Genomic DNA, 106,113 nt, shown 5'->3' with positions numbered 1-106,113 from the left:
GGCCTACGCCGACGCCAGCTTCGAGTTCTACGGCCATACCCTGCAGGGCACGCCCAAGCAGCGCGACCGCTGGAAGCGGGCGATTGGCGCGGTCAACAACGACCTGGGCGACGCGGTCGGCCAGATCTACGTGAAAAAGTACTTCCCCGCCTCGTCCAAGGCGCAAGTGCAGGACATGGTCAAGAACATCCTGGCCGCCTTCGACGAACGCGTGGACTCGCTCGACTGGATGACCCCGGCCACCAAGCAGAAGGCCAAGGCCAAGATCGAGACCCTGAAGGTCGGCGTGGGCTATCCGGAAACCTGGCGCGACTACAGCGCGCTCGAGATCCGCCCGGACGACGCGCTGGGCAACCACCTGCGCGCGGTCGAACAGGAATACCGCCACCAGAAGGCCAAGCTGGGCCAGAGCGTGGACCGCGGCGAATGGTGGATGACGCCGCAGACGGTCAATGCGGTGAACCTGCCGCTGCAGAACGCGCTCAACTTCCCCGCGGCGATCCTGGAGGCTCCGTTCTTCGATCCGAAGGCCGACGCGGCCGCCAACTACGGCTCGATCGGCGCGGTGATCGGTCACGAGATCAGCCACAGCTTCGACAACACCGGCGCCGAGTTCGACGCGCAGGGCCGCCTGGCCAATTGGTGGACGCCGCAGGACCTGGCCCATTTCAAGGCGGCCGGCCAGAAGCTGGTCGAGCAATACGACGCCTACGAGCCGCTGCCCGGCCTGCACATCAACGGCCAGCAGACCCTGGGCGAGAACATCGCCGACGTGTCGGGCCTCACCGCCGCATGGATCGCCTACCACAAGTCGCTGGGCGGCAAGGACGCGCCGGTGATCGACGGCATGACCGGCGACCAGCGGTTCTTCCTGGCATTCGCGCAGTCCTGGCGCACCAAGACGCGCGATGCGGCGCTGCGCCAGCAGGTGATCACCGACGGCCACGCGCCGGGTCGCTACCGCGCTCAGACCGTGCGCAACATCGACGCCTGGTACAAGGCCTTCGATCCCAAGCCGGGCCAGAAGCTCTACCTCGATCCGAAGGACCGGGTGCATATCTGGTAAGCACGCAGATCTGCGGTACCGGGCCTTTGCCCGCGTTTGCGGGGGAGGCCTCGACGTGCGGTTTGGCGTCGCTTTGACCCAGCAAGCAAAAAGGCCCCGATCGGGGCCTTTTTGCTTGGCAGTGCATCCAGTCCGATGCTTACCAGGTACGCACGTCCGCCACACCGGCGGTGAAGCTCTGCATGTCGGAGGAATAGCGGAACAGGCGACCCAGGTCGAAGTCCACCGACTGGCCCGGACCGATGTTGGCAGTGCCGGCCGGCCAGCCCTTCTTGCTCACCAGCACGTTGCCGCTGGCGTCCTTGGCCTCGATCGAGACCTGCGCGGCGGCAGCCTGGGCGCAATGGTTGACCAGTTGGCCCTTCAGGCTCAGGCGGCCGCCGTTGGCGGCGATCTTGAAGTCCTGCACCGCAAAGTCGGTAGGCGAGCAGGCGGCGTGGGCAGCCATCGGCGCGAGCAGGAACAGGGCGGAGGCGAGCAGGATTTTCATGGCGGATTCCGTAACGTTAGGGAGTCGATAGCAGGCGACACCCTGAGAATCGGCCGGCCGCGGAAAACCTTTAGGCCGGCGTGACGCCACCGGCCGGATCGGTTCCGGCGTGCTCCAGGAACCATAGTCCGGCGAACAGCTTGGGATCGACCGAATAGCCTTCGGCCGCGCGGGCGAACAGCCAGGCGCCGGCTTCCCGGCGCGGAACCTCGTGGACCACGATGTTCTCGGTCTCGTCGCCGCCGCCCGGGCCGACCCGCTCCAGTCCATGGGCGCGCACGAAGGCGATCATCTCCGTGCTCATGCCCGAGGAGGACGGCCCCTCGTGGATGAATTCCACCCGCTCGCAGCGGTAGCCGGTCTCCTCCTCCAGCTCGCGCGCGGCCGCCAGCAGCGCGCTCTCGTCGGGCTGGTCGCCAAGGTCGCCGACCAGCCCGGCCGGCATCTCGATGGTGTTCTTGAGGATCGACACCCGGTACTGCTCGACGAACAGCACCCGGTCTTCCGGCGTCACCGCCACGATGATGACCGCGCCGCCTGGATTGTTGCGCTCGGCGTACTCCCAGCGGCCACGCTTGCGCAGGGTGAGCCAGCGGCCTTCGCAGAGGGTTTCCACGGGAGCGTGGGCGTCGGGTGGAAGCGGGGAGGCGTTCGGGTCCATCCACCCATGGTGCCGTGCCGTGCCGCGGCGCTCAACCGCCCGCCAGCACCGCCCGCAGCCGGCTGCGTGTCAGCGGGCCGAAGCGCAGCTGCTCGCACAACGCGTCCAGGTCGCCCTTGCCCGTGCCGCGGCGCAGGGCATCGGCGGTGGAAGCCACTGGCGCGTCCAGCGCGATCCGGGTCAGCCGGCGGTACAGCAGGGCCAGCTCGGCATGCTCGCGCAGCCGCGCGGCGCAGGCGGCGGCACCGCGGATGCGCAGGAATGCCACCTCCTCGACCCGCTCCAGCAGCACGTCCAGGCTGCCGAAGTGGGCGAGCAGGCTGGCGGCGGTCTTGGCGCCGATGCCCGGCACGCCGGGTATGTTGTCCACCGCGTCGCCGCACAGGGCCAGGTAGTCGGCCACCTGGTGCGGGTGCACGCCCAGTTTCTCGTGCACGCCGGCCGGTCCCCAGCGATGGTTGCGGGCGAAGTCCCACTGTTCGTCGTGCTCGCCAAGGAGCTGGCCGAAATCCTTGTCGGCCGAGACGATCACGCTGGCCAGGCCGTGCCCGCGCAGGCTCCACAGCGCGCTGCCGATCAGGTCGTCGGCCTCGTAGCTGTGGTCGATCAGCACGCTGACGCCCAGCGCCTCGGTGATCGACCTGCACAGCACGAACTGACGCTCCAGCTCCAGCGGCGGCAGCTCGCGGTTGGCCTTGTAGGCCGGGTAGATCGCATTACGGAAGGAGCTGGTGAGCGAGGCGTCGAAGGCCACGGCCACGTGCTCGGCGCGGGTCTTCTCCAGCAGCTCGCACAGGAAGCGGGCGAAGCCGTGCACCGCGTTGACCGGGTGGCCATCGGCGTCGTGGAACGCATCCGGCATGGAGTGCCAGGCGCGGAATACGTACAGGCTGCCGTCGATCAGGTGGACGGTCTCCGCGGCCGGGCCCATCGCGCTTACGGCGCCCACGTGGAAAGCAGATCGTCCAGCGCGGGGCGGTCGCGGTCGGGCACGTCGATCTGCGGCGTGCCGATGTGCACGAAGCCCACCACCTGCTCGTTGGCCGCCAGGCCGAGCAGCGCGGCCACTTCGGCATCGTAGGCGGCCCAGCCGGTCAGCCACTGTGCGCCGTAGCCCATCGCGTGCGCGCCCAGCAGCAGGTTGTAGGCCACGCAGGCGGCGGTGTTCACCTGCTCCACCGGCGGCACCTTGCTGTCTTCGGTCAGGCGCGCGACCACCACCAGCACCAGCGGCGCGAAGGCGTAGCGCGTGCGCTCCTTCTCGCGCTTGGCCTCGGAAAGCTCTGGATCGCGTCGGATCGCACGCTCCGCCAGCCGCTCGCCGAAGGCGAGCCTGGCCGCCCCGCACAGTTCGATCAGCCGGAATGGCACCAGCTTGCCGTGATCGGGCACGCGGATGGCGGCCTCCAGCAGCGCGCGCAGCGCCGCCCCCTCCGGGGCCGGCGCACCGAGCTGGCGCGAGGGAATGGAATGGCGTTCCAGCAGCAGGGACAACGGATCGGGCATGGGAGACGGGTGCGGAAAGCCGACATCCTACACAAGCCAGCCCCGCGTCGGCTCACCCGGAGCGCGAGACGGCCAGCACCCACGCCTGGCGCGCGGGCAGGCAAGGCTCGCGCCACCGCCGCACGGCTGCTAGTTCGCCGGCAGAGCGAAGGCGCCGGGCAGCAGCGTGCCCACGGTGGTGCGTTGCATGTCCCCGGCGAGGTTGCCCAGCAGCACAGGCATGCCGGCGTCGCACAGTTCGGCCATCACCTGGCGGCAGGCGCCACAGGGGCTGACCGGCTCTGGTGTGTCGGCGATGACCGCCAGCTGGGAAAAGTCCCCGGGCCGGCAACCGGCCGCGATGGCGCTGAACAGCGCCGTACGTTCGGCGCAGTTGCATAGGCCGTAGGCGGCGTTTTCCACGTTGCAGCCGGTGAAGCTGCGACCATCATGGGTGAGCAGCGCGGCGCCGACCTGGAAATTCGAATACGGCGCATAGGCCTGCTCGCGTGCCTCGCGGGCCGCGAGCATCAGCGGGTCGACGGCGGGAAGCGGCATGGGTTTGGACACGAGGGATCTCCTGCAAAGACCCCGTGCGCGCCGCTGGCGGCGCTGCCGGTGGGCCAGTCTACTGCGGCCGCCGTCGCGCGGGTCAAGCAGCCCGCGTGTGCCGGCCCCCATCGGCTAGGATGGCGCATCGGGCACCGGGGGACACGCATGACGATTACCGTGGGCGCATTGCGCGAGACGGCCGCCGGCGAGCGGCGGGTGGCGATCACGCCCGAGGTGGCGAAGAAGCTGCGCGGCAAGGGCGTGCGGGTGCTGCTGGAGCGTGCCGCCGGCGCGGCCGCCGGTTTCCCCGAGTGTGCCTACGCCGATGTGGAGTTCGCCGGCGCGGCGGAGGTGCTCGCCCAGGCCGACCTGCTCGCCTGCGTGCTGCCCCCGCAGGATGCCGTCTACGGCCAGTTGCGCGAAGGTGCGATCGTGGTGGGCCAGTTGCGGCCGCACGGCGCCGCCGAGCGCATCGCGGCGCTGGGCAAGCGCCGGCTCACCGCCTTCGCGCTGGAGCTGCTGCCGCGCACCACCCGCGCGCAAGCGATGGACGTGCTGAGTTCGCAGGCCGCCGTGGCCGGGTATCGCGCCATGCTGATCGCCGCAGAAGCCTGCCCGAAGTTCTTCCCCATGCTGACCACTGCCGCGGGCACCATCCGGCCCTCGCGGGTGCTGGTGATCGGCGCCGGCGTCGCCGGCCTGCAGGCCATCGCCACCGCGCGCCGGCTCGGCGCGCAGACCGAGGGCTACGACGTGCGTCCGGAGACGCGCGAGCAGGTGGAGTCGCTGGGCGCGAAGTTCCTGGACCTGGGCGTCAGCGCCGCCGGCAGCGGCGGCTACGCGCGCGAGCTTTCCGCCGAGGAGCGCGCCGCCCAACAGCAGGCGCTGGCCGAACACCTGAAGCTCGTCGACGTGATCGTCAGCACCGCTGCGGTGCCAGGCCGCCCGGCCCCGAAGATCATCACGCAGGCGATGGTCGAGGGCATGAAGCCCGGCGCACTGGTCGTGGACCTGGCCGCCGAGGGCGGCGGCAACTGCGAGCTGACCCGGCCGGGTGAGCGCGTCGAGCATGCGGGCGTGAGCATCCTCGGCCCGTTGAACCTGCCCGCGGGCGCGCCGCTGCATGCCTCGGAGATGTACGCGCGCAACGTCTACAACTTCGTCGAGCTGATGCTGCGCGACGGGACGCTCTCGCCCGACTTCGGTGACGAACTGATCGCCAAGACCTGCCTCACGCGCGAAGGCGAGCCGCGACCCTGATTCGTCGGTGATACCACTGCCGGGGCAGGCCTTGCGCCGTGATCCAGCGCATGCCCCATTTCCCGAAAGACGGACCCGGGTCAGTGTCCCGGAGGCCGAGGCGGTGGCGGATGGTCGAGCCCCTGCAACCGCTGTTCTATCGTCTGCGAGCGCCACTGGCGCAGCAGACGTTCGCGCTGGTCCGGCGGCAGGTGCTGGAAGCGCTCGTAGGCATCGTGCAGGCGTTCGCGCTGGCCCGGCGGCAGGTGGTGGAACTTGTGCATGTTGGCCCGCGCGCGCTGGCGCTCCTCGGGCGTCATCTGCTGCCAGCGGGCGATGCGTTCGCGGATTTCCTGGCGGCGGTCGGGTGGCAGGGTGACCCAGTGTTCGGCGCGCTTGAGCATGTGCGACTGCTTGCGCGGCGGCATGGTGTCCCAATCGTTTCGTAGCGGCGCGAGCACTTCCTGCTGGGCAGGATCCAGGCTGCGCCACGGGCGCGGTGCCGGCAGCGCGGCATTTTCGCCGGATGGCGAGGGAGGCTGCGCCTCCTGCGCGTGCAATGGCGCAAAGGCGATCAGGGCGAGCAGCAGCGGTAGAAGTGCGAAGCGCGTCATGGGTCAGTGCTGCGGCTGGGCGGTGTCGTTGGCGGCGAGCCAATCGTAGAAGTCGAGGTTCTGGTAGAGCTGCGGATCGGCGCTGTCGGCGTCGGGCGGCAGTTCCACATCCGCATCGGCGGTCTGCGTCGCGGAGGCCTCTTGTGGCGTGGCGCTGTCGGCATGCCGCAGCGGCTGCCAAATCATCAGTGTGGCCAGCGCGAGCACGGCGAAGGCACCGGCCGGCAGCAGCAGGCGCGAGGTGAACCGATGCGGTGCCGGATGCGAGGCGGCAAGTGCCTGCCGGCGTGCCGCGCGCAGGCGCTCGGCCGTGGACGGATCGAGCTGCCGGCCGGCTTCCAGGTACAGCGCGCGGGCGCGTCGGGCGAACTTGTCGGAATCGGGCGTCATCGCCAGTCCTCCAGTTGGTCGCGCAGGTGGTGCATCGCACGCGACAGATGAGTCTTGACACTGCCTTCGGAGCAACCCATGGCTTTGGCCGTGTCGGCCACGTCCAGGCCTTCGAGCATGCGCAGCAGGAACGCCTCGCGCTGGCGCTGGGGCAGGCGCTGTACCGCGGCGGAGATCTCGCTCCACGCCTTGCCGTCCTCCAGCCGCTGAAGCGGGCCGGGGGCAGTGTCGGCCGGTGCCCAGGCAGGCAGGTCCTCGCCGTCCTCGTCGCGGCCGCCGAGCCAGCCGACCACGATCGAGCGTACCTTGCGCCGGCGCTGCAGGTCGACGATGCGTCGGCGCAGGATGCCCCAGAACAGCGGCGTCCACTCCTGCGCGGGCTTGTCGCGGTAGTGCCGGACCAGCCGCAGCATGGCGTCCTGCACCGCGTCCAGCGCGTCCTCGCGATGGCTGAGCTGCAGTTCTGCCAGGCGGAAGGCGCGGCGCTCGACGTCGGCCAGGAACGCATCCAGGGTGGCCGGTGCGGCGTGCGCATCCGGCGCCAGCAGGCGGCTGTCGAGGGTGCCGGCGAGGCTATTCATGGCGTCGAGGTCCGCGTCATCTGCGCCCTGGCCCGGTTGCGAAAGGATCGGATGCATCAACGCGACAGGCTCGCACGGGTTGACCTGCGACCGTATGATGCGGCGACAACCGCTCGGCGGGGCGCGCGGACGGGGGGAGAGGTCATGCTCGACGGGTTCCTGGCGCTGTACATCTTCATGCTGGCGGCCTTCACCGGCCACGAGATCATCGCGCGTGTTCCGGTGATCCTGCATACGCCGCTGATGTCCGGTTCGAACTTCATTCACGGGATCGTACTGGTCGGCGCGATGATCGCGCTGGGCCACGCGCAGACGCCGCTGGAAATCGGCATCGGCTTCGTCGGCGTGCTGCTGGGCGCCGGCAACGCGGCGGGCGGCTACGTGGTCACCGAGAGGATGCTCGAGATGTTCAAATCCAGCCGCCCGGGCGGCCGGGGGACGCACTGATGACCTGGCTGCCGGGGGCGATCCAGGCCTGCTATTTCCTCGCCGCGCTGCTGTTCATCTTGGGGCTGAAGCGCATGAGCTCGCCGCGGACGGCGCGCGGCGGCATCGTGTGGGCCGGTGTGGGCATGGCGCTGGCGGTGGCGGCCACGTTCGCGCTGCCCGGGCTGGCGCACCGTGGGCCCATGCTGGCCGCGCTGATGCTGGGCACCGCCGCGGCGTGGTGGTCGGGCCGACGCGTGGCGATGACCGCGATGCCGCAGATGGTGGCGCTCTACAACGGCATGGGCGGTGGCGCGGCGGCGGCCATCGGCGCGGCCGAGCTGGTCGGCTTCTCCGGCGCGGCGGTGACGCTGTTCGGCGGTGGGCAGTTCACCGCCGGCGGCCATACGCCCGGCACGGCGCAGCTGGCGCTGGCGGTGCTGGGTGCGCTCATCGGCGCGGTGAGTTTTTCCGGTTCGCTGGTCGCCTTTGCCAAGCTGCAGGGCTGGCTGGACCGGCGCTTCACTTTTCCCGGCCAGCGCGTGGTCAACCTGCTGGTGCTCGCGTTCGCCCTCGTGCTGGGAGCCCTGTTGGTCGCTGGCGCGCTCCGGCCCGGCCTGATCGCGATCTTCTTCGCGCTGGCGCTGGTGTTCGGGCTGATGATGACGTTGCCGATCGGCGGCGCCGACATGCCGGTGGTGATCTCGCTGTACAACGCATTCACCGGCCTGGCAGTGGCGTTCGAGGGCTTCGTGCTGGGCAACGAGGCGATGATCATCGCCGGCACCGTGGTCGGCGCGGCCGGCACGCTGCTGACCCAGCTGATGGCCAAGGCGATGAACCGCTCGCTGGGCAACGTGCTGTTCGGCAGCTTCGGCGCCGCGGCCGGCGCGGCGCAGGCGATCGGCGGCGCGCAAAAGCCCATCGAGGCGGCGGACGCGGCGGTGATGATGGCCTATGCCGAGCGTGTGGTGATCGTGCCCGGCTACGGCATGGCCGTGGCGCAGGCGCAGCACAAGGTGTGGGAGTTTGCGCGGCTGCTGATCGAGCGCGGGGTCAAGGTGAAATTCGCCATCCACCCGGTGGCCGGCCGCATGCCCGGCCACATGAACGTGCTGCTGGCCGAGGCGGGCGTGCCCTATGACCTGATCGCCGACATGGACGAGATCAACCCTGAGTTCCCGAGCACCGACGTGGCGCTGGTGATCGGCGCCAACGACGTGGTCAACCCGGTGGCCAAGACCGATCCGGCATCGCCGATCTACGGCATGCCGATCCTGGACGTGGCGGCCGCAAGAAACGTCATCGTGGTCAAGCGCGGCAAGGGCACCGGCTTCGCCGGCATCGAGAACGCGCTGTTCTACGCCGACAACGCGCGCATGCTCTATGGCGACGGGCAGGCGGTGGCGGCAGAACTGGTGGCGGCGCTCAAGACGCTGGAAGCCTAGGCGGGCCGCCTACGGAGCTCGTCTGGTCCGACGGCTGGCCAGCCACGCTGCAAGCAGCGCGCCGCCCAGGGTGAAGGCGATATCGACCGGCCGCACGGCCAGTCGCGCCAGCACCAGCAGCATCGCCGGACCGGCCCCGCGCAAGGCGTCGAGCAGGCCGATGCCCATGGATCCGGCGATCCGCGCAGCAGCGGTGAGCATGTCCACGTAAATCGCCGCCAGCACCGTCGCGCTGGCGGCCAGCGCAGCAGCCGCCCGGCCAGCCGGGCGCACCCAGCTTCGTACCGCCAGCGCCAGCAGCCAGCCGGCCAGCAGGGCGAGCGCCGGCAGCGGGCGTCGCAATGCCATCGTCGGCAACATCCAGACGGCGCCCGCGGCGAGCCCCAGCATGGCCGCGCTGAAGGCGGCGAACAGCGCGGAAATCAGGCGCACGAGCGGGGGCTGGGCTGCGGCGGGTGGTCGGGAGCCATGCGGTTCCTGCGGTCTTTGGCGAACGTGGATGATAACCGCGCAGTCGTCCCGTCCGCCCGGATGTCTTGAGATCGGCAACGCGGGCCTGATCTTGATCAGCGGCCCGCCGCCGTGGCGCGGCATAATAGAGCGCTTCCCGCGGCCGTGGCCGTGGCCTCGACGGATTTCGGCAGGATCGGCATGAGTGGCTTCAGTCTGAGCAGCGAACCCTTCACCCTGGAGCGCGATTGCGCGGCGGTGATGGTGCCGCAGGGCGAGAGCGTGACGCTTCCCGCCGGCCAGATCGGCTACATCACGCAGGCGCTGGGCGGCAGCTTCACCGTCTACGTCGAGGGCAACCTTTTCCGCATCGCCGGCGATGATGCCGACGCCTTGGGCAAGGAGCCGCCACCGCCGATCGAGCTGGCCGCCGACGCCAGCGACGAGGACGTGGAAAAGCTGGTGTGGGAGCAACTGCGCACGGTGTTCGATCCGGAGATCCCGATCAACGTGGTGGAGCTCGGGCTGGTCTACGACGTGTCGATCGATGCGCTCGCCGACGGCACGCGCAAGGTCTACGTCAAGCTGACCCTGACCGCGCCCGGCTGCGGCATGGGCGACATCCTGGTGGACGACGTGCGCACCAAGCTCGAATTGATCCCCACGGTCGGCGAGACGGACGTGGACCTGGTCTTCGATCCGCCGTGGAACCACTCGATGATGTCGGATGCGGCCAAGCTCGAGACCGGCATGCTCTAGCGTTCCGGCGCCATCTCGCAGCACCGAGGCCCGGCATAAAGCCGGGCTTTGCGTTTCGGCATGGGCGTGATGCCCGGTAAGCGTTGCTGTGACGCCCCTTCGCGGCGAGGCCGCCGACATGTCGCGGACCGCCCACAGCACGGCCCACCTGCCCAACGGCGGCAGGTCGTGCGCCAGCAGCAGATGTACCGCGGAGTGCCAGTGTACGGCCGCAGCGTCGCGGTGGAAGCAGGACGCGCAGGGCAACGTGCTGCGCGCCAGGGCGAGCAGGCGATCGATCCCCTCGCTCGGACGCGTCACGCGCGCGGCTGGATGGGGAACGCAAGCAAAGGGCTGGCTTCGGCCGGCCCTTTTTCATGGGGACTCTTCTCAACGGCCCGGACAAACGCACCAAGGCGCGACACCCTCGATGGCGGCGCAAGGTCTTGTGTTTAACCAACGTTTAGGCATGTCCGCGTGCATGCAAAACCTTCACGCGAGCGCGAAGCGATGCCCCGGAGGCCTTGCGCCGGCTTGTTCGACCGATGCCGTCGAACAGCTCTTGTCGCCTCGTTAACGCACTACATCACACTTGCGTACACGAAGGTTTTTTCGATATCGGCCGAGCGCTTCTCCCCTACGAAAAAGTCCAATTGTCCGGGTCGATTTGGCCCGCCTATCGTCAAACCATTCGTCGGCGGGGAGGTTGACGGATGGTTCGTCCCGTTTGCGTGCCGCTCTCTCCAGTCGCACCAGACGGGCCCCGATCGCTGCTGAAGGACCGCAGGGGGAACTGCCGGCTCGGGGCATTGGCGCAACTTTAGGGCACACCAGCTAGTTCGATTGAACTGTGGCATCAGCCGCAGCAGGTCTTCTCGTCCTCAAATTCGGAGCAACCATGAAAAGCAGCTTGATGAAAGCCATGGCCTCAGCCGTGCTGAGCGTGACCGCGGGATTTGCGTTCGCGGGCAGCGGCGTGGCGGGCCACGTCGGCAGTTCCAACGCGCAGGACTCGAATGCGCAGACCGTCAACCCGTACTCGCCGCGTTACAAGCATCTTTATCGCCACGGCGCCGTGCCGACCCGGGAGGCGCATGCACGGATGAAGCAGTACGAGGCGGCCCATGCCCTGACCACCAATGCCGCCACCGGTACCGAGACCCTGAGCTATGGCGGCGGCGTGGACGGCATCGGCGTCACCAGCGGTACGCCCAAGGTCTACCTGGTGGTCTACGGCAACCAGTGGGGTACGGCCAGCACCGGTTCGGATGGACTGATGCACCTATCCGGCGACGCGGTCGGCGCAGTGCCCTACCTGCAGAACCTGTTCAAGGGCCTGGGCACCGGCGGCGAGCTGTGGTCCGGCGTGATGACCCAATATTGTGACGGTCCCTCGGTATCCAGCGGCGCCACGTTCTGCCCGTCCGGTGCGCCGATGATCGGCTATCCCAGCGGTGGCGCCTTCGCCGGCATCTGGTACGACAACTCGGTCGCCTCGCCCTCGCAGGCTACCGGTGCCCAGCTGGCGCAGGAAGCGATCAAGGCGGCGCAGCATTTCGGCAACACTACCGCGGCCTCCAACCGCTACGTGCAGTACGTAGTGCTGTCGCCTTCGGGCACACACCCGGACGGATTCAACACGCCGAGCGGTTCGTTCTGCGCCTGGCACGACTGGAACGGTGACCAGAGCGTCTCCTCGCCGGTGGGCGACGTCGCCTTCACCAACATGCCGTATGTCTACGACATGGGCTCCAGCTGCGGCACCGGCTCGGTCAACGGCAGTTCCTCGCAGGGCAATCTGGACGGCTTCTCGATCGTCGAAGGCCATGAGTACGCCGAGACCGTCACCGACCAGAACCCGGCCGGCGGCTGGACCAACCACACCGGAGACCCCACCCACAACGGCCAGGAAAACGGCGACGAGTGCGCCTGGATCAGCTCCGGCCAGGGCGCCACGCAGAACGTGGTGATGGGCAACGGCAGCTATGCCATGCAGAGCACCTGGTCCAACGACACCAATGAATGCGACATCTCGCATCCGATCGTGGGCGGCGGCGGCAGCAGCACGCCGGTGGCCAACTTCGGCGAGACGATCAGCGGCCTGACAGTGAACTTCACCGACAGCTCGACCGACACCGGCGGCACGATCAGTTCGCGTTCGTGGACCTTCGGCGACGGCGGTACCTCGACCGCGACCAATCCCAGCCACACCTATGCCGCGGCCGGCACCTACAACGTCTCGCTGAAGGTGACCGACAACCTCGGCGCCACCAACACCAAGACGCAGTCGGTGACGGTCTCTGGTGGCGGTGGCAGCAGTCAGCTGCTGGGTAACACCGGGTTCGAAACCGGTACGGCGGCTCCCTGGACGACGACCGCTGGCGTGATCGACAACAGCAGTTCGGAGCCGGCGCACAGCGGTTCGTGGAAGGCCTGGATGGATGGTTATGGCAGCAGCCATACCGACACGGTCTCGCAGCAGGTCAGCATCCCGAGCGGCAAGACCTCGGCGACGCTGCAGTACTACCTGCACATCGACACGGCCGAAACCGGCTCGACCGCCTACGATCACCTGTACGTGCGGGTCTACAACACCTCGGGCACGCTGCTTGGCACGCTGGCGACGTTCTCCAACGTCAATGCCGCTGCCGGCTACACCGTGCATACCGCGAACATGTCCAGTTACATCGGCCAGACGGTGGTGCTGAAGTTCACCGGTACGGAGGATGCGTCGCTGCAGACCTCGTTCGTGCTCGATGACGTGACCTTGACGGTGCAGTAAGGCAACACGCGCGAAAGCGACGAGGGGCCGCTTGCGGGCGGCCCCTCGGTTCGTTTTTGAGGGATGGCTCTCAGGCCTGCTCGAAGCGGTTGGCGTCGCGGTTCTTGCGCACCTTGGCCGGATCCCACACGCGGCCGTTCATGGTGATGTATACGCCGTCGGGCAGCGTCTGCACCGCGGCCACGGCGCAGCCGATGTTGAATACGGCATCGGAGCCCTGGAAGCGCGCCGGGTTGAGCGCGCCGGTCAACACGATCACCTTGCCGGGAATCGACGCCAGTTCGCGCGCGGTCTCCACCATGGTGTCGGTGCCGTGGGTCACCAGCACGTGCCGGTGCGGCTGCGCCTCGATGGTCGAGCGCACCAGCGCCCGGTCCTCGTCGGACATGTGCAGGCTGTCCTTGCGCAGGATCGGGATCACGTCGAAGGCGAACGCCACCCCGAGCTGGCTGAGGATCTCGCCGATCTGCGGCGCGCCGATCTTGTAGTCCGACTTGTCGTCGAAGTAGATCTTGTCGATGGTGCCGCCGGTGGTGACGATGGTCAGGTGCTGCATGGTGGCCGGGAACCAGGAGTGGGAGGCGTAGTTTAGCGGGAGTCCTGCGGCCGCGATGGCTGCCGGGCTCAAGCGGGTTGCCGCGGCTCACAGCAGCAGGCGCGTATCGGCCATGTCCGGGGCAATCGTCCGGTCCAGCCCGTGCGCCACGAAGCGGCGCAGGGCGGCACCGGCGCGCATGTCGCCGCGTTCGCGGGCGAAGGTCGACTGCCGCGCGAGCAGGGCAGCCGCCGCGCTGCGGGCAAGCGTGAGCGACAGCCCACGCGCCGCCGCTTCCAGTGGGGTGCGGTCTTGATGCAGCGATTGCAGCTGCTGCGCGGCGACGTCGAGTGCGGCATGGATGGGCGCCAGCGTCTCGGGCTCGTGGCTGCCGCCGATCCAGCCACCGGTCGCCGTGCGCAGTGCCGGCAGGCCCTCGCCAAGCGCGCGCAGGCTGTCCAGCGCCAGCACGTTGGTGGTGCCTTCCCAGATCGGGTAGACCTGTGCGTCGCGCAGGAGTTGCGGCAGGCCGGTGTCCTCGATGTAGCCCGCGCCGCCGAAGCATTCGAGCGCCTCCGAACACAGCGCCACGGCGAGCTTGCCGGTCCACAGCTTGGCCAGCGGCGTGAGCAGGCGCAGCAGCGCCGCCTCGTGGGGCGCGGCCTGGCCCTGTTCGACGCGACCGAGCAGCTGCACCACCTCGAACGCCAGTGCGAACGCGCCCTCGAATTCGGCGCGCATGTCCGCCAGCGTCTGCGCGTGCAGCGGCTGTTCGATCAGCGGCCGGCCGAAGGCCCCGCGGCGCGCCGCGTAGTCGCAGGCCAGCGCCAGCGTGCGGGCCATGCTGGCGACTGCGCACACCGCGTTCCAGGTGCGGGTGACGTTGAGCATCGGCGCCACCTGGCGCACGCCGTTGGCGAGCTCGCCCAGCGGCCAGGCGGGCAGACCATCGAGATGGATCTCGGCGGTGGGCAGCTCGCGCGTGCCGAGCTTGTCCTTGAGGCGGTCGACGACCAATTGCGGCTTGCGTTCTGTGCCGTCCATCGTCTCGACGTAGAACAGCGCAAGGGCCGCCGCGCCCTCGCCGTTGCCCTCGGGCCGCGCCAGCGCGAGCGCAGCCTCGCCGACGACCGCCGAGCTGAACCACTTGCGGCCGTGCAGCCGCCACTGGCCGTCGGCACCCTGGCGCGCGACGGTGCCGGTGCCGCCGACGTCCGAGCCGCCGGCCGTCTCGGTCATCCATTGGCCGCTCAGCCAGAAGGCGGCCGGATCACGGCTGAGGAAATGCGGCAGCGCGCGTTGGATCAGCGCCTGGTTGCCGGACGCGCGCAGCGCGGCGATGGCGCCGTCGGTCATCGCCAGCGGGCAGGTATAGAACTCGCTGGCGAGGTGATACAGATAGACGCGGGCGAACTGTTCCAGCCGCGCGTGTGCGTGCGGTTCGTGCCCGGCGGCGAGGATCGCGTGGCGGGTGGTCAGCCCGGGGCCTTCCTGCCAGGCCGCGGTCAGTTCGATCCGGTCCACGCGCCGGCCCCAGGCGTCCCACTGCGTCAGTACCGGCGTGCGCGGTGTGCTGCGGCGCGCTCGCTCCCAGGCCAGTTGCGCGTAGTCGCCCAGTGCGTCCAGGTCCGCATCGAGCGCGCTACGGCGTTCGGGCGGGACCACCCGGTCCAGCAATGCCAGCAGCGTGCGGTCGTTGCGGTAGGGATGGACCAGTTGCGGCGCGGTCTGCAGGAAGTCCATGGCGCGCTCCGACGGTGCTATGCGGGTCAGTATAGGCACCCGTAGTAGGCGGAGCGTGCGGCGGCGCACCGCCGGTTCGCAGAAACGATCAGCGGCCGGGCTTGCGCTTCACGCCTGCACCCAGCGCCACGATGACCAGCAGCGAGAGCCCGATCTCGGCCAGCGCAAGCCATTTCACGGTGGGCAGGCTCCATGCCTCGGCCACGCCGTGGCAGAAGTAGAACAGGCTGAGGATGCCGACCCACAGCAGCGCGCGGCGCAGGTCGCGCAACGCGGCCAGCGGCAACAGCAATGGGACCACGGTGATCGCCAGCACCAACCACAGCGGCATGCGCTCCGGCCGGGCGAGCCAGCCGTGCCACAGCAACTGCAGCGCGATCAGCGCGAACCACGCCGCGCGGCCGGCGCGGTAGGCGAGCGGCACCGGCGCATTCATGCCTGTGACGCCAGCTTGCGGGCGGCCTGCGCGAGGCGTCGTCCCAGCGCGCGGGCGAGCTCGCGCTCGTGCTCGCTGACCGGGTTGTCGCCGCGGGTGCCGGCGACATGGCTGGCGCCGTATGGCGTGCCGCCGCTCGCAGTAGCGTTGAGCGCCGGCTCGGTAAAGGGCAGGCCCAGCAGCAGCATGCCGTGGTGCAGCAGGGGCAGGGCCATCGTGAGCAGGGTCGATTCCTGCCCGCCATGCATGGTGCCGGTGGAGGTGAATACGGCCGCCGGCTTGCCGGCCAGCGTGCCGCTGGCCCACTCGGCGCCGGTGGAGTCGAGGAAATGTTTGAGCGGCGCGGCCATGTTTCCGAAGCGCGTGGGGCTGCCCAGCGCCAGGCCCGCGCACTCGGCCAGGTCCTCGCGGCGCACATAAGGCGCGCCTTCGTCCGGCTCCGGCGGCTGCGCCACCTCGGTGACCGGGGCGACCGGCGGCACCTGGCGCAGGCGTGCCTCCAGGCCGGCCTCTTCCACGCCGCGGGCGATCAGCCTTGCGAGCTGTGCGGTGTGTCCGCTGCGGCTGTAGTAGAGGACCAGAATGACGTGTTTTTCGGGATCCGGGCTCATGGCTTCCGTTCGGTTGGGCGTTCACCGGCGATCGGGTAGTGTAGCGGCCGCCTTCCGCTTGATGGTGCCGCCCATGGCCTGGCGTTTCGACCGCGACCGTGCGCTCAGCTTCAGCCGCTTCATCTGGCAGCGGTTCGTAGACGACAAGTGCTTCGAGACCGCCGGCGCCCTGTCCTACACCACGCTGGTATCGCTGGTGCCGCTGATGGTGGCCGTGCTGGCGATGTTCTCGGTGTTTCCGGTGTTCGAGCCGGCGCGCAACATGCTGCTCAACTTCGTTTTCTCCAACTTCTTGCCGGCGACGGGCGAGAAGGTGCAGGAGACGCTGCTGAGCTTCGCGCGCAACGCCAGCCAGCTCACCGGCATCAGCATCCTGGTGATGCTTTTCAGTGCGCTGTCGATGATGGTCAGCATCGAGGACCGCATGAACCGCATCTGGCGCGTGCACCAGGCGCGGACGTGGGGTTCCCGGCTGCTGCTGTATTGGGCGGCGCTGACGCTGGGACCGATCCTGGTGGTAGGCGGCATCGCGGTGACCTCCTACGTGACGGCGATGCCGTTGCTGGCCGGCGCCTATGCGCACCTGGGCCTGGCCCAGCGGCTGCTGGGGTTGCTGCCGTTCGTGGTGACCTTCGTGACGCTGTGGCTGATGTACGGCACGGTGCCCAACTGCAGGGTGCGCCGTTCCGATGCGGCGATCGGCGCGCTGCTGGGCGCCGTGCTGTTCGAGATCGCGCGCTGGGGCTTCACGCTGTTCGTCAGTAACGCGCAGACCTATCAGCAGATCTACGGCGTGCTGGCGACCATTCCGATCTTCCTGCTGTGGATCTACCTGTCGTGGGTGATCGCGATCCTCGGCGCCTCGGTGGCCGCCTCCATCTCGGCCTACGAGTACCACGCGCCGGCCGAGACTCTGCCGGAGGGCGCCGAGTTTCTTGGCCTGCTGGTGGTGCTGCGGCATTTTGTCGACGCGCAGCGCGAAGGTCGCAGCATCGACCCGGCCACCGTGCGGCTGCAGGAGCCCTACCTGCGCAGCGCCTCGATCGCCTGCTACTTCGACGACCTGCAGCGCGCCGATCTGATCCAGCGCGGCGAGGCCGGCGGTTGGCTGCTGAGCCGCAGCCTGGACAGCACCGATCTGCTTCGGGTGTATCGTCACTCCGGTTACCGGTTGCCGCTGCAGCCGACGCAGGAGGCCGGTACGCTGGGCATCGATCTGCCGCCCGCGCTGATCGACCTGCTCGCCGAGGTGGCACGCATGCTCCAGCAGACGCTGGGCACGCGGCTGGACCAGGCCTTTCCCTCATCCCCGAACGAACCGGAGAACGCTTCACCATGAAGATGCCAGGCCTTCTGCTCGCCGCGTTGTTGGCCATCGCCGTGGCGCCGGTGCATGCGGCCATGCCCGTGCAGCCGGCGCTGAAGGTCACCACGCTGGAGGGCAAGCCCTTCGACCTGGCCGCGCAGCGTGGGCACTGGGTGATCGTCAACTTCTGGGCGACCTGGTGCGTGCCGTGCATCAAGGAGATGCCGGGCATCTCCCACTTCGTCGCCAGCCACGCCACCGTGCGCGCCATCGGCCTGGCCTACGAGGATAGCGACAAGGCCGACATCCAGGCCTTCCTGGCCAAACACCCGGTGAGTTACCCCATCGCACAGGTGGCGCTGGACAGCCCGCCGAAGGATTTCGAGGAGCCGCGCGGGCTGCCCACGACCTACCTGATCGCACCCGATGGGCACGTGGCCAAGCGCTTTGTGGGTCCGGTGACGCCGCAGTCGCTGGGTGCGGCGATCGGCGCGGGCAAGTGAGATGGCCGGCGCGCGCTTCCTGGTGAGCGGCCGCGTGCAGGGCGTGTTCTACCGCGCCAGCACCCGTGAGCAGGCGTTGCAGCTGGGCCTGACCGGCCACGCGCGCAATCTGCCCGACGGGCGCGTGGAAGTGTTTGCCTATGGCGAGGCCGCGGCGCTTGATGCGCTGGAACGCTGGTTGTGGCAAGGGCCGGCGGCGGCCAGGGTAACGGACATCCTGCGCGAGGACGGCGCGGGCAAGGCGCCCGAAGGTTTCGGCACGGAGTGACGTCGGCACCGGTGGCCTGGGCGGATCTGCGTTCGGGCGTCTAGAAGTCCAGGTCGATCGGCGGCCGCCCCATCCTGCGCCGTGTCCCGATCGACTGCATCGCGCGCCGGAAGTCGCCGGCGAAGGCGCCGATGTCGAACAAGGGCGATTGTTCGCGCACCGCGGCCAGGCGCGCGCGCAAGGCCGCCAGTGCTGCCTGGTCGCGGCCCAGTCGTATGGCCGTCGCCATGAAGCCGTCGGCTTCCTCGGCCACCAGTTCGGGCACGTGGGCGTGGTGCAGCAGGCTCGCGCAGACGCGGCCCGCAAAGGTCTCGCCGGCCGTGGTCAGCACCGGGCAACCGGCCCAGAGCGCGTCGGCTGCGGTGGTGCGGGCGTTGCAGGGCAGGGTGTCGAGGAAAAGGTCGACCAGGGCATAGCGTGCCAGGTATTCCTCGTGCGGCAGCTGCGGCAGGAACAGCAGCCGCTCCGGCGACACATCGTGTTCTGCGGCTGCGGCGCGCAGCCGTTCATCGGCGCTGTCCGGGCCGGTGCGCAACCACAGCACGCTGCCGGGGACTTCGCGCAGGATCAGCATGAAGCGCGCGAAGGTGGCCGGATCGAGCTTGCGCACGTCGCTGAAGCAGGCGAACACCACACCCGTGTCCGGCAGGCCGCAGGCGGACCGCGCCGGGGGCGGTGCGGGCGAAGCGCAGGCGACCGGCAGAAAGCAGCGCGGCAGACGCAGGATCTTCTCGCTGTAGTCGGCGCGGTGCGACGTCGGCAATACCACCGTGTCGGCCAGCAGATAGTCGATCCAGGGCGCACCGGTGGTGCCCGGGTGGCCCAGCCAGTTCACCTGCAGCGGCGCCGGGCGCAATGCGAGCAGGTCGGCGTTCGTGTGCACGCCATAGCCGGTGAGGTCGGCCAGCACTTCGATGCCCAGTGCATGGATGCGCTCGGCCGCTTGCGGAGGCGGCAGCGCGTCGAGTGCGTGCAGCGGCACGGCGGCGGCCAGGCGCCGGCGCAGCGGGCCACCATCGTCGGCGCAGGTCGCGAACAGGTGCAGTTCCAGTCCGCCCGCCGCGGCCAGTGCCTCGACCAGGCCAGCCACGGTGCGCCCGATGGGATGCTCGCCGAAGCCGTCGGACAGCAGTCCGACGCGGATCGGTTCGGCCGGCGCCGGCTGGCGCCAGGTGAATCCCAGGTGCCCGCGCATCGGCGAAAGCTGCTGCTCGATCGGGCGGGCGAAGCTTTCCAGTGCCTTGCGCTGCAGCGCGCGATCGAACGGCTCGAGCAACAGCGCGAACGGCACGATGCCGTGCTGGCCGGCTTCCACCGCTTCGCGCAGGCGGACGGTCAGCTTGCCCTGCTCGCGCCAGTCGGCCAGGCGGCGTCGCGTGAAGGCGAGACGGCTCAGGGCAGGGCCAGAGCCGGGCGCGTTTTGCAGCGTGCGGGCATAGGCCGCGGCCGCCCCGGCGAGTTCGCCGGAGGCTTCCAGCATGCGGGCGGCCTGGAACGCGTAACGCGGCTCGCCGGGCGCCAGCCGCTCGGCCTCCAGCCACGCCTGGGCGGCTTCGGACAGATGGCCCTGGGCATGCAGCACATGGCCGAGCAGATCGTGGGCGGCCGCCAGATGCGGCGCCAGCGCGAGCGCTTCGCGCACGTGGGCCAGCGCCTGGGCAGCCGCGCCGAGCTCCAGCTCGGCCTCGGCCTGGTTCAGCCGCAGGCCGGGATGCTGCGGGGCTGCGCGGACCGCCTGGACGAAGGTGTCGCGCGCTTCCTCGTGGCGCGCGGCGACCATCTGCGCCACGCCGAGTGCCTGCAGTACCCCCGGATGGCCGGGCACGCGCCCGAGGGTGGCCTGCAGCCGCTCTATCGCCGCCTCCGGGCGGCCGTCCTCTAGCGCCACGTTGGCCAGGTTGCACTGCACTTCCACGCTGGCCGGAGCGAGTTCCGCGGCGCGATGCAGCGCCGTCAGCGCCTCCCGCCGGCGACCCAGCTGCAGCAGGGCGATGCCGTGCAGGCGGGCCAGTTCACCGGAAAGCGGAAATTCCTTGCGCCCCTTCGCCGCGAGCGCTTCGGCTTCGCCGCTGGCGGTGTGTTGAAGCAGGTACGCAAGCCGTTGCAGCAAGGCTTCCAGCTCGGCGCGGGCGTTCGGTGTCATGGGGCCGTGTACTTCCCGCCGGCCCTGCCTTGGGATGGAACGGTTGTCATCGCTATGGCTTCCGCAAGCCTGTTACGCTGGATCGCGCTCAGCTGCCTTGCAAGGATGCCATGGTCGCCAGGTCGATGAACAAGGACGTATTCCATTTCCCGCCCAAATGGCTATTTGCCACCAGGGAGGCGCGGGGCGCCCGCGTCCGGGGCGAGCCTCTCCCCGGATGTACGCGTCAATCGGTCGCCCGCCTGCGGCAGGTTCCAGTGGCCGCACTCGCTCGTCGCTTCCTGGTCCCGGATCCCGATCACCCGGCTCACCCGATGTTCGTCTCGGCGAGCGAGGGCGTGGCGCGCATGGAAGCCCGCCATGGCCTGCCCTGCGGCCCGCACAGCTCGTGCGTGGCCGGCGCACTGGCGGCAGCAGCGCGGCGTGCCGGCCTGCAGCGCGTCGACAGCGTCGAGCTGTCGGCCGACCGGTCGAGCTGTGCAGGACGAACTGCACAGCCCGTTCCGCCGGCTGGCCGTGGTCGATACGGTGCAGGCGGCGCATACCCCCGCTGGAGCGCAGCAACGCCGAGGCGTTCACGTTGCAGCAGTTGCAGACCGTCTCGGTCCTGGCCCAGCGCGAGCCCATGGCTTTGACGGTCGAGCCGGCGCAGGCGCCGATGCGCTAGGCGGTCGTCCACTTCCTCAGGACGCGAGGCTTTTCAGCTCGTCGGCCTGGTGCTCGCGGGTGAGCGTGTCGACCAGCTCGTCCAGGTCGCCGGCGAGCACGTCGGGCAGCCGGTACAGCGTGAGGTTGACGCGGTGGTCGGTAATTCGCCCCTGCGGGAAGTTGTAGGTGCGGATGCGCTGGCTGCGGTCGCCCGAACCCACCTGCAGGCGACGTTCCTGCGCCTGCGCGGCGGTCTGCTTGGCCTGCGCCTCGTCGAGCAGGCGCGCCTTCAGCAGCGACAGCGCGCGTGCGCGGTTCTTGTGCTGGCTGCGCTCGTCCTGGCACTCGACCACGATGCCCGTGGGCAGGTGCGTGATGCGGATGGCCGAGTCGGTCTTGTTGACGTGCTGGCCGCCGGCGCCCGAGGCGCGGAACGTATCGGTCTTGAGATCCGCCGGGTTGATCGGGATGTCCTCGATCTCGTCCATTTCGGGCAGGATCGCCACGGTCGCCGCCGAGGTGTGGATGCGCCCCTGCGATTCGGTCTCCGGCACTCGCTGTACGCGGTGCGTGCCGGACTCGAACTTCAGCCGCGAGTAGGCGCCCTTGCCCTCGATGCGGGCGACGATTTCCTTGTAGCCGCCATGCTCGCCCGGGTTCTCGCTGAGCACCTCGACATGCCAGCGGCGACGCTCGGCGTAGCGCGCATACATGCGGAACAGGTCGCCGGCGAACAGCGCGGCCTCGTCGCCGCCGGTGCCCGCGCGCACCTCCAGGAACAGATTGGCCTCGTCGCGCGGGTCCTTGGGCAGCAGCAGGATCTGCAGCTCGCCGTCCAGCTCGCCCAGGCGCGCTTCCAGGCGCGCGATGTCGTCGGCGGCCATCTCGCGCAGTTCCGGGTCGGCCAGCATGGCGCGCGTCTCGGCGAGCTCGTTCTGCGCCTGGTCGTGCTCGCGCAGCGCGGCGGTCACCGGCTCGATCTGCGCGTACTCGCGCGACAGCTCGCGGAACCGGTTGGCGTCGGCGAGCACATCCGGCTGCGCCAGCAGCAGACCGATCTCCTCGTGGCGCTCGGCCAGGGTTTCAAGTTTGCGGCGGATCGATGGGGTCATGGCGAAATGGATGGCGCGGGTGGAAGGGGCCGGCAACGTCCGGCTCGCGACGCGGGAGCGGCAGCCAGCCGCTCTCGCTATGGGTCCCGTTCGTCCGTCTCGCCGTACAGCCGTCCAGCCGCGTGCAGCAGGTCCAGGTCGCCGTTGAGCGCCGCCTCGCGCAGGCGCGCGCTGGGGTGGTGCAACAGCTTGTTGGTCAGCGTGTTGGCGAGGAAGGCCAGCGCCTCGTCGGGCGACTTGCCGCGCGCCAGCATCGCCTGGGCCTTGACCAGCACCTCGTCGCGGTAGCGCTCGGCGTGCTGGCGCAGGTCGATCGCCGGATTGCGCAGGGCGAGCGCGCGGCGCCAGGCCATGTAGCGCTCCACCTGCAGGTCGATGATGGTCTCGGCTTCGCGCGCCGCCGTTTCGCGCGAGCGGCGGTTGTCGTCGATCACCTGCTGCAGGTCGTCGACGCCGTAGAGGTAGACGTCCTCCAGCGTGGCGACCGACGGCTCTATGTCCCGCGGCACGGCGATGTCGACCATGAACACTGGCCGGCGCTTTCGCGCGGCCACTGCCTGCTCGACCATCGGCCGCGTCACCACCGGCTGCCGCGCGGCGGTGGAGGAGATCACGATGTCGGCTTCGGCCAGATGCTGCGGCAGGTCGGTCAGCGCGATGGCGTAACCACCGTAGCGGCTGGCCAGCTCCTGCGCGTTTTCCAGCGTGCGGTTGGCGACGATCAGGCGGCGCACCTGCTTGTCGGCGAGGTGGCGTGCGGCCAGCTCGATGGTGTCGCCGGCGCCGATGAGCAGCACGCAGGCCTGTTTGAGATCGGTGAACACCTGCTCCGCCAGGCGCACCGCGGTGAACGCCACCGACACGGTGTGCGCGCCGATGCGCGTGTCGGTGCGTACGCGCTTGGCCACCTGGAAGGTGCTTTGCAGAAGCCGGTCCAGCGGCGCGCCCAGCGCCTGCGCATCGCGGGCGAGCTGGTAGGCATCCTTGACCTGGCCCAGGATCTGCGGCTCGCCCAGCACCATCGAATCGAGCCCGGTGGCCACGCGGTACATGTGCCGCACGGCGGCGTCCTCGTCGTGCCGGTAAAGGAACTCGTCCAGCTTGCCGGGGGTCAAGCGATGGTGGCGGTTGAACCATGCCTGCGGCGCGTGTTCGGCACCCTCGGCCACGCCGACGTAAAGCTCCGTGCGGTTGCAGGTGGAAAGGATCAGCGCCTCTTCCACGCCCGGCTCGGCCTTCAGTTCGCGCAGCGCTTCGCTGGCGGCGTCCGCATCGAACGCCACCTGCTCGCGCAGGCTGACCGGCGCGGTGAGGTGATTGAGCCCGAGGGCGATCAGCGGCATGGCGTGGAGTGCGAATTGACGACGGGGTATCCGCGGCGGCGTAGGCTAAGCTTTCGTACCTGTGGCGGTTCGGTACGGCCAGGACGGACGATGGGATGGCAACTAGTGTGCTGAGCGTGAAGACCAAGTTCAAGCAACTGCGGCAATTTGCTGGTGCGGCCGGCTGTACGCTGGCCCTGGCCGCCTGCGCCGGCATGCCCGGGCCGCACGCCGCCACGCCGGCGCCCAAGCAGCCATTGGACCGGCTGACCGTGGTCACGCCCGATGCCGAACACGACCTGCTGGCGCAATTGCTGGCCGGGGAAATGGCGCTCACCCGCAACGACCTCAAGGAGGCCTCCGCCCGCTACGGCCGGGCGATGGCCCTGTCGGACGATCCCGATGTGGCCCAGCGCGCGGTGGAACTGGCCCTGGCGGTGCGCGACGAAGCGGCCGTGCAGCGCGCGATCGGGCGCTGGAAGGCGCTCGGCGCCAGCACCGCCGACCTGGCCCAGGCGCAGGCCGAGCTGGCGCTGGCCACCGGCGACACCGCCGGTGCGCGCGAGCAGCTGGAACGCCTGATCGGCAGTGGCGATGCGCATGCCTGGCGTCGCTTCGGCCGCGCCTTGGTCGGCGCCCGCGACCCCGCCCAGGCGGCACGGCTGCTCGAAGCCATGGCCACGCCCGCGCGGCTGCCTGCCGACCCTAAGGCCTGGCTGGCGATGAGCGAGCTCGGCGACAAGCTGGGGCGGCCCGACTACGCGATGCGGCTGGCCGATGCCGCCGTTGTGCGCTTTCACGACACCGAGACTTACGCCTGGGCGGCGCAGCTGAAATTCAAGGCTGGCGACCGCAAGGGTGCGACCGCGCTGCTCAAGCAGGCGCTGGCCCGGTCGCCGGACGACGTGCGCCTGCGCCTGACCTACGCCAGCCTGCTCAGCCAGGGCGGCGACTATGCAACGGCCGCCAGGCTGCTCGACAACGGACCACAGAGCGCCGAGATCTATGCCCTGCGCGCGGCACTGGCCGCGCAGGCGCACGACCAGAAGGCCATCGCGCGGCTGTATCGCCAGCTCAAGCAGGCGCCGCCGGACGTGCGCGATGGCAACACCTTCCTGCTCGGCCAGCTGGCCGAGATGCAGGACCGCAAGGACGAGGCGCTCGCCTGGTACGACCAGGTCGGCGACGAGGACCCGCACGCCTTCGACGCCGACCTGCGCAGCGCGGTGATCCTGCACACCCAGGGCAAGGTGGCCGACGCGCACGCCCTGCTGGAGCAGCTGGAGACCGCCTACCTCGACCAGCCCGAGCAGCTGCGCCGCGCCTGGCAAGCCGACGCCGAGCTGTACATGCGCGAGCAGCACTACGCGCAGGCGGCCAAGGCCTACGGCCACGCCCTGCAGGTGCTGCCGGACGATCCCGGCTTGCTCTACGGCCGCGGCCTGGCCTATGCCGAGGCTGGCCGGATCGACCAGGCCGTCGCCGATTTCCGCCACCTGCTGAAGATCAAGCCCGACGACGTGGACGCGAGCAACGCGCTGGGCTACACCCTCGCCGACGCCGGCCGCGACCTGCCCGAGGCGAAAAAGTTGATCGAGGTGGCGCGCGCGGCCAAGCCGCACGATCCGGCCATTGCCGATTCCTGGGGCTGGCTGCAATACCGCCTGGGCCACCTGGACGAGGCGGCGCGCTCGCTGCGCCAGGCCTGGAGCAGCGCGCGGGATGCCGACGTTGGCGTGCATCTGGGCGAGGTGCTGTGGAAGCTGGGCAAGCGCCAGGATGCCCGGCAGGTGTTCGAACAGGTGCGCAGGCTGGACCCGAACAACGCCAACCTCCACAAGACCGTGCAGCGGCTCGAGCCATGAGGCGCCTGGTCCTGATGGGCGCGGCAGCCGGGTTGCTGCTCGCCGCCTGCGCGCCGGTGCCGGTACGCAAGCCGGCCGACCAGGCCGCGCTGGCGGCGCAGGCCGCGCGCGAAAAGCAGCTGGCCGGCGTGGAAGGCTGGACGCTGGAGGGCCACCTGGCCGTCTCGGATGGCCACGACGGCGGCAGCGGCACGCTGACCTGGACTCAGGATGGCGAGCGCTACGACTTCGACTTACGCGCGCCGATCACGGGCAAGAGTTTCCGCTTGAGCGGCGGCCCGGCCGGGGCGATGCTCGAGGGCATCGAGGGTGGGCCGTTGCGCGGCCCGGATGCCGAGACGCTGATGCGCAAGGCATTGGGCTGGGAGGTGCCGCTGCGCGAACTGCGCGCCTGGGTGCTCGGCTTGCGTGCACCCGTCGGGGTAGCCGAGCTGAGCTTCGGCGAGCACGAGCTGCCGGCGCTGCTGCAGCAGGATGGCTGGACGGTCGATTATCGTGCCTGGGATCTGTCCCGCCAGCCACCGCTGCCGCAGAAGGTCTTCGCCAGCCAGCCGCCGTACAAGGTGAAGCTGTCGATCGACAGCTTCCGTCTTGCGCCGGCGCCGTGCGCCGATTGCGGACGCTGAAGCCGTGACGATGACCATCGTGCGCGCCGTGCCGGCGCAGGTTTCGGTGTTGTGCGCCATCGAGCGCGCGGCGGTGGAGTTGTTCCGTGGCCATCGTGCGTGGCCTTCCTATGCCGCCATGGCGATACCTCCGGACTTGCTGGAAGCGGCCATCGCACGTGGCCTGGTGTGGGTGGCCCAGCTGCGGGACGGCACGCCGGTCGGATTCGCCTGGCTGGACGACGACATCGGCGGCAGTGCCATCGGCATCGCCGAGATCGACGTGCTTCCCGCCCATGGGCGCCGCGGCATCGGTGCGGCCCTGCTCGAGCATGCGTGCGGCTGGGCGCGCGCCGCCGGCTACACGCGCGTCGACCTCGGTACGCTGGCGGACGTGCCGTGGAACGCGCCGTTCTACGCGAAGCATGGCTTCGTGCCGGTGGACAAGGCCGATCCCGCCTTCGCTTACGCCCGCGACCGCGACCGCGAAAACGGTTTCCCCGACGCGCTGCGGGTATTTATGTCGCGAACGCTCGCGCCACCGGCGCGCGAGGAGTGGACGGCCTGGCCGGCGCCGGCCAAACTCAACCTGTTCCTGCGCATCCTCGGCCGTCGCGCCGACGGCTACCATGAACTGCAGACGGTGTTCCGCCTGCTCGACTGGGGCGACGAGGTACGCCTGCGCGTGCGCCCCGACGGCGCCATCACGCGCGCCGGCGAATTGCCGGGCGTGCCCGCCGAGTCGGACCTGACGGTGCGGGCCGCGCGGCTGCTGCAGGCGGAAACAGGCCTGGCGCTCGGCGCCGAGATCGCGGTGGACAAGCGCATCCCGATGGGCGGCGGGCTCGGCGGCGGCAGTTCCGACGCGGCCTCGGTGCTGGTGGCGCTCAACCACTTGTGGGGCTGCGGCCTGGATGAGGACGCGCTGGCCGGCCTGGGACAACGGCTGGGTGCGGACGTGCCGGTGTTCGTGCGCGGCCGTTCGGCTTGGGGCCAAGGCGTGGGAGAGCGGCTCACGCCTGTCGCACTGCCGCGGCGCTGGTACGTCGTGCTGGATCCGCGCGAACACGTGCCCACCGCGGCCTTGTTTCAAGCGCCTGAATTGACACGAAATGCACCTCGGGCGACAATTTCATCCTTTGTTTCCGGCGAAGCGGCGGAAAACGCATTCGAGCCGGTCGTGCGTGCGCGACACCCTGGAGTGGCCGCGGCGCTGGACTGGCTCTCGCGTTTCGGCCGCGCCCGGCTTTCCGGCAGCGGCGGGTGCGTGTTCCTGGAAGTCGCCTCGCTCACGCGGGCGCGAAAGCTGGTGCGGCAATGCCCCGCGCAGTTCGCGGCGCAACTGGCCGAGGGCGTGGATGCATCGCCCCTGCAGGCGGCGCTGGCGCGCCAGCGCGGCAGGATCGCTTCGCCGGGCAATGAGTGCGGATGAGAAGAAGGTCGGCAGGCCACCAGGACGGGGGTTGCCAAAACGAAACACTGGGGCGTCGCCAAGCTGGTTAAGGCACGGGATTTTGATTCCCGCATGCGCAGGTTCGAATCCTGCCGCCCCAGCCATTCCTAAGATGGCCAACTGAGGAACCACCGTGGACACGTCCACCCCGATGCTCTTCACCGGCAATGCCCATCACGCCCTGGCCGACGACGTCGCGCACCGGCTCGGCGTGCCGCTGGGCAAGGCGCTGGTCGGCAAGTTCAGCGACGGCGAGGTGCAGGTCGAGATCGAGGAGAACGTGCGCCGCCAGGAAGTCTTCGTGCTGCAGCCGACCGGCGCGCCGAGTGCGGAGAATCTGATCGAACTCCTGACCCTGGTTGATGCGCTCAAGCGCGCTTCCGCCGCCAGCGTCACCGCGGTGATGCCGTACTTCGGCTACGCCCGGCAGGACCGCCGTCCGCGCTCGGCGCGCGTGCCGATTACCGCCAAGATGGTTGCCAAGATGATCGGCACCTGCGGCGTGGATCGCGTGCTCACGGTCGACCTGCACGCCGACCAGATCCAGGGCTTCTTCGACATCCCGGTGGACAACGTCTACGCCTCGCCGATCCTGCTGGCGGACATCTGGCGCAACCACTCGATGGACGACCTGATCGTGGTCAGCCCTGACGTCGGCGGCGTGGTGCGCGCCCGCGCGATCGCCAAGCGGCTGGACGACGCGGACCTGGCGATCATCGACAAGCGCCGCCCCAAGGCCAACGTCGCCACGGTGATGAACATCATCGGCGAGGTGGACGGCAAGACGTGCGTGCTGGTCGACGACATCGTCGACACCGCCGGAACCTTGTGCGCCGCGGCCGCGGCGCTGAAGGAGCGCGGCGCGCGCAAGGTGGTCGCCTACTGCGTGCACCCGGTGCTTTCCGGCGCGGCGATCGGCAACATCGAGAACTCCCAGCTCGACCAGCTGGTGGTCACCAACACCTTGCCGCTTCGCCCCGAGGCGCAGAGCTGTAGCAAGATCCGCCAGCTCTCGGTCGCCGAGTTGCTGGCCGAAACGATCCGCCGCATCGCCTTCGGCGAATCGGTGAGCTCGCTTTACGTGGATTGAGTTCGAAAGTCCGCCCGAGACGGGCGGTATTGATCTTCAAGCTTTTCGCGGCAGGACGTCGCGCAGAGGCAACCGACTTCCCTGGTCGCGGGGAAGTCACCCAAGCCGCCGTGAGGCGGTTCATCACACCAAGGCAGTAAACGAAAATGGCCCAGACTCATGAAATCAAGGCCCAGAGCCGCAACGACGAGGGGAAAGGTGCGAGCCGCCGCCTGCGTCGCGCCGCGATGGTGCCTGCCGTCGTCTACGGCGCGAACCAGCCGCCGCAGAGCATCCAGATCGAGCACAACACCATCCTGCTCGCCGCCAAGCACGAGTGGTTCTTCTCCTCCATCCTCGACCTGAACGTCGACGGCAAGGTGCAGAAGGTGCTGGTGCGCGACTGGCAGAAGCATCCGTTCAAGCAGCAGATGCTGCATATGGACTTCCTGCGCATCAACGAGAACGAGGCGGTCCGCGTGAACGTGCCGCTGCACTTCCTCAACCAGGAGAAGTCCCCTGCCGGCAAGACCTCCGGCGTGGTGATCTCGCACAACCTGACCGAAGTGGAAGTGTCCTGCCTGCCCAAGGACCTGCCCGAGTTCATCGAGCTGGACCTGGTCGACCTGAAGCCCGGCGACATCGTGCACCTGTCGCAGCTGAAGCTGCCCAAGGGCGTGAGCCTGCCGGCGCTGCACCTGGGTGCCGACCACGACATCGCCGTGGTCACCGCCAACACGGTGAAGGAAGAGGCCGAGCCGGCCGCCGAAGCCGCGGCAGCGCCCGAGGGCGAAGCCAAGCCCGCCGAGAAGAAGTAAGCCTTGCGCCCGGCATCCCGCTGCGCGCGGGATGCCGGAGCATCGGCTTATCGCATGGCTGGTTTGCGACTCATCGTCGGCCTGGGCAACCCCGGTGCCGAATACCTCCGGACCCGGCACAACGCCGGGTTCTGGTTTGTTGACGCCCTCGCAACGGGGCAGGGCGAGCGCTTCGCCTTCGACGGCAAGCTGCACGGCGAGGCCTGCCGCGTGCGAATCGGCGGCGATAGCGTGTGGCTGCTCAAGCCCGCCACCTTCATGAACAAGAGCGGCATCGCGGTCGCCTCCGCGCTGCGCTATTACAAGATCGAGCCGGACGAGTGCCTGGTCGCCCATGACGAGCTCGATCTGCCGGCCGGTACCGTGCGGATGAAATTCGACGGCGGCCACGGCGGCCAGAACGGCCTGCGCGACACCATCCAACATCTGGGCCACGGCAAGTTCCACCGCCTGCGCATCGGCATCGGCCATCCCGGCCACAAGGACAAGGTCACGCCCTGGGTACTGGGCAAGCCCTCCGCGCAGGACGAGGATGCGATCCTCGATGGCATCGCCCGCGCGCTGGACGTGCTGCCGCTGGCGGTGGCCGGACAGTTCGACAAGGCGATGCAGCAGTTGCATACCGCAGGCCCGTAATGGCCGCCCGGTAACCGTCGCCAGCGATCGGCCGCTACCTGACAACCGACCGTCACGCCCGCTCCCGCGGAATGACGGCCAAGAAGACCAACATTCCGGAGTCACCATGGGCATCAAATGCGGCATCGTCGGCCTGCCCAACGTCGGCAAGTCCACCCTGTTCAACGCGCTGACCAAGGCCGGCATCGCCGCCGCCAACTTCCCGTTCTGCACGATCGAGCCGAACGTGGGCGTGGTGCCGGTGCCGGATGAGCGGCTGAACGCGCTCTCGGCCATCGTCAACCCGCAGAAGGTCGTGCCGACCGCGGTCGAGTTCGTCGACATCGCCGGCCTGGTCGCCGGCGCCTCCAAGGGCGAGGGCCTGGGCAACAAGTTCCTGGCGCACATCCGCGAGGTCGACGCCATCGCCCACGTGGTGCGATGCTTCGAGCACAGCGACATCGTGCACGTGGCCGGCAAGGTCGACCCGATTGCCGATATCGAGACGATCGACACCGAGCTCGCGCTCGCCGATCTGGATTCGGTCGAGAAGGCGCTCAACCGCGCCGAGCGGGCGGCCAAGGCCAACGACAAGGAAGCGCTGGCCAAGAAGCCGGTGCTGGCGAAACTCGCCGCCGCCCTGAACGAAGGCAAGTCCGCGCGCAGCGTGGATCTGGACGACGACGAGAAGGCGCTGGTGCGCGACCTGTTCCTGCTCACCCTGAAGCCGCTGATGTACATCGCCAACGTGCGCGAGGACGGCTTCGAGAACAATCCGCATCTGGATGCCGTGCGCGCCCGCGCCGCCACCGAAGGCGCCGAGGTGGTGCCGGTTTGCGCGGCGATCGAGGAAGAGCTGGCGCAGTTGGACGACGCCGACCGCGACGAGTTCCTCAAGGACCTGGGCTTGGACGAGCCGGGCCTGAACCGCGTGATCCGCGCCGGCTACAAGCTGCTCAACCTGCAGACCTACTTCACCGCGGGCGTCAAGGAAGTGCGCGCCTGGACGGTGAAGAAGGGCGCCACCGCCCCGCAGGCCGCCGGTGTCATCCACACCGACTTCGAGCGTGGCTTCATCCGCGCCGAGACCGTCGCCTACGACGACTTCATCCAGTACAAGGGCGAAGCCGGCGCCGCCGCGGCGGGGCGCCTGCGCAAGGAAGGCAAGGACTACATCGTCAAGGATGGCGACGTGCTGCATTTCCTGTTCAACGTCTGAGCGGCGGTTCGGCGCCTGGCGCCGAAGGCGGCAGGGTCGCAGGGCGCTGCGCGGGCTCGTTGCCAAGGTCTGGCTCGGCCCGGCAGGGCCTATGCAGTGGGCGCACCTGCCGACGAGCTGACGTCGCCGGGACGATGGCCGGCAGTACTGCTGCAACCCGCGCGGCCTTGTGCACGAGGCCGCGCTGATGATCTGATCGGTGCATGCCCGACCTGCACCTGCGCCTGGCAAGACCCGAGGACGTCCAAGCCGTCAGCCGGCTGGCGCGCCGTGTGGCGAGCCGCTGGATCCTGCCCGAGCAAGAGCCGGCCGCCGGCCTGGCACTGCTGCAACGGCTCGGCACGCGGACGCTGCGCGAACGCATGCGCGACGGCCAGCGTTTCCACCTCGCCTGGGTGGGCGCGACGCTGGTCGGCATCGCGGCGATGCGCGGGGACAGCCACCTGATCCACTTCTTCGTCGGCACCCGCTGGCAGGGGCGCGGCATCGCGCGCAGGCTGTGGCAGCGGGCGATGGCCGATGCGGTGCGTCGGGCCGGCACGCGCCGGTTCACCCTCAACGCCACGCGCATGGCCGTGCCGGTGTATCTGCGTTTCGGCTTTGCGGCGACCGGGCCGGAAGGTTTCTCGCCGAACGGCATCCGCAGCACGCCGATGGCGCTGGAAGTCCCGCGCCGGCCTCCGCGGGCATAATCGCCTGCTACCCCACCAAGACAGGACCGCCATGCCCGGCCAGCAGAACGAAGTCACTTTCCGCTTCCTCGCCCAGCCAACCGACGTGAACTTCGGCGGCAAGGTGCACGGCGGCATGGCCATGAAATGGATCGACCAGGCCGGCTACGCCTGCGCGGTGGGCTGGAGCGGCGCGTACTGCGTGACCGTATCGGTGAGCGGCATCCAGTTCATCGCGCCGATCCTGATCGGCGACCTGGTCAGCGTGCGTGCGCGGCTGATCCATACCGGCACCAGCAGCATGCACCTGGCGGTCGACGTGCTGGCGCGCGACCTGCGCAAGGGCGAGCAGCGCCTGGCCACCAGCTGCGTGATGGTGTTCGTGGCGCTGGACAGCCCCGACGGCAAGCCCACGCCGGTGCCGCGTTGGGAGCCGAGCAACGAAGAGGACCGGCGCCTGCAGGACTACGCCCGCCGCCTGATGGAGATGTCCAAGACGATGGAGCAGCAGGTGGCCGCCCTGCGGCCGGAGGCCGCGCCCGTGATCGACGCCTAGCCGGTCGACGCCCGCCACAGGAGCCGCTCCAGCCAGCGTGGGCAGGTCAGCGGATCGAGCAGGCGCGCGGCCGGCGCGCTGGCGAGCAACCGCACCAGCACCCAGGCGGCGAGCAGCAGCACCAGCGCCTGGATAGCCGGCGGTTCGCGCCGGGCCAGCCAGCCGAGGGCGCCGGCGGCAACGGCCAGTTTCACGATGAAGCCGTGCACCAGGTAGGCCTGCAGGCTGCGCGCACCCGCCGCGGTGGCGGCGAACGCGCGCCGCGGCACCAGCGCCAGGCAGGCTGCGCTGCCCGCGACCCCGGCGGCCAGGCGTAGCCCCCGCCACAGCGGGCCGGCGGCGCCGTCCACTCCCAGAGCGGCATAGCCGTTGCTGCCGTAGAGCCAGCGCGGATCGGGCACCGCGCCCGCCGCCCAGCCCAGCGCGACCAGCACGACCAGTGCGATCGCGGCGGCCAGCGGGCCGTGCAGGCGTTCTCGCCACGCCGGCGCGTACAGGTGCCCGATCAGGAAGAACGGAAAGAACGCGGCGATGCGCGAAAGCGACATGCGATAGCCCACGTCGCCCGCCCAGCCGGCCGCCAGCGCCAACAGGCAGGCAAGCAGCAGCGCGTGGCGCAGGCGCACGAACAGCGGCAGCAGCAGGCGCCATGCCGCCAGGCTCGGCAGGTACCAGAGCAGCCAGTACGGCGTGGTGATCCCGCTCGGCCCGGCATCCGGCCAGCCGGGCAGGCGCGCGGCCAGTGCATACAAGCCCTGGAACACCAGATAGGGCAGCATGAGCTGGAAGGCGATGCGCTTTAGCAGTCTGGGACTGACTTCGGTACTGGCCACGGCACCGGACAGAAAGGCGAAGGCCGGCATGTGGAACAGGTACAGGAAGCGGTACAGGGCATCGATCAGCGCCACGCCACGCAGGGGCTCGAGGCAGTGGCCGAACACCACCAGCGTGATCAGCGCCAGGCGCGCGTTGTCCTTCCAGGGATCCCGGGTGGACGGCGCGTGCGGCAGTTGCGTTGAAGGAAACGCATCGAAGGAGAACGGGGTGCGACAAGCCATCCGCCGCAAGCTAGCAGCGGGCAGGTCGACGCGATGTCCCCAAAGCCTTTCATCAGCGGCGCGCGGTCCGGCTAAGTATCCGGACCCTCATGCAGCCACAGCGACGCGCTCGATCCACGCAACGAAACCCGCCATGAACCGCGACAGCGATGCCTCGAGATGAGGATCGGCGAGCCGGCCCTGCGCATCGAAGCGCTGCCCGGCGTGCGCGACGAAGAGCGTGGGCGAGGGCATCACCAGCGCACCGCAGGTATGCAGCACCTGGCGCAGCGAGGCCTGTGCCAGCCGCGTTCCCCAGGGGCCGGCGCTCGCGCCGAACACTGCGGCCGGCCGCCCGTCCAGCACCTCGCCCTGGGGACTTTCCCGTGACAACCAGTCCAGCGCGTTCTTCAGCACGCCGGGCATCGCGTGGTTGTACTCGGGCGTGGCGATCAGCAGGCCATCGGCTGCCGCGATCGCGGTGCGCAAGGCGTTCACGCCGGCAGGCCCTGCGGGCTCGGCCTGTTCCAGGTCCTCGTCGAACAACGGTAAGGCGGCCAGCGCGTCGAAGATCTCGACCATTATCCCGGATGGGGCCAGCGTGGCGGCGGCATGCAGCAGGCGGCGGTTCCAGGAGTCGCGGCGCAGGCTGCCGGCCAGGCACAGGATGCGGATGGGACGGTAGGTCATGGATGTCTCCGTTGGGGAAATCAAAGGCCAGCCAGCAACAGCGCCGCGCTCGCCAGCAGCAACAGGCCCATCGCGGCATCGGTGCGGCGCCTGAAACGGGGGCAGGCCAGGCGCGTGGCCAGCAGTCGGCCGCCCAAGGCCCACAGCAGCAGGCAGATGAGCGGGACCAGCGTGAACAGCCATGCCAGCGGCAGGTAGTCGGCCGCGCGCGCAGCCGGCCAGGCGGCGACCACCGTCAGCGCCATCGCCCAGCCCTTGGGATTGAGGAACTGGAAGCCGAACAGACCCAGCATGCCGGTGGGCAGGGCCATTCGGGCGCAAGTTGCCATGCCGCGCGTCTGCACCAGTCGCAGGCCCAGCCAGCCCATGTAGAGCGCACCGGCCACGCCCAGGGCGGTGCGCGCGCCGCCGTGGCTGGCCAGTGCGCCGCCCAGGCCCGCAACCGTCGCGGCGAGCAGGGCCAGCCCGCCCAGCACGATCCCGCCGATCGCCGCCCCCGCGGCACGCATGCCGCCGCGCCCGGCTTCGTGCAGAACCACCAGGTTGTTGGGTCCCGGGGTGGCAGCTGCGGCGGACAGCAGGCCGGCAACGGCGAGCAGGTCGTGCATGGGGTCCTCGATGCGGTCGCTGCATCTGCGCAGCGGGCACAGGATCGCCTGGGTGGTTGGTCTGTGCGGCGCAGTCTATGGTCTAGAATTCCGACCATGGACATGCCCTTGAACTCACTGCGCGCCTACGCCCTGGTCTACCGGCACCAAGGCGTGCGCGCGGCCGCGCGCGAGCTGGGCATGTCGCACTCCTCGGTTAGCCGGCACCTGGGCGAACTGGCGCGCTGGCTGGGCGTGCCCTTGCTGCACGCCGGCGCCGGGCGCGCCGGACTGGTGTTCACGCCGCAGGGCGAGGCGCTGGGCAAGGCGGTCGGCGCAGGGCTGCGCGAGATCGAGCAGGCGGTCGCCGCGCTGCGCGAGGTGCGGCCGGCGCACGCGGTGGCGCTGTCGACCACGCCCTCCTTCGCCATCCGCTGGTTGCTGCCGCGATTGCCTGCGTTCGAGAAGGCGCATCCGAAGATCGAGCTGTCGGTGCTGGTCGACCAGAAGCTCGAAGGATTCGAGGACGGCCGCATCGACCTGGCCATCCGCATGGGCGCCGGGCCGTGGCCCGAACTGCACTGCGAAGCCCTGATGGACGACGTGCTCTACCCGGTGATGAGCCCGGCGTGCTGGCGCGCGCACGGCCGCCCGTCCCGGACGGCCCAATTGGCCGGCCTGCGCCTGCTGCATGACCGCGATCCGCAGGCCGCGTGGGAGCTGTGGCGCCGCGCACACGGGCCCGCCAGTCTCGTGTTGCAGGGTGGAGCGCGCTATGCCTCGTCCGACCTGGTGCTGCGCGCTGCCCAGCAGGGCCAGGGCGTGGCGTTGGCGCGGCACCGGCTGGCCGCCGACGACGTGGCGGGCGGTGTCCTGCTGCGCCCTTTCGGTGCGCTGGAGGTACCACTGGGGCCGTCCTACTGGATCGTGCGCCCTACCGCCGCACGGCAGCGTCCTGCGCTGGCCGCGGTGATCGACTGGCTGCGCTGGCAGGCTGCCGGACGCTGAGGCGTCACCGGCGACAGGCCGGCGAGAGTGGGGCGATGCTGTCCATTCCGGCGGGTCATACGCGATGTAGCTGCGGCGGCGACGGATCCCGGCATGGCGCGCCGCGATCCGTGCTCGCCACGCGTTGCATCACCTCGCGCCGTACAGCGCCTTGACGTCCTTGAGCAGCGTCGCCTGGCTTTCCGGGCGGGCGTAGAACATGTGCCCGCCGGGGTAGCTCTTGACCTGCACGCGAGTCGGATCGCCCATCGCCGGCATCTGGTCGACGATCAGCACCGAGGCCATGAACGGACAGGAGAGGTCGTCCCAGCCGTGCGCGATGAGCACGCGCAGGCCCGGATCATTGGCCACCGACTCGCGCAGCTGCGCCACCGAGCCCTGGTTGGCGTCCTCGTCCTCGTGCCACAGCTTGTTCACCTCGTAGCTGAGCGCGTTGTAGCGGCCGTCGTACTTCCAGCCGACGGTACGGGTGACGAAGTCGACCATCGCCGTGGTGGTGGGCGCGATGATGCCGTTCAGGATCGGATCGCCGGTGCGCTGGCGCGGCGCGTAGGGGAATGGGTCCCAGGCGGTGACGTTGGAGTCGTAGCGGCTGCCCAGCTTGCCCTCGGCGCGGTAGACCTCGCGCAGGTAGGCCTGGGTTTCCAGGCGCCCGCCGGAGCGGCGCACGAACAGCGGGTCCAGCCCGGTCAGCTCGGTCACCTTCTTGATCACCCGCTCGGTCGCCTGCGGATCGGAGCGGCCGCGCATCAGGTCGGTGGCGTACTCGCTGCGGGTGTATTCGATCACCTGGTCCATCGCCTCGGGGGTGAGCCGATGCTCGCGCTCAAGGTGCGCGGCGGCGATCGAGGGCAGGGTCAGCATCCAGGGCAGCGGCGATACGTTCTCGTCGTTGGAAGCGGCCGGATCGAGGTAGGGCGAGACCAGCACCACGCCCTTCATCGCCACGCCCAGCTGGGTCTGCAGATAGTCGGTGATGCGCGGGCCGCGAAAGCCACCGTAGCTTTCACCGACCAGGTACTTGGACGACGGCATGCGATGGTTTGTGACCAGCCAGTCGTAGACGATGCGCGAGAGGTATTTGATGTCGTTGTCGGTGCTGTAGAAGAGCTCGGTGGCCTTCTTGTCGTCGACCAGGGCGCGGCTGAAGCCGGTGCCGACCGGATCGATGAACACCAGATCGGTGAAGGGCAGCCAGCTGCCGGGGTTGTCGTGCAGGGTGGCCGGATCGGAAGGGTTGTTGCCCTCGACGCCGAAGTTCACCCGCTTCGGGCCGATCGCGCCCAGGTTCAGGTAGACCGAGGAGGCGCCCGGGCCGCCGTTGAGCGCGAAGGTCACCGGGCGGTCGCCGCCGGCCATGGTGTAGGCGGTGAATACCACCTCGGCCACGGTATTGCCCTTCTCGTCGCGCACCGGCAACGAGCCCACGGTGACGGTGTACTTGAGCGTGCGGCCGTCGATCTGCGCGGTCTGCTGGACGTGCGCGTCGGCGGGGAAGGGCGGCAGGTGGAACTCACCGTGGCTCTCGGCAGCGGGCTTGTCGGCGGCGAAGGCGGGAGCGGCGAGGCCGGCCAGCAGCGAGGCGACCAGCAGGGTGGCCAGGAGGGTCTTGCGCACGTGTGGAGTCCCCTTGTTGCGGAAGCGACCAGCCTAGCGGCTGGTGGGGGTGCTGGAGCGTGCCCAAAGGCATGGGGCCGAGGCGAAGTTGCCTTCATCGGCCCGTTGGGCGCCTGTCCCGCGAACGGGCGGCGGCCTCACCCAGGGAGTTCCCCGCGTTGGTCCTCCCGTTCACCAGGACAGGTGCCGACAGGCGGATGAGGGCATCGCCGCATCAGGCCGGCAGGGCGACGAGTTGTTCCTGCACCTGGTTGATCGAATCGCGGATGCGCTTGCTGAACACCGACTCGTCGTGGTGGATCAACACCAGCCGCTCGGTGGCGCGGGTCATCGCCACGTAGAGCAGCCGCGCCTCCTCGGCCTCGTCCTTGCCGTCCTTGGGCAGCGAGCCCAGCCCCGGGATGATCACGAACGGGAACTCCAAGCCCTTGCTCGAATGCATGGTCACCAGCTTGACCGTGTCGCCCACGGCGAACAGCGCGCCCTTGCCCGTGCCTTCGGCCAGGCGGGCAGGAATGCCCTCGCGCTCCAGCGCCTGGGCGAGCTTTTCGCCCTCCCACTGGTTGCGGAAGATCACCGCCATGTCCGACCACGGCCGGCCGTGCGCGTGCTCGTCGCTCAGCTGGGCGATCAGCACGGTGAGCTGGGCGGGCGCAGTCTCCACGCGGATCAGCTCCGGCAGCGCGCCGCGCCGGCCGGCGCTTTCCGGCGCGACCAGCGGCACGCCGTCCTCGTCCTCGGCGCGTTCGGCCAGCAGCTCGTTGGCGAAGCCGCGCGCCACTGCCAGGATCTCCAGCGTGTTGCGGTAGTTGAGCTTGAGGATGGTGGTGCGGCCCTGCGCCTGGACACCGAGGCTCTTCCAGCTCACCTTGCGCCGGTCGGCCTTGCCGTAGATGTTCTGCGCGTCGTCATAGAGCACCAGCAGCGAGTTGGTCGCCGGGTCGATCATCTGCACGATCAGCTTGTACCAGTCCGGCTCGAAGTCGTGGCCCTCGTCGACGAGCACCGCTCCGTACTGGAAGCGCGGGATCCGGCCGCGGTCGACGCCGTCGATCACCCGCTCGACCATCTGCTCGAAGAAGCGGTCGGATCCCTTGGGCGGCAGCTCCACGTGGTAGGCCGTGAGCATCGCCCGGCACCACTTGTGGAAGTTGTAGACCTGCACCTTGTCGGCCAGGCCGCGCTCGCCGATGAGCTGTTCCAGCCGCGCGGCGAGAGTCTTGTTGTAGCAGAGCACCAGGATCGGCCGGCTCATCGTGCGCGCCAGCTGCATGGCGCGGAAGCCCAGGATCATGGTCTTTCCGGAGCCCGCGACGCCATGGATGATGCGGTGCTCGTCGCCGAGCGAACGGGCCAGTTGCTCCTGCTGGGCGTCCATCACCTTGACCAGTTCCGGGATCTCGAGGGGCCGCACGGCCGCGTCGGTCGGCCCGAAGAGGCCGAACTGGCCGCTGCCTGCCTCCACCCGCAGCTCGGGGAACAGGTGCCAGCGCACGCGGTCGATCTGCGGCAGGGTCAGCGCCACCGGGAACACCTGCGGAAACATCGCCCACAGCCGTTCCTGCAGGTCTTCCGATTCCACCGACTCGTAGAACTCGTCGCGGCAGATGACCAGGTGCGGCGGGATCACCGCATCGAGCCCGCCGTCCTGGAACTGCTTGCGGCTGATGTTGGCCAGCACCACGCCCCAGGCCCAGGGCATGATGATCTTGCCGGCGTGGCGATGGCCGGCGGGGAAGCGCAGCGCCGGGTCGCGCTCCAGCACCACGCCGATCTCCAGCGCATAGGCGCGCGCCTGCAGCAGCGGATGGTTCTCCTTCACCAGCCCGCGCTCGGTGATCAGGGTGAACTGGGTGCTGTCGGCGTGCTGGATGGTCTCGGCCTTCCAGTCCTTCACCTCCAGCACCAGCAGGCCCCGGCGCGGGTGGAACACGACGAAGTCCGGGTGGCGCTGCTTCAGGCCCACCGGCACGTCGTACCAAAGCAGGTAGTCGTCCTCCAGCTTCTGCTCCAGCCGCTCGGAGAAGCGCTTCTCGCCCGCAGTCATGCGCGGCAGGCAGCTGTTGCGGGTCGGGATGAGCGTGGCCATTCGGCCTCCGTTGGGGATTTTGCGGGGAAAGTAGCGGACTCAAAGCCACTGTCAACGCTAAAGTTGACACCGCCAGCGCCGATAGGACGGGCGACGGTAAGCCCCCGCGGGCCAGCTTGGAAGCCTGCGGCAGACTGATCGCGACGTCCGCGCGCGGGGGAGAGCCCGTCCATGCCCATGCACATCGAAACCCTGTCGCTGATCAGCGCCATCCAGTCGCTGGCGCTGGCGGCGATGCTGTGGGCGGGCACCCAGGGCGGCCCGGGCGCCGCCCGCGACGCGCTGAAGCTGCGTGCCGGCGCGCTGGCGGTCGAATCGGGCGGCTGGGCCATGCTGGCTGCGCAGGCCTGGCTGCATCCGGCGCAGCTGCTGCTGGGCGGCAATGCCCTCAACCTGCTGGCGCATGGCATGGCGGTGGTGGCCCTGCGCAAGCTGCTCGGGGCGCCGCTGCGCTGGCGCTCCGCGCTGGCGATCGGGGTGATCGGCTGGTTGGGCGTGGGCTGGTTCGGCGTGGTGCAGCCGGATTACCGCCTGCGCGTGGTGTGGGGCTCCATCGCGATCGTGGCGCTGATCTGGCTGCGCATGGAGGCGCTGCTGCAGGGCGGCCTGCGCCGCGCCACGCGGGCGCGGGCGATACTGCTCATGCTGCACACGCTCTCGGCACTGCTGCTGCTGTGGCGCAACGGCCAGCTGTGGTTCGACCTCAACCCGCCGGCCGACGTCATCCAGCCCGACACGGTCAACTACCTGTACGTGCTGCTGTCGGGCATGCAGCCTCTGTTCCTGAGCATCGCCTTCCTGCTGCTCTACAACGAAACCCTGCAGCGCGAGCTGTACCAGCTGGCCCGCGTCGACGCGCTCACCGGCGTACAGAACCGCCTGGCGCTGAACGAGACGGCGACCCGGCTGCTGGCCCAGGCGAACCGCAGCGGGCGCCCGCTGGGGGTGTTGATGATCGATGCCGACCACTTCAAGAGCGTCAACGACCGCTTCGGCCACGGCGGCGGCGACAAGGTGCTGCTGGCGCTGGTGGGCAGCATCCGCACCACTTTGCGCGCCGCCAACGTGGTCGGCCGGGTCGGCGGCGAGGAGTTCGTGGTGCTGGCGCCCGACACCACCCTGGAGCAGGCGCTGGTGCTGGCCGAGCGCATCCGTTGCACGGTCGAATCCACGCCGCTGCTGGTCGATGGGCACGTGCTGCAGCTGACCGTGTCCATCGGGGTGGCCGCCGCGCGCCCGGGCGAGCGTGACGTGGGCGCGTTGCTCCACCGTGCCGATGCCGCGCTGTATGGAGCCAAGCGCGCGGGGCGCAACCGCGTGATGGCGGCCGATCTGCACCTGGCCGGGTCGGTGCCGGCCTAACCGGGGGCGTCCCGCCGAGGGCGTTCAGCCTTCCAGCCGGGCGTCCAGCGAGATCTCGGCGCGCAGCAGCTTGGACACGGGGCAGCCCTGCTTGGTCTCCTGGGCGATGCGCTCGAACGTGGCGGCGTCCGCGCCCGGTACGTGGGCGCGGCACTGCAGCGCGATCGTGGTGATGGCAAAACCGTCGCCCTGCTTGTCCAGCGTCACCTGGGTGCGGGTCTCGATCCTCTCTGGCGTGAGCCCGGCGTTGCCCAGGCCCAGCGATAGCGCCATCGAGTAGCAGCCGGCGAGCGCCGCGCCGATCAGTTCCTCCGGGTTGGTGCCCGGGCCGTCCTCGAAGCGGGACTTGAAGCCGTAGGGCGCCTCGCGCAACACGCCGGTCTCGGTGGACATGGTGCCCTGGCCATCCTTGAGGCCGCCGGTCCAGACGGCGGATGCGGATTTCTTCATGGCGGTCTCCCGTGGAGTGAGCGCCCGAGTGTGTCCGCCGAGCCATGCAGGAGGTGCGAATGCCGCGCGGGGCTGGCTTCACGGGCGCTTTTCCCCGCGCGGACGTATGCTCGGCGTTTGCTTCGAGGAGGGCGCATGGACCTGGACATTCGCCACGACCCCGGCGCGCAGCGCTTCGAGACCCGCGTCGACGGCGCGCTTTGCGTGCTGGACTACCGCCTGGCCGGCGACTCCATGACGATCACCCACACCGGCGTGCCGCCGGCGGTGGAAGGCCGCGGCATCGCGGCGGCGCTGACCCGGGCGGCGATGGAAAGCGCCCGCGCCCAAGGCCTGAAGGTGGTGCCTGCCTGCTCCTACGCGGCGGCATGGCTGCGCCGCCACCCGGAATTTGCCGACCTGCGCGCCTGATACACTCGCGGCCATCCGCGGCTCCGGATCGGTGCGCCGGCGCGGCCACGCGCTGCAGCACCGAACCCTTGGAGAAGGTCCCTTGCCCCGGGATATCGACGACACCCTCGTTCCACCCCGCCGACGCTGGCGCTGGCGGCCGCTGCACCACCTGCGCGCACGGCCGCGGCTGAGCTTGTCCGGCGTGGTTTTCGTGCTTGCCACCGGCTCGCTGGTGCTCGCCGGGGCACTCCCGCGCAGCGCGGTGCTGCTCGGGTTCGACGCCGGCGCCCTGGTCTATCTGGTGGCGCTATGGCGGCTGTTCGCCCGGGCGACGCCCGAGCACATGCGCAGCCAGGCGCGCGCCATGGATACCGGCCGCTGGGGCGTGCTGAGCAGCGCACTGGTGCTGACCAGCGTGGTGCTGGTGGCGCTGACCAACGAACTGCACGCCAGCAAGACCGGCGGCCTGACGGCGATCCTCCTGGCGGCACTGACCCTGGTGCTGTCGTGGCTGTTCATCAACACGATGTTTGCGCAGCACTACGCGCACGGTTACTACGGCGATTTCGGCACCCAGCACCGGGGCCTGGATTTCCCGCAGACCGAGCATCCCGACTACTGGGACTTCATGTACTTCGCGCTGGTGATCGGCATGACCTTCCAGGTATCGGACGTGCAGATCACCAGCCGCGAGCTACGGCGCATGGCCCTGCTGCACGGCGTGATCGCGTTTTTCTTCAATGTCTTCATCATCGCCGTCAGCGTGAACGTCGTCGCCGGCATGGGCAGCTGAGTTTTCAGTCGCGGAAGTTGTCGAACTGCAGCGGCAGTTCGGTGGGCGACTTGCGCAGCTGCGCGATGGCCAACTGCAGGTCGTCGCGCTTTTTGCCGGTCACGCGCAGCTTGTCGCCGTTGATCTGCGCTTCGACCTTGAGCTTGGCTGCCTTCAGCTCGGCGATGAGCTTCTTGGCGATCGGCTGCTCGATGCCCTGCTTGACGGTGATCTTCTGACGTGCGCCGGCGAGGTTCACTTCGGGCTCGGCCACGTCCAACGCACGGATGTCGATCTTGCGGCTGGTCAGGCGGCCGCGCAGGATGTCCAGCATCTGCTGCAGCTGGAAGTCGCTGGGCGCGCGCTGGGTGATCACGTAGCCGTCCAGCTCGTAGGCCGCGTCGGTACCCTTGAAGTCGAAGCGGTTGGCCAGCTCGCGGTTGGCCTGGTCGACCGCGTTGGTCAGCTCGTGCTTGTCCACTTCGGAAACGACGTCGAAGGAGGGCATGGATGTGCGCCTTTGGATACGGGAGCGGAAAGTGTAAGCGCTCGGCGATAATGCGCGCCTTCGAAGCCGCTGCGATCCCATGAAAACCGACGTACTCGTCATCGGCGCGGGCGCCGCCGGCCTCATGTGCGCGATCACCGCCGGCCAGCGCGGCCGGCGCGTGCTGGTGCTCGACCACGCCAACAAGCCCGGCAAGAAGATCCTGATGTCCGGCGGCGGGCGCTGCAATTTCACCAACCTTGGCGTGACGCCGGCCAACTACCTCTCGGCCAATCCGCATTTCGCCAAGTCCGCGCTGGCGCGGTACACGCCCGCCGACTTCATCGCGCTGGTCGAGAAGCACCGCATCGCCTACCACGAGAAGGAGCTCGGCCAGCTCTTCTGCGACGACTCCTCCAAGCAGATCGTGCGCATGCTGCTGGACGAATGCGCGGCCGCCGGCGTGCGGTTGGAAGCCAGTTGCGCGGTGGAGCGCGTGCGCCATGGCGAGGCGGGTTTCAGCGTGGCCACGGCACGCGGCGAAGTGCACGCCCAGGCGCTGGTCATCGCCAGCGGCGGCCTGTCGATCCCCAGCATGGGCGCGACCGGGTTCGGCTACGAACTGGCGCGGCAATTCGGCCATGCCGTACTGCCGACGCGCGCGGGGCTGGTGCCGCTGACCTTGAGCGGCAAGCATCAGGAGCGCTACGCGGAGCTGGCGGGCGTGGCCTTGCCGGCCGAGGCACGGTGCGGAAGACAGTCCTTCCGCGGCGGCCTGCTGTTCACCCACCGCGGCGCCAGCGGGCCGTCGATCCTGCAGATTTCCTCGTACTGGCAGCCGGGCGCAGACCTGCGGCTGGACCTGCTGCCCGACCGAGACGCGGCCGACTGGCTGCCCGTCCAGCGCGCGGCGCGCCCGGCGGCGGAGCTGAAGACCGTGCTGGCGGACGTGCTGCCCAAGCGGCTGGCGCAGCGCCTGTGCGAGCTCGACTTCGGCAACCGGCCGATGCGCCAGTATCGCGAGGCGGAACTGGTCGCGATCGGCGCGCGGCTCAACGGCTGGCCGCTGGTCGCCAGCGGCACCGAAGGCTACCGCACCGCCGAGGTCACGCTGGGCGGCGTGGACACCGACGGGCTTTCTTCCAGCACGATGCAATCGAAGCTGGTGCCTGGGCTGTACTTCATCGGCGAGGTGGTCGACGTGACCGGCTGGCTAGGCGGCTACAACTTCCAGTGGGCCTGGGCATCGGGACATGCCGCGGGCGAGGTGGCATAGCGGTTCGCATGCCGTCAACGCCGCGCGTGGTGGACTCGGCGCTTCGGCTTCCACGCTGACGAGGGCTACGCCCGGCGCGAAGCTTGGCCTTTCGCCCGGAGCGCGGGGGGGATGGGGCGGGGTCGAAAAGCATTCGCAGGAGAGACGCATGAACATCGGATTCCTCGGCTTGGGCGCCATGGGCAGCGCCATGGCCAGCAACCTGCTCGCCGCCGGTCACGCGCTGACCGTTTGGAACCGCTCCGAGGCCGCCACCGAGCCGCTCGCCTCGCTCGGCGCCAAGGTCGCGCGCACTCCCGGCCGGGCGGTGCAGGGCGAGGTGGTGCACAGCATGCTGGCCAACGACCAGGCGGTACGCGAGGTGTTCCTGGACAGCGGCCTGCTCGAGGAGATGGACCGCGGCACCATCCACGTCAACCACGCCACCATTTCCGTGGCGCTGGCGCGCGAGCTGGCCGCCGAGCATGCGCGACGAGGCCTGGGCTACGTGGCCGCGCCGGTGTTCGGACGGCCCGACATGGCCGCGGCGGCCAAGCTCAACATCGTGGTCGCCGGACATGCCGCCGTGGTGGAGACCGTGCGTCCGTTGCTGGAGGCGATGGGCAGCCGCATCTGGCCCGTGGGCGAGGCGCCCGAGCGGGCGAACGTGGTCAAGCTGGCCGGCAACTTCATGCTTGCCGCCGCGATCGAGAGCATGGCCGAGGCCAGCGCACTGACTCGCGCGCATGGCGTGGAGGCGGCCGATTTCCTCGAGATCATGACCGGCACGCTGTTCGCCGCGCCCGCCTACCAGGGCTATGGCCGGCTGATCGCCGAAAGCCGCTACACACCACCCGGATTCGCCCTACCGCTGGGCCTGAAGGACGTCAACCTCGCGCTCGCCGCCGGCGAGGCGGCGCGGGTGCCGCTGCCATTCGCCGGCGTAGTGCGCGACGCCTTGATCGAGGCACTGGCCGATGGCGGCGAGGAGCTCGACTGGGCCGCCCTGGCGCAGGTGGCCGCTCGGCGCGCGCACCTCTGCTGAGCCTGCCGCTCACGCCGCCGTGCGTGCGCTCCCCGCGACGGCGACGCCTGCACCAGTACGGTACCGGTCTCCAGCGCCAGTCCGGCCAGCATCCGCGGCGCGATGCGCTCGCCCAGCAGCGGCGTATAGGGCCGGGTGGCGGTATGCAGCTGCAGGCGCCGGCAGGCGTCGGCAAAAGGCCCGTGAGCGGTGGGCCCAGCCGTTGTCGGTCATCCGAAGGACGGCAGGCGCCGGCGAGATTATCCCGGCGGCTGGCGCGCCGCCTGCTGCAGCCAACGGTCGAGTTGGCCGGCGAAGGCCTGGCGGTCGCGCGCGTGGAAGGCCGCGGGGCCGCCGGTATCCACGCCGGCGCCGCGCAGCTCGTCCATGAAATTGCGCATCGAAAGCCGCTGCGCGATGGTCTCGCGGATGTACAGCTCGCCGCGCGGGTGCAGGGCGAGCGCCCCCTTGTCGATGGCCTGCGCGGCCAGCGGAATGTCCTGCGTCACCACCAGGTCCCCCGCGGCGAGGCGCTGCACGATCTCGTCGTCGGCCACGTCGAAGCCGCCGGCGACCTGGATCGAGCGCACCCAGCGCGAGGGCGGCGTGCGCAGGGCCTGGTTGGCCACCAGCACCACCATCACCTGCGCGCGGTCGGCAGCGCGGAACAGGATGTCCTTGATCGGGGCAGGGCAGGCGTCGGCGTCGACCCAGATGCGCGGCGACTCGCTCATGCCCTGGCCCAATGCAGCGTGCCGTCGACCATGGTGTGCGCACGGCCACCGACCCAGGTTGCCCCCGGCTCGATGCGCGCCAGCAGCCGCGCGTCGTGGCCCATCTCGCGTCCCTGGCTGATCGTGTAGCCGCGCGCGAGTGGCCCGTGCGGCTCGGCCTGCGCGATGTAGGCGGCGATCAGGCCGTTGGCCGCGCCCGAAGCGGGGTCCTCGACGATGCCCACGCCGGCAGGAAAGGCGCGCACGACTAGCTGGTAGTCCACCGAGGCGCTGCGCGCGAAGGCGCACAGGCCCATGCTGTCGCTGGCGCCGGCCAGCGCGCCGATCGCACTGTGGTCGGGCGACCAGTGGCGCAGGCTGGCCTCGTCGGCGACCTCGGCCAGCCACCAGCGGCGTCCGCCGTCGACCAGCGCGGGCGGCAACGTGCCCGGTTCCACGCCGGCGAGCGAGGCATCCAGCAGCGGGTGCCCATCGCGGCCGGTTGCGAGCACGCGCTCGCCGGGCGACTTGAGCAGCAGGTCGCGCGAGCAGCCTTCGCCTTCGACGCGGATCGGCAAAAGGCCCGCACTGCATTCCTGCCACAGCAGCCCGTCGACCGGCTGCGCCAGACCACAGGCCAGCACGGCATGCGCGCTGCCGATGCTGGGGTGGCCGGCGAAGGGGATCTCCCGCTGCGGGGTGAAGATGCGCACGCGGTAGCTGGCGCCAGCCACCGAGGGCGGCAGCAGGAAGGTGGTCTCCACCAGCGCTGTCCAGCGCGCGAAGCGCTGCATGTCGTCCTCGCTCCAGCCGCGTGCGTCGGTCACCACGCCCAGGTGGTTACCGCCGCCGCAACTGGCGGCAAAGACGTCCAAATGCAGGTAGCGGATCGGTTGCATGCGTATCCGTGGGGAACGGGCGGATAAAGGCGCGCATGATAGCGCCGTGCATGCCGGGCGCGTCGACAAGCTGCCTCGCCGCCGCCAAGATGGCGGGCCTGTCCCGATCGAGGAAGCCTCGCGCATGCTCACCCTGGCCATCATCGCCGTCACCTGCATCGTCTCCTTCCTGGCCTTCAACAAGCCCAGGCTGATGGACGACCTGATCCTGTGGCCGCCGGCGATCCAGCGCCATCGGGAATACCACCGGCTGGTGACCTACGGCCTGGTCCATGCCGATTTCGGCCACCTGCTGTTCAACATGCTCACGCTGTATTTCTTCGGCCGGCTGATGGAGCAGTTCTACACCGCCGAGCTCGGGCGGCTGGGTTTCCTGCTGTTCTATCTGGGCGGCCTGCTGGTCTCGATCCTGCCGACCTACCTGAAGAACCGCCGCAATCCGAACTACCACAGCCTGGGCGCCTCCGGCGCGGTGTCGGCGGTGCTGTTCTCCTTCATCCTGCTGTCGCCGTGGTCGCGCATCATCGTGCTGGTGGTGCCGATGCCGGCGATCCTCTACGCGGTCCTCTATGTCGGCTACTCGATCTACATGGACCGCGCCGGCCGCGACAACGTCAACCACAGCGCGCACCTGTGGGGCGCGGCCTACGGCGTGGTGGTCACGTTGCTGGTCGAGCCGCGGGTGTTCGGGTACTTCCTAGCGGAGCTTTCCAACCCGCGCATGTGAGGGCAGGTTTCATCGCAGTTGTTCCGCAGCCTGAACTGGGCGGCCGTCTTGACGCGATCGCGCATGACAGCGGCAGGCGCTCGCGCAATACTGGGAACGCAGGTCTTTCCGCCGCGTGCGTGAAGCACGGCAATGCGGGCAAGGCTGCACAGACCACCGCAGGAGTGATGACGCATGGCAACGACCCGCAAGTCGGCCGCGAAGAAATCCGCGGCAAAGAAGGCAGCCGCCGGCGGCGCGACCAAAAAGGCCGCGGCCAAGAAGGCCGGCATCAAGACCGCGGTCCACAAGACCGCCGCCCGGCCTGCCGCAGGGAAGGCCGGCGCGAAGACGGCCACGCGCAAGGCAGCAGCGAAGAACACGCCCGCCAAGAAGGCGGCGGCAAAGAAGACCACTGCGAAGGCCGCTCCGAAGAAGGCCGCTGCAGGACAGGCAGCCCTGAAGACCGCCCCGGGGAAGGCCGCGAGGCCAGCACCGAAGAAGGCTGCCAGTACGCCTGCCAGGCCGGCGACTGCGAAGAAGGCTGCCGGCAACCGGAAGCCGGCTGAGGCAGGCACCGTCAAGAAGGCTGCTGCACCGGCGCGCAAGGCGGCCCACAGCGGCGCAGCCGGCCGTCTGCCGGCCGGCCCGGCAGCGCGCAAGGAAACGGCCGCACCGTCGGCCAAGCACATCAGCCCGGAAGAGGCCGTTGCGCACATCCAGGCGCTGCTGGAGGCCAAGCAGGAGCGCAACAGGCAGAACGCAGGCAGTCCTGCGCAGCCGCATGGCAACTCAGCGGTACATACGCCGGCCAGTCCGGGCCTGCCCAGCGATGCACCCAAGACCACCATCCCGGTGCATGTGGGGCAGCGCGGTCCCAAGGCCTGAGCCGGCTTTTCTCTCGCGTCGCGCCCGGACATTTTCCGGGCGCGGACGCTCAGGGCTCGTTCAAACCACCGCGACTAGCGTGGGTCCGTGGCGTCGAGTCACGGAGGTGAGCCATGAAACGCATGCTTGCAGGGTTGGCGCTCGCGCTGGGGACGGCGGCGCTGTCGGGCTGCTATTACGATCCCGGCTACAGCTACGTGCGCAGCAACGGCTACCAGGGCGATGCCTACTACGGCGAAGGCCCCGCGGTGATCTACGAGCCGGACTACTACTCCGGCTACTACGGCCCCGGCTGGGGCTACGGCGGTTGCTGCTATGCGCCGGGCGTGAGCGTAGGCATCAGCGGCACCTGGTACCACGATTCCGATCGTTACCGTGGACGTGACCGCGACTGGCGCGGCGAGCGCCACTGGAGCCGCGACGAGCGCGCCCCGGTCGGACGACGCGGGCGCGGCGACAGGCGCGATTACCGCGACGACGATCGCCACTGAACGAGCGCCGGCCGCGGTCCGCGGTCGTGGGCTTTGGCACAATCGCGGCATGCCGCTTGCGCTTTTCCCGCGGCGCCTCGTGCGCCTTGCCATCCTCGTCTCGTGCCTGCCGCTGGCGGCGTGCAGCACCCTGCGCTACTACGCGCATGTGGCCCACGGCGAGGCATCGCTGCTCATGCGCCGACGGCCGATCGCCCGGGTGCTGCGCGACGACGCCACTGACCCGGCGCTGGCCTCGCGCCTGCGGCTGGCCCAGCAGGCGCGCGCCTTCGCCTCCTCGCAGCTGGGCCTGCCGCGCAACCGCAGCTACACCAGCTATGTCGACCTGCATCGTCCCTATGTGGCGTGGAACGTGTTCGCCACGCTGCCCTACACTGTCGAAGCCCTGCCGCAGTGCTTCCCGATCGCCGGTTGCGTGGCTTATCGCGGCTATTTCGATCCGGCGGCGGCACAGGCACGCGCAGCGCAACTGAAGTCGCAAGGCGACGACGTGTGGATCGGCCCAGTGCCGGCGTACTCGACGCTTGGCTGGTTCGCCGACCCCATCGTTTCCAGCATGCTGCGCTGGGACGATGATGAACTGGCCAGCACGATCTTCCACGAACTGGCGCACCAGCGGCTCTACGTCAAGGGCGATACCGCCTTCAACGAATCCTTCGCCAATTTCGTCGGGCAAGAGGGCCTGCGCCAGTGGCGCAAGGCCCGCGGCCTGCCGCCACCGGATCCGCACGGGCAGGCAATGGACCAGGACTTCACCGCGCTGGTGCTGGACCTGCGCGGGCGGCTGCAGCGGCTGTATGCGGGCACGCACGATCCGGCTGCGCTCGCGCGCGGCAAGCAGGCACAGATCGGGGCGTTCCGCCGCCGCTACGCCCGCTGGCGCGACACCCGCTGGCCCGGCGACCACCGCTACGACGCCTGGGTCGCCGCGCCGATCAACAACGCGCGGCTGCTCCCCTTCGGCCTGTACGACCGCTGGAGCGGCGCTTTCGCCGTGCTGTTCGAGCGTGCCGAGGGGCGCTGGGGTGCGTTCTACGCGGCGGCCCGCGCACTGGCGGGGAAACCCAGGGAGCAACGCGACCGCGCGTTGGACCTGCTGGCTGGTGGCACGCCTGCCTCCAGCGGCGGCGCTGGCCAGTAAACCGGCATGGAACAGGCGCTGGCCGGATAAGCGCGCGATAAGGCGCAGGCATGAGCATCGGCGGGTCCATCACGGAGAGCCGCCATGAATGCACCGTCCCGCATGCTCGTCGCCCTGTCGCTTGGCCTGCTTTGCGCCAGTGGGGTAGGCGCGACCCAACCTACCGCCGGCTACCGCGTGCTGCACCGCTACGTACTGGGCGGCGACCAGGGCTGGGATTACCTGGCGTTGGATCCTGCCGCGCAGCGCGTGTACGTGAGCCACGGCGACGAAGTGGTCGTCCTCGATGCCGAAGACGGCAAGCCGGTCGGGCGCATCGAGCATCTCGACGGAGTGCACGGCATCGCGCTCGCACCGGCCCGCCATCGCGGCTGGATCAGCAACGGCCGCAGCGGCGAGGTGACGGTCTTCGATACCGCCACGCTGAAGACGCTGGGCACGCTCAAGGCCAGCGGCGCCAATCCCGACGCCATCCTCTACGATCCGGCCAGCGGACGCGTGTTCACCTTCAACGGACACAGCTCCAACGCCACGGCCTTCGATGCCGCCAGCGGCAAGCAGCTCGCCACCATCGCGCTGCCGGGCAAGCCGGAATTCGCGGTCAGCGATGGCGCCGGGCACATCTGGGCGAACATCGAGGACAAGAGCGAACTGATCGAAATGGATCCGAAGACCGCCTCGGTCCGCGCGACCTGGTCGCTGGCGCCGTGCCAGTCGCCTTCCGGGCTGGCGATCGACGTGGCGCACCGACGCCTGTTCTCGGTGTGCGACAACAAGACCATGACGGTGCTGGATGCCGACAGCGGCCGCCACGTAGCGGACGTGCCGATCGGCGAGGGCCCCGATGCCGTCGCCTTCGACAGCCGGCGCGGCCTGGTCTTCAGCTCCAACGGCGAGAGCGGCACGCTCACCGTGGTGCACGAGGACGACCCCGACCATTACCGCGTGCTGGCCACGGTCCCGACGCAGACCACGGCGCGTACGCTGGCGCTGGACCCCAAGAGCGGGCATCTGTTCCTCTCGGCGGCGAAGTTCGGGCCGCACTCGGAGCAGGGCGGAGCACACCATCGCCCGCCGCTGCTGCCCGGCAGCTTCACCGTGCTGGAGGTGGGGAAAGGGCCGTAAGCCGCGCATGCCGTCGCCCATGCCGTGGGCATGGGCGACGGTGGCGTACCTTGGGTGCTCGAACAGTCCCCCGAGGAGCATGCGCAGAGCCGGGCTCGACGCCGCCGCGCCGAACCCGGCGAAGGCCGGCCGTTCCTATTGCTGCTGATGCGCCATGCCCGATCGCGGCATCGCCTGGCCGGCATCGGGCCGCCGCGCGGATAATGGGCGGGACGATCCGGTGCACCGGATCCCATCCGGCGCACGCATGATCATCCAGTCCCTGCTCGACACCGACCTGTACAAGTTCTCGATGATGCAGGTGGTGCTGCACCACTATCCGGCCGCGCAGGTCGAATACCGGTTCAAGTGCCGCAATCCCGGCGTCGACCTGGTTCCCTACATCGAGGAGATCCGTGCCGAGCTCGATGCCCTGTGCCGCCTGCGTTTCACCACCGAGGAGCTCGAGTACCTGCGCGGCTGGCGCTACATCAAGAGCGACTTCGTCGACTTCCTGGCGCTGTTCCAGCTCAACGCCAAATACGTGGACATCGCGCCGGCGCCGTCGGGCACCGGCGAGCTTCTGATACGCATCGTCGGCCCTTGGCTGCACACCATCCTGTTCGAGGTGCCGCTGCTGGCGATCGTCAACGAGGTGTACTTCCGCAACACCCAGCCAGGCCTGGACCTCGCCGAGGGGCGCCGGCGCCTGCGCGCAAAGATCGAACTGCTGCGCGGCGAGGAGGAGTACGCGGACTGCCGCATCGCCGACTACGGCACGCGCCGGCGCTTTTCGCGCCCGTGGCACGAGGAAGTGGTGCGCACGCTGCGCGATGGCCTGGGCGAGCAACTGGCGGGCACCAGCAACGTATGGCTGGCCTGGAAGCTCGGCCTGACGCCGCTGGGCACGCTCGCGCACGAATACCTGCAGGCGCACCAGGCGCTGGGGCCGCGCCTGCGTGATTCACAGCGCGTGGCGCTGGAAACCTGGGCGAAGGAATACCGCGGCGACCTGGGGATCGCGCTGTCGGATGTCTACGGCCTGGATGCTTTCCTGCGCGATTTCGACATGTATTTCTGCAAGCTCTTCGACGGTACCCGCCACGACTCGGGCGACCCGTTCGTCTGGGGCGAGAAGGTCCTGGCGCATTACCGCGCCAACCGCGTCGACCCATGCACCAAGATCCTGGTGTTCAGCGACGCGTTGGACCTGCCCCGCGTGATGCAGCTCCACCGCCACTTCCGCGGGCGCTGCCAGCTGGCCTTCGGCGTGGGCACCAACCTCACCAACGACGTGGGCCCCTTGCCGCTGCAGATCGTGATCAAGATGGTCCGCTGCAATGGCCAGCCGGTGGCCAAGCTCAGCGATTCGCCGGGCAAGAACATGTGCGACGACCCGGCCTACGTGGCCTACCTGCGCCAGGTGTTCGACATTCCGCCGGAGGCGTGAGCCCGCGCGGAGCGCGCGTCCTAGGGGAAGCTGTCGTCGCGGGGGAAACGGGCGCTCAGCGGTCGCCGCGGTGCCTCGCGGCAGGCGGAGCGTGCCAGCAGCATCAGGGTGGCGAGTGCGACCAGGGCGCAGATAAGCAGATCCATCATGGCAGCGTCGCTCCCCGGCGGCGGGGGCGGAAATGACCTTCGCTCATGTGCATATGCATGCCTCCGCCGGCGTAGACTGCCGCCACGCTACGGAGGCAAGTGCATGGGCAGCGTCTACGACTTTACCGCGCGCGACATCGAGGGCCATGACCGGTCGCTGGCCGAATGGCGTGGGCGCTGGCTGCTGATCGTCAACGTCGCCTCCAAGTGCGGCTTCACGCCGCAGTACCAGGGCCTGGAGGCGCTGTGGCGGGCTCGCAAGGAGCAGGGCCTGACCGTCCTGGGGTTTCCCTGCGACCAGTTCGGGCACCAGGAGCCCGGCGACGAGCAGCAGATCCGCCAGTTCTGCAGCCTCAACTACGAAGTGAGCTTCCCGCTGTTTTCCAAAGTCGAGGTCAACGGCGGACACGCCCATCCGCTCTATCGCTGGCTCAAGCGCGAGGGCCGGGGCCTGCTCGGCAGCAAGGCGATCAAGTGGAACTTCACCAAGTTCCTGGTCGACCCCGAGGGCCAGGTGGCGCGGCGCTACGCGCCGACCGACACGCCCGAAAAGATCGGCCGCGACCTGGCGGCCAGGCTGGGCACCTGAGCCTCCCGCTTCAGGGTGGGGCCGCGCCGGGCTCGCCCAGCTCGGCCAGCCACACCGCGATGGCATCCACGTCGGCGCTGGCCGGCGTTCCCGCCGGCGGATCGTAGTCGTTGAGCAGGATCGCGAAGGCCAGGTGTTCGCCGGCGGCGCTGGTGACGTAGCCGGCCAGGCCGTTCACGTAGCTCATGCTGCCGGTCTTGGCCTGCACGTTGCCGGCGGCGCGCGTGCCGCGCATGCGTGCGGCCAGCGTGCCGTCGACGCCGGCGATCGGCAGCATGTCGCGGACCAACCCGGCGTCCGGGCCGTTGCCGAGGAAAGCGAGCAAGCGCACCAGCGCATCGGGCGTGGTGAGGTCGCGGCGCGACAGGCCGGTACCTTCGCCGATCAGGCTGGCCGACGGGGGAACGCCGATGCGGTCGAGCAGTTGGCGCAGCGCCTGCAATCCCCAGTCGGCGGAAGTGAGAAAGCCGCCAGGCGCCGCGGCGCCTGCGAAGACCTGCGCGCGCAGGCCGGCCAGTTGCAGGAGGTTCTGCAGGTAGAGGTTCTGCGAGCGCTTCAGGCCCGTGCGCAGGAGCGTTGCAAGCGGTGGCGAAAGCACCTCCGCGAGCACGTGGAGGTCCGCTTGCGACGCATTGCGCGGTTGCGGCCAGCGGCGCACGCGGAGTTCCCCGTCCACGGCGATGTGCAGGCGCCCGAGGGCCTGCAGCAGCTCGGCGCCGGCCACGCGTGCCGGCTCGTCCATCGCCAGGCGGAAGCTGCGCGCCGGAGCCTGCACGGCGATCGTGCCGAAGGCGTGCAGCAGGTCGCTGCCCGGCGCGCGGTAGAGGTTGAGATCGCCGAGCGTTCCCGCTGGCGCGGTCTGCACCCGGGCGTCCAGACGCATCGCGACGGACGGATCGAGGGCGAGCTGCGCCGGCTCGCCGGCACGCGCCGAGGGCGTGACAGTCAGCCGCACCTGATTCTCGTGCACGCCCAGCGCCGAGGCCGGCGCGGCGAAGCTGCTCAGCAGGTCGCTGGCCTCCCAGCCGTCGCCCAGCGGTGGCCCTGAGAAATAGGTGGCGTCGGCGATCAGGTCGCCTCGCACGCGCCGCACGCCGCGCGCGGCCAGTTGCGCGGCCAGCGCGTCGGCCCAGCCGCTGGTGAGCGGGTCGGCGCCGAGCGAGGGGTCGCCCATGCCGTAGAGGACGATCGGCCCGTCCACGCGCCCGCGCCACCCAGGCGCCGGGCCGAGGATGCGTGTGGGAATGCGGTAGCCGGTATCCAGCCCGTTGAGCACCAGCGCGGCGGTGAACAGCTTCGCGGTGGAGGCGGGCATGAACAGCTTGTTTGCGTCGTGTGCGTAGAGCGTGCGGCCGCTGTCGAGGGAAACCACCGCGATGCCCCAGCGGGCGGCGGCGTAGCGCGGCTGTGCGATGAGTGCGTCGATGGCGGCGCGTGTGGCGGCCAGGTCCATCGCGGCGGCCCGCAGCGGAAGCAGGGCCAGGGCGAGCGGCAGGAGCAGGCGCAATGGATTCATGCCCGCAGTATGGCAACCGCGGCGCCACTGCGCAGGCTGGTGTGACGGGGCCTGCACCCCTAGCTGATAGACTGGCTTATCCACCGATCACGAGAACGCCATGCAGATCGCAGACAACACCGTCGCCTCCTTCCACTACACGCTGACCGACGACGAAGGACGCGTCATCGACAGCTCCGAGGGACGCGAGCCGCTGTCCTACCTGCACGGCACCGGGCAGATCGTGCCTGGCCTGGAGAAGGTGATGGCCGGCCGCCAGGCGGGCGACCAGTTCAAGGTCGACGTGTCGCCGGAGGAAGGTTACGGCGTGCGCCACGCCGAGCTGATGCAGGAAGTGCCGCGCGAGGCGTTCCAGGGCGTGGAGGACATCCAGCCCGGCATGCAGTTCCAGGGCCGCGGACCGCAGGGCGTCATCAACGTCACGGTGGTGCGCGTGGAGCCGGACAAGGTGCACATCGACGGCAACCATCCGCTCGCAGGGCAGGCCCTGCATTTCAACGTCGAGGTGACCGACGTGCGCGCGGCCAGCGCGGAAGAGCTCGAACATGGGCACGTGCACGGCCCGGGCGGCCATCATCACTGAGCCGGTACCGGCAAAGGCCGCGGACGTACACGCGGCCTTTTTTCCTTTTCACCAAGGGGAACAGAGATCCGCGCGTGCGCCAATGCCGCTCCGGCGAGAGACCTAGCCGTGGAGTCGATCGGCATCGCCGCGATCAGTACCAATCCAGCAGCGACACGCCCAGGCCCAAGTACGTGGCGTTGTGGTTGTAGTCGATCAGGCTCTCCCCGTAGCCCTTGAACAATTCCACGTAGCCACGCAGGTTGCCGGCCATCGGGAAGCTCCAGCTGAACTGGGCGGCACCGTGGCTGCGGCTGCCGCCGCGCAGGGAATGGCGCAGCAGCAGGCTGAACTCCTGGCCGCCCCATTCCCGCACGATCTGCATCTGGCCCCGGCCGATGTAATCGCTGACGTCCGGGTTGTTGTCGTCAGGACCGCCTTCGGGGATGCGCCACCACGGTCGCAGCATCAGCGTCCAGCCGTCGCGCTCGAAACCGACGTCGGCGACCACCCGGTTCCAGCTGCGCGACAGCGGGTTGGAGCGGCCGTTGGACTGGTGATCGATGCCGATGCCGAGCAGTCGCCCGTCCCAGCCGAACACGTCGTAGTGGGTGTCGAACACCAGCATCGCTTCGGGCTCGTAGTCGGTTTCGCGGAACGGGCGCGAGATGCGGCTGTTGTAGACCTGCCAGCGCGAGGACTGGGTATAGCCCAGCCACAAGTCGCCGGCATCGCCGAACACGCCCTGCCAGAGCTTGGTCTTCAGGCTGAGCTGGAACTTTCCCTCGATGTTCTGCAGCTGCTGCGGCGTGGTCACCGTGTTGAGCGGATTGGGGCTGTGCGGGCTGGCGTTCTGGTTGCTGGTGGCGAACACCGGCAGCACGTAGACCGGCTTGTAGCCGCGCACGTTGAAGGTGCCGAGCTTGGCTTCGGGCGAGAGTTCCCAGCGGCTGTCCAGCAGCGACAGCGGTGCGGCTACCGCTGGCTTGGCCTGGTCGACCACCGCGCGTGCATGGAGGTCGTGGCCGAACACGCTGGGCATCGTGCCTTCGTCCGTGCGCTTTCTGGGCGCCGGCAGGTTGACGCGGCCGGTGGCGTGGTCGTAGCAGGCCAGCCGTTGCGCGTCGCTCTCGATGGCGGTACAGGCGCGGATGTCCATCGGGCTGGGGTTCTGTGCGCGCGCAGCGCAGGCCCATGCGCTGCCGAGCAGCGTGCATGCCACGGTCAGAGTTCGTTTCATGGGGACAGGCTCCGGGTCGCAAGGGGCCAGTCTAGCGACGCGGGTCCGGACCGGTGACAAAAAAAGCCGGCCACTTGGGCCGGCGAGGGGGAGTGTCGGAAAGACTCAGTGCGACTTCCACTGATCGTACTCACGCTGGGTGATACGGCCGTCACGATTGCGGTCGGCGTGGTCGAAATCGTTGGCCAGGGGTGGATAGCTCGCCGCCTCCTTCATGGTGATGAACTTCTTGCCGTTGGCCAGCTGGCTGAAGTCCGGCGTCGGGCCGGTGTCGGGTGCCGGCGGCATCGAGGACTTGAATTCCACGTTGGCGCCTGCGCCGGCGCTGTTCATGCCGCCGTGATCGTTCATTCCGCCCTGAGGGCTCATTCCGCCTTGGTTGTCCACGCCGCCCTGGGGATTGGCGCCCTTCATGCCTTGGTCCATCTGGCCGGCGGGCGGCGGGGGCGCGCTGGAGGCCGGCGGCGGCATGGTCTGCTGCATGCCCTGGCTGGTCGGCGGCGCGGGTTGCGTATCGGCCGGATTCGGCTGCGGCGGCGGTGTCGGCGGCATCGTCGACTGCGGCGAGCCCGGCGGCATGGGCGCGGTCGGCGGCGGAGGCGCGGGATTGGTCGGGCTCGGCGGCGGCATCGGCTGGTTCTGCGCCAGCAGCGCGCCGGACAACAGCAGCGAGCCGGTTGCCAGGGCGAACAGCAGTGGCTTGCGGGGTTTCATCATTGATACTCCATGCCAGAATGCGGGAGCGCGCGCACAGGCAATCGATAGGCTGCCGCGCTTCCGGCACGCTAACAAACGGTTTGTAAATGCCGCCTCACACTGCGCGACAGGGTTGCGTGAAGCCACCACCGCCGTTGCCCGCCATTCCGTCCGCTTCCGTGCCGCTGAATCCGGCTCAGGCGCGCCGGCTGCACCTGGCCGCGCAGGGCCTGTTGCGCCCGCCCGCGCGACGCGCTCGCCCGGCCGACGTGGTGGCGGCGATCGAGCGCATGCGCCTGCTGCAGATCGACTCGATCCACGTGGTGGCGCGCAGCCCCTACCTGGTGCTGCATTCCCGTCTGGGCGACTACGACAGCTCCTGGCTGGACCGGGCGTTGGCGCAGGGGCGCATTGCCGAGTGCTGGGCGCACGAAGCCTGCTTCGTCCCCGCGGCGGACCTGCCGCTGCACCGTGCCTGGCGCGAGCGCGGCGCGCACTGGGCACATCGACATGCCGAGCGGATGCACCGTGACCATCGCGCGCAGATGGACGACTTGCTCGAGCGCATCCGGACTTCCGGCCCGGTGCGCGCGGCCGATTTTCCGCGCGCGGACCGCGGCGCCAGCGGCTGGTGGGAATGGAAGCCGGAGAAGCGCTGGCTGGAGGCCTGGTTCGCGCTGGGCGAACTGATGGTTCCGCGGCGCGAGCGCTTCCAGCGCGTCTATGACCTGGCCGAGCGCGTGCTGGCCGGGCTCGACCCGCGGTTCGTGCCGAGCGAACTGGACAAAGAGGGCTTGCGTCGGCGCTTTGTCCTGGACAGCGTACGTGCGCTGGGCATTACGCAGGCGCGCTGGATCGCCGACTACTACCGGCTCAAGCCTGCGGTGGGCGAGGCGGAGCTGGCGCCGCTGGTCGCCACGGGCGAGTTGCTGGTGGTGCCGGTGCGCGGTTGGGACAGGCCCGGCTACGTGCATCGGGAGCATGCGCCGCTGTTGGCGATGGCGCAGTCGGGCCGGCTGCGGGCGACCTATACCACCGTGCTCTCGCCGTTCGATCCGCTGGTGTGGGATCGCGCCCGTGCCCAGGCCATGTTCGATTTCGAGTACGCGATCGAGTGCTACACGCCGGCCCACCGGCGGCGCTACGGGTACTTCGTCCTGCCGCTGTTGTCGCGCGGCAGCCTGGTCGGTCGGCTGGATGCCAAGGCGCACCGGGACGAGGGCGTGTTCGAGGTCAAGGCGCTGTTCCTGGAGCCTGGCCAGGCAATCGCGCCGCGCCTGGTGGCAGACCTTGCCGAAGCGATTGCGCGCGCCGCAAGTTGGCACGGTACGCCCACGGTCCACCTCGAGCGCACCGAACCCGCGGCGCTGGCGCGCGCCTTGCGTTCGCACTGGAAGGTATCCGGCGCATCGCGCTAGGGGCGATCGCGGCGACTGCGCCGACCGGCGCTAGGGATTCCCCCCGGACTGGCTGCTCGGCGCGGCTGGGCTGCCTGCGCAGGATTTCCCGTGCAAGGCCTCGCGCAACTGGCTGGCCAGCGAATTGCAGCGGGCCGCCAGGTTGGGGCGGATCTGCGGATCCTGCGAGTCGCGCAACAGGCTGGTGCGCATGGCCTCGTAACGGGCCTGGATCTGGTCGGGCTTGTAGATCGCTGCGGCGCGATGGCAGGCCACATAGCTGGCCAGGTAGTCATCACAGGCAGGGATGCCGGTGTTTTCCGGCAATTCGGTGGCCGGTTCGGTGGTGGCGCCGGCATGGCGTCCGCTGCGCGGGGCGCGGACCTGGCCATTGCGTTCACCCGCCTGTGTACCTGGCTGCGGCTGGCTTTCGGGTGCCGCCTGCGGACGGCTACCGGTGGCCGTGGCGGGGCGGGCGGGGTGGCTGGCGCATCCGGCCAGCAGCAGGCCGGCACCTAGCAGGAGGACGGTCAGGCGCGGAAGGTCGGGCTTCATGGCTTTTGGATTTCCTCAGGCAACACGGTTGCCGATGCGCTGGCGGTCTGGACACTAGACAAACGGCCTCGTGAAGAAAATCTGAAATCCGACCGGTCGCGGAACCGGCCCGCCTGTTCAGCTTGGCGGTCGCGCCGGCATTCGGTACCGGCTATCATGCGTCCACTGTGTTTGCCGGGGTCACCAGAGTTTTGTGGCCCGATGCCGCCGATCACGATCTGCGCTTCATCGATTCACCCCTAGGTTTTCCTTGCACACCAGTAAGTCGGCCCCGCATGTTGCGGCGGTCGAGTCTCTATCCTACGGAGTGTTTCATGTCTGATCGTCAGATGGGTATCGTCAAGTGGTTCAATGACGCCAAGGGCTTCGGCTTCATCAGCCGCGACAACGGCCCGGACGTATTCGTCCATTTCCGCGCCATCAGCGGTACCGGCTTCAAGAGCCTGCAGGAAGGCCAGAAGGTGAGCTTCAAGGTCGTGCAGGGCCAGAAGGGCCTGCAGGCCGACGAGGTCCTCCCGGCCTAAAGCGGTTTGCCGCAAAAGCCTAGAAAGCCGGGCAGCGATGCCCGGCTTTTTTTATGCCGCCAGGCGGGCCATTGGACATGGATTGCTTTTACCTAAATTCCGTTATGCTTGAGCCACTGTGTCTGCTCGGTCCACGTGCGTGCCCCGAGGCCGGATTCCCTAATCACGCCTCGCTCCACCCGCTCCCTGCATGCCCAGTAAGCCGTCGGCCAAAGGGGAGGTCGACTTGTCTCAGCATCGTGCAGAACGGAGTGAGTCATGTCGGATCGTGAAATTGGCACCGTCAAATGGTTCAACGACGCCAAGGGTTTCGGCTTCATCAGCCGGGAGAGTGGCCCCGACGTCTTCGTGCATTTCCGCGCCATTAGCGGAACGGGCTTCAAGAGCCTGAAGGAAGGCCAGAAGGTGAGCTTCAAGGTGGTGCAGGGCCAGAAGGGCCTGCAGGCCGACGAAGTCGCTCCTGCCTGAGGGCAGAGCGAACGTTTGCCAAAGGCCGGCGCAAGCCGGCCTTTTTTGTGGGTACGCCGCCGCTTCGCTTAGCCTGTGTCCTTTGGGCGGAGAGCCGATGGAAGCCACCCGGGACGAACCGGCGCGCACGGTGCGCGCAACCGCGGGCGACGGTGCGACCAGCCAGCTGCTGCTGGTCGGTCCGCCCGATGCATCGCGTTGGCTGTACTGGCTACCGGCGATGGGCGTGCCGGCGAAGCACTACCTGCCACTGGCGCAGGCGCTGGCCGCTCGGGGCACGGCGGTGGCGCTGCATGAGTGGCGCGGCAACGGTTCCAGCGACCGGCGCGCGGGCCGCGGCCAAAACTGGGGCTACCGCACGCTGCTGGGCGAAGATCTTCCAGCCGGACTCGCCGCCGCGCGCGCGACATGGCCGCAGGCGCCTTGCTGGATGGGTGGCCACAGCCTGGGCGGCCAATTGGCGGCGGCGTATGTCGGCATGCAACCGGAACAGGCGGCGGGGCTGGTGCTGGTGGCGAGTGGCGCGCCCTACTGGCGCAGATTCCGCCACGCCTGGTTGATCGGCGCCGCCTACGTGGCGGCGCCGGCGCTGGCCGACGCGTTCGGCCATTTCCCGGGACGGCGAATCGGCTTCGGCGGCAACGAGGCGCGCGGCGTGATCCGCGACTGGGCGCGCAGCGGGCGTACCGGCCGCTATGCGGTGCAAGGTTTGGGCGACCTGGAAGTGGGCATGGCGAGCTTCGGCGGCGCGGTGCTCGCATTGCGCCTGCGCGACGACTGGCTGGGCCCGGCTGCATCGCTGGAGTGGCTGCTCGGCAAGCTGCCCGGCGCGCAGGTTACGCGCGAGCTTCTGACGCCCCAGGATCTGCAGGCGAAGGCCGACCACTTCAGCTGGATGAAAGCGCCCCAGTCGGTGGCCGCACGCATCGCCGATTGGCTGGACCGCGCCTCGTAGAAAATTGCGGACAAGGCGCAGCCGTTTGCAGCGCGGCCGAGGCGGGTACTGTGATGCCCTGGCGCCGCGGGCGGTGTGGACTGCCGTGCGGACAGGGTCATAATGCTGCACCGCCATCCGGGAGGCTGCCATGTCCGCGTCGAACCGCCTGCGCCTGAACCTGCTCGGTCCTGTCCCTCCCCACGCACGCATGCCGGATCGTCCAGGGCTCGGACAGATCCTGCTGGCGCTCGCGATGATCGGGCTCGGTGTGCGTGGATGCATTTACGGCGATCTCGCCGGCGTGTGGCAGCACCTGCCGGTCGCGCACCTCTCGGCCGAGGCCGCCATCGCGCCGGCGGTCGCCGTGCTGGAGCTGGCCTGTGGGCTTGGCCTGCTGATACGCCGCATGGCGACGATGGCCGCCGTCATGCTGGTCGTGCTGCTTGCATTGTGGACGCTGCTGCTGAAGCTGCCGGGCCTGGTCGCGATGCCCGGCATGGAGGCGGCCTGGCTGGGCGTGGCCGAGGTCGGCCTGATCCTTGCCGGCGGCTGGACGCTGATGGCGCTGCACGGTCGACGCCCGGGCGGCAGTCGCGGGGCGCGGCTGCTGTTCGCGCTTTCGCTGCTGCCGATCGGGCTGGCGCATTTCGTCTATGCGCCGCAGACGGTCGCGCTGATGCCTGCATGGCTGCCCTGGCACCTGGGCTGGGCCTGGTTCACCGGTTCGGCCAGCCTGGTGGCCGCCGCGGCGGTGATGCTCGGCTTGCTGCCGCGCCTGGCTGTGGCGCTGGAGGCGGCGATGCTGAGCATCATCACGCTCGTCATCTGGCTTCCGCGCCTGCTCGCCGCGCCGGGCAACGACAATTGGACGGCCTTCCTGATGTCCTCGGCGATCGCCTGCGGCGCATGGGCCGTGCTGGACGGCTACCGTGACGCGCCCCTGTGGGCCGTGGCCAGGCCCTTGCCGCTGGTGCCGCAGCCCCTTTCGCAGCAAGCCTGACGTCCGGTCAGCGCGTCACGCCCGATGCGTCCTTCGCCACAGGCTCTTGAAGGATCGCCCGCGTGTCGTCATTTCGTGGGCTCTTTCTTGCAGGATCGCCGCGTGGAACTGTTCTCTCCCTTCGCACAGCGCAGCCTGACCCTGCGCAACCGCATCGTCGTCTCGCCGATGTGCCAGTACTCGGCCACTGATGGCTTGCCGGATGACTGGCACCTCGTGCACCTGGGCAGCCGTGCCGTCGGCGGTTCGGCGGCGGTGGTCGCCGAGGCGACCTCGGTATCACCCGAGGGGCGCATCTCGCCCGGCGACACCGGCATCTGGAACGAGGCGCAAGCCGAGGCTTGGCGCCCGATCGCCGCCTTCATCCGCAGCCAGCACGCGGTAGCCGGCGTGCAGCTCGCGCATGCCGGGCGCAAGGCCAGCGCACGCGCGCCCTGGGAGGGTGGTGGCCCGCTGTCGGCGGGGCAGGGTGCATGGCCCACCGTGGCGCCTTCGGCGATCGCATTCGATGAAGGCTGGCACGTGCCGCAGGCGCTGGACGAGGCTGGCTTGCGCAAGGTCGTGGCGGACTTCCGCGCCGCCGCACAGCGAGCGCTGGAGGCCGGCTTCGAGCTGATCGAGGTGCACGCGGCGCACGGCTACCTGCTGCACCAGTTCCTATCGCCGCTCAGCAACCACCGCAAGGATGCCTACGGCGACAGCTTCGAAAACCGCACGCGGCTGTTGCGCGAGGTGTTGGCGGCGGTGCGCGAGGTGTGGCTGGAGCGGTTGCCGCTGTGGTTGCGCGTCTCCGCGACGGACTGGGCCGAGGGCGGCTGGGACGTCGAGCAGAGCGTGCAGCTGGCGCGCGAGGTCAAGCCGTTGGGCGTGGACCTCATCGATGTGTCCAGCGGTGGGCTGGTGTCGCACGTGAGGATCCCCGTCGGCCCCGGCTACCAGGTGCCCTTTGCAGCGCGGCTCCGCCGCGAGGCGGGCATCGCCACCGGCGCCGTGGGTCTCATCACCGATGCGGCGCAGGCCGCCAGCATCGTCGAAGAAGGGCAGGCGGACCTGGTGCTGATCGCCCGCGAGAGCCTGCGCGATCCGTACTTTCCGCGTCGCGCCGCGCAGGAGCTGGGAGCATCGCTGGTGGCACCGGTGCAGTACCGGCGCGCCTGGTAGCGCCGGAACCTTGAATCGGGCATGCCGGCGGCGCACGCTTGGGCTTACCGTCTGCCGGGCGTTCCGCCGCCATGACCGAGTTCACCAGCTTCCGCCAGTTCTATCCGTTCTATCTGAACGAGCATCGCCATCCCGCCTGCCGTCGGCTCCATTTCGCCGGCAGCACGCTGGTGTTGCTGGTGATCGTGGTGGCGATCGCGACGCGCGATGCGCGCTGGCTGTGGCTCGCGCCGCTGGCGGGCTACGGTTTCGCCTGGGTCGGCCATTTCGCGTTCGAGAAGAACCGCCCTGCCACCTTCCGCCACCCGCTCTACAGCCTGGCCGGGGACTGGGTGATGTACTGGCAGATCCTGCGTCGCCGGCAGCGCATGTAGCGCTCAGGCGCCCAGCGCCTGGTCCTGCTCGCTCAGCCAGTCACGGGTGTCCACCAGCGCTGCAGCGCTGGCAACACCATGTAACCGGTCAGGTGCAGCGCGGCGTTGCCGAGACATGGGTCCAGAGGAATCGGTACGCCGGCATGAACATGCAGCCGAGCAGGCACATCATCGGCTGCGAATAGCGCCGCCGCCACACCCGACGGAGCCTCGATCCGCGGCTGCGCAGAGCGGGGCCCGTCCTTGGCATCGTCATGGCATCCGGCCGCGGGGCGGAGCCTAACGGTACTGCTGGTGGCAGGACTGGCAGGCATCACCGACCGGCTTGATCGCCTGGGCCAGTGCGGCGCAATCGGTGGGGTGGGCCTGTACCGCGCCCTGCAGCGCGGTGCGCAGGCGGCCGGCGTGGTCGACGAAATCCTGTTCCGCGCCCGGGAACGCGTCGGCGATATCGGCCGAGGTCGACTGCAGGCGCAGCAGATGATCGTTCACCTGCGCCGCGTCGCACTGCTTGGCTTTCACCGACTGGCTCAGCGCGCCCATGTGATGGCCCATCACAGTCATCACCGCATGCGGCATGGGATTGCGGCTGCCCAGCGCCTTCATGGCGAACACGGTGCCGAGGGCCCCGATGACCAGGCCGAGCAGGATAAGCAACGCGGAACGTGCATTCATGAGGGGCCGCCGTCTGAATTGGAACGCCCAGAATACCGAAGCGCCGCGCTCTTTCGTAGCCGTAAAATGAGCTTTTCCCGCGTAGGAAACCGCACGTGATGGAAGGCAGTCTGCACCCCGCCCACCGGCGGTCCGCATGAGCGGCCCGCATTACCCGGTCGAGCGTTTCGAGGGCGTGGAACGCCTGTACGGGCGCGGCACGATCGAGCGCCTGATGAGTGCCCACGTCTGCGTGATCGGCATCGGCGGGGTCGGCTCCTGGGCGGTCGAGGCGTTGGCGCGCAGCGGCGTGGGGCGCCTGACCCTGATCGACGCAGACGAGGTCTGCGTGTCCAACACCAATCGCCAGCTGCACGCGCTGGACGGGCAGTGGGGCAAGCCCAAGGTGGGTGTAATGGCCGAGCGCGCCCATGCGATCAACCCGCGCATCCGGCTCGAGGCGATCGAGCGCTTCCTCACCACCGCCACGCTGGACGAACTGCTGGACCGCGGCTACGACGTGGTGCTGGATGCCTGCGATGCCTTCCGCGTCAAGCTGGAGGCGATCGCCTGGTGCCGGCGGCGCAAGCTGCCGATGGTGACGGTCGGCTCGGCCGGCGGGCGCACCGATCCGACGCAGATCCGCGTGCGCGACCTGTCCCGCACCGAGCATGATGCGATGTTCAGCCTGATCCGCAAAAAACTTCGCCAGGATTTCAATTTTCCGCGCAACCCGGACCGCTACTTCGGCGTGTCAGCGGTCTATTCGCTGCAGAACGTGCAATACCCGCAGCCGGATGGCTCGGTCTGTGGCCTGCGCCCGCCCGGCGGTGACTCCCTCAACCTGGCCTGCGGCGGCGGCCTGGGCGCAGGCACGCACGTCACCGGCGCGTTTGCCTTCGCGGCGGTCGGCAAGGTGCTGGAGAAGCTGCTCGAGAAGTAGCCCCGAATCCGGGCGGAGTGGCGCGGGAGGATGCTTGCCTCTGGGGAAGAGGATCGATGTGAGGAGTCGGGGGATCGGTGGTCGATCAAGGGCGCGCCCGTACGCGGCTGGCCGGCAAGAACGGATCTCGCTCCAACGCTCTCCCTGGAGGGGAGAGGGGCAAAAACTACCAGCCCATGTAGTGCCCGCCGTTGATCGCCAGGTTCGCACCGGTGATCCAGCTGGCTTCGTCGGTGGTGAAGAACGCCACCGCATGCGCGATTTCCTCGGGCCTGCCCAGCCGCCCGATCGGAATCTGCGCCACGATCTTCTCGCGCACTTCCTCGGGTACCGCCATCACCATGTCGGTGCCTACATAGCCTGGCGACACGGTGTTGACGGTGATGCCGAACTTCGCGTTTTCCTGCGCCAGCGAGATCGTGAAGCCGTGCATGCCGGCCTTGGCCGCGGCGTAGTTCGCTTGGCCGTACTGGCCCTTCTGGCCGTTGATGGAACTGATCTGCACGATGCGGCCCCACTTGCGCGCTCGCATGCCTTCGATCACCGGGCGGGTAACATTGAAGCAGGCGTTCAAGTTGGTGTTCACCACCTCGGTCCACTGCTGGTAGCTCATCTTGTGGAAGGTGGTGTCGCGGGTGATGCCGGCATTGTTGACCAGGATGTCGACCGGGCCGCATTCCTCTTCCACCGCGCGCACCATCGCTTCGGCGTCGACCGGGTCTGCCACGTCGCCGCGCACCATGCATACCTCGATGCCTTCGGCCGCCATCGCGGTGCGCCAAGCGTCGGCCTTGGCCGCGTCGCGGTAGTTGGTGGCGACCCGATGCCCCTGGCGCGCCAGGTAGCGGACGATGGCGGTGCCGATGCCGCCGGTACCACCGGTAACCAGTGCGGTGCGTGGATTCATTGCGAAGGTTCCCGAATCAGGGCGGCGACTGATGGCATGTATACCCCAAGTTTGTGACACCTGCCGTGGGCGGCGCGCCTGAAATCACGCCGGACGCGTCGCCGCATGCGGCAGGCACGCCGGCTCGAACCCGTCGAGCGCGGCCGCCAGCAGCGTCTGCGGGGTGGACGCCGTCGCGGACGTCTGGACGTCCAGGAACGCCAGCGCACGGCGCAACGCAGGCAGCGGATCAGCCGGGTCCACCGGATGCGCCCGTTCGGACTTCGACAGCTTGTGCCCCCCGGCGTCCAGCGCCAGCGGCAGATGGCGATAGGCGGGGGCGGGCAACGACAGGCAACGCTGCAGCCAAATCTGCCGGGGCGTGGCGTCGAGCAGATCGTTGCCACGCACCACTTCGGTGATGTCCTGGAAGGCGTCGTCCACCACGCAGGCGAGGTGATAGGCGTAGAAGCCTTCGACCCGGCGGATCACGAAGTCGCCGGCTTCGTCGCGAAGGTTCTGCTGCTGCCGGCCCTGCAACGCGTCGTCGAAGGCGACCGTCATGTCCGGCACGCGCAGCCGCCAGGCCGGCGGACGCTGCGGTTGTGGGCGCGCGATGCAATGTCCGTCGCGATGGATCCCTCCCGCTTCGGCCAACTGCGCCCGGCTGCACCAGCAGGGAAAGACCAGGTCGGCTGCCTGCAGGCGTTCGAACGCCTCGTCGTAGGCCGCCCGCCGCTGCGACTGGAACAACGGCGGCGCATCGGCCGCCAGCCCGAACGCCGGCAGCGCCGCCAGGATCGCCTGCGCCGAGCCCGCCACTTCGCGCGGCGGGTCGATGTCCTCCACCCGCAGCAGCCATTGGCCGCCCGCGTGGCGGGCGCAGAGCCAGCTGCCCACCGCGGCCACCAGCGAGCCGAAGTGCAGCAGGCCGGTGGGAGAAGGGGCGAAGCGGCCGCGGTAGTCCATGCGGGGGATTTTAAGGGGCTGCGCGAGCCGTCAGGTTCACTCGACCGAAACGCCCTTGGCGCGAGCATCACTTATCCCGGGCAGGATACTCCCGCAGGAGGTTTCCAATGGCCACTCCCGTCCAGGCTCACGACGACCCGCGCGAACACACCCGCAAGATCAAGGGCATGCTGCGCGAGGCGATGGACCACGTCCGCCAGGACGTGCCCAAGGTGTCCGATCCGAAGGCGCAGGCCTTGTTCGAGACTTCGGCCGAAGTGCTGGGCGGCCTGATCACTGCCTACGAGCACTTCGAACAACGCAGCGAGGATGCCTGGCGCTGAGCCGGGCCGTCGCGAATGACATCGCGGGGTCCGATCTGCGGCGACGCGGCCAACCCAGGACGCCGCCGCTGGATGGAAAGCGCAGGCGCCGCCCTGGCCGGCGTGGCCGCCATGCCGCTGGCCGCCCTGGCCGACGGGCAGAAATCCACCGACGTGCTCGCCGTGGAGGACCTCATGCGCGAGCACGGCGTGTTGCGCCGGGCCCTGCTGGTGTATGCCCGGGCGGCCAGCCTGCTTCAGCAGCGGCAGGCGATTCCGGTCCAGCCCCTGCGTCGGACCGCCGAACTGTTCCGCCGTTTCGGCGAGGATTACCACGAGCACGCGCTGGAGGAGGCGCACGTGTTTCCCGCCGTGGTCGCGGCCGGCGGCCCACCGGTGACGATTTGCCGCACCCTGCTGGCGCAGCATCGACGCGGCCGGCAGATCACCGATTACGTCCTGGCGGTCGGCGCCACCGGCATCGGCCGTTCCGCGATGGCGCCGCTGGCCGGTGCGCTGGCCGGACTGGTGCGCATGTACCAGCACCACACCGCGATCGAGGATACGGTGGTCTTTCCCGCCTGGAAACGGACACTTGCGCCGGCGCGCTACAGCGAGCTGTCCGAGCAGTTCGAGGCGCTGGAAAAGCGCATGTTCGGCCATGACGGCTTCGAGGACGCGGTCGGCCGTATCGGCGCCATCGAACAGGCCTTCGGGCTGGCCGATCTCGCCGCGCTGACCGCCCCGCCACCGCCCCCGATCCACCCGCGCTGAGCCGCGCCGCGCCGGCACGCCAGCCCGGCCCGGGCTCTTGAAACTAATGAACGCCGCCCCGAGTCTCAGCCCGTGGCGCGAGCCGCTTTTTTTTCATGACTGCCAAAGAGACAGCCGTGCGTCGAATCGTCCTTTTCCTTGCCACCAACATCGCCGTGCTCCTGCTGCTGAGCATCGTCTGCCGGATCTTCGGCATCGACCAGTGGGCCGCTGCCCACGGCTACGGCGGCATGACCGGATTGCTCGTGTATGCTGCCGTGTTCGGCATGGGCGGCGCCTTCATCTCGCTGGCGATGTCCAAGACCATCGCCAAGTACTCAACCGGCGCGCAGGTGATCGAGCAGCCGCGCAACGAGACCGAGCGCTGGCTGCTGGACACCGTGCGCCGCCACGCGCAGAACGCCGGCATCGGCATGCCCGAGGTGGCCATCTACGACGCACCGGAGATGAACGCTTTCGCCACAGGCATGAGCAAGAACAGCTCGCTGGTGGCGGTCAGTTCCGGTCTGCTGCAGCAGATGGACCGCGAGCAGGTGTCTGCCGTGCTCGGCCACGAGATCGGCCACGTCGCCAACGGCGACATGGTCACCCTGACCCTGATCCAGGGCGTGCTAAACACGCTGGTGATCCTGGCGGCGCGCGTGGTCGGCAACCTGGTCGACAGCTGGCTCTCCGGCGGGCGCGACAATCGCGGCGGCAGCGGCATCGGCTATTTCGTCACCGTGATGGTGCTGCAGGTAGTGTTCGGCCTGTTCGCCTCGATGATCGTGGCGGCCTTCTCGCGCTGGCGCGAGTTCCGCGCCGACCGCGCCGGCGCGCAGTTCGCCGGCCGCGGCGCCATGATCTCCGCGCTGCAGCGGCTCCAGGGCGACCACGGCGAAACCACGCTGCCCAAGGCCATGGCCGCCTTCGGCATCTCCGGGCACATGGCCGCCGGCCTGCAACGCCTGTTCATGAGCCACCCGCCGCTGGACGAGCGCATCGCTGCGCTGCAGGCGGCTCGATAAGCAAAGGGCAATGCCGCTCCGGGCGGTCGCCCTTTCTATCCGGGCGTCACTTCCGCGAAAGCGGGGATCCATTTGCTCTTGGGCGGCTCAGGGCGACATGGACTCCCGTTTTCGCGGGATGACGCCAGGACAAACCAAACACGCAAGCCACGGAAACTCCACGCATGAACGCATCCACTGAAACCCGCAAGTTCGAAGCCGAAGTCGCCCAGGTGCTGCACCTGGTCACCCACTCGCTCTACTCGCACAAGGAGATCTTCCTGCGGGAGCTGATCTCCAACGCCTCCGACGCCTGCGACAAGCTGCGCTTCGAGTCGATCGCCCACCCGGAGCTGCTGGCCGGCGAGGGCGAGCTGCACATCGATGTGAGCTGGGACGAAAAAGAGCGCACCGTCACCGTGCGCGACAACGGCATCGGCATGAGCCGCGACGAGGTGGTGGCGAATATCGGAACGATCGCAAGTTCGGGCACGCGCCGCTTCCTCGAAGCCATGAGCGGCGAGCAGAAGGCCGACGCGCGCCTGATCGGCCAGTTCGGCGTGGGCTTCTACTCGGCCTTCGTGGTTGCCGACAAGGTCACCGTGCTGACCCGCCGCGCGGATTCGCCCAACGGCGAGGGGGTGAAGTGGGAGAGCGACGGCAAGGGCGAGTACTCGCTGGAGCCGGTCGAGCTCGGCGAGCGCGGCACCACGGTGATCCTGCACCTGAAGGCCGACGAGGACGAGTTCCTGAAGCGCTGGCAGCTGGCCTCGCTGATCCGCAAGTACTCCGACCACGTCGCCTTCCCGATCCGCATGCCGAAGGAGGAAGAGGGCAAGTCCACCGGAGAGTGGGAAACGGTCAACGACGCCGGCGCCCTGTGGACCAAGCCGAAAGCCGAGATCAGCGACGAGGACTACATCAGCTTCTACAAGTCGCTCGGCCACGACTTCAACGACCCGCTGGCCTGGACGCACAACCGCGTCGAGGGAAGCCAGAGCTTCACCACGCTGCTCTACCTCCCGGCGCAGCCGCCGTTCGACCTGATGATGGGCGGACGCGACGAGCGCAAGGGGCTGAAGCTCTACATCAAGCGCGTCTTCATCATGGATGCGGCCGAGGAACTGCTGCCCAACTACCTGCGCTTCGTGCGCGGCGTGGTCGACGCAGACGACCTGCCGCTAAACGTCAGCCGCGAGATCCTGCAGCACAACCGCCAGCTCGACCGGATCAAGGCCGCCTGCGTCAAGCGCGTGCTCGATCTCATCGAAAAGCTCGCCAAGGACGAGCCGGAGAAGTTCGCCACCTTCTACAAGGCCTTCGGCAATACGCTCAAGGAAGGCATCGGCGAGGACGCCAACAACCGCGAGCGCATTGCCAAGCTGCTGCGCTATGCCTCCACCAAGAGCGAGGGCGCCGGCCAGACGGTCAGCTTCGACGACTACATCGGCCGCATGAAGGTCGGCCAGGATGCGATCTGGTACATCACGGCCGACAGCTACACCGCCGCCGCGGGCAGCCCGCAGCTGGAGGCCTTCAAGGCCAGGGACATCGAGGTGCTGCTGATGTCCGACCGCATCGACGAATGGATGCTCGGCTCGCTGAGCGAGTACGACGGCAAGAAGCTCAAGAGCGTGGCCAAGGGCGAGGTGCCCCTGGACGAGGCCGACAAGAAGAAGCAGGAGGAAACCACCAAGGCAGCCGAGCCCCTGCTAAAGAAACTGAAGGACTTGCTGGGCGACCGCGTCAGCGACGTCAAGGTTTCCGCGCGCCTCACCGACAGCCCGTCGTGCCTGGCCCTGTCGGACTACGAGATGGCTCCGCACCTGGCGCGCCTGCTGCGCGAGGCCGGCCACGACATGCCCGAGTCCAAGCCGACGCTGGAGATCAACCCGGCGCATCCGCTGGTCAAGCGAGTGGAGACCGAGGCCGACGAGGCCAAGGCGCGCGACCTGGCCACGCTGCTGCTGGAGCAGGCGGAGATCGCAGCCGGCGCGCCGCTGCCCGACCCGGCGGGCTTCGTGCAGCGAATGAACCGTGTGCTGCTCGGCTGAAGCCCCAGCGCGGCGTTGAAAGGAAAAGGCCCGTCATCCGGCGGGCCTTTTCCTTGCGCGGCTCCGTGGCGCTCGGTCAGGCCAGGCCGCGGGCTTGCAGAAAGGCCAGCGCCTCGGCCGCGTCCTGCTCGAACCAGGCCTGCGTCGAACCCAGCCGGAAGCTGTAGCCCCAGGCGTCCATGTCGGCCATCAGCCGCGCACGGCCGACGCCCGCGAGCTCGTCGGCGAGCAGGATCTGCAGGTAGCAGGTGGCGTCTTCCTCTTCCACCGAATCGGTGGCGTCGGTGTGCACCTGGGCACGGCGTTCGGGCGTCAGCACCAGCAGGTGACAGGCCTCGTGCAGCAGCGAGTGCACGGGCGTGTCGTCGCGCGCGTAGACGGCCGTGCCGATGATGCCGGCCTCCTCGTCGCCCCAGTAGCTGCCGGGAATCGGGTCGCCGGCGGGCACGCGGTGCAGCGACAGGCCGAGGCGCGAGAGCAGGGCGGCGGGCGCCGCGTAGCCGATGTCGACCAGGCGCAGGACGGTGGGAGCGTTCATGGGTACACGGGGCCTTCGGCCCACCGCTTCGGTGGCGCAAGGCGGGCCGAAGCCCGCCTGCAGTTTACGGCGTGGCCGTCTTGCCCTCCGGCAAGGCGACCGACAGCTCCAGCACCTCGTGTCCGCTGTCGCGCTCGACGTTGATGTTGATCGCCTCGATGTCGACGTGGACGTACTTCTTGATCACCTCGAGCAGCTCGTTGCGCAGCAGTGGCAGGTAATCCGGCGCGCCGCGGGTGGAGCGCTCCTGCGCCACGATGATGCGCAGGCGTTCCTTGGCGACCGAGGCGGTGGGTTCCGGCTTGCGCTTCAGGAAATCCAGGATGCCCATCACGATCAACCTCCGAATACGCGCTGGAGAAAGCCCTTCTTGGCCACTTCGGTGAAGCGCAGGGGACGATCCTCGCCGAGGATGCGCGCGACCGTGTCGCGGTAAGCCTGGCCGGCGTTGGAGTTTTCGTCCAGGATCACCGGCACGCCGGCGTTGGAGGCGGCCAGCACGTTCTCCGATTCCGGGATCACGCCGACGACCAGGATGCCGAGGATTTCCTCCACGTCCTTGACGCTGAGCATCTCGCCCAGCGCCACGCGCGCGGGGTTGTAGCGGGTCAGCAGCAGGTGCTGGGTGATCGGGCCTTCGCCGCGCTCGGCACGGCGGGTCTTGCTGGAGAGCAAGCCCAGGATTCGGTCGGAGTCGCGCACCGAGGAGACCTCGGGATTGACCACCACCACTGCGTGATCGGCGAAGTACATCGCCAGGTGCGCGCCCTTCTCGATGCCGGCGGGCGAATCGCAGACGATGTAGTCGAAGCCTTCGTTGGAGAGGTCGTTGAGCACCTTCTCCACGCCTTCCTGGGTCAGCGCGTCCTTGTCGCGGGTCTGGCTGGCAGCCAGCACGAACAGGTTCTCGTGGCGCTTGTCCTTGATCAGCGCCTGCTTGATGGTGGCCTCGCCGTTGACGACGTTGACGAAGTCGTACACCACGCGGCGTTCGCAGCCCATGATCAGGTCGAGGTTGCGCAGGCCGACGTCGAAGTCGATCACCGCGACCTTCTTGCCCGCCATCGCCAGGCCGTTGGCCAGCGAGGCGCTCGTGGTGGTCTTGCCGACGCCGCCTTTGCCGGACGTGACGACGATAATCTCAGCGCTCAAGGGCTCTTCTCCGGTAATGCTCTGCAGGTGGGAATCGCCGGTCACAGCCGGGCGATCATCAATTTTTCACCATCGAGCCAGCATTGCACAGCCTGGCCTTCGAGGTCTTTGGGGATCTGTTCAAACACGCGGTAGTGGCCGGCGATGGCCACCAGTTCGGCACGGAAGTCGGACACGTAGATGCGCGCCTTCTCGTCCCCCTGGGCACCGGCCATGGCGCGGCCGCGCAGCCCGCCGTAGACATGGATGGAGCCGTCGGCGATGACCTCGGCGCCGTTGGCGATGGCGCCGGTGACCACCAGATCGCGGTCGCGCGCGTAGACCTGCTGGCCCGAGCGCACCGCGCCATCGTGATGCTGCGCGCCCAGCGCGGCGCCGGCGGGTGCGGCGGCGTGGACCGGGTCGCGCGCCGGCTCGGGGCGCGGTGCCGGCGCGGCGGCCGGTGCCGGCGTGGGCGACGCGATGCTGCCGCCGTCGGCCGGTTCGTAGGCGGCGCGGAACTTGGCGATCAGCGGCAGGCCCATGCGCTGGGCCAGCGCCTCAGTGGCGCTGGTGCCGTAGGCCAGGCCGACCGGCAGCATGCCGGCGCTGCGCACGGCCTCGAGCAGGGCGTCGACGGTGCCATCGTCGGGCAGGTCGGGCAGGTGCGACAGGTCCAGCACCACGGCGGCGCGGGAGAACAACTGCGGCGCCGAGCGCACGCGGCGCTCGAGCTCCTCGCACAGCGCGGCGGCGTCGACACGGCGCACGCGCACGCAGGCTATGCCGACCTGGCCGAAGCGCAGGTCGCAGGCATCAGAACTGATATCCATCTTTACGGTCACGGGCGCCGCTCTCCGACGAGGCGGCGCGGCTGGGAGGCGGGGGAAAGGGAAGCGGCGGGAACCGGCAACTCGCGCTCGGCCAGCCACGGCACGTCGGGCAGGCCGCCGCGCTCGAGCCAGGTTTCGCGCACGAAGGCGTAGCTGGGCAGGTCCTTGGCCAGCAGGCTGACCTGCGGGCCAGACTCGGCCATGCGCTGCTGGCCCACTTCCTGGAAGCCATAGGTGCCGTGGAACAGCACCACCACGTCGTCGCGCGGCTCCAGGAACACCTCGCAGGTGAGCAACGGCACGCGCACCTCGGCATAGCTGGTCACGTCGCAGTAGAACACCTTGCCCAGGCCGTGGCGGCGGTAGGCATTGGCGATGACGATGCGGTCGATATAGACGAACGACTCGTAGTGCTCGGCGAACCAGCGGTAGTTGGGGCTGTCGTAGTTGCCCCCATCGCGCAGCGCGATCAGGAAGCCCGCCAGGTGGCCGTCGATCTCGGCGACGCGGAAATACTCTGCACGCTCGTAGAAGTAGCGCAACTGCGCGGCGTCCAGGGCGAGGATGGAGCGGCCGGCGGCGTTGTTGAGCGCCAGCACGGCGTCCAGATCGTGCTCGCGCACGTCGCGGATGGCTAAGGCCATTCGTTGCTCCGCAGAGGTAGGGCGATGAACCGATGGGCCGGCTTGGGTGGCCCGCAGGTGCGCATTATGGCATGCGGGGCCGGGCCGCACACCCTGCGCCGGGCTGTAAAACCTTTGTAAAACGCGGCCCTGCATGGCTTCCGGGGGGATGACTTCTCGCGCATTGCACGGGGCCGGAGGGAGCCTATGATGCGGCCCATGTCCTGGACGAACTTCAATCACATCCGGCTGCTGCGTCTGACCGGCCTGTTCACTTACCTGTGCGTGGCGCTGCCGTTGCTGCCCGGCAGCTGGAGCCTGGCCCAGGTCAGCGCCTGGTGGAGCAACCCCAACATTTCGGGCTGGATCCTGTCCTATCTGGTGTTCGGCTTGACCTACCTGCTGCTGACCGGGCGCTCGGGCATGAGTAGGCAAAGCGGTCGTGCGCAGGCGCTCAAGCTGTTCGGCCTGGTCGTGCTGACCGGCTCGGCGGTCGCGATGGGCTGGTTCAGCCAGAGCGGCCTGTCGGCCATGCTGATGCTGGTGATCGCGGTAGTGCTGCCCTGGCAACTGCCGGTGGGAGCTGGCCTGGTGTGGATGCTGGCGCAGAACCTGATGCTCATTCCGATCATCGCCAGCTACATGGGCTGGACCATCGTCACGGCCTTCCTGCAGGTTTGCATGTACCTGGGCATCTCGGCGCTGGCGTTCTTCACCTCGATGGTGGCGAGCCAGCAGACCGAGGCACGCGAGGCGCAGCGCCGCCTCAACTCCGAACTGCGCGCCACCCGTGCGCTGCTGGCCGAGTCCACCCGCATCGCCGAGCGCATGCGCATCGCGCGCGAACTGCACGACCTGATCGGCCACCACCTGACCGCGCTCAGCCTCAACCTGGAGGTGGCCAGCCATCTGGCCAACGACGCCGCGGGCGAGCACGTGCGCAAGGCGCAGGCGACCGCCCGGCATCTGTTGTCGGACGTGCGCGAGGCGGTGAGCGAACTGCGCCAGGACGACGCCATCGACCTGACCCAGGCGCTGCGCAGCCTGATCGAGGGCGTGCCGGGGCTGACCGTCCACGTGGACATGCCGCCGCGCTTCAGCCTGGAGGATCCGCGCCGCGCGCAGGTGCTGCTGCGCTGTGCGCAGGAGATCATCACCAATTGCGCCAGGCATGCAGGTGCGCGGCAGCTGTGGCTGACCTTCGCCTATGCGGATGCCAACCAGATCGGTCTGCACGCGCGCGACGACGGCCGCGGCACGGCACAGTTCAAGCCCGGCAACGGCCTGTCCGGCATGCGCGAGCGGCTGGCCGAGTTCGGCGGCAGCGTGGCGGTGGATACCGCGGTCAGCGAAGGCTTTGCCCTGACCGTGCGCCTGCCGCTGGGCGAGGTGCTGGAACTGGCCCATTCGCCCTCGCGACTGGAGCCGCCGGCACTGAGCATGTCGTGACGGCAGCCAGGCGCACGTCATGCCAGAATGGCCCGGAGCGCCGGCCGCCACATCCCCCGCGTGAACCGCGCCTATCACCGCATTGTTGAGGAACCGCGATGATCTCCGTCTGTCTCGTCGATGACCAGAACCTGGTGCGCCAGGGCGTCCGTTCGCTGCTGGATCTGGCCGAGGACATCCGCGTCGTGGCCGAGTGCGCCGACGGCGCGCAGGCGGTGGCCGACATCCCGCGCATCCGGCCCGACGTCGTGCTGCTGGATTTGCGCATGCCCAACATGAGCGGGCTGGAGGTGCTGCAGGCGCTGTCCGCCCGCGGCGAGCTGCCGCCGACGATCATCCTGACCACCTTCGACGACGACCAGCTGGTGCTGCAGGGACTGAAGGCCGGCGCGCGCGGATACCTGCTGAAGGACGTGTCGCTGGAGCAACTGGTTGAGGCAGTGCGTACGGTCGCCGCCGGCGGCTCGCTGGTGGCGCCGATGGTCACCCAGCGCCTGCTGGCCGGGGTGGGGCGCATGCAGAACCAGTTCACCAGCCTGGAGCAGCCCGACCCGCTCACCGAGCGCGAGACCGAGATCCTGCGCCTGCTCTCGGGCGGCTATTCCAACAAGGAGATCGCCAACTCCTTGAAAGTGGCCGAGGGAACGGTGAAGAACCACGTTTCCAACATCCTCTCCAAGCTGGGCGTGCGCGATCGCACGCGGGCGGTGCTAAAGGCGCTGGAACTGGGCATCGTCTGACTGCGGCGGCGGCCCGGCCGGTCCGCCGCTGGCCCCCCTTGCAGGCGCCTGCCTGCCCGATGGCGTTCCAGCCCGTGAGCAAGTACCATCCGGAGCTTCGGCATTCGCCGACCCTCGCCCGTGCCTTCCTCCGGGGTTCCACCCCGTGGTGCGGAACCCGACGGGAACCTTTAGCGCTGCGCGGAAAACGCTCGGAGAACCCAGGTAATGATGCGTGTTCTTGAATTCATTGTGGCCCTGATCATCGTCGCCGTGCTCGGTGTCGTGGTAGGCGTGATCATGCCCGGCAGCGGCCATGTGGAGCGGTCGCTGGTCTTCGGCAAGGACATGCGCCAGGTCTACGACATCCTCGACAACTTCCGCCGCTTCGAGGACTACTCCTCGCTGCGCCAGGAAGACCCGAAGATCCAGTTCAAGCTCTCCGGCAAGTCCTATGGCCCGGGTGCGGAGCTGAGCTGGAGCAGCGACAACGCCAGCATCGGCGAGGGCAAGCTGACCATCGCCAGCGCCGAGCCGGAGTTCTTCAAGGTCGACGAGACCGTCAACAGCGCCAGGATCATCTGGAACCTGGACAACGGCTGGCGCGGCCAGGACAAGCACTTCACGCTGGACCTGGAGCGCCAGGGCAGCCGCCACCAGCTGACCAAGGCGACCTGGTCCTATGACGTGGCCTACGGCTTCAACCTGATCAACCGCTACTCCAACCTGTACATCCACGGCGATCCGGACTCCTTCATCCAGTCCAGCCTGGGCAGCCTGCAGAACGTACTGGCGGCGGTGCCGAACATCGACTACGGCAAGCTGATCCCGTACATCCAGCAGACCAAGCCCACGCCGGTGCTGCTGGTGTCCACGCAGATCCAGCGCAACGGCGGCCTGGCCGCGCTGGATGACGCCACCGCGACCGCGGTCAAGCAGATCCAGGACGCGGCCAAGAAGCTGGGCGTGAACGTGGTCGGCCCGCGCATCATCTTCACCACCAACTACGGCGACCAGACCTACACCTTCGACGTCGCCATGCCGATCGATGCCACCAGCCTCACCGTCGCCGGCCAGAGCCAGCAGCTGACTGCTCCGCAGCCGCCCAAGCTTGGTGACGAAGAGCCGGCCGCCTCCACCAGCGCCCCGGCCGGCGCCAGCAGCAGCGCCAAGCCTGCCGCCGCTCCCGCGCCGGGCGACCATGACCGCTTCGGCCGTCTGGTGGTCGACGCCAACGTGCGCGCCACGCTGGCCTTCGGCGAGCCGTCGCTGGTCGGCGTGTGGAACGGCACCGCCGCCGGCGTGCCGCAGACGCGCGAGATGCTCAAGGCCTACGCGCAGACCCACGGCTACAAGTTCGACGAGGTGACCAACCGCCTGTACGACATCGAGGTGCAGCCGGAGGTCAAGGACAAGGGCGGTAACGTCACCACCTACGCCAAGTACGACGTCTATCTGCCGCTGCTGGGCGACAACGTGCCGGAGCAGACCCCGGAGCAGGCCGCCGGTATCCCACAGCCGACCCTGGAAGCCGCTCCGGCCTCTTCCTCCTCGGCACCCGCCGCCGCTGGCTCCAGTGCCGCCCCGGCCCAGGCGGCCAGCGCGGCCCACTAAGTCCGCATCGCCGAAAACACCCATCCTGCCTGCCTCGCGCAGGCAGGATTTTTTTTGGGCGAAGGCCGGCGAGCCTGCATCGCAACGGTGCGCTAGAGTGATGGACCGACCTATCCGCCACACCGCATGATCGAAGCCGACCGACTCACCCGCTGCTATGGCCGCCTTACCGCGGTGGACGCGTTGTCGCTGCGCGCCGAGCCGGGACAGGTGCTCGGCTTGCTCGGGCCCAACGGCGCGGGCAAATCCACCGCGATGCGCATGATCGCCGGCTTCCTCGCACCCACTGCCGGTACCGCCCGCGTCTGCGGGCACGACGTGCAGCGCGAACCGCTCAAGGCCAAGCGTGCGCTGGGCTACCTGCCCGAGGGCGCGCCGAGCTACGGCGAGATGACCGTGCGCGAATTCCTCACTTTCATCCTGCGGGTGCGTGCGCTACCGGTCGAGGCCGGGCATCGCCGCTTCGACGAGGTCGTTACGCACCTGCAACTGGAAGAAGTGCTGGACCAGTGCATCGATACCCTGTCCAAGGGCCTGCGCCGGCGCGTCGGCCTGGCGCAGGCGATCCTGCACGATCCGCCGGTGCTGATGCTGGACGAGCCGACCGATGGCCTGGATCCGAATCAGAAGCACGCCGTGCGCCGGCTGATCGACGCGATGGCGCGCGAGCGCACCATCCTCATCTCCACGCACCTGCTCGAAGAGGTGCATGCGCTGTGCAACCGCGTGGTGATCATCGCGCGCGGCAGGCTGCTTGCCGACGCCACGCCGGCGGAACTGGAGGCGCGCTCGCGCTACCACGGGGCGGTGTCCTTCAGTGCGCCGGGCAGCGGCGTCTCGCAGGAGATGCTCGGCCGTCTGCCGCAGGTGGCGGCGATCGAGGTCGACCCGCTGGACGGGCGCATCACCGTGTTTCCCAAGCCGGGCGCACGCGTGCTCGAGCCGGTCGAAGACCTGCTGCGCCAGCAGGGCCTGGAAGTGTCGGAGATCCAGTTGGAGCGCGGGCGGCTGGACGAAGTCTTTCGGCAGATCACGATGGGGGAAGGGGCATGAGTCCCATCCCCGCCATCATGCGGCGCGAGCTGCGCAGCTATTTCGTCACCCCCGTGGCCTACGTGTTCCTGGTGATCTTCCTGGTGCTTGCCGGGTTGCTGACCTTCTACGCGGGCGATTTCTACGAGCGCGGCCTGGCCGACCTGCAGCCGTTCTTCGTGATGCATCCCTGGCTGTATCTGATCCTCGCCCCGGCCTTGTCCATGCGCATGTGGGCCGAGGAGGCCAAGGGCGGCACGCTGGAGCTGCTGCTGACGCTGCCGGTGACGCTGGTGCAGGCGATGCTGGGCAAGTTCCTCGCCGCCTGGTTGTTCCTCGGGCTGGCGCTGGTGCTGACCTTTCCGATCTGGATCACCGTCAATTACCTGGGCGATCCGGACAACGGGGTGATCTTCGCCGGCTACCTGGGCAGCTGGCTGATGGCCGGCGCGTTTCTGGCGGTCGGCGCCTGCCTGTCGACGTTGACGCGTAGCCAGGTGGTTGCCTTCATCCTCACCGCGCTGGTGTGCGTGCTGTTGATTCTGGTCGGCCAGCCGCAGGTGCTCGACTTCTTCCAGGGTGCGCTGCCGCGCAAGCTGGTCAACGGCGTGGCCCACCTGTCGATCCTGCGCCACTTCGAGGCGATCGCGCGCGGCGTGCTGGACGTGCGCGACCTGATGTATTTCCTGTTCACCATCATCGCCTGGCTCACCGCGGGCGTGCTGGTGCTCGACCTGAAGCGGGCACGCTGACGATGCGCCGCCCGCACATCGGCCGCCGTACCCTGCTGGTCGCCGCGCTGGTCGCGCTGACCCTGGCCTTCATCGGCGTCACACTGGCCAGCAGCCGCTGGCTGCGCGCCGCGCGCATCGACCTGACCGCCGACCATCTCTACACGCTCACGCCCGGAACCCAGCACATCATCGACGGGCTGCATCGGCCGCTCAAGCTCACGCTGTACTTTTCCGACCATGCCACGCGCGACCTGCCGCAATTGCGCAGCTACGAGCAGCGAGTGCGCGAGATGCTGCAGGAAATGGTCGCCCGCTCCCGCGGCCGCATCCGCCTGCAGGTGATCGACCCGGTGCCGTACTCGGACGACGAGGCCAGCGCCGAAGGTGGCGGGCTGACGCCGGTCAACGGCGGAAGCAACGGCGAGCGGGTGTTCTTCGGGCTGGTCGGCAGCGCCTTGCCGGTCGGCGAGGGCGAGGGCGAGGAGCGCAGCCTGTCGGTTCCGTTCTTCGATCCGACGCGGGAAACCTTCCTCGAGTACGACATCGCCAAGCTGCTCTACGAACTGGACCAGCCGAGCAAACCGCACATCGGCCTGCTCAGTTCGTTGCCGTTGGCTGGCAATCCGGCCATCGGCGCGCCGCCGTGGGCGGTGGTGCGGCAGCTGGAGCAATTGTTCGACGTCAAGACCCTCGACGCGGGCAGCCTCACCCGCGTGGGCAACGACATCCAGGTGCTGCTGGTGGTGCACCCGAAGCGGCTGCCGGAGGCGGCGGTGTACGCGCTGGACCAGTACGTGCTGCGCGGCGGCCACCTGGTGGTGTTCGTCGACCCCGACGCGGAGCTGGACACCACTCCCTACGTCGACAGCAACGGCGTCACCGACGACCACGATTCCAGCCTGCCGCGCCTGTTCGCGGCCTGGGGCGTGGCGTTCGATCCGAAGTCGGTCGTGCTGGACCGCTCGCGCGCGTTGCAGATCGAATTGGCCGGCAGCAGCCTCAACCATCCGGCGATGCTTGGCCTGGGGCCGCAGGAGCTCAACCACACCGACGTGGTGACCGCGAGCCTGCAGCGGGTCAACGTTTCGACCACCGGCAGCTTCGACCTGGCCCCCGACACGCAGAACCGCCTGCTGCCGTTGATCCAGAGCAGCGCCGAGGCCGAAAAGGTTCCCGCCGAGCGCGTGCTGGAGGCGGCCAGCGATCCGACCTCGCTGCTGCAGGGCTACCGGCCGGACAACCAGCATTACGTGATCGCCGCGCGCCTGCGCGGCACGCTTCGCAGCGCGTTTCCGCAGCGCACCGGCACGCCGGGGCACCTGGCGCAATCGGGCCCCGACGCCGAAGTGGTGCTGGTGGCCGATACCGACCTGCTCAGTGATCGCCTGTGGGTGGAGACGCAGACCTTCCTGGGCCAGCCAATGCTTTCGGTGTTCGCCAACAACGGAGACTTTGTCACTAACCTGGTCGACAACCTGAGCGGCTCCTCCGCGCTGCTTTCCATCCGCGGCCGCTCCGCCTCACAGCGGCCGTTCACCCGTGTGCGCGCCCTGCAGGCTGCGGCCGACCAGAAGTTCCTGCTGAAGAAACAGGAACTCGAGCGCGAACTGGCCGAGACCCGCCAGCGGCTGGACGAACTGCAACCGGCCAAGGGCGGGCGCCCCAACGCCACCAGCGCCCAGCAGAAGAGCGAGATCGAGCAGTTCCAGCAGCGCCGCCTGGCGATCAACAAGGAACTGCGCGACGTGCAGCACCAGCTCAACGCGGAGATCGACGCGCTGGGCTTGCGCCTGAAGGTGGCCAACATCGTGCTGGTGCCGGCGCTGGTCACCCTGGTCGGCCTGCTCTACGGCTGGCGCCGCGTGCGCCACAGCCGGTCCCGCCGCTAGCGCCCAAGGCCATTCCATGCGGGAGGAGGCGACGTTGCCTTCCCGTCCGGTGGGAGCATCAGGCTGGAGCAATCACTCTCGCGTCGATGGCCATACATTGCGCGCCTACCCGATGCACGGCGGCAGAAGGAAGCGACATCCCGGCCGAGCGCATCCACGCCTGAAGCGGCGGCAATCTGCCGCAAGCATCCCGGCATGCGGAACGTTCGGGCTATGCTTGCAGGCTGGTGACGTACGGGCCGGTGATGGGACTGCTGCTCAAATGGATCGTGCCGTGGGAGTTTTCGTGGGTGTTCCTCGCGAGCTTCCTGCTGGCTGCGGTGCTCTATTTGCGCGGGTCGCGCGAGCTTGGCGTCGGCTTCGGTCGGCGAGTCGCGTTCTGGGTCGGCATGGCGATCATCTACCTGTCGCTGCATACCTACCTGGATTATTACGCGGAGCACGAGTTCTTCATGCACCGCATCCAGCAGGTGCTGCTCCACCACCTGGCTCCCTTGCTGATCGTTGCCTCCTATCCCGGCGCGGCGCTGCGAGCAGGCCTGCCGCTCAGTTGGCGTGTGCGCGTGCTGCGGCCGGCCGCGCGGTCGTGGCCCTGGCGGGCGGTGGATGCGGTGCTGGGCAACCCGGCGGTGGCGACGTTCCTGTTCGTCGCGTTCATCCTGATCTGGCTGGTGCCGTCGATGCAGACGCTGGCGATGCTGGACTGGCGGATCTACCGCTTCATGAACTGGAGCATGCTCGCCAGCGGCTTCATCTACTGGGCGCTGGTGCTGGACCACAGGCCGCGGCCGCCCGGACGGATGACGCCGGGGCTGCGTGTACTCTCGCCGGCGATCACCATGACGCCGCAGATCCTGGCGGGTGCCATCGTGACCTTCTCCAAGACCGACCTGTATCCGATCTTCGAGATCTGCGGCCGCGCCTTCACTTTCAACGTGCTGACCGGGCAACTCGTCGGCGGCGTGATCATGTGGGTGCCGGCGGCGATCATCGAATCGATCGGGGCCCTGTTCGCCCTGCGACAGTGGCTGGCCTTGTCCAGGCGCGGTCGCATCCGGCGCGAGCACCGCGTGCAGCAGGGCCCGGTCGCGCGCAATGCCTAGGACCGGTTCCGCGGCCTCGCGGGCCGCGGCGCGAGCGCTACAGCGCGTTGGCGGGCTTGGCGAGGAAGTCGGTGGCCAGCGTGCTGCCATCGGCGAAGCGCAGGCTGACCCGCACGGTCTGCCCGGGCTGCACCAACCCGGCCGCGTCCATCAGCATGAGGTGGTAGCCGCCGGGCGAGAGTGCGACCTGGCCGTGCGCGGGCACTTCCAGCCGATCGACCATGCGCATGCGGCCCATGCCGGTCTCGGTGGAGCTCTGGTGCAGCATCACGCTGCCGTAGGCCGGGCTGCTAGCGCCCGTGAGCACGGCCGGCTGGTCGCCATCGTTGCGCAGGGTGACGTAGCCGCCGGCCGGCAGGGCGCCAGGCAGCACGCGGATCCACGCGCCGACCGCGTGCACATGGGCCGCTTCGCCGGCGTGTGCGGTGCCGACGCAGAGCAGCCCGGCGAGCAGCAGGGAAAGGGGGCTCGGGCGCATGGTCAATCTCCGGTCTTGAGCAGGAGATAGAGGTCGTGGACCAGGTCGTCCTGCGGGGTGGCGGGCGTGGCGAGCAGGCGTGCGCGGCCCTGGCGGTCGAACAGGTAGATCGCCGAGCTGTGGCTCACCTCGTACTGGCCATCGCCCTTGTCCGGTTCGCGGGTGAACGCCGAGCGATAGCGCTTGCTGAGCGCCTCGATCGCGTGCGGCGTGCCGGTCAGGCCGACTGCGCGCTTGTCGAACGCGTTGACGTAGGCATGCATGATCGCCGGCGTGTCACGCGCCGGGTCGACGCTGACGAAGAGGATGCGTGCACCGTCGGCCGATGGGCCGACGCGTTGCAGCACCGCGTGCAGGTGCGCGAGCGTCAACGGGCAGACGTCGGGGCAGTGGGTGTAGCCGAAGTACAGCAGCACCACCTTGCCGCGATAGTCCTCGCCGGTCACCGGTTTGCCCGCATCGTCGGTGAGCTGGAACTTGAGGTCGGGCATATGGCCGCTGACGTTGGTCAGCCGCCAGGGCAGGGCGCCCTCGCGATGGCAGGCGGCCAGGGACAGCACGACCACGAGCAACAGCAGACGGGCCAGACGCGAAGGCTTCATGCAAGAATCCGGGCGATGCATCACGCCAGCATACGCCACGCGGCGTTGGGGCGCCGCCGATGAGGAGCCTATGCGACAACCTGTCCCCACCCTCGGGCACTGGCCTTCATGGCTAGCCGGCATGGCCGGCGCCAGTGCGGTGGTGCTGGGCGCCTTCGGTGCGCACGCGCTGCGCGGCGTGCTGGATCCGGCCGGGCGCGAGCTTTGGCATACCGCCTCGCAATACCACTTCTGGCACGCGCTGGCGCTGGCGGCGGCCTGCCTGGCACCGGATGGCCGTGCACGGCGTATCGCCTCGGGCGCCTTCGCCGTAGGCATCGTGCTGTTCAGCGGAAGCCTCTATGCGCTGGCGCTGGGCTCGCCGCGCTGGTGCGGTGCGATCACGCCGCTGGGCGGCGTCGCCTTCATCGTCGGCTGGATCGCGCTGGGCATGGCGCTTCATCGCATGGACAAGCCCGCGTCATAGCCGCGTCATGCGCCGGCGCGATGCTGCGCGCATGCGCCGATACCTCTCCCCTTCGCGACTTCCGCGCCGGCTCGACCGGCGCCTGCGGTTTGCCGCGACCGCCCTCGCCGCGGCGGCGCTGGCTGCGCTCGTCCTGCCGGCTCCGGTGGAACGCCCGCAGAAGCAACTGGTGCGCTGGACCGCCGAGGGCCACGACTGGCTGCTGGTGGCGGACCGACAGCAGGACCGCATCAGTGCCTACGACGCGCGCAATGGCCAGCCACTGGGCACGATCGACCGCGCCAGCGGCCTGGCCGACGTCGACCGCCTCGTGCTCGAAGGTCGCTGGCTGGTGGTGCTCGGAGATGCCGGGCCGCAGGTGGTGCGGCTGCCCGGCTTGCGGCCGCAGCCACTGGCCGCGGTATCGCGCTGAAGCTTCGGGTGGGTTGCGGAGGTCGCCGGTGCCAGGCTACGCCTCGTCGTCGGTCGCCGGGCGGGTCGTGCCTGCGTTCATCCGTCCCGATTTTCGCAATGCCTCGCGCAGCACGTACTCGATCTGCGCGTTGACGCTGCGCAATTCGTCGTCCGCCCAGCGCTGCATCGCCTCCAGGACGCTGGCGCTGATCCGCAGGGGATAGGCTTTCTTCTCCGCGGCCATGGGTTCAGCGGCGCTCGCGCCGCTGCGCGGCCATGGCGATGCCGATCACCGGGGCCACGACGGGTCGGACAGGGCATGGGTCATGGGCCGTCCTCATCCGTACAGCGTGCCGGTATTGACCACCGCCTGGGTGCCGCGCTCGCCGCAGAGCACCACCAGCAGGTTGCTGACCATCGCCGCCTTGCGTTCTTCGTCCAGCTCCACCACGCCTCGGCGGCTCAACTGGTCCAGCGCCATCTCGACCATGCTCACCGCGCCTTCGACGATGCGTGTGCGCGCCGCGATGATGGCGCCGGCCTGCTGGCGCTGCAGCATCGCCTGGGCGATTTCCTGCGCGTAGGCCAGATGGCTGATGCGCGCCTCGATCACCTGCACGCCGGCACGTTCCAGCCGGGCCTGGATCTCGTCGCGCAGGTGGTTGTTGATCACCTCGCCGTGGCTGCGCAGCGAGGGCTGGCCTTCCTCGTGGGCGTCGTACGGATAGCTTTGCGCCATTTGCCGCAGCGCCGATTCGCTCTGGATGTGCACGAAGTTCTCGTAATCGTCAACGCGGAACACTGCCTCGGCCGTGTCGATCACCTGCCATACCACCACGGCGGCGATCTCGATCGGGTTGCCGTCGCTGTCGTTGACCTTGAGCTTGCCGCTCTCGAAATTCCGTACGCGCAGCGAAAGGCGCGCCTTGGCGTAGAACGGGTTGGTCCAGCGCAGGCCCTCATCGCGCACGCTGCCGGCGTACTTACCGAACAGCTGCATCACCTGCGCTTCGTTGGGCGCGACCTGGAAAAAGCCCTTGAGCAAAAAGCCGGTGAGAACCAGCAACAAGGCTCCCGGGATCACATGCGGGGCCGGTTGCCCGGCCTCGGCCGTCACCAGCAGCCCCAGACCAATGGCCGCCAGGGCCAGGCAGACCCCTATGAAGGGAATGCCGGCAATCGAAAAACCCTTGCGCTCGTTCATGTCGCTACCTCCCTAAGGTGCCGAGAAGTAGATATCAAAAACATATCAACCGGCAAGTGGCGTCAGCCGCCGCGTCCGCCGCTGGTGCCGCCGTTGCCCGTACCGCTGCCCGCAGGCGCCGCCGATCCTCCGACCGGCGTGCTCAGGTCCGCATCCGGCACCGCCTGGCGGATATGCAGGTTGCCGAACAATTGCGTAGTGGCGGCGAAATGCCAGGGATCACCGTCACCGCTGGCCAGCGCCAGGTGGGTGCTGTCGAAATGGCGCAGCGCCGAGTCGAAGCTCTCCCAGCGGCCATCGACCCAGGCCTGCACCCACTCATGGGGGATGAACTGCCGTGATTCGCCAGCGAAGCGGTCCGCATACACCATGCCGCTGACCACCCGCGCGGGAATGCCCTGGGCACGCGCCATGGCGGCGAGCAGCACGGCGTACTCGGTGCAGTCGCCCTCGCGGCTGTCGAGTACTTCCAGTGCGGAGGCGTAGCCGATGTCCAACCCGTGCTCGGTGATGTAGTCGCTGACGAACAGGCGCAGGCGCCGCATGCGCGAAAGATCGTCGCGCGCGCCGCCCACCGCCTTGGCGGCGAGCCGGCGGATGGCAGGAGCGTCGGACTGCAGCCAGGCATTGGGTTCGCGGTCGGCCGGCGTGGGCGGCGCCTGTCGCCCCGGGTGGGCGCTGCTTACGTCGATCATCCAGTCGTCGCCGCCCAGCGCGGTGACCTGCTGTTCGTCGGTGACGATGAACGGCTGCCCGATGCCTCCGCTGACGTGGATGCGATAGCGCATCGGCACCGAACGGACGTACTGGGGCAGCAGCCGCGGCGATTCGACCGTGGCGGCGCGCAGCATGTCTACCGATTGGTTCGGCGCAAGCGCGCAGGCGCGGTCACAGGCGAGCATTTCCAGCGGTTGCCCGAGCAGACTCATCAAGCCCTTGCGGGCGATGCCATCGCCGTCGATCCACAGGTCCAGCGTCTGGTGGCCGTGCGGCAGCGCCAGCGTCTGGCGCTGGTGGCTCAGCCGCATCGCGCCGCCGGGCAGGGCCACCGTTTCGTCGCCCAGGATGTCCACCCGGACATCCACCACCTGCAGGCTGGACGGGTCGAACTCACGCATCCGGTAACTGTCGCCAGGCCTGCGACCGGCGGCCACCGCTGCCAGCCGCTGTCCCTCGGCCAGCAGCGCGCCGCCGGGCCAATCCATCAGCGATGTGCGGGCCTGGCCGCCCACCGTAGTGGTGATCAGGTAGCGGCCCGCGCCGTCGGTGTGCGCTTCGACCGTGCTGTCCATGGAGGACATCCGTGTACGTGCCGAGAACCCAAGCGGCTGGCCCCGGGGGCCTTCCAAGCTGCGGCTAATGTTCGCCAGATGCATGGGCTTGCCCGCGCGACTCAGGTCCAGCGCCAGGGTCTGCGTGGTGACGAGGATGCCGTTCTCGCCCTCGCGGTCGACCTGGAGATGACCGACCTTGCGGCCGCCCAGCAGCACGGTCATCCAGTCCGTTTGCAACGGCGCTGCCGCATGCGCGGCGGTGCAGGAGCCCAGCAAGAAGACGCCCACCAGCAAAGTGGGCAAGGTGAGCAGGACGCGGCGCATGGTCAACCCCGGGGATGGATGACTGATCACCAGTGGAGCCGGTGGCCGGCGCCACGTCAATGCGCAGTGCAGCGTAGTCCTACAATGCGCGCTTTTCCGCCGGAGCCGACCATGAAGCCGTTTGCCACGCCGCTGTCCGATCGCGCCCTGCGCGTGCTGCTGCTGGGCTCGGGCGAGCTGGGCAAGGAGGTCGCCATCGAACTGCAGCGCTATGCGGTCGAAGTCATCACGGTGGATCGCTACGCCGATGCGCCCGCGATGCAGGTGGCGCACCGCAGCCACGTGGTCGACATGCTCGATGGCGCCGCGCTGCGCTCGGTGATCGCGCAGGAGCGGCCGGACCTGGTGGTGCCGGAGATCGAGGCGATCCACACGCCGACCCTGGTCGAGTTGGAGAAGGAAGGCCTGCGGGTGGTCCCCACGGCACGCGCGGCGTGGCTGACCATGGATCGCGAAGGCATCCGCCGCCTCGCCGCCGAGGAGCTGGGCCTGCCCACCTCGCCGTACCGGTTCTGCGACAACGAGACCGAATACCGCGCCGCGGCGGAGGCGATCGGCTACCCGTTCGTGGTCAAGCCGGTGATGAGTTCATCGGGCAAGGGCCAGAGCACGGTGCGCAGTCTCTCCGAGCTGGCCGAGGCCTGGAACTACGCCCAGTCGGGCGGCCGCGCGGGACAGGGGCGGGTGATCGTGGAGGGGTTCGTCGATTTCGACTACGAGATCACCCTGCTCACGGTGCGCCACCAGGGCGGCACCAGCTTCTGCCTGCCGATCGGCCATCGCCAGGAGCACGGCGACTACCGCGAGTCTTGGCAGCCGCAGCCGATGAGCGAGGCCGCGCTGGCCGAGGCGCAGCGCCAGGCCGCCGCCGTCTCGGCGGCGTTGGGCGGCTGGGGCGTGTTCGGCATGGAGTTCTTCGTGAAGGGCGACCGGGTGATCTTCTCCGAGGTCAGCCCGCGTCCGCACGACACCGGGCTGGTGACGTTGATTTCGCAGGAGCTGTCCGAATTTGCGCTGCATGCACGGGCGATACTGGGCCTGCCGATCCCGGCGATCCGCCAGTTGGGGCCTTCGGCTTCCTGCGCCGTACTGGTCGAGGGCGAAGGCCGCGCGCCGCGCTACCACGGGGTGGCCGAGGCGCTGGCCGAGCCGGACACGCAGCTGCGCATCTTCGGCAAGCCCGAGGTGAAGGGCCGGCGGCGCATGGCGGTGACGCTGGCGCGCGATGTGGACGTCGGCGCGGCGCGTGCCAAGGCCGTGCGGGCGGCCGGACACCTGAAGGTCGAGCTGTAGGTGGAGCGGGAGTCGGGTCCGGCTGCCTCGCCGCAGGGAGGAGAGGCCGCTCGATCGGTTAGGCTCTCCGCTTCAACCGAAGGGGGAGACCCATGGCGTCGGAAGGCTTCTCGCACTGGCTGATCGTCCTGGTGCAAACTCTCACGGCCTTGTTCCTGTTCGCGCTGGTGCTGGCCGCGGTCATGGTCGTGGCGGTGTGGATCGGCGACCGCTACCAGACCGGCAACGCAGTGCTGCGCAATTTTCCCGTCATCGGCCATTTCCGCTACGGCTTCCTGCGCCTGGGCGAGTTCTTCCGCCAGTACCTGTTCGCCAGCGACCGCGAGGAACTGCCTTTCAACCGCGCCCAGCGCGTGTGGGTCTACCGTGCGGCCAAGAACGCCGACACCACCATCGGTTTCGGCACCACGCGCGATCTTTCCGCCGAAGGCGTGCCCTTCTTTGTCAACGCCCCGTTCCCCAAGCTGGAAGGCCACCACGTTCCACCCAAGCCGGTACGGATTGGTCCGTACGCGCGCGAGCCCTACGACCACGCCGCCTTCTTCAACATCTCGGCGATGAGCTTCGGCGCGTTGTCGGCACCGGCGGTGCGCGCGCTTTCCTTCGGTGCGGCCAAGGCCGGCATCTGGCTGGACACCGGCGAGGGCGGCCTGGCGCCCTACCACCTGGAGGGCGGCTGCGACATCGTCTTCGAGATCGGCACCGCCAAGTACGGCGTGCGCACCGCCGACGGCCAGCTCGACGACGACAGGCTGCGCGCTATCTGCGCGCATGCCCAGGTGAAGATGGTCAGCATCAAGCTCGGCCAGGGCGCCAAGCCCGGCATGGGCGGGCTGCTTCCCGGCATCAAGGTGACGCCGGAGATCGCCGCCATCCGCGGCATTCCCGTGGGCGAGGATTCGCAAAGCCCCAACCGGCACCTGGACATCGCCGATGTACCGCAACTGCTCGACGCCGTCGCGCACGTGCGCGAGGTCGGCGGCAAGCCGACCGGCTTCAAGGCGGTGCTCGGCGACTGCGGCTGGATCGCCGAACTGTGCGACGAGGTGTGGAAGCGCGGCATCGAAAGCGCGCCGGATTTCATCATCGTCGACGGTTCCGAGGGCGGCACCGGCGCCGCGCCGCAGACGCTGATGGAAGGCGTGGGCCTGCCCCTGCACGAGGCACTGCCGGCGCTCATCGACACACTGATCGCCAAGGGCCTGCGCGAGCGCATCAAGGTGATCTGCTCGGGCAAGCGCATTACCGCGTACGACGTGGCCTGGGCGCTGTCGATGGGCGCGGACTTCGTCAATTCCGCACGCGGCTTCATGCTCGCGCTCGGCTGCATCCAGTCGCTCCAGTGCAACCGCAACACCTGCCCGACCGGCATCACCACGCAGAACCCGAAACTGCAGCGCGGCCTGGTGGTGACCGACAAGACCGAGAAGGTGGTGAACTACGCGCGCAACCTGATGTACGAGGTCGGCATCATCGCCCACAGCTGCGGCGTGGACGACCCGCGCCAGCTCGATCGCACGCATTGCCGCGTGGTGGGCGACGACGGCCTCTCGGTGCCGCTGGTCAAGCTGTTCCCGTATCCGCAACCGGGCTCGGCCAGAACGGCCTTCGGCCAGCCTTCCACCTGACGCGGGCGCGAACCGCGGACGCCGGTGCTCAGTCCAGCGCTATCCAGCCCTCGCGCGTACGGACCTGCAGCGGGCGGTAGCGGCGCTTGTAGTCCATCTTCGGGTGGCCTTCGATCCAGAACCCCAGGTATACCCACGGCAGGCCGCGGCGGCGGGCCAGCTGCACCTGCTGCAAGATGGCGTAGGTGCCCAGGCTGCGGGCGGCCTCGTCCGGGTCGAAGAAGGTGTAGACCGCCGACAGCCCGTTGAGGCACACGTCGGTGACGGCTACCGCGAGCAAGCGCGCTCCGCGGCGGAATTCGAGGAACAGCGTGGGGCTCCACGGTGCCGTCAGGAAGCGGCGGAAGTCGCTAGCGTCGGCTTCATCCATGCCCCCGCCGCTGTGGCGGGTGCGCAGGTAGCGCTCGTACAGCGCGTGGCGCTCGGCGTTGTAGCCGGCCATGCACTCGACCACGGACAGGTCCGCGTTGCGTTTGAGGCAGCGCCGCTGCGAGCGGTCCGGTGAGAAGCCCTCCACGTCGATGCGGCAGGGCGTGCAGGCGTGGCATTGCGGGCAGTTGGGGTAGTACAGGTGGCCGCCGGCACGGCGGAAGCCGCGCTCCAGCGCTGGGCCGTAGAGCTGGTCCAGGCGCGGCGCCGCCGGGTCGATCACCAGGTTCTGTGCCGTGCGCTCGGCGAAATAACCGCAGGTGTGCGGCAAGGTCTGGAACAGGCGAACGCGTTCGGAGCGCATGAGCCGATTCTATGACCGCGCTGCCGCACGGTTGCAAATTTTCCGAGAAGGCCGCCTTGACCTGATGGCCGCTACAGCTTGCCCATGTAGCGCAGCATCAGCACCACGAACGCGGCGGCAAGCACCAGCAGGACGATGCGCCTTACCCGCGTCGCCACGCTGGCGCGCCGCGATTCGGGCGTGGGGTTGCGCGCCAGGGCGAGTTCCTCGCCGTGGCGCACCATCGGCTCGATGCCGATTCCGCGCATCAGGGCGCGCGCCTGGGTGTAGTCGTCGGCGCGGTTGACCCACACCTGCGGCCAGCTCTCGCGGTTCTCGCTGCGCTGGGAATAGCTGAAGCGCTGGTAGCTGGGGCGGTTCCAGTTGGAACGGCCGGTGATGGTCGTGTCGATGCCGTGTTCGGCGAGCAGCGCGACCACGCGGTCGATGTTTTCCTGGCGGGGCGAGGTGTAGAGCGGGCGCATGGTGCGAGTCTAATGCCTCACTCGCCGCGCAGGCGGATCAGCCCTTCCTGCGCGGTGGAGGCGACCAGAGCGCCGTCGCGGCTGAAGATCTGCCCGCGTGCGAGGCCACGGCCGCCCTGCGCCGTGGGACTGTCGAACGAGTAAAGCAGCCATTCGTCCACGCGGAACGGGCGGTGGAACCACAGCGCATGGTCGAGGCTGGCCATCTGCACATTGTGGGTCATGTAGGAGATGCCGTGCGGCAGCGTGGCCGTACCGATCAGGTGGAAGTCCGACGCGTAGGCCAGCAGCGCACGGTGCAGCACCGGCGAGTCACCGATCGGCGCGGTCAGGCGGAACCAGATGTGCTGGATCGGCGGCCGCTTGGTCGGGCGCAGCTCGTCGCGCGGCCATACCTGGCGGAACTCGAATGGACCGTCGATGCCCAGCCAGCGCTGCAGCTTCACCGGCAGCTTGGCCAGTTCGTCCGGCGGCAGGTGGCGCATGGGCTCGACGTCTTCCGGCGCGGGCACCTCGGGCATGGCGCTCTGGTGCTCGAAACCCTTCTCGGGTTCCTGGAAGGAGATCGCGCCGTTGAGGATCGGCTGCCCGTGCTGGATCGCCACCACGCGCCGTGCCGAGAAGCTGCCACCGTCGCGCGCGCGCTCCACCGAATAGACGATCGGCGCCTCGATGTCGCCCGCGCGCAGGAAATAGGCATGCAGCGAGTGCGCTTCGCGACTGGGGTCGACGGTCTGCTGCGCGGCCGCCAGGGCCTGGCCCAGCACCTGGCCGCCGAACACGAAGCGCGTTCCGATGTCGCGGCTCTGGCCGCGGAACAGGTTGTCTTCCAGCCGCTCGAGCTGCAGCAGTTCGACCAGTTCCTTGACGTGCTCTTCCCGCATGGGGTGTCCGTGGTGCGTGGGGGAGAGTGGATTATAGGGGAGCGCCGGGGCGCCTTCGGCCCTCTCCCTGTAGGGGAGAAGGGGTTGTGCTCGCCCCATAGCCGCTCAGGCCCGGATGCGCTCCAGTCCGCACGCGGGAACGATCGCGTCCCACGGGAACAGCGGTCCGGGATCGAGCTTGCGCGGCACCATCACCAGGGGATCGTCGCTGGCCGGCACGCGGGCGGTATCCAGGTCCTCGTGGCCGGCCACCGCGCGCAGGTTCGGGAAATCCTTTCGAAGCTGCGCCAGCAGCCGGCGCAGGGCTTCGACCTGTGCAGGCGGATACGGCTCGCCCATGGTCTGGTTGCCTGCCGCGAACCAGTCCGGGTAGCGCCCAAGATTGACCAGCTCGATGCCGATCGAGTCGGCGTTGCGGCCGCGCACGTGGTGGGCGATGCGCGTGCCGGGCACGTAGCAGGCGATGCGGCCGTCGCGGTCGATGTAGTAGTGCCCGCTGTTGCCGGCACCGCTTTCGTAGAGCACTTTCTCGCCGTATTCGCGCGCCGTGGCGAGATCGGGCAGTTCGGTGCAATGGATTACCGCCAGCGTCACCGCTCCGGCCGGGCGCTCGGGCAGGCAGTCGACGTAGGGCAGCGGCTGGTCGGCGATGGCGCACATGGCAGGAAGTCTCGCACGGCACCGGCTATCATGCGCGGTCCCACTGCGGCCACGAGACCCGGGCGATGCGCGGCACGATCCTTCTTTCGCACGGCTCGGGCTCCAGCCCCGAAGCCACCAAGGTCAGTGCGCTGGCGGCGCTGGCCGAGGGGCGCGGCTGGCGCACGCGGCGACCCGATTACCGCGAGGATGACGCGCATGGCCATGCCGGTTCGGTGGCGCCGCGGCTGGCGCGCCTCAACGCTGCGATCGCCGCCTGCGACACGCCGCCGGTGCTGGTCGGCTCCAGCATGGGCGCATTCGTGTCCGCGCTGGCTTCGCTGGAGCATCCGGTCGCCGGCCTGTTCCTGCTCGCCACGCCCGAGGCCATTCCCGGGCTCGACATTGCGCTGGACGCCCGCCAGGACGTGCCCATGCTGCTGCTCCACGGCTGGCGTGACGAGGTCTGTCCGCTGGACCACATCTATGCATTCGCCGGCCGCCGCCAGCTACCCTTGCTGGTCCTGGACGACGACCACCGCCTGGGCGGAAGCCTCGCGGCAATCGAACGACAGTTCGCACTGTTCCTTGACTCTTTAGCATGAGCGGGTACTTCGCCACCTGCCCCAAGGGCCTCGAATACCTGCTGCGCGACGAACTGCTCGCGCTGGGCGCAGCCGAAGCGCACGAAGCGTTGGCCGGCGTGCGTTTCACGGGCACGCTGCAGACCGCCTACCGCGCCTGCCTGTGGTCGCGCCTGGCCAGCCGTGTGCTGCTGCCGCTGGCCGAGTTCGACGCGGCCGACGACCAGGCGCTCTACGCCGGCGTGCAGACGATCGACTGGTCGCAGCACCTTGCCCCGCACGGCACCCTGGCGGTCGACGCGCATGCGGCACTGAGCAAGCTCACGCACAGCCAGTTCATCGCCCAGCGGGTGAAGGACGCGGTAGTCGATCAGTTCCGCCAGCGCGAGGGCGCCCGGCCGGGCGTGGATACCGAGGAGCCGGACGTTCGTCTGAACCTGCGCCTGAAGCGCGACCGTGCAATCCTGTCGTTGGACCTGGCCGGTACCCCGCTGCACCGGCGCGGCTGGCGCGAAGCGCAGGGCGAGGCGCCGCTGAAGGAGAACCTCGCCGCCGCGATGCTGCTGCGTGCGCACTGGCCGCAGGTCCATGCCGCCGGCGGCGCCCTGCTCGATCCCATGTGTGGCTCCGGCACGCTGCTGATCGAAGGTGCGCTGATGGCCGCGGATGTCGCACCGGGCCTGCGCCGGGAGTACTTCGGTTTCCTAGGCTGGCGGCAGCACGACATCGCGCTGTGGCGCGGGCTGCTGGATGAGGCACGCGGACGCGCCGAAGCGGGACTGCGCGGGCTGCGCGCGGCGTTCTTCGGCTCCGACGCCGACCCGCGCATGCTGCAGGTGGCCAAGCGCAACGCGCAGGAAGCGGGAGTCGCCGGATTCGTGACGCTGGAAAAGCGCGACGTGGCCCATGTCTCGCCGCCGCCGGGTTGTCCGACGGGCCTGGTCATCACCAACCCGCCCTATGGCGAGCGGCTGGGCGAGCGCGCGCAAATGCCCGTGCTCTATCGTGCCTTGGGCGATGCGTTGCGCGAGCGCTTCACCGGCTGGCGCGGTGCCGTGCTCGCCGGAGACGCGGAATTGGGGCGCGCGCTCGGGCTGCATGCGGACAAACGCTACGTGCTCTACAACGGCGCGCTGGAAACCGTACTGCTGACCTTCGAGCTGTCACCAAGGGAACCGGTCGTGCGCGAGCCCAGGCCGCTTTCCGCCGGCGCGCAGATGCTCAGGAACCGGCTGGATAAGACGCTGCGCCACCAGCGCAAGCGGCTTGCCCGTGAAGGCATCTTCTGCTGGCGCGCCTACGACCAGGACCTGCCCGAGTACGCGGCGGCGATCGACGTCTATGGCAGCGGGAAGGGCGATGCCTGGTTGCACGTGCAGGAGTACCGCGCCCCGGCCGATGTGCCGGCCGACGTGGCGCGCACGCGGTTGCGCGAGATCGTGCGCGTGGCCGGCGAGGTACTGGGGGTGCCGCGCGAGCGCATCGCGCTGAAGACCCGCGAGCGCGGGAAGGGCGGCGCCAAGTACGGCCGTTTCGACCAGCGCGGGCAGTTCCACGAGGTGGAGGAGGGCGGCCTGACCTTCCTGGTCAACCTCACCGACTATCTCGATACCGGCCTGTTCCTCGACCATCGCCTGGTGCGCGCGAAGCTGCGCGAACTGGCCGAGGGGCAACGCTTCCTCAACCTGTTTGCCTATACCGCCACCGCCAGCGTGTACGCCGCCGCCGGTGGCGCGCGCGACACCACCAGTGTCGATCTCTCCGGCACGTATCTGGAGTGGGCCTCGCGCAATCTTGCGCGCAACGGCTTTACCGGCGCGTCGCACCGGTTGGTGCAGGCCGACGCGATGGCTTTCCTGCGCAACGACCACGGCCGCTATGGGCTCATCTACGTCGACCCGCCGACGTTCTCCAATTCCAAGCGCGCCGAGGACTTCGACGTGCAGCGCGACCATGCCGCGTTGCTGCTGGCCTGCGCCGGCCGCCTGGCGAACGACGGGGTGATCGTGTTCTCCAACAACTACCGCCGCTTCAAACTCGATCGCCCGGCGCTGGAAGAACGCTTCGCCATCGAGGACTGGAGCGCGGCCAGCATTCCTTTCGACTTCGCCCGCCGGGCCGACATCCACGGCTGCTGGTTGCTGCGCCCGCGCCGCCCGGATGCGGCGGCCAGCCCGTGGGACAGCGCCCGCATCAAGCGATAGTCCTAGCGCCGGCTGAAGCCAGCTTGGAAACAGCCGTATCGCTTAAGTAGCGATTAAGCCCACCGGACGGAGCATCTTCGCCACGGGCACAGTCGCCCGGATGGAGGCGCAAATCATGACCAAGCGTTGGCTGAGCAAACCTGCCCTAGCGATGGCCGCGCTGCTGGTGGCATCGGCCGCGGCGCTGCCGACGGCTGCCTCGGCGCATGGCTGGCACGACCGCGACTGGCACGGTGGCGGTCACTACGATCGCGACTGGCATGGCGACCGCTACGACCGCGACTGGCATGACGGTTACCGCCATGAGGGCGGCCACTGGAGCGGCGGGCGCTGGATCGCCGGCGCGATCGTGACCGGTGCGGTGATCGGGCTGGTCGACAATGCCCTGAACCCGCCGCCGCGTACCGTGGTTTACGAGCAGCCGGTGTACCGGCGCCCGGTGCGGGTCATCTACGAAGAGCCGGTCGTGACCCGGCGTGTCATCGAAACACGTACCGTGTACGAGGCTCCGCCGACCCGCTACGTCGGCGACGACGACGACGATTGAATCTTTCGCGTTCGCCATGAAAAAGGGCCCGGCATCGCCGGCCCTTTTTTCGTTTGCTGCGGCGTCATTTCGCCGGCGGCAGTTCGGCACCACTACCGTGGTGCACGGCGTGCTTGCGCAATTGTTCGAACTTGTCCTGATCGATCAGGGAGACCGAGGCGATCGCGCACGGTGGCTGGTCGCGAGCGCTCACAGTCTCGCCCACCTCGCCGCAGATGCGGCCCCCGCCAACGGCCTTGTTCGCTTCGCTGGCGCGAAGCCTGAAACCGGGCAGACCCACGCCCAGGCGGGGACAATCGGCCTGCAGGTGCACCACGTAGCGATAGGGCCCGGTGCGCACCAACGCGGTACGCGCGTCGACGACGTGCCAGTCGTTGATCTTGTCGGTCTGGATGCACCACGCATAGGGCAACGGCTTGTGCGCGGGGGGCGCATTGCCGGCAAACGCAGTAGTGCAGCTTGCGGCGGCCAACAGCAGCAGGGAAGGCAGGCGTTTCATGACATCACCTCACTGGGGACGGAGGTACGGGGGACTGCGTCGCGCAGCATCGCGCGCCTGCGCCGCCGCCGCCAGTGTCAGCGATCTGCCATGGGTGGATCACGAGTAATGAACGATGGCTGCGCCATGCTTGGCGGATGCCAACGGTTCGATTCATCCTCCGGTACAGCGCCGTACCCGAGCATTCGGGGTGCGGGTCATGACGGCAGTGTACACACTCGCTGACGATGTGTTGGCGGGGCGCTACCGGCGCGTGCGCGAGCAGACCCTGCAGTTGTGCGAACGGCTATCAGCCGAAGACATGATGGTGCAGTCGATGCCCGACGCCAGTCCGGCGAAATGGCATCTGGCTCACACCACCTGGTTCTTCGAGCACTTCGTGCTCGGCCGCGACCCGCGCTATCGGCCGCGCGATCCGGCCTGGCATTTCCTGTTCAACTCCTACTACCAGAGCGTGGGCCCGATGCATGCGCGGCCGCAGCGGGGGCTGCTCTCGCGGCCGGCGCTTGCGGATGTCCTGGCCTATCGCCGCCATGTCGACGAGGCGGTGAGCGAACGGTTGCTGCGGGATCAGGACGCGGCGCTGCCGCCGCTGGTGGAACTGGGGCTGCAACACGAACAGCAGCACCAGGAGTTGCTGTTGACCGACATCCAGCATGCGTTCTGGTGCAACCCGCTGTCGCCGGCGTACCGGAGCCAGGCGTCGCAGGCGGGCACAGGCCTCCACCCGGCGCCGCTGGAATTCCTGCCCGGGCGCGAGGGTGTGTTCGAAATCGGCAGCACGGGCGAGCACTTCGCATTCGACAACGAGACGCCACGCCACCGCGTACTGCTGGCACCGCACATGCTGGCCAACCGCCTCGTCACCAACGAGGAGTTCGCCGCGTTCGTCCACGACGGTGGCTACCGCGAGCCGACGCTGTGGCTGTCCGACGGCTGGGCCACGGTGCAGCGCGAAGACTGGCAGCGGCCGCTTTACTGGCAGCCGGACCTGGCCAGCGCCTTCGGCCTGGCCGGCGTGCAGGCGCTCGACCCGGCTGCGCCCGTCTGCCACCTGAGCTACTACGAGGCCGATGCCTTCGCCCGCTGGGCCGGTGCGCGGCTGCCCACCGAAGCGGAGTGGGAAGTCGCCGCCGCCGCACTGCCGGTGGAGGGGAACCTGCTCGACGAGGTGCCGCGGCTGCCTGGAGCGGCCTGTGGCCCGGGCCTGTTGCAGCTATACGGCGATACGTGGGAATGGACGGCCTCGCCATACGTCCCCTATCCGGGTTTCCGGCCCTTGCCCGGTTCGCTCGGCGAGTACAACGGCAAGTTCATGTGCGGGCAGTGGGTGCTGCGGGGCGGCTCCTGCGCCACGCCCCGCGACCACGTACGCGCGAGCTACCGCAACTTCTTCCCTCCGCAGGCGCGCTGGCAGTTCGCCGGGCTGCGCCTCGCACGTGACCGATAGACTTCCAAGGAGTCCCGCCGCATGAACATCCGTGCCCTGGACCTGCACGACGACGGACGCACACCACCGGCCAGTGGCCTGCTGGAGATCGTCCAGCGCGGGCTGCGCGCGCAACCCAAGCGCCTGCCCTCGTGGCTCTTCTACGACGCGCAGGGCTCGGCGCTCTTCGAGCAGATCTGCGAGCAGCCCGAGTATTACCTGACCCGCTGCGAGATCGCCCTGATGCAGGTGCACGCGGCCAGCATCGCCGACCGGCTGGGCGTGGACGTGCGCCTGGTCGAGTACGGCAGCGGCAGCGCGACCAAGACGCGCCTGCTGCTCGGGCACATGGCATCACCGGTCAGCTACGTGCCTGTGGAGATTTCCCCCGATCCGCTGCATCAGAGCGTGCGGCAGCTGGGCGATTGCTTTCCGCAGCTGCCGGTGCAGCCGTTGTGCGCCGACTTCACCCGCCCGCTGCGCCTGCCGATCCCGCCGCGTGCGCCGCGGCGCACGGTGATCTACTTTCCCGGTTCCACCATCGGCAACTTCAGCGCGCGCGAGGCGGTGACGCTGCTGCGCAAGATGCGCGGCGAGATGGGCGAGAACGGAGGCATCCTCATCGGAGTGGACCTCAAAAAGGAGGTCGGCTCCATCGAGGCGGCCTACAACGATGCGGCGGGGGTGACCGCCGCGTTCACGCTCAACATGCTGGCGCGGCTCAACCGCGAGCTCGGCAGCGATTTCGATCTGGCTGCTTTTCGTCATCGGGCGCACTACAACGCACTAGCCGGACGCATCGAGACCAGCCTGGTCAGCCAGCGCGCGCAGAAGGTGCAGGTGGGCCGCGCGCAGGTCGCCTTCGGAGAGGGCGAGGCGATCCGCGTGGAAATCAGTTGCAAGTACTCGCCCGAGGACTTCGCCTCGCTCGCCGCCAAGGCGGGCCTGGAGGTGATGCGCGTCTGGGTCGATCCGGAGCGCATGTTCAGCGTGCAGTATCTGGCGCGTGCCGGGTCGGTGGCGCGCTGAGCCGACGCAGGAGCCTTCCCGGGGCCCCCGTGGTCGCCGCAGCGCGTTGGGCCCGGCGGCCGTAGAATCGCGCTCCCTCAACCCTCCCTTGAGTTCCGATGGCATCACCCGTCGCCGCCGCGCCCGAGGGTCAACTCGACGCGCTGTTCCTGCCCTTCGTCCAGGGCGAGCTGGCGCTGCCCGCCGCCGCCCGCGTGCTGTTCCTGCGCGCGCGCGGCGGCTATCGAATGCGCGAATGGGCCGGCCCAGGCTGGCTCTGCGAGCAGGGTTTCAAGCCGTTCGCCGATGACCTGGAGCGCGCGGGGTTCACGGTGGGCGAACCGACCGCCGGCGACCGCTACGATCGGGTGCTGATGCTGCCGCCGCGCCAACGGGAGGAAGCGCGGGCGGTGTTCGCGCGCGCGGCGCATCATGCGTCGCCGGGCGGCTGCGTGCTTGCCGCCGTGCCCAACGCTGAAGGGGCGAAGTCGGCCGAGGCCGATTTCGCGCGGCTGTTCGGTTCCGTGCGCAGCCTTTCCAAGCACAAGTGCCGCGTGTTCTGGGCGGCGGTGGGCGACCGCATGGATCATGAGCTGCTGGACCAATGGATCGTCTCGGACGAGCCGCGCCGGACCGCCGACGGCTATCTCAGCCGGCCGGGCCTGTTCTCCTGGGACCGCATAGATCCGGCCTCGGCGCTGCTGGCGGCACACCTGCCTGTTGACCTGCGTGGTCGGCTCGCCGATCTGGGCGCCGGTTACGGTTACCTCTCGGCACAGGCCATCGCGCGCTGCCCGGCCGTCACCTCCGTCGATCTCTACGAGGCGCAGGCGCGCGCGCTCGGACCGGCCCAGGCCAACCTGGACGAGGCCATCACCGCCAGCGGGCGCAAGATGGACACGCGCGTGCTGTGGCATGACGTCACCCGCGGCCTGCCGCATCGCTACGACGCCATCGTGAGCAACCCGCCATTCCACCAGGGCCGTGCGGACCTGCCCGAGCTCGGACGCGCCTTCATTACGGCCGCCGCCGCCGCCTTGCATCCCGGAGGGCGTCTGTGGATGGTCGCCAACCGGCATCTTCCCTACGAGGCGACGCTCGACTCGTGCTTTGCGCAGGTGCGCACGGTGGCCACGCAGGATGGCTTCAAGGTGATCGAGGCGGTGCTCGCATGAAGCTTTTGCGCATGATCGCCAACCTGGGCTACGGCAGCCGCCGGGACGTCCTGCAGTTGTTCGGCGAAGGCCGCGTCACCGACGCGGCGGGCGAACGGCTCTACGCCGATGACAGGATCGAGCACGCCCAGGTGCGCATCGACGGTGAGCCGCTCGATCCGGCCAGCGGCCTGGTCCTGCTGATGCACAAGCCGCTCGGCGTCACCTGCTCGCGCAAGGACGCCGGTCGGCTGGTCTACGACCTCTTGCCTCCACGGTGGCGCCGTCGCGAGCCTGCGCTGTCCACCGTCGGGCGGCTCGACCGCGACACCTCCGGGCTGCTGCTGATCACCGACGACGGCGCCCTGCTGCATCGGATCATCTCGCCGAAAGCCAGCGTGTCGAAGGTTTACGAGGCGACGCTGGCGCGCGACCTCGGCGACGACGAGGCTGCGCTGTTCGCCAGCGGCACGCTGATGCTGGAATCGGAAACCACGCCGCTGGCGCCGGCGCGGCTGGAGGCGCTTTCGCCACGGCGGGCGCGGCTGACCGTCACCGAAGGGCGTTACCACCAGGTGCGCCGCATGTTCGCGGCGACCGGCAACCACGTCGAGGCGCTCGAGCGCGTGGCGATCGGCCAGCTGACGCTCGGCGATCTGGCGCCCGGCGAGTGGCGGGTGCTGGACGCGGCGGCGGTGGCGCAGGTCTTCGAAACTCCCGCGTGAGCCTCTGCGCAACCGCCGGCTAGAGCAACTTTGCCGGCGTAGGAAGGCGCTTGCCGTACCACTTGCGCCGCTCGTCACGGCAGCCCGGGCTGCCCATCGCGTACTTACGGCAAATGGTCGGGCGGTCTTCGTAGATGGTGCAGCGGGAGGTGTTCGGGTCGATCGCTGCGCACCAGCCGTCCTCGCCCTTGGCAAGGGTGGCCAGCCCGTGGTCGTCGTGCGCGACCAGCCAGTCGGGCACGTGGTCCTCGGGCATCAATACCACGGTGAGCCGGCAGCAGACCGCGTCGCACGCGGTGCACTGCACGGTCGGATCGATGTCGTAGGCGTATCTGTCAGTTTCGAAGTCGTCGTTCACGCGCCAGTATGCGGCTTGCGGCGGCAGGGTGTGCAAAGGAATCGTGTTCGTCCCGCGCGGTCGCCCCTTCGGTCGCGCATGCGATCATGCGCACATGCGCTTCGAGTTCGACAATGCCTTCGTGCGCGAGCTTCCCGGCGACCCCGAGAGCGGCTCGCGTCTGCGCCAGGTGGAGGGTGCCTGCTGGTCAGGCGTCGAGCCGGAACCGGTGGCCATGCCGCGCGTGGTGGCCTGGTCGGCCGAAATGGCCACGACGCTCGGCCTGAGCGACGCCGACGTCCGCAGCGAGCGCTTCGCTCGGGTCTTCGGCGGCAACGCATTGCTGGAGGGCATGCAGCCGTGGGCGAGCAACTATGGCGGCCACCAGTTCGGCGTGTGGGCCGGGCAGCTGGGCGATGGCCGTGCGATCTCGCTGGGTGAAATGCTCGATGCGCGCGGGCAACGCTGGGAGCTGCAACTGAAGGGCGCCGGCCCCACGCCGTATTCGCGCGGCGCGGATGGACGCGCGGTGCTGCGGTCGTCGATCCGCGAGTTCCTCTGCAGCGAGGCGATGCACCACCTGGGCATTGCGACCACTCGCGCGTTGTGCCTGCTCGAAACCGGCGAGACGGTGGTGCGGGACATGTTCTATGACGGCCATCCCCGTCCCGAAGCCGGCGCGATCGTCTGCCGCGTCGCGCCCTCGTTCATCCGCTTCGGCAACTTCGAACTGCCCTATGCGCGCAACGACGTGGCGCTGCTGCGCCAGCTGGCCGACTTCACCATCCGTCGCGATTTTCCGCAGTTGCGCGGGCAGGGCGAGGCGATCTACGCCGACTGGTTCGGCGAGGTCTGCGAGCGCACCGCACGGATGGTCGCGCAGTGGATGCGCGTGGGCTTCGTGCACGGCGTGATGAACACCGACAACATGTCCATCCTCGGGCTGACGATCGACTATGGCCCCTACGGCTGGATCGACGACTACGACCCGGACTGGACACCCAACACCACCGACGCCAGCCGCCGCCGCTACCGCTTCGGCCAGCAACCGAACGTGGCGTGGTGGAACCTCACCCGGCTGGCCTGCGCGCTCTCCCCGTTGTTTGCCGATACGGCGCCGCTGCAGGCGGGGTTGGACCGCTACGTTGCCGCGTGGGAGGCCGCCGATCGCGCCAACGTGGCCTCTAAGCTGGGCCTGGAGCAGGCTCGCGACGAGGACCTGGCCTTGCGCGATGGCCTTCACGCCTGGATGCGCGAAGCCGGCGCGGACATGACACTGGCCTGGCGTGCGCTCGTCGACTTCGAGCCTGCTGCGCCTTCGCCGCAACTGCTTGCCGGTGCCTACTACGACCCGCAGCGCGAGCCGGCAACCGAGCCGGTCCTGCGCGACTGGCTCGAACGCTATGCCGCGCGGCTGCGCGAAGACCCCTTGCCCGCCGACCAGCGCCGCCGCCGCATGCGACTGGCCAACCCTAAGTACGTCCTTCGCAACTATCTCGCGCAGGAAGCGATCGACCTGGCGGAGCAGGGTGATTACACGATGGTGCACGAGTTGCTGGAGGTGGTGCGCCGCCCGTACGACGAGCAGCCCGGTCGCGAACGCTTTGCGCACAAGCGCCCGGACTGGGCCAGGCAGCGTGCCGGCTGTTCGATGCTTTCGTGCAGCTCCTAGGGCTTCAACGTTTCGCCTGCTGACGAAACAATCCGGCGGCGATGCTTCCAGCATGGAGGCCTCCACTCGCCCGGATATCGCCATGCCCGCCAGCCTGCTTGCCGTCCTGCTCTCGGCCGCGCCCGTGCGCACCAGCTACCTTCCATTGCCGGCTGCACCGGGGCAGCGCGTAGCGCTGCACTGCATCGCGCCCGTGCATGCCAATGGTCGCGGCGTGCTGTTCGTGCATGGCGCGAGCTTTCCCACCATGCTCGCCGCCGGCTTCGAATTCGCACCGGGTGACTCCTGGCTGTCGTTCGCGGCGCGCCGCGGCTACCTGGCCTGCGGTCTGGATTTCATCGGCTTCGGCGCCTCCAGCCGCCCGCCATCGATGATGGGAGGCGGAGCCGGCATGCCGGTGACGCGCGCGCCAGACGCGGCCGCGCAGATCGCATTGGCGGTCGAACACCTGCGTGCAGTGCCAGGCATCGGGGCTGTGCATCTGGTCGCCCATTCGTGGGGCACCGTTCCGGCGGCAGCCTTCGCGGCGGCGCATCCCCACGCGCTGGCCTCGCTCACGCTGTTCGGCCCGGTTACCCCGGTCGCTCATCCCAAGTTCGAGCCGGTGCGCAGCGCGTGGTGGGACATCAGCGCACAGGAGCGCTACCAGCAACTGCGCTACGCGCGGGTGCTGCCGCCAGGAAGGGTATTGCTCGAGCCTGCCGTCGACGCCGTATGGGCCGGACGCTTCCAGGCATCGGTGCCCCGCGTGGCGGGTGATCGGGCCGGGCGGCTGCGCATACCGTCCGGTCCACTGGCGGACATCGGCGATGCGGAGGCGGGCCGCTATCCGTATTTGGCAAGCAGCGTCCGCGTGCCGGTGTTCGTGGTCTACGGCAACTACGACACGGTGGTTGGTGGCGATGCGTCGGCGGCCACGTTCCTGGCGGGATTCAGCGCCAGTCCCTTGCGCTGGCGGCTGTGCATCGCCGACGGCACGCACGTTATGCACCTGGAGCAAGCGCGGCGGTCGCTGTACGAGAGCGTGGATGCATTCCTCCATGCCGCGGAGGCGCAACGATGATCGCCGTCATCTTCGAAGTCGTGCTGCGCGACGGCCGGGCCGGGCGCTATCTCGATCTGGCGGCGCAGTTGCGACCGCTGCTCGAGCAGGTCGACGGATTCGTTTCCATCGAGCGCTTCCGCAGTCTTGCCGATCCGGACAAGCTGCTGTCGCTGTCGTTCTGGCGCGACGAGGCCGCGGTCGCCCACTGGCGCCGGCTCGAAGCGCACAGGGCGGCGCAACGCGACGGCAGGACGGGGGTGTTCGCCGATTACCGGCTGCGCGTGGCGACCGTGCTGCGCGACTACGGCATGCATGACCGCGCGCAGGCCCCGGCGGACAGCCGCCGGATCCACGGCGCGGAGGCCTAGCGCAACGCGCCTTCGACGAATTGCCGCAGTTGTGCGGCGGCGAGCGCGCCGGACTGGCGCGCGATCTCGCGCCCATCCTTGAGCAACACCAGGGTGGGAATGCTGCGGATGGCGAAGCGCTGCGAAAGCTGTGCTTGCGCGTCGGTGTCCACCTTGCCCAGGCGCAAGCGTGGCTCGAACTGACGCGCCGCCTCGGCGAAGACCGGAGCGAAACCCCGGCAGGGGCCACACCAGCTGGCCCAGAAATCGATCAGCACCGGCAGGTCGCCACGCCCGGCCACGGCATCGAAGTTGGCCGTGGTGAGCTCGACAGGCTTGCCTTCGAGCAGCGCCTGTTTGCAGCGGCCACACACGGGCCGATCGGCCAGTCTTTCGGCTGGAACGCGATTGAGTGCGCCGCAATGGGAACACGGTACGGAGAGTGGTGCGGACATGGCATGCTCCAGTCGGCCTGTCAGGCATATGGCGGCCGGCATGACCCGGCGCAAGCGGGCCCGACGGCGCATGCCGGCCCGCGACGCAGCCGATGAATCAAGGTTTCCCGTCGCGAACTGTTGACACATCCCGAGGCGCTCGCGAAAATAGCCGTTCTTTGTTGGAGGGATACCCAAGCGGCCAACGGGGGCAGACTGTAAATCTGCTGGCTTACGCCTTCGGTGGTTCGAATCCACCTCCCTCCACCATGACGAGTTCCGCGCAGGCGTGCATCATGCGGGAGTAGTTCAATGGTAGAACCTCAGCCTTCCAAGCTGATGGTGCGGGTTCGATTCCCGTCTCCCGCTCCATTGACCTCGTCTCAGGTTTTGGGGCCTGGCCGGATGCCAGGCTATTCGCCACCCAGGAAGGATGGCTGAAAGTACTTCGCTCATGTAGCTCAGTCGGTAGAGCACTTCCTTGGTAAGGAAGAGGTCACAGGTTCGATTCCTGTCATGAGCACCATCTCACGCGGCTGCCGCCGGTCGCTCCGGGCCTACGGCAGGTTTTCTTTTTTTCATTGACTCCATCGGGGTTTAGCGCGCATGGCAAAGGGTAAATTCGAACGCACCAAGCCGCACGTGAACGTCGGCACGATCGGCCACGTGGACCACGGCAAGACGACGCTGACGGCGGCGCTGACCAAGGTGGGCGCCGAGCGCTTCGGTGGCGAGTTCAAGGCCTACGACGCGATCGACGCG

General features: G+C 69.0%; 118 protein-coding genes and 4 tRNA genes (1 of these 122 only partly in view). 72 read left to right on the top strand and 50 right to left on the bottom strand.

Annotated elements, in window-relative coordinates; all coding sequences use genetic code 11:
* On the top strand, positions 1-1,066 hold the 3' portion of the coding sequence (locus VGU65_RS03985; RefSeq protein ID WP_327473075.1) for a M13 family metallopeptidase. Its footprint begins 1,004 nt before the window's first position; only the last 1,066 of its 2,070 coding nucleotides appear in the window; the start codon falls outside the window, past its left edge; it ends in the stop codon at positions 1,064-1,066.
* Positions 1,067-1,205: 139 nt separating this feature from the next.
* On the opposite strand, the gene VGU65_RS03980 is transcribed toward VGU65_RS03985, so the two are convergent.
* The 5 genes from VGU65_RS03980 to cdd all read right to left on the bottom strand — a co-directional run bounded on the left by VGU65_RS03980 (position 1,206) and on the right by cdd (position 4,260).
* Positions 1,206-1,556, bottom strand: coding sequence for a hypothetical protein (locus VGU65_RS03980; RefSeq protein WP_327473074.1), 351 nt, complete (start codon positions 1,554-1,556; stop codon positions 1,206-1,208).
* Between the two features lie 70 nt (positions 1,557-1,626).
* Positions 1,627-2,217 carry an NUDIX hydrolase gene (locus VGU65_RS03975; protein ID WP_327473072.1) on the bottom strand — a complete coding sequence of 197 codons (591 nt, stop codon included), beginning with the start codon at positions 2,215-2,217 and terminating at the stop codon, positions 1,627-1,629.
* A gap of 31 nt (positions 2,218-2,248) precedes the next feature.
* Positions 2,249-3,148, bottom strand: coding sequence for a 5'-3' exonuclease (locus VGU65_RS03970; RefSeq protein WP_327473265.1), 900 nt, complete (start codon positions 3,146-3,148; stop codon positions 2,249-2,251).
* Between the two features lie 5 nt (positions 3,149-3,153).
* A complete protein-coding gene (locus tag VGU65_RS03965) occupies positions 3,154-3,723 on the bottom strand; it encodes a nitroreductase family protein (protein ID WP_327473070.1) in 570 nt (189 codons plus the stop codon).
* A gap of 129 nt (positions 3,724-3,852) precedes the next feature.
* On the bottom strand, positions 3,853-4,260 hold the full coding sequence (cdd, locus tag VGU65_RS03960) for a cytidine deaminase (RefSeq protein WP_327473263.1): 408 nt from the start codon (positions 4,258-4,260) through the stop codon (positions 3,853-3,855).
* 159 nt (positions 4,261-4,419) lie between these two features.
* Here cdd and VGU65_RS03955 point away from each other — a divergent pair, with 159 nt between their 5' ends.
* Positions 4,420-5,514: an NAD(P) transhydrogenase subunit alpha gene (locus VGU65_RS03955; protein WP_327473069.1), complete on the top strand. Its 1,095-nt coding sequence runs from the start codon at positions 4,420-4,422 to the stop codon at positions 5,512-5,514.
* A gap of 80 nt (positions 5,515-5,594) precedes the next feature.
* Here VGU65_RS03955 and VGU65_RS03950 read toward each other — a convergent pair whose 3' ends face one another.
* From VGU65_RS03950 to VGU65_RS03940, 3 genes are read right to left on the bottom strand one after another with little or no spacing between them, the layout of a single operon-like run.
* Positions 5,595-6,107, bottom strand: a complete 513-nt coding sequence (locus VGU65_RS03950; RefSeq protein ID WP_327473068.1) for a DUF3106 domain-containing protein — start codon at positions 6,105-6,107, stop codon at positions 5,595-5,597.
* 3 nt (positions 6,108-6,110) lie between these two features.
* The gene (locus VGU65_RS03945; protein WP_327473067.1) at positions 6,111-6,497 is read right to left on the bottom strand and encodes a DUF3619 family protein; all 387 of its coding nucleotides are present in this window, start codon (positions 6,495-6,497) and stop codon (positions 6,111-6,113) included.
* On the bottom strand, positions 6,494-7,078 hold the full coding sequence (locus VGU65_RS03940; RefSeq protein WP_327473066.1) for an RNA polymerase sigma factor: 585 nt from the start codon (positions 7,076-7,078) through the stop codon (positions 6,494-6,496). The genes VGU65_RS03945 and VGU65_RS03940 overlap by 4 nt, the downstream gene beginning before the upstream one ends.
* 144 nt (positions 7,079-7,222) lie before the next feature.
* Between VGU65_RS03940 and VGU65_RS03935 the strand changes: the two genes are divergently transcribed.
* Together VGU65_RS03935 and VGU65_RS03930 are read left to right on the top strand one after the other, a co-directional pair.
* Positions 7,223-7,525, top strand: coding sequence for an NAD(P) transhydrogenase subunit alpha part 2 (locus tag VGU65_RS03935; protein ID WP_291195831.1), 303 nt, complete (start codon positions 7,223-7,225; stop codon positions 7,523-7,525).
* Complete coding sequence (locus VGU65_RS03930; RefSeq protein ID WP_327473063.1) at positions 7,525-8,952, top strand: NAD(P)(+) transhydrogenase (Re/Si-specific) subunit beta; 1,428 nt, start codon at positions 7,525-7,527, stop codon at positions 8,950-8,952. The genes VGU65_RS03935 and VGU65_RS03930 overlap by 1 nt, the downstream gene beginning before the upstream one ends.
* 9 nt (positions 8,953-8,961) lie before the next feature.
* Here the strand turns inward: VGU65_RS03930 and VGU65_RS03925 are convergent, their stop codons facing one another.
* The gene (locus tag VGU65_RS03925; RefSeq protein ID WP_327473061.1) at positions 8,962-9,384 is read right to left on the bottom strand and encodes a hypothetical protein; all 423 of its coding nucleotides are present in this window, start codon (positions 9,382-9,384) and stop codon (positions 8,962-8,964) included.
* A gap of 219 nt (positions 9,385-9,603) precedes the next feature.
* Between VGU65_RS03925 and sufT the strand changes: the two genes are divergently transcribed.
* The 3 genes from sufT to VGU65_RS03910 all read left to right on the top strand — a co-directional run bounded on the left by sufT (position 9,604) and on the right by VGU65_RS03910 (position 12,922).
* Complete coding sequence (gene sufT / locus VGU65_RS03920; protein ID WP_327473060.1) at positions 9,604-10,161, top strand: putative Fe-S cluster assembly protein SufT; 558 nt, start codon at positions 9,604-9,606, stop codon at positions 10,159-10,161.
* 60 nt (positions 10,162-10,221) lie between these two features.
* Positions 10,222-10,596, top strand: coding sequence for a hypothetical protein (locus tag VGU65_RS03915; RefSeq protein WP_327473261.1), 375 nt, complete (start codon positions 10,222-10,224; stop codon positions 10,594-10,596).
* Between the two features lie 442 nt (positions 10,597-11,038).
* Positions 11,039-12,922: a PKD domain-containing protein gene (locus VGU65_RS03910; RefSeq protein WP_327473058.1), complete on the top strand. Its 1,884-nt coding sequence runs from the start codon at positions 11,039-11,041 to the stop codon at positions 12,920-12,922.
* Positions 12,923-12,992: 70 nt separating this feature from the next.
* Here the strand turns inward: VGU65_RS03910 and VGU65_RS03905 are convergent, their stop codons facing one another.
* From VGU65_RS03905 to wrbA, 4 genes are all read right to left on the bottom strand, one after another.
* Positions 12,993-13,478: an asparaginase domain-containing protein gene (locus tag VGU65_RS03905; RefSeq protein WP_327473057.1), complete on the bottom strand. Its 486-nt coding sequence runs from the start codon at positions 13,476-13,478 to the stop codon at positions 12,993-12,995.
* 87 nt (positions 13,479-13,565) lie between these two features.
* Positions 13,566-15,200 (bottom strand): acyl-CoA dehydrogenase family protein, encoded by a 1,635-nt coding sequence (locus VGU65_RS03900; protein WP_327473056.1) that lies wholly within the window; start codon positions 15,198-15,200, stop codon positions 13,566-13,568.
* 88 nt (positions 15,201-15,288) lie between these two features.
* Complete coding sequence (locus VGU65_RS03895; protein ID WP_327473055.1) at positions 15,289-15,636, bottom strand: DUF2069 domain-containing protein; 348 nt, start codon at positions 15,634-15,636, stop codon at positions 15,289-15,291.
* On the bottom strand, positions 15,633-16,247 hold the full coding sequence (wrbA, locus tag VGU65_RS03890) for an NAD(P)H:quinone oxidoreductase (protein ID WP_327473053.1): 615 nt from the start codon (positions 16,245-16,247) through the stop codon (positions 15,633-15,635). The genes VGU65_RS03895 and wrbA overlap by 4 nt, the downstream gene beginning before the upstream one ends.
* Positions 16,248-16,320: 73 nt before the next feature.
* Between wrbA and VGU65_RS03885 the strand changes: the two genes are divergently transcribed.
* The 3 genes from VGU65_RS03885 to VGU65_RS03875 are packed head-to-tail and all read left to right on the top strand — an operon-like array spanning position 16,321 to position 18,324.
* Positions 16,321-17,586 (top strand): YihY family inner membrane protein, encoded by a 1,266-nt coding sequence (locus VGU65_RS03885; RefSeq protein ID WP_327473052.1) that lies wholly within the window; start codon positions 16,321-16,323, stop codon positions 17,584-17,586.
* The gene (locus VGU65_RS03880) at positions 17,583-18,056 is read left to right on the top strand and encodes a TlpA family protein disulfide reductase (protein WP_327473051.1); all 474 of its coding nucleotides are present in this window, start codon (positions 17,583-17,585) and stop codon (positions 18,054-18,056) included. The genes VGU65_RS03885 and VGU65_RS03880 overlap by 4 nt, the downstream gene beginning before the upstream one ends.
* Before the next feature lies 1 nt (position 18,057).
* Entirely contained in the window at positions 18,058-18,324 is a 267-nt protein-coding gene (locus VGU65_RS03875; RefSeq protein WP_327473050.1) for an acylphosphatase, read from the top strand.
* A gap of 40 nt (positions 18,325-18,364) precedes the next feature.
* Here the strand turns inward: VGU65_RS03875 and VGU65_RS03870 are convergent, their stop codons facing one another.
* Positions 18,365-20,467 (bottom strand): O-linked N-acetylglucosamine transferase, SPINDLY family protein, encoded by a 2,103-nt coding sequence (locus tag VGU65_RS03870; RefSeq protein WP_327473049.1) that lies wholly within the window; start codon positions 20,465-20,467, stop codon positions 18,365-18,367.
* Positions 20,468-20,577: 110 nt separating this feature from the next.
* Here VGU65_RS03870 and VGU65_RS15620 point away from each other — a divergent pair, with 110 nt between their 5' ends.
* On the top strand, positions 20,578-21,102 hold the full coding sequence (locus VGU65_RS15620; RefSeq protein ID WP_414655792.1) for an XVIPCD domain-containing protein: 525 nt from the start codon (positions 20,578-20,580) through the stop codon (positions 21,100-21,102).
* Positions 21,103-21,150: 48 nt separating this feature from the next.
* Here the strand turns inward: VGU65_RS15620 and prfA are convergent, their stop codons facing one another.
* Both prfA and hemA read right to left on the bottom strand, forming a co-directional pair.
* Positions 21,151-22,227 carry a peptide chain release factor 1 gene (prfA, locus tag VGU65_RS03865; RefSeq protein ID WP_327473047.1) on the bottom strand — a complete coding sequence of 359 codons (1,077 nt, stop codon included), beginning with the start codon at positions 22,225-22,227 and terminating at the stop codon, positions 21,151-21,153.
* Positions 22,228-22,304: 77 nt separating this feature from the next.
* On the bottom strand, positions 22,305-23,570 hold the full coding sequence (hemA, locus tag VGU65_RS03860; RefSeq protein ID WP_327473046.1) for a glutamyl-tRNA reductase: 1,266 nt from the start codon (positions 23,568-23,570) through the stop codon (positions 22,305-22,307).
* Positions 23,571-23,665: 95 nt separating this feature from the next.
* Here hemA and VGU65_RS03855 point away from each other — a divergent pair, with 95 nt between their 5' ends.
* The 10 genes from VGU65_RS03855 to VGU65_RS03810 all read left to right on the top strand — a co-directional run bounded on the left by VGU65_RS03855 (position 23,666) and on the right by VGU65_RS03810 (position 32,420).
* A complete protein-coding gene (locus VGU65_RS03855) occupies positions 23,666-25,414 on the top strand; it encodes a tetratricopeptide repeat protein (protein WP_327473045.1) in 1,749 nt (582 codons plus the stop codon).
* The gene (gene lolB, locus VGU65_RS03850) at positions 25,411-26,040 is read left to right on the top strand and encodes a lipoprotein insertase outer membrane protein LolB (protein ID WP_327473044.1); all 630 of its coding nucleotides are present in this window, start codon (positions 25,411-25,413) and stop codon (positions 26,038-26,040) included. Before VGU65_RS03855 ends, lolB begins: the two co-directional genes overlap by 4 nt.
* Before the next feature lie 10 nt (positions 26,041-26,050).
* The gene (gene ispE / locus VGU65_RS03845; RefSeq protein ID WP_414655791.1) at positions 26,051-27,451 is read left to right on the top strand and encodes a 4-(cytidine 5'-diphospho)-2-C-methyl-D-erythritol kinase; all 1,401 of its coding nucleotides are present in this window, start codon (positions 26,051-26,053) and stop codon (positions 27,449-27,451) included.
* Between the two features lie 48 nt (positions 27,452-27,499).
* Positions 27,500-27,576 (top strand) — tRNA-Gln (locus VGU65_RS03840).
* 47 nt (positions 27,577-27,623) lie between these two features.
* Positions 27,624-28,562 carry a ribose-phosphate diphosphokinase gene (locus VGU65_RS03835; RefSeq protein WP_327473259.1) on the top strand — a complete coding sequence of 313 codons (939 nt, stop codon included), beginning with the start codon at positions 27,624-27,626 and terminating at the stop codon, positions 28,560-28,562.
* 146 nt (positions 28,563-28,708) lie between these two features.
* The gene (locus tag VGU65_RS03830; protein WP_327473042.1) at positions 28,709-29,359 is read left to right on the top strand and encodes a 50S ribosomal protein L25/general stress protein Ctc; all 651 of its coding nucleotides are present in this window, start codon (positions 28,709-28,711) and stop codon (positions 29,357-29,359) included.
* A gap of 54 nt (positions 29,360-29,413) precedes the next feature.
* Positions 29,414-29,995, top strand: a complete 582-nt coding sequence (gene pth, locus VGU65_RS03825) for an aminoacyl-tRNA hydrolase (protein ID WP_327473041.1) — start codon at positions 29,414-29,416, stop codon at positions 29,993-29,995.
* Positions 29,996-30,101: 106 nt separating this feature from the next.
* Positions 30,102-31,193, top strand: a complete 1,092-nt coding sequence (gene ychF / locus VGU65_RS03820) for a redox-regulated ATPase YchF (RefSeq protein ID WP_327473040.1) — start codon at positions 30,102-30,104, stop codon at positions 31,191-31,193.
* Positions 31,194-31,396: 203 nt separating this feature from the next.
* Positions 31,397-31,885, top strand: a complete 489-nt coding sequence (locus tag VGU65_RS03815) for a GNAT family N-acetyltransferase (RefSeq protein ID WP_327473039.1) — start codon at positions 31,397-31,399, stop codon at positions 31,883-31,885.
* 31 nt (positions 31,886-31,916) lie between these two features.
* On the top strand, positions 31,917-32,420 hold the full coding sequence (locus VGU65_RS03810; RefSeq protein WP_327473038.1) for an acyl-CoA thioesterase: 504 nt from the start codon (positions 31,917-31,919) through the stop codon (positions 32,418-32,420).
* Here VGU65_RS03810 and VGU65_RS03805 read toward each other — a convergent pair.
* From VGU65_RS03805 to VGU65_RS03795, 3 genes are all read right to left on the bottom strand, one after another.
* Positions 32,417-33,478 (bottom strand): acyltransferase family protein, encoded by a 1,062-nt coding sequence (locus VGU65_RS03805; RefSeq protein WP_327473037.1) that lies wholly within the window; start codon positions 33,476-33,478, stop codon positions 32,417-32,419. The genes VGU65_RS03810 and VGU65_RS03805 overlap by 4 nt on opposite strands.
* Positions 33,479-33,565: 87 nt before the next feature.
* A complete protein-coding gene (locus tag VGU65_RS03800) occupies positions 33,566-34,147 on the bottom strand; it encodes an NADPH-dependent FMN reductase (RefSeq protein WP_327473036.1) in 582 nt (193 codons plus the stop codon).
* 20 nt (positions 34,148-34,167) lie between these two features.
* Complete coding sequence (locus VGU65_RS03795) at positions 34,168-34,755, bottom strand: LysE family translocator (protein ID WP_327473035.1); 588 nt, start codon at positions 34,753-34,755, stop codon at positions 34,168-34,170.
* 96 nt (positions 34,756-34,851) lie between these two features.
* Here VGU65_RS03795 and VGU65_RS03790 point away from each other — a divergent pair, with 96 nt between their 5' ends.
* Positions 34,852-35,742 carry a LysR substrate-binding domain-containing protein gene (locus VGU65_RS03790; RefSeq protein WP_327473033.1) on the top strand — a complete coding sequence of 297 codons (891 nt, stop codon included), beginning with the start codon at positions 34,852-34,854 and terminating at the stop codon, positions 35,740-35,742.
* A gap of 129 nt (positions 35,743-35,871) precedes the next feature.
* Here the strand turns inward: VGU65_RS03790 and VGU65_RS03785 are convergent, their stop codons facing one another.
* Together VGU65_RS03785 and VGU65_RS03780 are read right to left on the bottom strand one after the other, a co-directional pair.
* Positions 35,872-37,359, bottom strand: a complete 1,488-nt coding sequence (locus tag VGU65_RS03785; RefSeq protein WP_327473031.1) for a S10 family peptidase — start codon at positions 37,357-37,359, stop codon at positions 35,872-35,874.
* A gap of 214 nt (positions 37,360-37,573) precedes the next feature.
* Entirely contained in the window at positions 37,574-39,448 is a 1,875-nt protein-coding gene (locus VGU65_RS03780) for a 3'-5' exonuclease (protein WP_327473029.1), read from the bottom strand.
* Between the two features lie 171 nt (positions 39,449-39,619).
* Here VGU65_RS03780 and VGU65_RS03775 point away from each other — a divergent pair, with 171 nt between their 5' ends.
* Positions 39,620-40,810, top strand: a complete 1,191-nt coding sequence (locus tag VGU65_RS03775) for a GGDEF domain-containing protein (protein ID WP_327473027.1) — start codon at positions 39,620-39,622, stop codon at positions 40,808-40,810.
* 24 nt (positions 40,811-40,834) lie between these two features.
* Here the strand turns inward: VGU65_RS03775 and VGU65_RS03770 are convergent, their stop codons facing one another.
* On the bottom strand, positions 40,835-41,260 hold the full coding sequence (locus VGU65_RS03770) for an OsmC family protein (protein WP_327473025.1): 426 nt from the start codon (positions 41,258-41,260) through the stop codon (positions 40,835-40,837).
* 135 nt (positions 41,261-41,395) lie between these two features.
* Between VGU65_RS03770 and VGU65_RS03765 the strand changes: the two genes are divergently transcribed.
* Together VGU65_RS03765 and VGU65_RS03760 are read left to right on the top strand one after the other, a co-directional pair.
* Positions 41,396-41,671 (top strand): GNAT family N-acetyltransferase, encoded by a 276-nt coding sequence (locus tag VGU65_RS03765; RefSeq protein ID WP_327473023.1) that lies wholly within the window; start codon positions 41,396-41,398, stop codon positions 41,669-41,671.
* Between the two features lie 82 nt (positions 41,672-41,753).
* The gene (locus VGU65_RS03760) at positions 41,754-42,446 is read left to right on the top strand and encodes a DUF1345 domain-containing protein (RefSeq protein ID WP_327473021.1); all 693 of its coding nucleotides are present in this window, start codon (positions 41,754-41,756) and stop codon (positions 42,444-42,446) included.
* Between the two features lie 4 nt (positions 42,447-42,450).
* Here VGU65_RS03760 and VGU65_RS03755 read toward each other — a convergent pair whose 3' ends face one another.
* Entirely contained in the window at positions 42,451-42,933 is a 483-nt protein-coding gene (locus tag VGU65_RS03755; RefSeq protein ID WP_327473019.1) for a YajQ family cyclic di-GMP-binding protein, read from the bottom strand.
* Between the two features lie 79 nt (positions 42,934-43,012).
* Between VGU65_RS03755 and VGU65_RS03750 the strand changes: the two genes are divergently transcribed.
* Both VGU65_RS03750 and VGU65_RS03745 read left to right on the top strand, forming a co-directional pair.
* Positions 43,013-44,188, top strand: coding sequence for a BaiN/RdsA family NAD(P)/FAD-dependent oxidoreductase (locus tag VGU65_RS03750; protein WP_327473017.1), 1,176 nt, complete (start codon positions 43,013-43,015; stop codon positions 44,186-44,188).
* The gene (locus VGU65_RS03745; RefSeq protein WP_327473015.1) at positions 44,166-45,212 is read left to right on the top strand and encodes an NAD(P)-dependent oxidoreductase; all 1,047 of its coding nucleotides are present in this window, start codon (positions 44,166-44,168) and stop codon (positions 45,210-45,212) included. Before VGU65_RS03750 ends, VGU65_RS03745 begins: the two co-directional genes overlap by 23 nt.
* A gap of 239 nt (positions 45,213-45,451) precedes the next feature.
* Here the strand turns inward: VGU65_RS03745 and VGU65_RS03740 are convergent, their stop codons facing one another.
* Both VGU65_RS03740 and VGU65_RS03735 read right to left on the bottom strand, forming a co-directional pair.
* Positions 45,452-45,925 (bottom strand): YaiI/YqxD family protein, encoded by a 474-nt coding sequence (locus tag VGU65_RS03740; RefSeq protein ID WP_327473013.1) that lies wholly within the window; start codon positions 45,923-45,925, stop codon positions 45,452-45,454.
* The gene (locus tag VGU65_RS03735; RefSeq protein WP_327473011.1) at positions 45,922-46,803 is read right to left on the bottom strand and encodes a PhzF family protein; all 882 of its coding nucleotides are present in this window, start codon (positions 46,801-46,803) and stop codon (positions 45,922-45,924) included. Before VGU65_RS03735 ends, VGU65_RS03740 begins: the two co-directional genes overlap by 4 nt.
* Positions 46,804-46,927: 124 nt before the next feature.
* Here VGU65_RS03735 and VGU65_RS03730 point away from each other — a divergent pair, with 124 nt between their 5' ends.
* The 6 genes from VGU65_RS03730 to pncB all read left to right on the top strand — a co-directional run bounded on the left by VGU65_RS03730 (position 46,928) and on the right by pncB (position 52,583).
* The gene (locus VGU65_RS03730) at positions 46,928-47,530 is read left to right on the top strand and encodes a rhomboid family intramembrane serine protease (RefSeq protein ID WP_327473009.1); all 603 of its coding nucleotides are present in this window, start codon (positions 46,928-46,930) and stop codon (positions 47,528-47,530) included.
* A 174-nt stretch (positions 47,531-47,704) separates the two neighbouring features.
* Positions 47,705-48,397: a hypothetical protein gene (locus tag VGU65_RS03725; RefSeq protein ID WP_327473007.1), complete on the top strand. Its 693-nt coding sequence runs from the start codon at positions 47,705-47,707 to the stop codon at positions 48,395-48,397.
* A gap of 113 nt (positions 48,398-48,510) precedes the next feature.
* Entirely contained in the window at positions 48,511-48,888 is a 378-nt protein-coding gene (locus VGU65_RS03720) for a hypothetical protein (protein WP_327473005.1), read from the top strand.
* 49 nt (positions 48,889-48,937) lie between these two features.
* On the top strand, positions 48,938-50,029 hold the full coding sequence (locus VGU65_RS03715; RefSeq protein WP_327473003.1) for an aminopeptidase: 1,092 nt from the start codon (positions 48,938-48,940) through the stop codon (positions 50,027-50,029).
* Between the two features lie 84 nt (positions 50,030-50,113).
* Positions 50,114-51,154, top strand: coding sequence for a BamB-related PQQ repeat family beta-propellar protein (locus tag VGU65_RS03710; RefSeq protein WP_327473001.1), 1,041 nt, complete (start codon positions 50,114-50,116; stop codon positions 51,152-51,154).
* 247 nt (positions 51,155-51,401) lie between these two features.
* Positions 51,402-52,583, top strand: a complete 1,182-nt coding sequence (gene pncB / locus VGU65_RS03705) for a nicotinate phosphoribosyltransferase (protein ID WP_327472999.1) — start codon at positions 51,402-51,404, stop codon at positions 52,581-52,583.
* A gap of 20 nt (positions 52,584-52,603) precedes the next feature.
* Here pncB and VGU65_RS03700 read toward each other — a convergent pair whose 3' ends face one another.
* Positions 52,604-52,732 (bottom strand): hypothetical protein, encoded by a 129-nt coding sequence (locus VGU65_RS03700; protein ID WP_327472997.1) that lies wholly within the window; start codon positions 52,730-52,732, stop codon positions 52,604-52,606.
* Positions 52,733-52,835: 103 nt separating this feature from the next.
* On the opposite strand from VGU65_RS03700, the gene VGU65_RS03695 reads away from it, so the two are divergent.
* A complete protein-coding gene (locus VGU65_RS03695; RefSeq protein ID WP_327472995.1) occupies positions 52,836-53,321 on the top strand; it encodes a glutathione peroxidase in 486 nt (161 codons plus the stop codon).
* Positions 53,322-53,331: 10 nt separating this feature from the next.
* Here the strand turns inward: VGU65_RS03695 and dacB are convergent, their stop codons facing one another.
* Positions 53,332-54,837 (bottom strand): D-alanyl-D-alanine carboxypeptidase/D-alanyl-D-alanine endopeptidase, encoded by a 1,506-nt coding sequence (dacB, locus tag VGU65_RS03690; protein WP_327472994.1) that lies wholly within the window; start codon positions 54,835-54,837, stop codon positions 53,332-53,334.
* 100 nt (positions 54,838-54,937) lie between these two features.
* On the opposite strand from dacB, the gene VGU65_RS03685 reads away from it, so the two are divergent.
* Positions 54,938-55,420 (top strand): FKBP-type peptidyl-prolyl cis-trans isomerase, encoded by a 483-nt coding sequence (locus tag VGU65_RS03685; RefSeq protein WP_327472992.1) that lies wholly within the window; start codon positions 54,938-54,940, stop codon positions 55,418-55,420.
* A gap of 133 nt (positions 55,421-55,553) precedes the next feature.
* Here the strand turns inward: VGU65_RS03685 and VGU65_RS03680 are convergent, their stop codons facing one another.
* The gene (locus VGU65_RS03680) at positions 55,554-56,639 is read right to left on the bottom strand and encodes a phospholipase A (protein WP_327472990.1); all 1,086 of its coding nucleotides are present in this window, start codon (positions 56,637-56,639) and stop codon (positions 55,554-55,556) included.
* A 105-nt stretch (positions 56,640-56,744) separates the two neighbouring features.
* Positions 56,745-57,353 carry a hypothetical protein gene (locus VGU65_RS03675; RefSeq protein WP_327472988.1) on the bottom strand — a complete coding sequence of 203 codons (609 nt, stop codon included), beginning with the start codon at positions 57,351-57,353 and terminating at the stop codon, positions 56,745-56,747.
* A 119-nt stretch (positions 57,354-57,472) separates the two neighbouring features.
* Here VGU65_RS03675 and VGU65_RS03670 point away from each other — a divergent pair, with 119 nt between their 5' ends.
* Entirely contained in the window at positions 57,473-58,753 is a 1,281-nt protein-coding gene (locus VGU65_RS03670) for a winged helix-turn-helix domain-containing protein (RefSeq protein WP_327472986.1), read from the top strand.
* A gap of 30 nt (positions 58,754-58,783) precedes the next feature.
* Here VGU65_RS03670 and VGU65_RS03665 read toward each other — a convergent pair whose 3' ends face one another.
* Positions 58,784-59,287 (bottom strand): hypothetical protein, encoded by a 504-nt coding sequence (locus VGU65_RS03665; RefSeq protein WP_327472984.1) that lies wholly within the window; start codon positions 59,285-59,287, stop codon positions 58,784-58,786.
* A gap of 314 nt (positions 59,288-59,601) precedes the next feature.
* On the opposite strand from VGU65_RS03665, the gene VGU65_RS03660 reads away from it, so the two are divergent.
* The 6 genes from VGU65_RS03660 (at position 59,602) to VGU65_RS03635 (ending at position 63,751) form a co-directional block, all read left to right on the top strand.
* Complete coding sequence (locus tag VGU65_RS03660) at positions 59,602-59,811, top strand: cold-shock protein (RefSeq protein WP_291193960.1); 210 nt, start codon at positions 59,602-59,604, stop codon at positions 59,809-59,811.
* A gap of 258 nt (positions 59,812-60,069) precedes the next feature.
* Positions 60,070-60,279, top strand: a complete 210-nt coding sequence (locus VGU65_RS03655; RefSeq protein ID WP_091333775.1) for a cold-shock protein — start codon at positions 60,070-60,072, stop codon at positions 60,277-60,279.
* Positions 60,280-60,376: 97 nt separating this feature from the next.
* Positions 60,377-61,234 carry an alpha/beta hydrolase family protein gene (locus VGU65_RS03650; RefSeq protein WP_327472965.1) on the top strand — a complete coding sequence of 286 codons (858 nt, stop codon included), beginning with the start codon at positions 60,377-60,379 and terminating at the stop codon, positions 61,232-61,234.
* 130 nt (positions 61,235-61,364) lie between these two features.
* A complete protein-coding gene (locus VGU65_RS03645; protein WP_327472963.1) occupies positions 61,365-62,216 on the top strand; it encodes a hypothetical protein in 852 nt (283 codons plus the stop codon).
* A 102-nt stretch (positions 62,217-62,318) separates the two neighbouring features.
* Positions 62,319-63,377 (top strand): NADH:flavin oxidoreductase/NADH oxidase, encoded by a 1,059-nt coding sequence (locus VGU65_RS03640; RefSeq protein WP_327472961.1) that lies wholly within the window; start codon positions 62,319-62,321, stop codon positions 63,375-63,377.
* 71 nt (positions 63,378-63,448) lie between these two features.
* Positions 63,449-63,751: an Mpo1-like protein gene (locus tag VGU65_RS03635; RefSeq protein WP_327472959.1), complete on the top strand. Its 303-nt coding sequence runs from the start codon at positions 63,449-63,451 to the stop codon at positions 63,749-63,751.
* A 279-nt stretch (positions 63,752-64,030) separates the two neighbouring features.
* On the opposite strand, the gene VGU65_RS03630 is transcribed toward VGU65_RS03635, so the two are convergent.
* Positions 64,031-64,426 (bottom strand): cytochrome c, encoded by a 396-nt coding sequence (locus VGU65_RS03630; RefSeq protein WP_327472957.1) that lies wholly within the window; start codon positions 64,424-64,426, stop codon positions 64,031-64,033.
* Between the two features lie 136 nt (positions 64,427-64,562).
* Between VGU65_RS03630 and VGU65_RS03625 the strand changes: the two genes are divergently transcribed.
* Positions 64,563-65,348: a tRNA threonylcarbamoyladenosine dehydratase gene (locus VGU65_RS03625; RefSeq protein ID WP_327472955.1), complete on the top strand. Its 786-nt coding sequence runs from the start codon at positions 64,563-64,565 to the stop codon at positions 65,346-65,348.
* A gap of 166 nt (positions 65,349-65,514) precedes the next feature.
* On the opposite strand, the gene phbB is transcribed toward VGU65_RS03625, so the two are convergent.
* Together phbB and gluQRS are read right to left on the bottom strand one after the other, a co-directional pair.
* Positions 65,515-66,255 (bottom strand): acetoacetyl-CoA reductase, encoded by a 741-nt coding sequence (phbB, locus tag VGU65_RS03620; protein ID WP_327472953.1) that lies wholly within the window; start codon positions 66,253-66,255, stop codon positions 65,515-65,517.
* Positions 66,256-66,339: 84 nt separating this feature from the next.
* Positions 66,340-67,203, bottom strand: coding sequence for a tRNA glutamyl-Q(34) synthetase GluQRS (gene gluQRS, locus VGU65_RS03615; RefSeq protein ID WP_327472951.1), 864 nt, complete (start codon positions 67,201-67,203; stop codon positions 66,340-66,342).
* Between the two features lie 107 nt (positions 67,204-67,310).
* Between gluQRS and VGU65_RS03610 the strand changes: the two genes are divergently transcribed.
* From VGU65_RS03610 to htpG, 4 genes are all read left to right on the top strand, one after another.
* The gene (locus VGU65_RS03610) at positions 67,311-67,526 is read left to right on the top strand and encodes a hypothetical protein (RefSeq protein ID WP_327472949.1); all 216 of its coding nucleotides are present in this window, start codon (positions 67,311-67,313) and stop codon (positions 67,524-67,526) included.
* 72 nt (positions 67,527-67,598) lie between these two features.
* Entirely contained in the window at positions 67,599-68,279 is a 681-nt protein-coding gene (locus tag VGU65_RS03605) for a hemerythrin domain-containing protein (RefSeq protein ID WP_327472947.1), read from the top strand.
* A gap of 116 nt (positions 68,280-68,395) precedes the next feature.
* A complete protein-coding gene (gene htpX / locus VGU65_RS03600) occupies positions 68,396-69,286 on the top strand; it encodes a protease HtpX (protein ID WP_327472946.1) in 891 nt (296 codons plus the stop codon).
* Positions 69,287-69,450: 164 nt separating this feature from the next.
* Positions 69,451-71,319, top strand: coding sequence for a molecular chaperone HtpG (gene htpG / locus VGU65_RS03595; protein WP_327472945.1), 1,869 nt, complete (start codon positions 69,451-69,453; stop codon positions 71,317-71,319).
* A gap of 76 nt (positions 71,320-71,395) precedes the next feature.
* Here the strand turns inward: htpG and VGU65_RS03590 are convergent, their stop codons facing one another.
* The 5 genes from VGU65_RS03590 to VGU65_RS03570 all read right to left on the bottom strand — a co-directional run bounded on the left by VGU65_RS03590 (position 71,396) and on the right by VGU65_RS03570 (position 74,465).
* The gene (locus VGU65_RS03590; protein WP_327472944.1) at positions 71,396-71,857 is read right to left on the bottom strand and encodes a hypothetical protein; all 462 of its coding nucleotides are present in this window, start codon (positions 71,855-71,857) and stop codon (positions 71,396-71,398) included.
* Between the two features lie 64 nt (positions 71,858-71,921).
* On the bottom strand, positions 71,922-72,188 hold the full coding sequence (gene minE, locus VGU65_RS03585) for a cell division topological specificity factor MinE (RefSeq protein WP_327473257.1): 267 nt from the start codon (positions 72,186-72,188) through the stop codon (positions 71,922-71,924).
* 5 nt (positions 72,189-72,193) lie between these two features.
* Positions 72,194-73,009 carry a septum site-determining protein MinD gene (minD, locus tag VGU65_RS03580; protein ID WP_327472943.1) on the bottom strand — a complete coding sequence of 272 codons (816 nt, stop codon included), beginning with the start codon at positions 73,007-73,009 and terminating at the stop codon, positions 72,194-72,196.
* Positions 73,010-73,050: 41 nt separating this feature from the next.
* The gene (gene minC / locus VGU65_RS03575; protein WP_414655790.1) at positions 73,051-73,821 is read right to left on the bottom strand and encodes a septum site-determining protein MinC; all 771 of its coding nucleotides are present in this window, start codon (positions 73,819-73,821) and stop codon (positions 73,051-73,053) included.
* An 8-nt stretch (positions 73,822-73,829) separates the two neighbouring features.
* Entirely contained in the window at positions 73,830-74,465 is a 636-nt protein-coding gene (locus VGU65_RS03570) for a GNAT family N-acetyltransferase (RefSeq protein WP_327472940.1), read from the bottom strand.
* A gap of 198 nt (positions 74,466-74,663) precedes the next feature.
* Here VGU65_RS03570 and VGU65_RS03565 point away from each other — a divergent pair, with 198 nt between their 5' ends.
* From VGU65_RS03565 to VGU65_RS03535, 7 genes are all read left to right on the top strand, one after another.
* Positions 74,664-75,893 carry a sensor histidine kinase gene (locus tag VGU65_RS03565; protein ID WP_327472938.1) on the top strand — a complete coding sequence of 410 codons (1,230 nt, stop codon included), beginning with the start codon at positions 74,664-74,666 and terminating at the stop codon, positions 75,891-75,893.
* A 98-nt stretch (positions 75,894-75,991) separates the two neighbouring features.
* The gene (locus VGU65_RS03560; protein WP_327472937.1) at positions 75,992-76,633 is read left to right on the top strand and encodes a response regulator; all 642 of its coding nucleotides are present in this window, start codon (positions 75,992-75,994) and stop codon (positions 76,631-76,633) included.
* Between the two features lie 207 nt (positions 76,634-76,840).
* Positions 76,841-78,226: an SRPBCC family protein gene (locus tag VGU65_RS03555; protein WP_327472935.1), complete on the top strand. Its 1,386-nt coding sequence runs from the start codon at positions 76,841-76,843 to the stop codon at positions 78,224-78,226.
* 126 nt (positions 78,227-78,352) lie between these two features.
* Positions 78,353-79,279, top strand: a complete 927-nt coding sequence (locus VGU65_RS03550) for an ATP-binding cassette domain-containing protein (RefSeq protein ID WP_327472933.1) — start codon at positions 78,353-78,355, stop codon at positions 79,277-79,279.
* The gene (locus VGU65_RS03545) at positions 79,276-80,010 is read left to right on the top strand and encodes an ABC transporter permease subunit (RefSeq protein WP_327472931.1); all 735 of its coding nucleotides are present in this window, start codon (positions 79,276-79,278) and stop codon (positions 80,008-80,010) included. Before VGU65_RS03550 ends, VGU65_RS03545 begins: the two co-directional genes overlap by 4 nt.
* 2 nt (positions 80,011-80,012) lie before the next feature.
* Positions 80,013-81,881 (top strand): Gldg family protein, encoded by a 1,869-nt coding sequence (locus tag VGU65_RS03540; RefSeq protein ID WP_327472929.1) that lies wholly within the window; start codon positions 80,013-80,015, stop codon positions 81,879-81,881.
* Positions 81,882-82,123: 242 nt separating this feature from the next.
* Positions 82,124-82,984 (top strand): cytochrome c oxidase assembly protein, encoded by an 861-nt coding sequence (locus VGU65_RS03535; protein ID WP_327473255.1) that lies wholly within the window; start codon positions 82,124-82,126, stop codon positions 82,982-82,984.
* Positions 82,985-83,021: 37 nt separating this feature from the next.
* Here the strand turns inward: VGU65_RS03535 and VGU65_RS03530 are convergent, their stop codons facing one another.
* Together VGU65_RS03530 and VGU65_RS03525 are read right to left on the bottom strand one after the other, a co-directional pair.
* Positions 83,022-83,462 (bottom strand): copper chaperone PCu(A)C, encoded by a 441-nt coding sequence (locus VGU65_RS03530; protein WP_327472927.1) that lies wholly within the window; start codon positions 83,460-83,462, stop codon positions 83,022-83,024.
* 2 nt (positions 83,463-83,464) lie between these two features.
* Positions 83,465-84,064: an SCO family protein gene (locus VGU65_RS03525; RefSeq protein WP_327472925.1), complete on the bottom strand. Its 600-nt coding sequence runs from the start codon at positions 84,062-84,064 to the stop codon at positions 83,465-83,467.
* A gap of 70 nt (positions 84,065-84,134) precedes the next feature.
* Here VGU65_RS03525 and VGU65_RS03520 point away from each other — a divergent pair, with 70 nt between their 5' ends.
* Both VGU65_RS03520 and VGU65_RS03515 read left to right on the top strand, forming a co-directional pair.
* Positions 84,135-84,530 (top strand): DUF423 domain-containing protein, encoded by a 396-nt coding sequence (locus VGU65_RS03520; RefSeq protein ID WP_414655789.1) that lies wholly within the window; start codon positions 84,135-84,137, stop codon positions 84,528-84,530.
* A 31-nt stretch (positions 84,531-84,561) separates the two neighbouring features.
* A complete protein-coding gene (locus VGU65_RS03515; protein WP_327472921.1) occupies positions 84,562-84,942 on the top strand; it encodes a hypothetical protein in 381 nt (126 codons plus the stop codon).
* Positions 84,943-84,978: 36 nt separating this feature from the next.
* Here VGU65_RS03515 and VGU65_RS03510 read toward each other — a convergent pair whose 3' ends face one another.
* From VGU65_RS03510 to VGU65_RS03500, 3 genes are all read right to left on the bottom strand, one after another.
* Positions 84,979-85,167, bottom strand: coding sequence for a type II toxin-antitoxin system antitoxin (locus tag VGU65_RS03510; protein WP_327472919.1), 189 nt, complete (start codon positions 85,165-85,167; stop codon positions 84,979-84,981).
* A 93-nt stretch (positions 85,168-85,260) separates the two neighbouring features.
* Complete coding sequence (locus VGU65_RS03505) at positions 85,261-86,127, bottom strand: SPFH domain-containing protein (protein ID WP_327472917.1); 867 nt, start codon at positions 86,125-86,127, stop codon at positions 85,261-85,263.
* Positions 86,128-86,189: 62 nt separating this feature from the next.
* Entirely contained in the window at positions 86,190-87,725 is a 1,536-nt protein-coding gene (locus tag VGU65_RS03500) for a transglutaminase-like domain-containing protein (RefSeq protein ID WP_327472915.1), read from the bottom strand.
* Positions 87,726-87,836: 111 nt separating this feature from the next.
* Between VGU65_RS03500 and purT the strand changes: the two genes are divergently transcribed.
* Complete coding sequence (gene purT / locus VGU65_RS03495; RefSeq protein ID WP_327472913.1) at positions 87,837-89,018, top strand: formate-dependent phosphoribosylglycinamide formyltransferase; 1,182 nt, start codon at positions 87,837-87,839, stop codon at positions 89,016-89,018.
* A 92-nt stretch (positions 89,019-89,110) separates the two neighbouring features.
* Positions 89,111-90,646: an FMN-binding glutamate synthase family protein gene (locus VGU65_RS03490; RefSeq protein WP_327472911.1), complete on the top strand. Its 1,536-nt coding sequence runs from the start codon at positions 89,111-89,113 to the stop codon at positions 90,644-90,646.
* 28 nt (positions 90,647-90,674) lie between these two features.
* On the opposite strand, the gene VGU65_RS03485 is transcribed toward VGU65_RS03490, so the two are convergent.
* The 4 genes from VGU65_RS03485 to VGU65_RS03470 form a co-directional block, all read right to left on the bottom strand.
* Positions 90,675-91,379, bottom strand: coding sequence for an arginyltransferase (locus tag VGU65_RS03485; protein ID WP_327472909.1), 705 nt, complete (start codon positions 91,377-91,379; stop codon positions 90,675-90,677).
* A gap of 71 nt (positions 91,380-91,450) precedes the next feature.
* Positions 91,451-91,843, bottom strand: a complete 393-nt coding sequence (locus VGU65_RS03480; protein WP_327472907.1) for a hypothetical protein — start codon at positions 91,841-91,843, stop codon at positions 91,451-91,453.
* Between the two features lie 17 nt (positions 91,844-91,860).
* Positions 91,861-92,727 (bottom strand): acyl-CoA thioesterase II, encoded by an 867-nt coding sequence (gene tesB / locus VGU65_RS03475; protein WP_327472905.1) that lies wholly within the window; start codon positions 92,725-92,727, stop codon positions 91,861-91,863.
* A gap of 105 nt (positions 92,728-92,832) precedes the next feature.
* A complete protein-coding gene (locus VGU65_RS03470; RefSeq protein WP_327472903.1) occupies positions 92,833-93,387 on the bottom strand; it encodes an N-acetylmuramoyl-L-alanine amidase in 555 nt (184 codons plus the stop codon).
* Between the two features lie 65 nt (positions 93,388-93,452).
* Here VGU65_RS03470 and VGU65_RS03465 point away from each other — a divergent pair, with 65 nt between their 5' ends.
* The 3 genes from VGU65_RS03465 (at position 93,453) to VGU65_RS03455 (ending at position 96,701) form a co-directional block, all read left to right on the top strand.
* On the top strand, positions 93,453-93,971 hold the full coding sequence (locus VGU65_RS03465) for an alpha/beta hydrolase (RefSeq protein ID WP_327472901.1): 519 nt from the start codon (positions 93,453-93,455) through the stop codon (positions 93,969-93,971).
* The gene (gene rlmKL, locus VGU65_RS03460; RefSeq protein ID WP_327472899.1) at positions 93,968-96,154 is read left to right on the top strand and encodes a bifunctional 23S rRNA (guanine(2069)-N(7))-methyltransferase RlmK/23S rRNA (guanine(2445)-N(2))-methyltransferase RlmL; all 2,187 of its coding nucleotides are present in this window, start codon (positions 93,968-93,970) and stop codon (positions 96,152-96,154) included. Before VGU65_RS03465 ends, rlmKL begins: the two co-directional genes overlap by 4 nt.
* Before the next feature lie 115 nt (positions 96,155-96,269).
* Positions 96,270-96,701 (top strand): hypothetical protein, encoded by a 432-nt coding sequence (locus VGU65_RS03455; protein ID WP_327472897.1) that lies wholly within the window; start codon positions 96,270-96,272, stop codon positions 96,699-96,701.
* Between the two features lie 64 nt (positions 96,702-96,765).
* Here VGU65_RS03455 and VGU65_RS03450 read toward each other — a convergent pair whose 3' ends face one another.
* On the bottom strand, positions 96,766-97,200 hold the full coding sequence (locus VGU65_RS03450; protein WP_327472895.1) for a DUF6491 family protein: 435 nt from the start codon (positions 97,198-97,200) through the stop codon (positions 96,766-96,768).
* 199 nt (positions 97,201-97,399) lie between these two features.
* Between VGU65_RS03450 and egtB the strand changes: the two genes are divergently transcribed.
* The 4 genes from egtB (at position 97,400) to VGU65_RS03430 (ending at position 101,516) form a co-directional block, all read left to right on the top strand.
* A complete protein-coding gene (gene egtB / locus VGU65_RS03445; RefSeq protein ID WP_327472893.1) occupies positions 97,400-98,650 on the top strand; it encodes an ergothioneine biosynthesis protein EgtB in 1,251 nt (416 codons plus the stop codon).
* Positions 98,651-98,671: 21 nt separating this feature from the next.
* The gene (egtD, locus tag VGU65_RS03440) at positions 98,672-99,658 is read left to right on the top strand and encodes an L-histidine N(alpha)-methyltransferase (RefSeq protein ID WP_327472891.1); all 987 of its coding nucleotides are present in this window, start codon (positions 98,672-98,674) and stop codon (positions 99,656-99,658) included.
* Positions 99,659-99,756: 98 nt separating this feature from the next.
* The gene (locus tag VGU65_RS03435; RefSeq protein WP_327472889.1) at positions 99,757-100,812 is read left to right on the top strand and encodes a class I SAM-dependent methyltransferase; all 1,056 of its coding nucleotides are present in this window, start codon (positions 99,757-99,759) and stop codon (positions 100,810-100,812) included.
* A complete protein-coding gene (locus VGU65_RS03430) occupies positions 100,809-101,516 on the top strand; it encodes a pseudouridine synthase (protein ID WP_327472888.1) in 708 nt (235 codons plus the stop codon). The genes VGU65_RS03435 and VGU65_RS03430 overlap by 4 nt, the downstream gene beginning before the upstream one ends.
* Before the next feature lie 19 nt (positions 101,517-101,535).
* Here the strand turns inward: VGU65_RS03430 and VGU65_RS03425 are convergent, their stop codons facing one another.
* Complete coding sequence (locus tag VGU65_RS03425) at positions 101,536-101,874, bottom strand: YkgJ family cysteine cluster protein (RefSeq protein ID WP_327472886.1); 339 nt, start codon at positions 101,872-101,874, stop codon at positions 101,536-101,538.
* Between the two features lie 94 nt (positions 101,875-101,968).
* On the opposite strand from VGU65_RS03425, the gene VGU65_RS03420 reads away from it, so the two are divergent.
* The 3 genes from VGU65_RS03420 (at position 101,969) to VGU65_RS03410 (ending at position 104,938) form a co-directional block, all read left to right on the top strand.
* Entirely contained in the window at positions 101,969-103,525 is a 1,557-nt protein-coding gene (locus tag VGU65_RS03420) for a protein adenylyltransferase SelO (protein WP_414655788.1), read from the top strand.
* Between the two features lie 82 nt (positions 103,526-103,607).
* Entirely contained in the window at positions 103,608-104,588 is a 981-nt protein-coding gene (locus VGU65_RS03415; protein ID WP_327472885.1) for an alpha/beta hydrolase, read from the top strand.
* Complete coding sequence (locus tag VGU65_RS03410) at positions 104,585-104,938, top strand: antibiotic biosynthesis monooxygenase family protein (protein ID WP_327472884.1); 354 nt, start codon at positions 104,585-104,587, stop codon at positions 104,936-104,938. The genes VGU65_RS03415 and VGU65_RS03410 overlap by 4 nt, the downstream gene beginning before the upstream one ends.
* On the opposite strand, the gene trxC is transcribed toward VGU65_RS03410, so the two are convergent.
* Positions 104,935-105,372 carry a thioredoxin TrxC gene (gene trxC / locus VGU65_RS03405; RefSeq protein WP_327472882.1) on the bottom strand — a complete coding sequence of 146 codons (438 nt, stop codon included), beginning with the start codon at positions 105,370-105,372 and terminating at the stop codon, positions 104,935-104,937. The genes VGU65_RS03410 and trxC overlap by 4 nt on opposite strands.
* Positions 105,373-105,535: 163 nt before the next feature.
* Here trxC and VGU65_RS03400 point away from each other — a divergent pair.
* From VGU65_RS03400 to VGU65_RS03385, 4 genes are all read left to right on the top strand, one after another.
* Positions 105,536-105,621 (top strand) — tRNA-Tyr (locus VGU65_RS03400).
* 28 nt (positions 105,622-105,649) lie between these two features.
* A tRNA-Gly gene (locus VGU65_RS03395) sits at positions 105,650-105,723 on the top strand.
* A 78-nt stretch (positions 105,724-105,801) separates the two neighbouring features.
* Positions 105,802-105,877, top strand: a tRNA-Thr gene (locus VGU65_RS03390).
* Positions 105,878-105,957: 80 nt separating this feature from the next.
* On the top strand, positions 105,958-106,113 hold a 156-nt coding region (locus VGU65_RS03385), incomplete at its 3' end, for a GTP-binding protein (protein WP_327473253.1).

The organism is Frateuria sp., from assembly GCF_035943815.1.
GTDB lineage: Bacteria > Pseudomonadota > Gammaproteobacteria > Xanthomonadales > Rhodanobacteraceae > Frateuria_A.
This window is presented reverse-complemented; position numbering and strand designations above follow the sequence as displayed.

What these genes read in the sequence shown, in the direction of transcription:
- purT (WP_327472913.1), top strand. Translation starts at nt 87,837, where the DNA reads ATGAAGCCGTTTGCCACGCCGCTGTCCGATCGCGCCCTGCGCGTGCTG.
- VGU65_RS03880 (WP_327473051.1), top strand. Translation starts at nt 17,583, where the DNA reads ATGAAGATGCCAGGCCTTCTGCTCGCCGCGTTGTTGGCCATCGCCGTG.
- ychF (WP_327473040.1), top strand. Translation starts at nt 30,102, where the DNA reads ATGGGCATCAAATGCGGCATCGTCGGCCTGCCCAACGTCGGCAAGTCC.
- VGU65_RS03555 (WP_327472935.1), top strand. Translation starts at nt 76,841, where the DNA reads ATGATGCGTGTTCTTGAATTCATTGTGGCCCTGATCATCGTCGCCGTG.
- VGU65_RS03815 (WP_327473039.1), top strand. Translation starts at nt 31,397, where the DNA reads ATGCCCGACCTGCACCTGCGCCTGGCAAGACCCGAGGACGTCCAAGCC.
- VGU65_RS03550 (WP_327472933.1), top strand. Translation starts at nt 78,353, where the DNA reads ATGATCGAAGCCGACCGACTCACCCGCTGCTATGGCCGCCTTACCGCG.
- VGU65_RS03450 (WP_327472895.1), bottom strand. Translation starts at nt 97,200, where the DNA reads ATGAAACGCCTGCCTTCCCTGCTGCTGTTGGCCGCCGCAAGCTGCACT.
- VGU65_RS03560 (WP_327472937.1), top strand. Translation starts at nt 75,992, where the DNA reads ATGATCTCCGTCTGTCTCGTCGATGACCAGAACCTGGTGCGCCAGGGC.
- VGU65_RS03465 (WP_327472901.1), top strand. Translation starts at nt 93,453, where the DNA reads ATGCGCGGCACGATCCTTCTTTCGCACGGCTCGGGCTCCAGCCCCGAA.
- VGU65_RS03715 (WP_327473003.1), top strand. Translation starts at nt 48,938, where the DNA reads ATGCCGCTTGCGCTTTTCCCGCGGCGCCTCGTGCGCCTTGCCATCCTC.
- VGU65_RS03570 (WP_327472940.1), bottom strand. Translation starts at nt 74,465, where the DNA reads ATGGCCTTAGCCATCCGCGACGTGCGCGAGCACGATCTGGACGCCGTG.
- ispE (WP_414655791.1), top strand. Translation starts at nt 26,051, where the DNA reads ATGACCATCGTGCGCGCCGTGCCGGCGCAGGTTTCGGTGTTGTGCGCC.
- VGU65_RS03420 (WP_414655788.1), top strand. Translation starts at nt 101,969, where the DNA reads ATGCGCTTCGAGTTCGACAATGCCTTCGTGCGCGAGCTTCCCGGCGAC.
- VGU65_RS03945 (WP_327473067.1), bottom strand. Translation starts at nt 6,497, where the DNA reads ATGACGCCCGATTCCGACAAGTTCGCCCGACGCGCCCGCGCGCTGTAC.
- VGU65_RS03525 (WP_327472925.1), bottom strand. Translation starts at nt 84,064, where the DNA reads ATGAAGCCTTCGCGTCTGGCCCGTCTGCTGTTGCTCGTGGTCGTGCTG.
- VGU65_RS03530 (WP_327472927.1), bottom strand. Translation starts at nt 83,462, where the DNA reads ATGCGCCCGAGCCCCCTTTCCCTGCTGCTCGCCGGGCTGCTCTGCGTC.
- VGU65_RS03625 (WP_327472955.1), top strand. Translation starts at nt 64,563, where the DNA reads ATGAGCGGCCCGCATTACCCGGTCGAGCGTTTCGAGGGCGTGGAACGC.
- trxC (WP_327472882.1), bottom strand. Translation starts at nt 105,372, where the DNA reads ATGTCCGCACCACTCTCCGTACCGTGTTCCCATTGCGGCGCACTCAAT.
- tesB (WP_327472905.1), bottom strand. Translation starts at nt 92,727, where the DNA reads ATGCGGGAAGAGCACGTCAAGGAACTGGTCGAACTGCTGCAGCTCGAG.
- rlmKL (WP_327472899.1), top strand. Translation starts at nt 93,968, where the DNA reads ATGAGCGGGTACTTCGCCACCTGCCCCAAGGGCCTCGAATACCTGCTG.
- VGU65_RS03725 (WP_327473007.1), top strand. Translation starts at nt 47,705, where the DNA reads ATGGCAACGACCCGCAAGTCGGCCGCGAAGAAATCCGCGGCAAAGAAG.
- VGU65_RS03915 (WP_327473261.1), top strand. Translation starts at nt 10,222, where the DNA reads ATGGGCGTGATGCCCGGTAAGCGTTGCTGTGACGCCCCTTCGCGGCGA.
- VGU65_RS03540 (WP_327472929.1), top strand. Translation starts at nt 80,013, where the DNA reads ATGCGCCGCCCGCACATCGGCCGCCGTACCCTGCTGGTCGCCGCGCTG.
- VGU65_RS03730 (WP_327473009.1), top strand. Translation starts at nt 46,928, where the DNA reads ATGCTCACCCTGGCCATCATCGCCGTCACCTGCATCGTCTCCTTCCTG.
- VGU65_RS03565 (WP_327472938.1), top strand. Translation starts at nt 74,664, where the DNA reads ATGTCCTGGACGAACTTCAATCACATCCGGCTGCTGCGTCTGACCGGC.
- prfA (WP_327473047.1), bottom strand. Translation starts at nt 22,227, where the DNA reads ATGACCCCATCGATCCGCCGCAAACTTGAAACCCTGGCCGAGCGCCAC.
- wrbA (WP_327473053.1), bottom strand. Translation starts at nt 16,247, where the DNA reads ATGAGCCCGGATCCCGAAAAACACGTCATTCTGGTCCTCTACTACAGC.
- VGU65_RS03830 (WP_327473042.1), top strand. Translation starts at nt 28,709, where the DNA reads ATGGCCCAGACTCATGAAATCAAGGCCCAGAGCCGCAACGACGAGGGG.
- VGU65_RS03510 (WP_327472919.1), bottom strand. Translation starts at nt 85,167, where the DNA reads ATGGCCGCGGAGAAGAAAGCCTATCCCCTGCGGATCAGCGCCAGCGTC.
- VGU65_RS03780 (WP_327473029.1), bottom strand. Translation starts at nt 39,448, where the DNA reads ATGGCCACGCTCATCCCGACCCGCAACAGCTGCCTGCCGCGCATGACT.
- VGU65_RS03900 (WP_327473056.1), bottom strand. Translation starts at nt 15,200, where the DNA reads ATGGACTTCCTGCAGACCGCGCCGCAACTGGTCCATCCCTACCGCAAC.
- VGU65_RS03805 (WP_327473037.1), bottom strand. Translation starts at nt 33,478, where the DNA reads ATGGCTTGTCGCACCCCGTTCTCCTTCGATGCGTTTCCTTCAACGCAA.
- VGU65_RS03720 (WP_327473005.1), top strand. Translation starts at nt 48,511, where the DNA reads ATGAAACGCATGCTTGCAGGGTTGGCGCTCGCGCTGGGGACGGCGGCG.
- VGU65_RS03685 (WP_327472992.1), top strand. Translation starts at nt 54,938, where the DNA reads ATGCAGATCGCAGACAACACCGTCGCCTCCTTCCACTACACGCTGACC.
- VGU65_RS03415 (WP_327472885.1), top strand. Translation starts at nt 103,608, where the DNA reads ATGCCCGCCAGCCTGCTTGCCGTCCTGCTCTCGGCCGCGCCCGTGCGC.
- VGU65_RS03500 (WP_327472915.1), bottom strand. Translation starts at nt 87,725, where the DNA reads ATGCGCCGCGTCCTGCTCACCTTGCCCACTTTGCTGGTGGGCGTCTTC.
- VGU65_RS03545 (WP_327472931.1), top strand. Translation starts at nt 79,276, where the DNA reads ATGAGTCCCATCCCCGCCATCATGCGGCGCGAGCTGCGCAGCTATTTC.
- VGU65_RS03975 (WP_327473072.1), bottom strand. Translation starts at nt 2,217, where the DNA reads ATGGACCCGAACGCCTCCCCGCTTCCACCCGACGCCCACGCTCCCGTG.
- VGU65_RS03735 (WP_327473011.1), bottom strand. Translation starts at nt 46,803, where the DNA reads ATGCAACCGATCCGCTACCTGCATTTGGACGTCTTTGCCGCCAGTTGC.
- VGU65_RS03955 (WP_327473069.1), top strand. Translation starts at nt 4,420, where the DNA reads ATGACGATTACCGTGGGCGCATTGCGCGAGACGGCCGCCGGCGAGCGG.
- VGU65_RS03790 (WP_327473033.1), top strand. Translation starts at nt 34,852, where the DNA reads ATGGACATGCCCTTGAACTCACTGCGCGCCTACGCCCTGGTCTACCGG.
- phbB (WP_327472953.1), bottom strand. Translation starts at nt 66,255, where the DNA reads ATGAATCCACGCACCGCACTGGTTACCGGTGGTACCGGCGGCATCGGC.
- VGU65_RS03630 (WP_327472957.1), bottom strand. Translation starts at nt 64,426, where the DNA reads ATGAATGCACGTTCCGCGTTGCTTATCCTGCTCGGCCTGGTCATCGGG.
- VGU65_RS03410 (WP_327472884.1), top strand. Translation starts at nt 104,585, where the DNA reads ATGATCGCCGTCATCTTCGAAGTCGTGCTGCGCGACGGCCGGGCCGGG.
- VGU65_RS03810 (WP_327473038.1), top strand. Translation starts at nt 31,917, where the DNA reads ATGCCCGGCCAGCAGAACGAAGTCACTTTCCGCTTCCTCGCCCAGCCA.
- VGU65_RS03970 (WP_327473265.1), bottom strand. Translation starts at nt 3,148, where the DNA reads ATGGGCCCGGCCGCGGAGACCGTCCACCTGATCGACGGCAGCCTGTAC.
- pth (WP_327473041.1), top strand. Translation starts at nt 29,414, where the DNA reads ATGGCTGGTTTGCGACTCATCGTCGGCCTGGGCAACCCCGGTGCCGAA.
- VGU65_RS03745 (WP_327473015.1), top strand. Translation starts at nt 44,166, where the DNA reads ATGCCGCGGGCGAGGTGGCATAGCGGTTCGCATGCCGTCAACGCCGCG.
- minC (WP_414655790.1), bottom strand. Translation starts at nt 73,821, where the DNA reads ATGGATATCAGTTCTGATGCCTGCGACCTGCGCTTCGGCCAGGTCGGC.
- VGU65_RS03935 (WP_291195831.1), top strand. Translation starts at nt 7,223, where the DNA reads ATGCTCGACGGGTTCCTGGCGCTGTACATCTTCATGCTGGCGGCCTTC.
- VGU65_RS03490 (WP_327472911.1), top strand. Translation starts at nt 89,111, where the DNA reads ATGGCGTCGGAAGGCTTCTCGCACTGGCTGATCGTCCTGGTGCAAACT.
- egtB (WP_327472893.1), top strand. Translation starts at nt 97,400, where the DNA reads ATGACGGCAGTGTACACACTCGCTGACGATGTGTTGGCGGGGCGCTAC.
- VGU65_RS03430 (WP_327472888.1), top strand. Translation starts at nt 100,809, where the DNA reads ATGAAGCTTTTGCGCATGATCGCCAACCTGGGCTACGGCAGCCGCCGG.
- VGU65_RS03435 (WP_327472889.1), top strand. Translation starts at nt 99,757, where the DNA reads ATGGCATCACCCGTCGCCGCCGCGCCCGAGGGTCAACTCGACGCGCTG.
- lolB (WP_327473044.1), top strand. Translation starts at nt 25,411, where the DNA reads ATGAGGCGCCTGGTCCTGATGGGCGCGGCAGCCGGGTTGCTGCTCGCC.
- VGU65_RS03905 (WP_327473057.1), bottom strand. Translation starts at nt 13,478, where the DNA reads ATGCAGCACCTGACCATCGTCACCACCGGCGGCACCATCGACAAGATC.
- pncB (WP_327472999.1), top strand. Translation starts at nt 51,402, where the DNA reads ATGATCATCCAGTCCCTGCTCGACACCGACCTGTACAAGTTCTCGATG.
- VGU65_RS03755 (WP_327473019.1), bottom strand. Translation starts at nt 42,933, where the DNA reads ATGCCCTCCTTCGACGTCGTTTCCGAAGTGGACAAGCACGAGCTGACC.
- VGU65_RS03700 (WP_327472997.1), bottom strand. Translation starts at nt 52,732, where the DNA reads ATGATGGATCTGCTTATCTGCGCCCTGGTCGCACTCGCCACCCTGATG.
- VGU65_RS03795 (WP_327473035.1), bottom strand. Translation starts at nt 34,755, where the DNA reads ATGCACGACCTGCTCGCCGTTGCCGGCCTGCTGTCCGCCGCAGCTGCC.
- VGU65_RS03645 (WP_327472963.1), top strand. Translation starts at nt 61,365, where the DNA reads ATGTCCGCGTCGAACCGCCTGCGCCTGAACCTGCTCGGTCCTGTCCCT.
- VGU65_RS03665 (WP_327472984.1), bottom strand. Translation starts at nt 59,287, where the DNA reads ATGAAGCCCGACCTTCCGCGCCTGACCGTCCTCCTGCTAGGTGCCGGC.
- hemA (WP_327473046.1), bottom strand. Translation starts at nt 23,570, where the DNA reads ATGCCGCTGATCGCCCTCGGGCTCAATCACCTCACCGCGCCGGTCAGC.
- cdd (WP_327473263.1), bottom strand. Translation starts at nt 4,260, where the DNA reads ATGCCGCTTCCCGCCGTCGACCCGCTGATGCTCGCGGCCCGCGAGGCA.
- VGU65_RS03885 (WP_327473052.1), top strand. Translation starts at nt 16,321, where the DNA reads ATGGCCTGGCGTTTCGACCGCGACCGTGCGCTCAGCTTCAGCCGCTTC.
- VGU65_RS03800 (WP_327473036.1), bottom strand. Translation starts at nt 34,147, where the DNA reads ATGACCTACCGTCCCATCCGCATCCTGTGCCTGGCCGGCAGCCTGCGC.
- VGU65_RS03765 (WP_327473023.1), top strand. Translation starts at nt 41,396, where the DNA reads ATGGACCTGGACATTCGCCACGACCCCGGCGCGCAGCGCTTCGAGACC.
- VGU65_RS03505 (WP_327472917.1), bottom strand. Translation starts at nt 86,127, where the DNA reads ATGAACGAGCGCAAGGGTTTTTCGATTGCCGGCATTCCCTTCATAGGG.
- VGU65_RS03910 (WP_327473058.1), top strand. Translation starts at nt 11,039, where the DNA reads ATGAAAAGCAGCTTGATGAAAGCCATGGCCTCAGCCGTGCTGAGCGTG.
- sufT (WP_327473060.1), top strand. Translation starts at nt 9,604, where the DNA reads ATGAGTGGCTTCAGTCTGAGCAGCGAACCCTTCACCCTGGAGCGCGAT.
- VGU65_RS03650 (WP_327472965.1), top strand. Translation starts at nt 60,377, where the DNA reads ATGGAAGCCACCCGGGACGAACCGGCGCGCACGGTGCGCGCAACCGCG.
- VGU65_RS03635 (WP_327472959.1), top strand. Translation starts at nt 63,449, where the DNA reads ATGACCGAGTTCACCAGCTTCCGCCAGTTCTATCCGTTCTATCTGAAC.
- VGU65_RS03695 (WP_327472995.1), top strand. Translation starts at nt 52,836, where the DNA reads ATGGGCAGCGTCTACGACTTTACCGCGCGCGACATCGAGGGCCATGAC.
- VGU65_RS03680 (WP_327472990.1), bottom strand. Translation starts at nt 56,639, where the DNA reads ATGAAACGAACTCTGACCGTGGCATGCACGCTGCTCGGCAGCGCATGG.
- VGU65_RS03655 (WP_091333775.1), top strand. Translation starts at nt 60,070, where the DNA reads ATGTCGGATCGTGAAATTGGCACCGTCAAATGGTTCAACGACGCCAAG.
- VGU65_RS03455 (WP_327472897.1), top strand. Translation starts at nt 96,270, where the DNA reads ATGACCAAGCGTTGGCTGAGCAAACCTGCCCTAGCGATGGCCGCGCTG.
- VGU65_RS03520 (WP_414655789.1), top strand. Translation starts at nt 84,135, where the DNA reads ATGCGACAACCTGTCCCCACCCTCGGGCACTGGCCTTCATGGCTAGCC.
- VGU65_RS03940 (WP_327473066.1), bottom strand. Translation starts at nt 7,078, where the DNA reads ATGAATAGCCTCGCCGGCACCCTCGACAGCCGCCTGCTGGCGCCGGAT.
- VGU65_RS03750 (WP_327473017.1), top strand. Translation starts at nt 43,013, where the DNA reads ATGAAAACCGACGTACTCGTCATCGGCGCGGGCGCCGCCGGCCTCATG.
- VGU65_RS03895 (WP_327473055.1), bottom strand. Translation starts at nt 15,636, where the DNA reads ATGAATGCGCCGGTGCCGCTCGCCTACCGCGCCGGCCGCGCGGCGTGG.
- VGU65_RS03590 (WP_327472944.1), bottom strand. Translation starts at nt 71,857, where the DNA reads ATGAACGCTCCCACCGTCCTGCGCCTGGTCGACATCGGCTACGCGGCG.
- minE (WP_327473257.1), bottom strand. Translation starts at nt 72,188, where the DNA reads ATGGGCATCCTGGATTTCCTGAAGCGCAAGCCGGAACCCACCGCCTCG.
- VGU65_RS03470 (WP_327472903.1), bottom strand. Translation starts at nt 93,387, where the DNA reads ATGTGCGCCATCGCCGACCAGCCGCTGCCCTACGTCGACTGCCTGCCC.
- VGU65_RS03485 (WP_327472909.1), bottom strand. Translation starts at nt 91,379, where the DNA reads ATGCGCTCCGAACGCGTTCGCCTGTTCCAGACCTTGCCGCACACCTGC.
- VGU65_RS03870 (WP_327473049.1), bottom strand. Translation starts at nt 20,467, where the DNA reads ATGACACCGAACGCCCGCGCCGAGCTGGAAGCCTTGCTGCAACGGCTT.
- dacB (WP_327472994.1), bottom strand. Translation starts at nt 54,837, where the DNA reads ATGAATCCATTGCGCCTGCTCCTGCCGCTCGCCCTGGCCCTGCTTCCG.
- htpG (WP_327472945.1), top strand. Translation starts at nt 69,451, where the DNA reads ATGAACGCATCCACTGAAACCCGCAAGTTCGAAGCCGAAGTCGCCCAG.
- VGU65_RS03930 (WP_327473063.1), top strand. Translation starts at nt 7,525, where the DNA reads ATGACCTGGCTGCCGGGGGCGATCCAGGCCTGCTATTTCCTCGCCGCG.
- VGU65_RS03710 (WP_327473001.1), top strand. Translation starts at nt 50,114, where the DNA reads ATGAATGCACCGTCCCGCATGCTCGTCGCCCTGTCGCTTGGCCTGCTT.
- VGU65_RS15620 (WP_414655792.1), top strand. Translation starts at nt 20,578, where the DNA reads ATGGTCGCCAGGTCGATGAACAAGGACGTATTCCATTTCCCGCCCAAA.
- VGU65_RS03605 (WP_327472947.1), top strand. Translation starts at nt 67,599, where the DNA reads ATGGAAAGCGCAGGCGCCGCCCTGGCCGGCGTGGCCGCCATGCCGCTG.
- VGU65_RS03855 (WP_327473045.1), top strand. Translation starts at nt 23,666, where the DNA reads ATGGCAACTAGTGTGCTGAGCGTGAAGACCAAGTTCAAGCAACTGCGG.
- egtD (WP_327472891.1), top strand. Translation starts at nt 98,672, where the DNA reads ATGAACATCCGTGCCCTGGACCTGCACGACGACGGACGCACACCACCG.
- VGU65_RS03770 (WP_327473025.1), bottom strand. Translation starts at nt 41,260, where the DNA reads ATGAAGAAATCCGCATCCGCCGTCTGGACCGGCGGCCTCAAGGATGGC.
- VGU65_RS03515 (WP_327472921.1), top strand. Translation starts at nt 84,562, where the DNA reads ATGCGCCGATACCTCTCCCCTTCGCGACTTCCGCGCCGGCTCGACCGG.
- VGU65_RS03660 (WP_291193960.1), top strand. Translation starts at nt 59,602, where the DNA reads ATGTCTGATCGTCAGATGGGTATCGTCAAGTGGTTCAATGACGCCAAG.
- VGU65_RS03610 (WP_327472949.1), top strand. Translation starts at nt 67,311, where the DNA reads ATGGCCACTCCCGTCCAGGCTCACGACGACCCGCGCGAACACACCCGC.
- VGU65_RS03965 (WP_327473070.1), bottom strand. Translation starts at nt 3,723, where the DNA reads ATGCCCGATCCGTTGTCCCTGCTGCTGGAACGCCATTCCATTCCCTCG.
- VGU65_RS03775 (WP_327473027.1), top strand. Translation starts at nt 39,620, where the DNA reads ATGCCCATGCACATCGAAACCCTGTCGCTGATCAGCGCCATCCAGTCG.
- VGU65_RS03480 (WP_327472907.1), bottom strand. Translation starts at nt 91,843, where the DNA reads ATGCGCCCGCTCTACACCTCGCCCCGCCAGGAAAACATCGACCGCGTG.
- VGU65_RS03675 (WP_327472988.1), bottom strand. Translation starts at nt 57,353, where the DNA reads ATGAAACCCCGCAAGCCACTGCTGTTCGCCCTGGCAACCGGCTCGCTG.
- VGU65_RS03740 (WP_327473013.1), bottom strand. Translation starts at nt 45,925, where the DNA reads ATGAGCGAGTCGCCGCGCATCTGGGTCGACGCCGACGCCTGCCCTGCC.
- VGU65_RS03980 (WP_327473074.1), bottom strand. Translation starts at nt 1,556, where the DNA reads ATGAAAATCCTGCTCGCCTCCGCCCTGTTCCTGCTCGCGCCGATGGCT.
- VGU65_RS03835 (WP_327473259.1), top strand. Translation starts at nt 27,624, where the DNA reads ATGCTCTTCACCGGCAATGCCCATCACGCCCTGGCCGACGACGTCGCG.
- VGU65_RS03950 (WP_327473068.1), bottom strand. Translation starts at nt 6,107, where the DNA reads ATGACGCGCTTCGCACTTCTACCGCTGCTGCTCGCCCTGATCGCCTTT.
- gluQRS (WP_327472951.1), bottom strand. Translation starts at nt 67,203, where the DNA reads ATGGACTACCGCGGCCGCTTCGCCCCTTCTCCCACCGGCCTGCTGCAC.
- VGU65_RS03875 (WP_327473050.1), top strand. Translation starts at nt 18,058, where the DNA reads ATGGCCGGCGCGCGCTTCCTGGTGAGCGGCCGCGTGCAGGGCGTGTTC.